Consider the following 113,824-nt stretch of genomic DNA (forward strand, 5'->3'; position numbering starts at 1 on the left):
CGGGCCCTGCTCCGCGCGGCCGTCGAGGAGACCCGCCGCGTCGGCGCCCGCCGCATCACCCTGCGCGTCCTCGGCCACAACACCCCGGCCCGGCGGCTCTACGCGTCCGAGGGCTTCGAGGTCGAGGGCGTCCTGCCGGAGGAGATGTTCCTGGCGGGCGCGTACGTGGACGACGTCCTGATGGGCCGCCGGGTGTGAGCTTGCGAGGGCGGGGGGCGCCGCACCCGTCCCTCCGGGGGCACCTGGAACGGCGGCGCGAGCAGCCGCCACGGCGCCGCACCCGCACCCACCCGTCAGCTCGTCAGCTCACCCGTGTCCACCGCGGCCGTGGCCTTCGCCGCCTTCGCCGCGTCGGCGGAGACCTCCGCCGCCGTCAGCACGTACCCCGTCTCCTTGTCGGACGTGGACCGCGCGAAGACCACCCCGTACACCTCGCCGTCCGTGGTCAGCAGCGGGCCGCCGGAGTTGCCGGGGCGGACCGTCGAGCGGATCGAGTAGATCTCACGGGTCACGGTCGAGTTGTTGTAGATGTTGCGGCCGGTCGCCTTCACCCGGTGCGCGACCGTCGCTGCCTGGAGATTGAGGTCGCCGTCCTGCGGATAACCCGCCACGACCGCCTCGTCGCCGCGCTCCGCGGAGTCGTCGAAACGCAGCACGGGGGCGCGCAGCTGCGGCACGTACAGCACGGCCACGTCCTTGTCCGGATCGAAGAGCACCACCGTCGCGTCGTACGAGGACCCCACCCCGCCCACCCGCACGCTCGGGTGGTCGATCCCGGCCACCACGTGCGCGTTGGTCATCACGTGCTCGGGCGCGTACACGAACCCGCTGCCCTCGCGGCCCTGGTCGCCCGAGGACCCCTCGATCTTCACTGTGCTCAGCTTCGCCGCGTTCGTCGCGCTCGCCGTCACGCTGTCGCCGCTGGGCTCGGCCACCTCGGCCGTCGACTCGTTCTCGAACGGGTTGAAGACCTGCGGGAAGCCCGCCTGGGTGAGCGCGGAGGTGGCGTTGGAGAACCAGGCCGGGGTGGTGTCCGGCATGGCGTCCTGCACCGCGCCCAGCAGCTTGGAGTCCCGGATCGCCGACGTCACCACCGGTGAGGAGGGCGAGGCGCCCAGCACGCTCGCCGCCACCCAGGCCACGATCAGCACGGCCACCGCGTTCGCGACGGCCCCGCCGATCCCGTCCGCCACCCGCAGCGGCCCCCGGTCCAGCTCGCGCCGCAGCCGCAGCGCCAGCCGCCCCGCCAGCTCGTGTCCGAATGCCGCCGGCACCAGGACCGTGAACACCGCGGCCACCGTCGCCGCCGTGGTCCCCGGCGTCACCAGCTTCATCACCCAGGGCAGCACCCACACACCGACCACCGCGCCGCCGACGAACCCGGCGAGCGAGACACAGCCCGCCACCAGGCCGCGCCGATAGCCGGAGCCGGCGTAGGCGAGGATCACCAACGCCAGCAGGATGTCGAGCAGGTCCACGGGGCCGCCTTTCTCTAGGACCCTTCAGTACGTGGGGGACGGGCCCAGTGATCAGCCGCACGCGCGCATGGCTGAACACGATCGGGCCCGCGTGCGTGCACCCCTCAGAACGCCGTGGACGGGGACGATGGTTCCACCAGGTGGCACAGCACACATCGCGGGCGGGACGGAACCGGCCGACAGTGGGTCCATGTGCGCCCTTCGACCGGCCCCGCGCGGGAGCCGGGGAACGCGACGAGGACGGCGCCCGGCGCGAATACCGGGGTCGCTCCTCGCGCTGCTGGGCTGTCTGCCGGGGTTCGCCGCCGTCACCGCCCTGGTGCTGTGCACGGGCGGCGCCGACCACCTCGTCACGGCCCGGCCGGCCGCCCGCGCCGGGCTGCCCACCCCGGCCCGCAGCCCGGCGGCGCCCCCGCACACCGCGGTCCGGCCGCCGATCGTGCCGCGCACCGTGTGGCTGGACGCCCGCACCCGGCGCCGGCAGCCGCCGCCGCGCTACGACGACAAGGTCGTCGCCGTCTTCGTCCACCACACCGACTCGCCCAACGGCTACGACTGCGCCGACGCGCCCCGCATCATCCGCTACCTGTACACGGGCCAGACCGGCGCCCGCGACTGGGACGACATCGGCTACAACTTCCTCGTCGACCGCTGCGGCACCATCTACGAGGGCCGCGCGGGCGGGGTCGACCGCCCCGTCACCGGCGCCCACACCCAGGGCTTCAACCACCGCACCGCGGGGATCGCCGCCCTCGGCACGTTCACCGCGGGGGTGCCCGTCCCGCAGCCCATGGTCGACGCGATCGCCGCGCTGACCGCCTGGAAGCTCGGCCTCGCCGACGTCGACCCGCGCACCATGGCCCGCCTCACCTCCAGCAACAACCTCAGCCGGTACGCCGCCGGCACCACCGCCACCCTGCCCGCCCTGGCCGGCCACAACGACGGCTACATGACGAGCTGTCCCGGCGCCGCCCTCACCGCCCGCCTCCCCGAGATCCGCGCCACGGCCGCCCGGCTCCAGGGCCGGGAGCCCGTCGCCGCGCCCTCGGGGACGCTCACAGGAACACCTCAGGCGGCATTCAGAGTCCTCCCATTTCCGCCTCCTAACGTCAGGGTCGACACCACGGGGAACGACCGGAGGCGGGGACGATGAACAACAGTCACACGAGCGAGCGCACCACCACCGGCCCGACGGTCGCCGGCCGGACCACCACCGGCTGGACCAGGACGGCCCGCGGCCCCTGGGCGGTCCTGTGCGCCGTCACCGCGGTGGTCCTCGGCCCGGCGGCCGTCACCGCGTCCGCCCTCGAACAGGCCAACAAGGCCCCGCTGCACCACGCGGTGCGCGCCGAGGGGACGCAGGCGTACATCCCGGCGGACGGCACCCGCCGCAGGACCGCCCCCTGAGCCTCGCCGGCACTCACTCCTTGAAGCGGGCCCACAGCCGGGGAAAGCGCTCGGCGAGCGCCGCCTCGTTCTCGAAGTCGACGGGCGTGCCCTCCGGTTCGGACGGCGCGGGCTCGATGCCGAGGTCCGGGGCGACGATCCCGGTGAGCTGCTCGTAGGCCTCGTCGGCCGCGTACCCGAGCTCCTCCCCGTCCCCGTCGATCTCCTCGTCGAACTCCTCCAGCAGCTCCGCCAGCGCGTCCGGATCGTGCACCGCGCCCTCGAAGGTCTCCCGGCCCTGCCCGATCAGCCAGCACCGGAAGAAGTCGAAGGCGTCGTCGCTCGCCCCGTCGAGGAGCACCCACGCGGCGCCCCACAGGTCCCAGGTGTAGGCGCGGTTGTAGCGGGACTCGAAGTGCCGGGCGAAGTCGAGCACGGACTCCGGGTCCAGCCGGATCAGCCGCTCCACCAGCAGGTCGGCCTGCTCCTCGGGGTCGCCGTCCGCGGCCGTACGGGAGGCGTCCACCAGCTCCCAGAACTCCAACTCGTCCATCACGGGTCCAAGCATCGTGCCTGCGGGGGTGCGGCGCACCCGGAGTGCAGGGGATTGTCACGCCCGCCGGTACAACTCCGCCAGTCGTCCCGCGTCCTCGGCGAACCGCCGCCGCAGGGACTCGGGGGAGACCACCTCGGCCTCGGCGCCGAGCCCCGTGAGCTGGCTGTGCGCCACGTCTTCCGACTCCACCCGCAGCGTCAGCGTCACCCAGCCCCGGGCGTCGGGTTCCCCGGCCGTCGCCAGCGCGCCCCGGGCGGCCACCGGATCCACGGCGTGCGCCAGCGCGCGCAGCCCGGCCTGCGACAGCCGTACGACGACCTCGGCGCGCAGGATCGAGCGCGCGAAGCGCTCCGCCTGCTCGCCCCAGAAGCCCGGCAGATCGAAGTCCTCATCCCGGATGAAACGATCCTTCAGCCCCTCCACCCCGACGAACCGGTCGATCCGGTACGTCCGGAAGGTCCCGGCCACCCGCGCGCACAGGTACCACACCCCCGCCTTCAGGACGAGCCCGTACGGCTCCAGCTCCCGCTCGGCCTCGGCCTCCCCGCGCCGGTAGCGCGCCCGCACACACCGGTCGTCCCACACCGCCTCCGCGAGCGCCGCCAGCGCCCCCGGGGTCTCCGGCTCCCGGAACCACGCGGGCGCGTCCAGATGGAACCGCTGCGCCGCCGCCTTCGGGGCGTCCCGCAGCGAGGGCAGCAGCGCAGCGGACACCTTCAGCCGGGCCGCCGACGCCGCGTCCTCCAGCCCCATCTCCCGCAGCGCCCCCGGCACCCCGCTCAGGAACAGCGCCTCCGCCTCACTGCGGGCCAGCCCGGTCAGCCCCGTCCGGTACCCGCCGACCAGCCGGTAGCCACCGGCCCGCCCCCGCTCCGCGTACACCGGGACGCCCGCCTCCGACAGCGCCTGCGCGTCCCGGGTGACGGTCCGCTCGGACACCTCGAGCTCCCGCGCCAGCTCGGCGCCGGTCATGGCGGGGCGGGATTGCAGGAGCAGCACCATCTTGATGAGGCGGGCAGCGCGCATACGGTCATGATGCCGGGGCCCGCGCACCGGGAAGGGGCGTACGGCGGTCGCCGCACACCCCTTCCCTAAACCGTGACCTACGACGGCCGCCGGCTGCTACAGGCCGTAGCGCTCGCGCGCCTCCTTCACCGCGGTGGCCTTGACCTCGCCGCGCCGGGCGAGCTGGGCCAGGGCCGCGACGACCACCGACTGGGCGTCCACGCCGAAGTGGCGGCGGGCGCCCTCACGGGTGTCGGAGAGGCCGAAGCCGTCCGCGCCCAGCGAGGACCAGTCCTGCTCCACCCACTGCGCGATCTGGTCCGGGACCTGGCGCATGTAGTCGGAGACCGCGAGCACCGGGCCCTCGGCACCCTGAAGCGCCTGGCGGAGGTACGGGATGCGCTCCTCGCCGCGCAGCAGCGCCGCGTCGGCCTCCAGGGCGTCCCGGCGCAGCTCGGACCAGGAGGTCGCGGACCACACGTCGGCGGCCACGCCCCACTCCTCGGCGAGCAGCTTCTGTGCCTGAAGAGCCCAGTGGATCGCCGTGCCGGAGCCGAGCAGCTGGATGCGCGGGGCGTTCGCCGCCGGGGACAGGCCCGCCGACTCCGCCGTGTTGAAGCGGTACAGGCCCTTGAGGACACCCTCGTCGACACGGGGGCCGGCCGGCTTCGCGGGCTGCGGCAGCGGCTCGTTGTAGACCGTCAGGTAGTAGAAGACGTTCGGGTCCTCGCCCGGGGCGGACTCGCCGTACATCCGGCGCAGACCGTCCTTGACGATCACGGCGATCTCGTAGGCGAACGCCGGGTCGTACGTCAGTGCGGCGGGGTTGGTCGCGGCGATGACCGGGGAGTGGCCGTCGGCGTGCTGGAGACCCTCGCCCGTCAGCGTCGTACGGCCCGCGGTGGCGCCGACGAGGAAGCCGCGGCCGAGCTGGTCGCCGAGCTGCCACATCTGGTCGGCGGTGCGCTGCCAGCCGAACATCGAGTAGAAGATGTAGAACGGGATCATCGCTTCGCCGTGCGTGGAGTACGCGGTGGACGCGGCGATGAAGTCGGCCATCGAACCGGCCTCGGTGATCCCCTCGTTGAGGATCTGGCCGTTCTCGGCCTCCTTGTAGTACATCAGCTGGTCGCGGTCGACCGGCTCGTACGTCTGCCCCTTGGGGGAGTAGATGCCGAGCGAGGGGAACAGCGACTCCATGCCGAAGGTGCGCGCCTCGTCCGGGACGATCGGCACCCAGCGCTTCCCGGTCTCCTTGTCCCTGACCAGGTCCTTGATCAGGCGGACGAAGGCCATGGTGGTGGCCACGTTCTGGGAGCCGGAGCCCTTGTCGAACGAGGTGAACGCCTTCTCGGCCGGGGCGGGCAGCGGGGCCAGCGGGTGCACCCGGCGGGCCGGGGCGGGGCCGCCGAGGGCCGCGCGGCGCTCCTGGAGGTAGCGGACCTCGGGGGAGTCGGCGCCCGGGTGGCCGTAGGGCACCACGCCGTCGGTGAAGTCGCTGTCCTTGATGGGCAGTTCGAGCAGGTCGCGCATCGCCTTGAACTCGTCCACCGTCAGCTTCTTCATCTGGTGGTTGGCGTTCTTCGACGCGAAGCCCTCGCCGAGGGTGTGGCCCTTGACCGTCTGCGCCAGGATCACGGTGGGCGCGCCCTTGAACTCGACGGCGGCCTTGTAGGCGGCGTAGACCTTGCGCGCCTCGTGGCCACCGCGCGAGAGGTGGAAACACTCGAGGATCTTGTCGTCGGACAGCAGCTTGGCCATCTCGACGAGCGCCGGGTCCTTGCCGAAGAAGTCCTGGCGGATGTAGGCGGCGTCGCGGGTCTGGTACGTCTGGACCTGGGCGTCCGGTACCTCGCGCAGCCGACGGACGAGCGCACCCGTGGTGTCGAGCCGGAACAGCTCGTCCCAGGCGTTGCCCCACAGCGTCTTGATCACGTTCCAGCCGGCGCCGCGGAACTGGGCCTCCAGCTCCTGCACGATCTTGAAGTTGGCGCGGACCGGACCGTCGAGGCGCTGCAGGTTGCAGTTGATGACGAAGGTCAGGTTGTCCAGACCCTCGCGGGAGGCGAGGGCGAGTGCGGCGGTCGACTCCGGCTCGTCCATCTCGCCGTCGCCGAGGAAGGCCCAGACGTGGGACGCGGAGACGTCCTTGATGCCGCGGTTGGTCAGGTACCGGTTGAACCGGGCCTGGTAGATCGCCGACAGCGGGCCGAGGCCCATGGAGACGGTCGGGAACTCCCACAGCCAGGGCAGCCGGCGCGGGTGCGGGTAGGACGGCAGGCCGTTGCCCCCGGCCTCACGGCGGAAGTTGTCCAGGTGGGACTCGGTCAGCCGGCCGTCGAGGAAGGCGCGGGCGTAGATGCCGGGGGAGGCGTGGCCCTGGATGTAGAGCTGGTCGCCGGACCCGTCGGCCTCCTTGCCCTGGAAGAAGTGGTTGAAGCCGGTCTCGTAGAGCCAGGCCGCGGAGGCGAAGGTGGCGATGTGGCCGCCGACGCCGTACTTCGCGCCGCGGGTCACCATGGCCGCCGCGTTCCAGCGGTTCCACGCGGTGATCTTCCGCTCCATCTCCTCGTCACCGGGCACGGAGGGCTCGGCGGCGGTGGGGATGGTGTTGACGTAGTCGGTCTCGAGGAGCTTCGGCAGCGCGATGCCGTTGCCCTCCGCCCTCTCCAGCGTGCGGCGCATCAGGTACGCGGCACGGTGCGGGCCGGCCGCCTTGGCGACCGCGTCCAGCGAGGCCTGCCACTCGGCGGTCTCCTCCGGGTCCCGGTCGGGGAGCTGGTCGAGCTCGCTGGGCTGGATGGCGTTGGGGTCGGTCATGTCGCCGCCTTCCTCAGTCGAAGGGGGTTCCCTCATCGGTAAGGGTTCGGGGGTGCCCTTGGTCTTTGGCAGGACAGGGCTGAGGGCCCCGGTGGGAGCCCGTCGGCGACTCTAACTCCCTGATCGATGATCGATCAAAGGGTTGAAGGGAAAAACCTCTCGATTACGAGAAAGTCGGCACGGGGTGTCTTTCGGACAGGCACCCGGTGCCGCTTATATCGGGCGTTTTCGCAGGTGAGGGCCCACGCATGAGCGCGTGTACGCTCCACTGGACCAGCGCGGTCACTAGGCACGCGGCGCGCAGCCGAGGACGTGCGCCTTCACCAGCTCCGCGATCCTCGGGTCCCGGCGGCGGAACGCCTGCACCAGCTCCTCGTGCTCCTCCGCGTACGACTGCTGGACCGTGCCCAGCCAGCGGATGGACAGCGCGGTGAACACCTCGATGCCGAGGCCCTCCCAGGTGTGCAGGAGCACCGAATTGCCGGCGGCCCTGACCAGCTCGCGGTGGAAGCCGACCGTGTGGCGGACCTGGGCGGTGCCGTCGGCGTTGCGGTCGGCCTCGTAGAGCGCGGCCACGTGCGGCTCCAGCGCCGAGCAGTCCTCGGCCAGCCGCTGGGCCGCCAGCTCGGCGGCGATGGCCTCCAGACCGGCCCGCACCGGGTAGCTCTCCTCCAGGTCGGCCGCGGTCAGGTTGCGGACCCGGACGCCCTTGTTCGGCGCCGACTCGATCAGCCGCAGGCTCTCCAGCTCGCGCAGCGCCTCGCGCACCGGGGTCTGGCTGACCTCCAGCTCGGTGGCGATCCGCCGCTCCACGATCCGCTCGCCCGGCTTCCAGCGCCCGCTGACGATCCCCTCCACGATGTGCTCGCGGATCTGCTCGCGCAGCGAGTGGACGACGGGCGCGGTCATGAGTGCTCCTTAGGCAGGGGCCGCCCTTGGGCCCCGGGGGCGTTGACGTTTAGACAATACGGCCGGTTCGCGCCGCCGGTCAGGCGGGCGGGGGCGCTTTTACGCAGGTGAGACATGGCGCACACGGTTGTCGGGGGCGCCTTGAGAGGGTGGGAGGCGGTGTCGTCGGGCGGGCGCGGGTGCGGGTCGTACGCCAAAAAGCGGCGCCCCGCCCGGGTGAGCCCGGGCGGGGCGCCGTACCGCGTGATCAGGTGGCTCAGAGGCCGAGCTCGACCTCGAACTCGCCCGCCTCCAGGATCGACTTGACCGCGGTCAGGTAACGGGCCGCGTCGGCGCCGTCGACCAGACGGTGGTCGTAGGACAGGGTCAGGTACGTCATGTCGCGGACGCCGATGACCGTGCCCTCCTCCGTCTCGATGACGGCCGGACGCTTCACCGTGGCACCGATGCCGAGGATCGCGACCTGGCCCGGCGGCACGATGATCGTGTCGAAGAGCGCGCCGCGCGAACCGGTGTTGGAGATGGTGAAGGTCGCGCCGGACAGCTCGTCCGGGGTGATCTTGTTGCCGCGGACCTTGCCGGCCAGGTCGGCCGTGGCCTTGGCGATACCCGCGATGTTGAGGTCGCCGGCGCCCTTGATGACCGGGGTCATCAGGCCCTTCTCCGAGTCCACCGCGATCCCGACGTTCTCGGAGTCGAAGTAGGTGATCGTGCCCTCGGCCTCGTTGATCTTGGCGTTGATGACCGGGTGGGCCTTCAGCGCCTGGGCCGCCGCCTTCACGAAGAACGGCATCGGGGAGAGCTTGACGCCCTCGCGCGCGGCGAAGGAGTCCTTGGCCTGGGCGCGCAGGCGCATCAGACGGGTGACGTCGACCTCGACGACCGAGGACAGCTGCGCCTGCTCGTGCAGCGCCTTGACCATGTTGTCGCCGATGACCTTGCGGATGCGGGGCATCTTCACGGTCTGGCCGCGCAGGGGCGAGACCTCCAGCGCCGGGGCCTTCTTGGCGGCGACCGGAGCGGCGGCGGCCGGGGCCGGGGCGGCGGCGGCCTTCGCGGCCTCGGCGGCGGCGATGACGTCCTGCTTGCGGATACGGCCGCCGACGCCGGTGCCCTTGACGGAGCCCAGGTCGACGCCGTTCTCGGCGGCGAGCTTGCGCACCAGCGGGGTGACGTAGGCACCCTCGTCGGCGGGCTGGGCGGCGGCGGGCGCGGGCGCCACGGGCGCCGGGGCGACCGGGGCCGGAGCGGCCGGAGCCGGGGCCGCGGGCTGGACCGGCGCGGGGGCGGCGGCGGCCGGGGCGGCCGGAGCAGCCGGGGCCGGGGCCGGAGCGGCGGGAGCGGCCGGGGCCGGGGCAGCGGCGGCGGGCGCCGGCGCCGGGGCGGCCGGGGCCGGAGCCGCGCCCGGGGCGCCGATGACGGCGAGCTTGGCGCCGACCTCGGCGGTCTCGTCCTCACCGACGACGATCTCCAGCAGGACACCGGCGACCGGCGCCGGGATCTCGGTGTCGACCTTGTCCGTGGAGACCTCGAGCAGGGGCTCGTCCTCCGCGACCTCTTCGCCGACCTCCTTCAGCCAGCGGGTGACGGTGCCCTCGGTGACGGACTCGCCGAGCGCGGGCAGGACCACGTCCGTGCCCTGCGCGGAGCCGGCGCCGGCGGTGGCCTCGGCCGTGGGCGCCGGGGCGGGGGCGGCCTGCTCGGTGGAGGGCTGGGCGGCCGGAGCCGGCTCGGGAGCCGGAGCGGCGACCGGCTCGGCGGCCGGGGCCGGGGCGGCGGCCGGGGCGCCGGTGCCGTCGTCGATGATCGCCAGCTCGGCGCCCACCTCGACGGTCTCGTCCTCGGCGACCTTGATGGACGCCAGGATGCCCGCGGCGGGCGCGGGGATCTCGGTGTCGACCTTGTCGGTGGAGACCTCGAGCAGCGGCTCGTCGGCCTCTACGCGCTCACCCTCGGCCTTCAGCCAGCGGGTGACGGTGCCCTCGGTGACGCTCTCGCCGAGCGCCGGAAGGGTTACGGAAACCGCCATGGTTTCGGTTGCTCCTTACGAGTTGCGGAAGTCTGTGTCGTCGCTTCGTCGACCGAGGGGTCAGTCGTGCGCGTGCAGCGGCTTGCCCGCGAGGGCCAGGTGGGCCTCGCCGAGCGCCTCGTTCTGCGTCGGGTGGGCGTGGATGAGCTGGGCGACCTCGGCCGGCAGCGCCTCCCAGTTGTAGATCAGCTGGGCCTCGCCGACCTGCTCGCCCATGCGGTCGCCGACCATGTGGACGCCGACGACGGCGCCGTCCTTGACCTGGACGAGCTTGATCTCGCCCGCGGTGTTCAGGATCTTGCTCTTGCCGTTGCCCGCCAGGTTGTACTTCAGAGCGACGACCTTGTCCGCGCCGTAGATCTCCTTGGCCTTGGCCTCGGTGATGCCCACGGAGGCGACCTCGGGGTGGCAGTACGTCACCCGCGGGACGCCGTCGTAGTCGATCGGGACGGTCTTCAGACCGGCCAGGCGCTCCGCCACCAGGATGCCCTCGGCGAAGCCGACGTGCGCGAGCTGGAGCGTCGGGACGAGGTCGCCGACGGCGGAGACGGTGGGGACGTTCGTCCGCATGTACTCGTCGACCAGGACATAGCCGCGGTCCATCGCGACGCCCTGCTCCTCGTAGCCGAGACCGGCGGAGACCGGGCCGCGGCCGACCGCGACCAGCAGGATCTCGGCCTCGAACTCCTTGCCGTCGGCCAGGGTGACCTTGACGCCGTCGGCGGTGTACTCGGCCTTCGAGAAGAAGGTGCCCAGGTTGAACTTGATGCCGCGCTTGCGGAAGGCGCGCTCCAGCAGCTTGGAGCTGTTCTCGTCCTCGACCGGGACGAGGTGCTTCAGACCCTCGATGACGGTGACGTCCGCGCCGAACGACTTCCACGCGGAGGCGAACTCGACGCCGATGACGCCGCCGCCCAGGATGATCGCGGACTGCGGCACGCGGTCCAGGACGAGGGCGTGGTCGGAGGAGATGATCCGGTTGCCGTCGATCTCCAGACCCGGCAGCGACTTCGGCACGGAGCCGGTCGCCAGCAGGACGTGACGGCCCTGGATCCGCTGTCCGTTGACGTCGACGGACGTGGGGGAGGACAGCCGGCCCTCACCCTCGATGTAGGTCACCTTGCGGGAGGCGACGAGCCCCTGGAGCCCCTTGTACAGGCCGGAGATGACCCCGTCCTTGTACTTGTGGACCCCGGCGATGTCGATGCCCTCGAACGTGGCCTTGACGCCGAACTGGGCGCTCTCGCGCGCCTGGTCGGCGATCTCGCCCGCGTGCAGCAGGGCCTTGGTGGGGATGCAGCCCCGGTGCAGGCAGGTGCCGCCGACCTTGTCCTTCTCGATCAGGGCGACGTCCAGGCCCAGCTGCGCCCCGCGCAGGGCCGCGGCGTAACCGCCACTACCACCGCCGAGGATCACTAGGTCGAAAACGGTGCTGGCGTCGTTCGCCACGTCACGTCCTCCATGCATGTGCGCCGTGCGCCGGTCGTCGCTGACCGCCGGCGGCTGGTGTCCGGCCGCTCTTTCTTCGGCCCTGTGTGGGGGCCCTGTCCTGCCGAGCCCCATCCTCGCACTTGTCGGAGGCCGACGAGACACGGGGCACCTATGTGAGACGCCCCACGTCTCGCAACCCGGGGGGCGCGGGGCCGGGTCGGTCCGCCGCTCCGCCGGGCGGGCGTGACCGGCTGGGTTCCCTGGTGACGGGCGTGACCGGTCCCCACCAGGGGCGCGGGGGACTGCGCGACCGGCCGCACACGGCCCTCCGCCCGCCCCGCGGACGGGTGGAACCGAGTGATCAGGCGCACAGTCCCCCGGCTCGGGCACCTAGCCCAGCTCACCCGCCGCGGTCAGTTCGGCGAGGCGCACCAGCGTCCGCACAGCCGTCCCCGTGCCGCCCTTCGGCGTGTACCCGAAGGGGCCGCCCTCGTTGAACGCGGGCCCGGCGATGTCCAGGTGCGCCCAGGTGATCCCCTCGCCCACGAACTCCCGCAGGAACAGCCCGGCCACCAGCCCGCCGCCCATCCGCTCACCCATGTTCGCGATGTCGGCGGTGGGGGAGTCCATGCCCTTGCGCAGGTGCTCCGGCAGCGGCATCGGCCAGGCCGGCTCGCCGACCTCCTCGGCGGCCTCGTACACCGCGGTGCGGAACGCGTCGTCGTTGGCCATGACACCGAACGTCCGGCTGCCCAGCGCCAGCATCATCGCGCCGGTCAGCGTCGCCACGTCGACGATCGCGTCCGGCTTCTCCTGGGACGCCGCCCACAGCGCGTCGGCGAGGACCAGCCGGCCCTCCGCGTCGGTGTTCAGCACCTCCACGGTCTTGCCGCTGTACATGCGCAGCACGTCACCCGGGCGGGTGGCGGTGCCGGACGGCATGTTCTCGGCCAGCGCCAGCCAGCCGGTGACGTTGACCTCGAGGCCGAGCCGCGCGGCGGCGATCACGGCGGCGAAGACCGCCGCCGCCCCGCTCATGTCGCACTTCATCGTCTCGTTGTGACCGGCCGGCTTCAGCGAGATGCCGCCCGAGTCGTAGGTGATGCCCTTGCCGACGAAGGCGAGGTGCTTGTCCGCCTTCGAGGAGGTGTACGACAGCTTGACCAGGCGCGGAGCCGCGGCGGAGCCGCCGCCGACGCCCAGGATGCCGCCGTAGCCGCCCTTGGCGAGGGCCTTCTCGTCGAGCACCTGGACCTTGATGCCGTGCTCCTTGGCGGCGGTCTGCGCCAGGGTGGCGAACGCCTCGGGGTCGAGGTCGTTCGGCGGCATGTTGATGAGGTCCCGGGCCCGGTTGAGCTCCTCGCCGACGGCGGTGGCACGGGCGAGCGCGGCCTTGTGGGCGGCGTCGCGCGGCTTCCCGCCGAGCAGGGCGGCCTCGGCGAGCGGCGCCTTGGCGCTCTTCGCCTTGGCGTCGGCGCCGTTCTGCTTGTAGGCGTCGAAGGAGTAGGCGCCCAGCAGCACGCCCTCGGCGACCGCGCCGAGGTCGGCGGCGTCCGTCAGGGGCAGGGCGAAGGCGGCCTTCTTGGAGCCGGTGAGGGCGCGGGCGGCCACGCCGGCCGCCCTGCGCAGCGCCTCGGCGTCGTAGGAGGCGTCCTTCTCGGGCTCCCCGCCGAGCCCCACCGCGAGCACGAGCGGCGCCTTGAAGCCGGCCGGGGCGGGCAGCTTCGTCACCTCGCCCTCGGCGCCGGTGGCGCCGAGGGTTTCCAGCACGCCGGCGAGGCGGCCGTCGTAGGCCTGGTCGACGGGCTCGGAGCCCGGGGCAACGATCAGGCCCTTTACGCCCTTGGCGACACCGATCACGATCGCGTCGGCCCGAAGGCCGGGCGCCGCGGCGGTGCTGAGAGTGAGAGCAGTCACGGTGGTGAAATCTCGCTTCCGATGTGGAGTTGCTGTGGCCGGGATGTGTGGGTCGACCGGGCCCGGCAGCAGACCCTAGACGGTGTCTGATCGCGGCCGGAGACGCGGTCGGGTCCGGGGTGCGTCGCATCGGCGCGGCGAACCGGCGTGACGAACCCCGCAACGAGCCTACGCGTGCCCGCGCATTCGCTCATGCACGCGAGCGTTCACCTGTCTGTGGCGTCGTAGCCATTTCTGGATCCTGGCACTCCATGAGGTGGGTCACACTCGTCGGGTTCCGGCGAAGAGATCACTTCGCTGTTTCGCACGATTTCCACGGATCCTTCGCCGTATCGGCACAGCCATGCCTGCTGCCCGCGCGCGGAGATCCATCTCTGGGGGAGGACACACCATGGCGCAGCGTGCGCACATGTGGAGAAACGCCAAGAACGCCGCCGCCTTCATGGCGGCCGCGGGGCTGACGGCGCTGAGTCTGGGGGCGGCACCCGGCGCCACCGCGGCAGGGGAGCCGCGGATCGACCTGAGGGTCCTGGTCGTGGACAACGGGGACACCCCCGTGCAGGCCATCACCGCCCAGCTGAAGAGCACCGGCATCCCGTACACCGTCGTCGACCTGAACTCCGCGAGCCGGCCGACGATTACCGCGGCCTTCCTGGCCGACACGGTGAACGGGACCGCGCGGGCCCGGTTCCAGGGCGTCGTACTGCCCAACGAGGCACCGTTCGGGGCCGGTTCAGCCGAGCAGACCGCGCTGGAGACGTACGAGAGGACGTACGGCATCCCGCAGGTCGACGCCTACACCTGGGCGCACCCCGAGGTCGGCCTGGAGTACGCGAACTACTCCGGTTCCCTCGACGGGCGGGAGGCGTCCGTGACCACGGCCGGCAAGGCCGGCTGGTTCGGCTACCTCGACGGCGGCTTCACCTTCGAGGACAACTCGCCCACGATCGGCGAGAGTTACGGCTACCTGGCGGCGCCCAGGGCCGGCTACACCAGCTATGTCGACGCACCGCTGCCCGGGGGCGGCGGCACCGGCAGCCTGGTCGGCGAGTACGCCCACGACGGACGCCGCGAGCTGGTCGTGACGTTCGCCTACAACCAGTACCAGCAGCAGTTCCGGCTGCTCGCCCGCGGCATCGTCGAGTGGCTCACCCAGGGCATCCACCTGGGCCAGGCCCGCAACTACTTCGCCGTCCACGTCGACGACGTGTTCGCGCCCGACGCCCGCTGGGACGCCGCGCGCAACTGCACGCCCGGCGACATCGACTGCGTCGGCGGCGGGGGCGACAGCGAGACCCCGATCCGGATGACGGCCGACGACGCGGCCTACGCCGCCCAGTGGCAGCGGGACCACGGTTTCACCATGGACCTGGTGTACAACGCCGGCGCCGGGGAGGAGTGGAAGACCGAGAACGGCGGCACCGACGCCATGGCCGACCGGCTCCTCGCCGACAAGGGCGAGTACCGCTGGATCAACCACACCTACACCCACCCGTTCCTCGGCTGTGTGCAGGACACCTCCACCGTGCCGTGGAGCTGCGCGAAGAACGCCGACGGCTCGACGCAGTACATGAGCCGCGCCGACATCTCCGCGCAGATCCGCGACAACAACGACTGGGCGGCGGCCAAGGGCCTGCCCGTCGACCGCACCGAACTGGTCACCGGCGAGCACTCGGGCCTCAAGACCCTGCCGCAGCAGCCGAACGACAACCCCAACCTCGCCGGCGCCCTCTCCGACAACGGCGTCAAGTGGATCGCGTCCGACAACTCGCGCGAGCCCGACCAGCGTTCCGTCGGGAAGGCGTCGACCGTTCCGCGCTACCCGATGAACGTGTACTACAACACGGGCACCAAGGCGGAGATGGCCGACGAGTACAACTGGATCTACACCTCCAGGGCCGACGGCGGCAGCGGTGTCTGCGAGGGCAACGCCTCCTCCACCTGCCTCTCCCAGCCGCTGGACACGGCCACCGGCTACGACGACGTCATCGTCCCGCAGGAGGCCCGCACCGACCTGGGCCACGTCATCAGCAACGACCCGCGGCCGCACTACGCCCACCAGTCCAACCTGGCCGAGGACCGTCTCCTCTACCCGGTCATGGACAAGGTCCTCGCCGACTACAAGGCCCTGTTCGCCGACAACACCCCCGTGGAGAACCTCCGCCAGAGCGCCATCGGCACCGAACTCCAGCGCCGCGCCGCCTGGCAGGCCGCCGTCGCCGCCAACAAGGTGACCGCGTACCGCATCGGCAACACGGTGACCATCACCGCGCCGAACGGCACCCAGATCCCGGTCACGGCACCCGAGGGCACCAGGAAGCAGCAGCTCATCGGCGGCTCCGTCTTCGGCACGCCGTACGCCGGCCGCCGCTCGGACTGGACCACGCCGAACGGCCTCCAGACCGCGGTCACGCTCAAGCTGCCGTAACCACCGACGACAGCGCCCCGAAAGGGGCGCGGGGAACTGCGCGACCGGCCACGACGGACCCGCACCCGGGCTCCGGTCCGCGGTTCCCCCCACATCATCCGCACCACCACAGGGGGAAGCGGCGCAGCCATGCGCACAGGCCGAAGCGTCACCATGCTCACCGAAGGCACCTACCCGCTCGTCCACGGAGGCGTCAGCACCTGGTGCGACCAACTCGTCAAGGGCATGCCGGAAGTCGACTTCCACGTCGTCTCGCTCTCCGGCAGCGGCCGCGAACCCGTGACCTGGGAACTGCCGCCCAACGTCCGCCGGCACAGCTCCGTGCCGACCTGGGGCCCGCGCCCCGGCCGCCGACGGCCGCCGTACGGCAGGGACCTGCGCCGCTTCGGCGACGCCCTCGAACGCCTGCTGCTCTCGATCCTCGACCCCGCCTCGCCCTGCGACTTCGGCGAAAGCCTCTACGAGCTGGCCGCACTCGCCCGCGAGGGCCGGCTGACCGCGGCCCTGCGCACCGAGACCGCGCTGCGCTCCCTGCTGGCGACCTGGACCCTGCCGCACTTGCCCACAGCGGCCGCCGCCCCCACCGTGCACGACGCGCTCACCGCCGTCGACCTGCTGGAACACGCCCTGCGCCCGCTGGGTTTCCGGGTCCCCGCCGACTCGGTCGCACACGCCGTCAGCAGCGGCCTCGCCACCCTGCCCGCCCTTGCCGCCCGCCACTTCGACGGCGTGCCGTTCCTCCTCACCGAGCACGGCATCTATCTGCGCGAGCGCTACCTCGGCAGCCGCCGCGATCCCCGGCGCTGGCCGGTGAAGGCCTTCATGCTCGGCTTCCACCGCGCCCTGAACTCCCTCGGCTACCGCGCGGCGGACCTCATCACCCCCTGCAGCCAGTACAACCGCCGCTGGGAGGAGCGCGGCGGCGCCGACCCGCGGAAGATCCGCACGGTCTACAACGGCGTCGACCCGCACGCCTTCCCGCACGCCGGACCCGAGCCCGACGTGCCCACCCTGGCCTGGTGCGGCCGCATCGACCCCATCAAGGACCTGGAGACCCTGCTGCGCGCCTACGCCGCCGTCCGCGCCGAACTCCCCGACACCCGGCTGAGGCTGTTCGGCCCGGTGTCCCCCGGCTGCGAGGTGTACGCGACCCGGCTGGCCAAGCTCGCCGCCGAACTCGGCGTCACCGACGGTGTCACCTTCGAGGGCCGTGTCACCGACGTCTCGCGCGCCTACGCCGCCGGCCATCTCGTGATGCTGTCCTCGATCTCCGAGGGCTTCCCGTTCTCCCTCATCGAGGCCATGTCCTGCGGCCGTACGACGGTGTCGACGGACGTCGGCGGAGTGCGCGAGGCCGTCGGCGACACCGGTCTGGTCGTCCCGCCGCGCGAGCCGGAGAAGCTCGCCGCGGCCGCCCTGACCCTCCTCCAGGACGACGAACGACGCCTGAAGCTGGGGGAGTTGTCCCGGCAGCGGGTCATCGACCGGTTCACGCTCCGCCGTTCGGTCGACCACTTCCGCACGATCTACCAGGAACTCGCGGGCCTGGACGTCTACGAACCCGGCGTCGAGACGGTCGCCGACTGGACCGAGGAACTGCGCGACCCGTGGTACCGGGCCGTGGCCACGGACGGGACGCTCTGGTGAACCGCACGAACGGCGGCCGCGAGACGGCCGCACCCCCGCTCGTCCCCCACCAGCGCACCGCGGCGACCCCCTCCGGGGCCGCCCCCGACCCGGTCGACCGACTCGCCGCACAGCTCGGCGACTGCGCGGCCGCCGCCGTCCACCCGGACGAGATAGCCGCGGTGCTGGAGTCCGACGGCCTCTCCGACGACCAGATCCGCGAACGCTACGGCGTGCGCGACTCCTTCGCACTCGCCGAGGAGCTCTACGCCCGCGTCCCGCGCCACCACCCGGAACCCGACGCACCCCCGCACGACCCCTGGCGGATCGGCCTGCCCGCCTGCCTCCTGCGCGGGCTCCTCTTCGCCCTGCCCGGCCTCGCGTATGTCCTCGGCGCCCCGCTGCTCACCGGCCCGCCCGGCGCCCTCGGACTGCCGCCGGGCACGGTTCCCCTGCTGGCCGGCGCGCTGTTCGGCTGGACCTGGAACCAGGGCCTGGCGCACCGGGCGTACGCCTGGCTGGGTCTCGGCGAGCGCGCGGCCGCCCGGCGCTGCCTCCTCGTCGGGGCCCCGGTGGGCGCCCTGCTCGGCGCGCTGGTCCCGCCGCTCTTCGCCGGGCCCGCGGACGGGGCGGCCGTGCTCTTCGCCGCCGGCCAGTCCTGCTACCTCGGCGCCTCCACCACCCTGCTCGTCCTCGGCCGCGAACGGGCCCTGCTGGCCGCCCTGACCCCACTGACGGCGGGCGCCCTCCTGGCCCTCGCCCGCCCCGTCCCCGACCCCCTCGCCCTGGCCCTGCTGGTGGGTTCCCTGACCGCGGTGATGCTGCTCGGGCTGCTCTCCGTCGCCCCCGCCGTCCGCGCGCCGGCCTCCGGGGCCGACGCCCCCGCCGCAGCGGCCTCCCTGCCGTACGCCCTGTTCGGCCTCGGCAGCGGCGCCCTCGTCCTGTACGCGGCCCTCGGCGACCTCCTGGCCGGGCGGGAGCACGGTGCGCTCGCCGCCCCGTCGGCCGTGGCGCTCACCCTCAGCATGGGCCCCGCCGAATGGCTGCTGTACCGCTTCCGCAGCGGCAGCCTGGCCGGACTGCGCACCACGGGCACCCCGCACGCCTTCCGGCGGGCGACCCTGCGCACCGGCGCCGCGTGCCTCACCGCCTACCTGCTGGTCCTCCTGGCCCTCGGCCTGAGCGCCACCGCGCTGTGGCCGGACACCCCCGCCCTCACCGCCGTACGCCTCGCGGACCTGCTCCTGCTGGGCGTGGTGCTGTGGACCGGGCTGCTGCTCCAGTCCTTCGGCGCGGTCCGCGGCCCGGCCGCCGTCTGCTGCGCCGCGGCCGTCGCCCAGACCGTCGCCCTGCTCACCCGCCAGGCCGACCCGCACGGGGTGGCCCTTACGGTGTACGCAACGGCGGCCGCCGTCCAGGCGCTGCTGGTCCGCACACTCCTGGGAAGAGCGACGGCCCACCGATGAACACGCGATCCCTCCTCGCGACCGCGTCCCTGCTCCTGCTGCTCACGGGCTGCACGACGGCCTCCGACGGCGGCGGCGACGGCGGCGACGAAGGCGACGGCCCGTCGACCGGCGGCGCGTCCGCGGCGAAGCGCTGGCAGCCGCGGCCCGGCACCGACTGGCAGTGGCAGCTCAGCGGCCGGCTGGACACCTCCGTGGACGTGCCGGTGTACGACATCGACGGCTTCGACCACTCCGAGGAGACCGTCGCCGCCCTGCACCGGGACGGCCGCAAGGTCATCTGCTACCTGTCCACCGGAGCCTGGGAGGACTGGCGCCCGGACGCCGGCGACTTCCCGAAGGCGGTGATCGGCGAGGGCAACGGCTGGAAGGGCGAGCGCTGGCTCGACATCCGAGCGGTGGACGTCCTCGAACCCCTGATGGCGGCGCGCCTCGACATGTGCCGGGACAAGGGCTTCGACGCGGTCGAGCCGGACAACATGGACGGCTACAAGAACACCACCGGCTTCCCGCTGAAGGCGGCGGACCAGCTCCGCTACAACCGGCTGCTCGCCCGCCTCGCCCACGAACGGGGCATGTCCGTCGGCCTGAAGAACGACCTCGACCAGATCCCCGCACTCGTCGACGACTTCGACTTCGCGGTCAACGAGCAGTGCGCGCAGTACGACGAGTGCGCGGACACGACCCCGTTCATCGAGGCCGGCAAGGCGGTCTTCCACGTCGAGTACGAACTCCGGACCGACGACTTCTGCGCCGAGTCCCGGCGCCTGAAACTGAGTTCGCTGCGCAAGAAGTACGAGCTGGGGCCGTGGCGCGAGAGCTGCTAGCCACCCAGCGTCAGGGCCACCAGGGCCGTCGTCGCCGCGGTCTCCGCCACCCCGCCGAACACGTCTCCCGTCACTCCGCCGAAGCGGCGGGTGCAGTGGCGTCGGAGCAGTTCGGCGCCGGCCAGTGCGGCCAGCAGCGCGAGGGGGGTGCGGACGGCGTCGGGGGCGCCCGCGAGGGCCCCGCAGGCCGCCGCGGCGGCCGTGAGGGCCGCGGTCAGCGTCAGGGCGGCCGGGACCGGGACCACGCCCGCCACCGCCGCGCCCAGGCCCTCCGGCCGGGCCGGCGGGACGCCCGCCCGGGCGGCCAGGGTGAGGGCGAGGCGGGCCGCCACCGCCGAGACGACGGCCGCGACCGCGCCCCGGGCCCACGAGCCGTCGTACAGCCGGGCCAGCGCCGCCACCTGCGCGAGCAGCACGAACACCAGCGTGAGCACCCCGAACGGCCCGATGTCCGACTGCTTCATGATCCGCAGCGCGTCCTCGGCGGGCCTGCCGCTGCCCAGACCGTCCGCCGTGTCGGCCAGCCCGTCGAGATGCAGCCCGCGCGTGAGCACGGCGGGTACGGCGGCGGAGCCGACGGCGGCGAGCAGCGGGCCCGCGCCGAGGAGGAGCAGCAGCAGACCGAGGCCCGCCGCACCGCCCCCCACGACCAGCCCGACCAGGGGTGCGCACAGCATGCCGCCGCGCGCCGCCTCCCGGTCCCAGCGGCTCACCCGTACGGGGAGCACGGTGAGGGTGCCGAAGGCGAAGCGGAGACCGTGCAGCGGTGGAGGGGTCATGGACACGGCGGCAGACTAGCCCGGACGCCGTTCCCGTGAGGCAGCCCACCCCACCTCCCGCGACACTGGGAGGCATGGGCGACTGGTGGCAGCGCAACATCGTCGAGCCGGGCAAACTCCCCCTGCTCCTCGCCCTGACCGCCTTCGTCCTCACCTTCCTGATCACCCGGGTGATCACCCGCATGATCCGGGCGGGCAAGGGCCCCTTCGGCAACGTCAGCTCCGGCGGGGTGCACATCCACCACGTCGTCCCCGGCGTCGTCCTGATCGTCGCGGGCGGCTTCGGCGCGGTGGCGAGCGGGGTGCGCGGCTTCGGCTCCGGGGTCTTCGCGGTGGTCTTCGGCATCGGGGCGGGGCTCGTCCTCGACGAGTTCGCGCTGATCCTGCACCTCGACGACGTGTACTGGACGGAGGCGGGGCGCAAGAGCGTGGAGGCGGTGGTGCTGACGGCCGCCCTCGGGGGGCTGCTGCTGGTGGGGTCGGCGCCGTTCGGGGTGAACGACATGAGCGACGCGGAGCTCCAGGACCGGGGGACCGTGCTGGTGACCGTCGCCGTGAACTTCCTGCTGTCGCTGACCGTGCTGTTCAAGGGCAAGATCAAGATGGCCGTGTTCAGCGTGTTCGTCCCGTTCATCGGGCTGGTCGGCCTGGTGCGGCTGGCCCGGCCCGGGTCGCCCTGGGCGCGGCGCTTCTACCGGCGCCGGCCGCGCGCTCGGGCCCGGGCGCTGCTGCGGGCGTACCGGCACGACCGGCGCTGGATCGGGCCGGGGCGGGTGCTGGGGGACTGGCTCGGGGGGAAGACGGACGCGGAGCTTTCGCGCAAGGGCGCCTAGTGAGAGTGGGGGTGCTTGTCCTGGTGCGGCTGCCGCGTCGGCGTGGTTGCTCGCGCAGTTCCCCGCGCCCCTTTGGTGGGACATCGTGCCGCGCCCAGTAAAGCCACCGCCGCCATCGCCGCCAGGTGCTCCTTGCCCGCCAGGTTGTTCTTCACGGCGACCTCCAGCACTATCGCCGCGGCCACCGCCGCCGCCGTCATGTACGCCCGATAGCGCCGGCCCAGGTACACCGCCAGGCCCACCACCGCCGCCGACGGGCCCGTGTCGATCACCTGGGCGTCGGTGGCGGGGAGGGTGTCCAGGGCGACGGCCGCGCGGGCGTACAGGGTGCCGGCGAGGGTCGCGACGTAGGCCACGGCCAGGGTGCGCCGGCGGCCCAGGCAGATCTCCGCGAGCCCGAACACCAGCAGGAGCTGGGCGAGGGCACCCCAGACCGGCAGGTCGAGGGCGGGGACGAAGAGCGAGAGCGGAGTGCGCAGGAGGGCGAGCCAGAGGGGGTCCGCGGCCCGGACGGCACCCAGGTCCTGCACCGGCCCGTAGCCCCAGGACCGGTTCTGCACGAGCTGGAGGACCGACGTCAGACACACCGCCGCGAGCGTCATCGGCACCGCCCGCCACCGCCGCCGCACCAGGGGCCTGCGCACGGCCGCGTACAGGGGTCCCCACTCGGCGCGGGCCCACCGGGCGACCCGACGCCGCACCGACGACCCGTCACCCACGGGTGCCCTTCGGCAGCCCAGGCGCCGTGGGCCGGGTCGTCAGGAAGCCCTCGGCCCGGGCCGACGCCAGGGCGATGCGGGGCAGGTCGGCGCTCTTCTCGAAGAGGAGGAACCGGGGCTCCCAGATGGGCCGGTACTTGGCGTTGGCGCGGTACAGCGACTCGATCTGCCACCAGCGGGAGAAGAAGCTCAGCAGGGACCGCCACAGCCTCAGCACCGGCCCGGCGCCCAGCCGCGCGCCCCGTTCGAAGACCGAGCGGAACATGGCGAAGTTGAGCGAGACCTGGGTGATCCCGACCTCCCGGGCCCGCCGGAGGAGGTCGATCACCATGAACTCCATCAGGCCGTTGTCGCAGTCCCGGTCGCGCCGCATCAGATCGAGGGAGAGCCCCTGCGGGCCCCAGGGCACGAAGGAGAGCAGCGCGCGCAGCTCGCCGTGCGCGTCCGTGCACTCCAGCATCACGCAGCGCCCGTCCTCGGGGTCCCCGAGCCGCCCCAGCGCCATGCTGAACCCGCGCTCGGTGGGCCCGTCCCGCCAGTCGTCGGCCCGGCGCAGGAGATGCGCCAGCTCCTCGGCCGGGATGTCCTCGTGCCGCCGTACCCGGACCGTGTACCCGGCGCGGCGGACCCGGTTGTACGCCTGCCGGACCGTCCGCATGGCCCGCCCCTCCAGCGTGAAGTCGGCGACCTCGACGATCGCCTCGTCGCCGAGTTCGAGGGCGTCCAGCCCGTGCCGGGCGTACACCGTCCCGGCCTCCTCGCCCGCCCCCATCACCGCCGGGATCCACCCGTGCGCCCGTGCCTCGGCGAGCCACGGCTCGATCGCCCCCGGCCAGGCCTCGGGGTCGCCGAGCGGGTCCCCCGAGGCCAGGGACACCCCGCCGACCACCCGGTAGGCGACGGCCGCCTTCCCGGTCGGCGACCAGCGCACGCTCTTCTCCCGGCGCAGCGCGAAGTACCCGAGCGAGTCCCGCTCGCCGTGCCGGTCGAGCAGCTCCCGCAGGCGTTTCTCGTCGTCCTCGGTGAGCGGGTCCACGGCCCGCCGGGAGCGGAAGGCCGCGTACAGGACGGCGAGGACGAGGGCCGTGCTCAGCACGTTGACGGTGACGTCGACCCAGTTCGGCGGGGCGATGCCGGGGGAGCGGAAGTCGGTGATCGAGACGAGGCGGAGGGTTCCGTAGCGCCAGCGTTCGGCGAAGGTGGAGTGACCCCGGTCCTGGTTGGTCGCCGTCACCAGCAGGGCAGCGAGCAGCGACGCGACGAGCAGCCCCCCGGCGGCGACGGTCACCGCGAGTCTCGGGTTGGCCCGGTCGCCCTTGGCGTAGAACTCCCGCCGCCCGAGCACCAGCGTGCCCACGAAGGCGGCGGTCAGCACCAGCGACACCCAGTTCTGCGGGTGCCGCCGGATCTCGGGGAACACCATGGCGAAGGCGAGCAGCGCGAGGAAGGCCCCGCCGAGCCCGAGGTTGAGGATCCACGCGGCGCGCTTGCGGCGCCGCATGGTGATCGCCAGGAACGCCGTGAACACACCGGACGCGAAGCCGGCGGTCAGCAGATACGGCGTGAACAGGTCCTCCTGGTTGTGCCGCCGCACGTCCTGACCCAGGGAGACCCAGACCGCGCTGAGGAAGTTGACGAAGGCGACGGCACGCAGATACCAGACGGCGAAGACGGCGGCGACCCGGGCGTTTCCCATAGGAGGGGATGATATGTCCCCTTTTCCGCCACGGCGGCGCTAAGCCACGACGGCGCAGCCGGGCAGGTGCCGGACCCGCCGCCGCCGTGTCACTCCTTCTCCGGCTCCTCCTCGGAGACCTCTGCCTTCTCCGGCCGCACCGGGAGTTCGGCGGCCAGGGCCGCCGCGGCCTGTACCAGCGGCAGCGCCAGCAGCGCCCCGGCGCCCTCCCCGACCTTCACGCCCTGGTCGAGCAGCGGCTCCAGCGCCATCCGGTCCAGCGCCTTCGCCTGCCCCGGCTCGCCGGTCCTGTTCGCCGCCAGCCACCAGTCCGGCGCCCGGAACGCGATCCGCTGCCCCACGAGCGCGCACGCGGCCGCCACGACCCCGTCCAGCACGACGGGCAACTTCCGTACGGCGCACTGGAGCAGAAAGCCCGTCATCGCGGCGAGGTCGGCCCCGCCGACCGTCGCCAGCAGGTGGAGCTGCTCCCCGAGGACCGGCCGCGCCCGCCGCAGCGCGTCCCGGATGGCCGCGCACTTGCGCATCCACGCCAGGTCGTCGATGCCCTCGCCGCCCCGCCCGGTCACGACGGAGGCGTCGGTCCCGCACAGCGCGGCGACCAGTACCCCGGCCGCCGTGGTCCCGCCCACGCTGACATCGCCGAGGACGACCAGGTCCGTACCGGAGTCGGCCTCCTCGTCCGCGACCGCCACGCCCGCCCGGAAGGCGGCCTCGGCCTCCTCGACCGTCAGGGCGTCCTCGATGTCGATCCGGCCGCTGCCCCGCCGCACCCGGTGCCGTACGACGTCCTCCGGGAACGCGTCCGGCTCGCAGTCCAGGGCCATGTCCACGATCCGCACGGGCACGTCGAGGCGCCGGGCGAGCACCGAGACCGGGCGGCCGCCCTCCAGGATCTCCCGCACCAGGTCCGCGGCGGTGCCGGCCGGCCGGGCCGAGACCTCGAGCTCGGCGACGCCGTGGTCGCCCGCGAACAGCACCACCCGCGGCCGGACGACCGGCCGCACGGGCACCGAACCCTGTGCCGCCGCCAGCCACTCACCCAGGTCGTCCAGGCGCCCCAGCGATCCGGGCGGCACGATCTGACGTTCCCGGCGGGCCTCCGCGTCGCGGCGGACGCCGCCGTCGGGGCGCTCGATCAGATCGGTGAAGTCGTCGAGATTAAGCGAGCTCATTCGCCGAACAGTACCGGCACCGGACGACCGGTTCGGCGGCACATGGGCACCCCACGGGCGCGACGTCGTTGCACCCAAGATCGATATCCCATACGTTCCGTTTTGCTGCGGAATGTCGTAGCGCTCACCCTGCCCTTCCCGGAGCCGCTCATGCCCTCCCGGCCCAGGCCCATCCACGATCCGCGCCGCGACGACTGCCCGTGGTGCGGATCGAAACGCCTGCGCACCCGACTGCGGTCACCGGACCTGCGCCGGCGCAGACCGGGCACCTTCGTGGTCGACGAGTGCCGGGACTGCGCGCACGCCTTCCAGAACCCGCGCCTGACCCCCGAGGGACTGACGCTCTACGACGGTCCGCGCGACCGGCGCCACAGCCCCCGGCACCTGCGGGCGACGGCGCGCGCGATGCTGCCCTTCCCGGAACCGGAGAGCTGGCTGGACGTGGGGACGGGGGACGCCCGCTTCCCCCTGGCGGCCAAGGCGCTGTTCGCCTACACGGCGTTCGACGGGGTGGACGTGACCCCGCGCGTGCAGCGGGCACGGGCGGCCGGCCGCCTGGACGAGGCCCACCTGGGCGCGCTCACCGCCCCCGACGTCCTCTCCCGGCTGCGCGGGCGCTACGACGTCGTCAGCATGCTCCACCACCTCCCCCACACCAGGGAACCCCGGCAGGAGCTCGCCGCCGCACTCACCGCCCTGCGGCCCGGCGGTCACCTCCTGCTCGAACTCCCGGACCCCACCAGCGCGTTCGCGACGGTCCTGGGCAAGTGGTGGCACCCGCACGACCAGCCCCGCCACCTCCACCTAATCCCGCCGGCCAACCTCCTGCTGGAACTCGAGTCCCAGGGCTGCGCCATCGTCACCACCGACCGCAGCGCCGCCCACACCCCCCACGACCTGTCGACGGCGGTCTCCCTCTACTTGAACCGCACCCGCCTGCACCGCGCCGCGGGGCCCGCCACCGCCGCCGCCGCGCTGGTGGACCATGTCCTGGCCCCGGCCCTGCGCCGCACCCGCTTCTCGAACGCGTACCGGGTGATCGCCCGAAAGGCCGGGTGAGCGCGGCGAGCGCCGGCCGTCGGGCGAGTACGGGCGCGTGGACGGACGCGGGCGCGTGGACGAGCGCGGGCGCGTGGACGAGCGCGGGCGGGTGGACGAGCCGGGCGCGTCGCGACCGGTCGAGCGGGGCCCCGCGCCCCCGGTGCTCACCCCCGCAGCACCACCGCCTGGCCCGCCACCACCAGGACCACCTCCTCGCACTCGGCCGCCACCGCCGCGTTCAAGCGCCCCAGCTCGTCCCGGTACCGGCGCCCGGACGCGGTCGCCGGCACGATCCCCGACCCCACCTCGTTCGACACCAGCACCACGGTCCGCCGGGCCCCCCGCACCGCCCCCGCCAACTCCGCGACCCGCCCCCGCAGGCCCCGCTCACCCCCGTCCGCCCACACCGCGTCGTCCCACGCGCCCACCGCGTCCATGACGTCCGTCAGCCACAGCGACAGACAGTCGATCAGCACCGGCGCCCCCGCCTCCGCCAGCAACGGCACCAGGTCGCACGTCTCCGCCGTACGCCACGAACCCGGCCGCCGCTCCCGGTGCGCGGCCACCCGGGCCGCCCACTCGGTGTCCCCGCCCCGCGTCCCCCCGGTCGCCACGTACAGCACATCCGGGAACGACTCCAGCCGCCGCTCCGCCTCCACCGACTTCCCCGACCGCGCCCCGCCCAGCACCAGCGTCCGCCGCGGCACGTCCGGCACGTCCTCGTACACCCCCGCCACCAGCGTCGTCCCGTCCGGCACCGCCCGCGCGCCCGCCGCCGCCAGCCGTCGCGTCAACTCCGCGCCCGGCGGCACGTCATGGTCCAGATGTACGGCGACCACGTCCGTCGTCGGCCCGACCGCGCCCACCGCCCGGAGCTTCGCCAGCGCGTCCGGCCGCCCCACCGGATCGGCGAGGACCAGGTCGTACCGCTCGGCGGCCTCCGCCCCCTCCTCCAGACCGGCCGGCGCGCCCCCGGGCGGCAGATACAGCAGCCGCTGCCCGTCCGGACCGGTCACCGCGTAACCGGTGCCGGGCGCGTCCATCGCCACCGCCCGCACCCGATGCCCCGTCAGCAGCGCCAACTCCCGCCCGTCCGGGACCCGCCCCGGCTGCGGCAGCCCGGCCGGCACCTCCACCGGCGGCCCGTCGTGCGGATGCGACAGCAGCACCTGACGTACCCCGCCCAGCGAATGCCCCACCCGGGCCGCCGCGAAGGCCGCACCGGGCGTCAGATCGAGGAGCAGTGCCCCGTCCACGAGCAACGCGGTCGCCGCACGCGCGTGCGGTCCCAGCGACAGCGCGCACACCGCGCAGGGGCAGTCGGGGCGGGGCAGCCCCGCCGGGGCACCGGTTCCGAGCAGAGTCACTTCCACACAGCGTATTTTCGCGTCTCTGACCTGGTCTTGCGCATCCGACTAGGCTGCTCGGCAGGGACCGGACCAAGATCCGGCCTCTGCTCTGCACGTGGTCACTTCAGGGAGGCGTACATGGCGGCATGGACGTGGCGGTTCGAGAAGACCGACGGGACGGAGGTCCCGCCCGCGGTGGAGCCGGAGGAGTTCACCACCCAGGGGGACGCCGAGTCCTGGATCGGGGAACAGTGGAAGGCCCTCCTCGAAGGCGGCGCGGACCAGGTGCGGCTCTTCGAGGACTCCACCGAGATCTACGGCCCCATGAGCCTGCACGCGAACGAGGCCTGACCCCGTAACCGCGGCAAGGGGCGGCCCCGACACGGCCGCCCCTCCGCGCACCGCCTCCGCACCGCCTGCGCACCCGCCTCACTGCTCACCCAGCGTCACCCGGGCCGTCTTCTCCTTGCCGTCGTGGGTGTACGTCACGGTGGTCCGGTCGCCCGGCTTCTCCTCGGCCAGCGCCTCCGTCAGCGAGGCGATGGTGGTGATGTCCGTGTCGCCGAGCCGGACGATCACGTCCCCCGGCCCGATCCCCGCCTTCTCGGCCGCACCGCCGCTCTTCACCTCCACCACGACCACCCCGGCGGGCTGGAAGTCCGCGTCCACGAAGGTGCGTCCGGTGATGCCGAGCGCCGCCCGGCCCGAGTCGGTCACCCGGCCGCTGCGCACGATCTGGTCGGCGATCGTGCGCACGGTCGACGCGGGGATCGCGAACCCGATGCCGGGCGCCGCTCCGCCGCCGAGCTCGGGATCGGTCGCGGCGAGCGTCGGGATCCCGATGATGCGCCCGTCCAGGCCCACCAGCGCGCCCCCGCTGTTGCCCGGGTTGATCGCCGCCGAGGTCTGCACCATGTTGGCGAGGGTCGCCCCCGTACCGCCGCCGTCACTGCCCTCGCTGACGGTCCGTCCGGTCGCCGAGACGATGCCCTCCGTCACGCTCGACGACAGCCCGAGCGGCGATCCCATCGCCAGCACGACCTGCCCGACCTGCACCTTCGAGGAGTCCCCGAACGACGCCGCCCGCAGCCCGGCCGGCACACTGTCCAGCTTGACCACGGCGAGGTCCTGCTCCGGGTAGGCGGAGACGAGGGTCGCCGTCAGCGGCTTCTTGCTGTTGGCGGTGGTCACCCGGAACGTCCGCCCGTCCGCGACGACGTGCGCGTTGGTGACGATGTGGCCCCTGCCGTCGTAGACGACCCCCGACCCGAGCCCGCTGTCCGTCTCGACCTGCACCACCGAGGGCAGTACGTCCTTGATCACCCGCTGGAAGTCGCCCTGCAACTCCTCCGCGGCCTGCCCGGGCGGCCGCACGACGGGCTGCGCGGCCTGCGCGGCCTGTGCGGTGGTGGCCTGCGGAGTCCGTGCACCGGCGGGCGCCCCGAGCCCGGAACACCCGGCACAGCACACGAGCAAGGCGATTCCCAGGGCACGGAAACGGGCAGCGTCCATGTGCCGAGTCTCAGGGCGGGGCACGGGACGGGCCCGGTGGACCCACCCGAACGAGTGAAGCCCGTACCGGCCGCACAAGGGGCGCGGGGAACCGCGCGATCAAATCCCACGGAACCGCACCCGTACGGCGACCCGACCTCAGGCCCCCCGAACCCCACAGAGGTGCAGCAACGCCGCCACCCCCCGGTAGGGGTCCGTCCTGCCGGCCCGCTCCTCCACCGCCAGCAGCGCCTCCGCCTCCGCGGGATCCTCCGGCGCCGCCGTGTCGTCCGAGGCGGTGTCGGTGAACACCCGCACCCCGTACCACGCCTGCAACGGCGCCCCGATCCCGGCCAGCGCGTCGGTCAGGGTCGCCAGCCGGTCGGCGCGCACGTCCAGACCGAGCCGATTGGTGTAGGCCACCGTGTCGAAGGAGGCCAGCGCGTCCGCCCACTCGCCGCTCAGTCCCGGCCGCATGGCCAGCGCGTCCGCGTTGCGCACGAGCAGCGACAGCAGCCCGCCCGGGGCCAGCATCCGGCCCAGACCGGCCAGCAGGGCGTCCGGCTCCTCGACGTACATCAGGACGCCGTGGCACAGCACCACGTCGAAGCTGCCCGGCAGGAAGTGCACCCCGGTGTCCCGGCCGTCGCCCTCGATGATCCGCATCCGCTCCCGGATGCCCTCCGGCTCCCCGGCGAGTGCCTCCCGGGCCACCGCGGCCATCGTCGTGTCCTGCTCCAGACCGGTCACCTGATGACCGAGGCGGGCCAGCCGCAGCGCCTGCGTGCCCTGCCCCATGCCCACGTCGAGCACCCGCAGCCGCTGCCCGACCGGATAACGCCCGGTGATCTGCTCGTCGAGCTGCCGGGCCACCAGCTCCTGCCGTACGACATCACGCAGCCCGCCCAGCCTGCTCAGCCAGGCCTCGGCCGCTCCCCCGGAGAACGCCGTCGTGCTCAGGGCCGCTCTCCGCGCTTGACCTGCGGCTTCGGCAGCCGGAGCCGGCGCATCTGCAGGGAGCGCATCAAGGCGTAGGCGACCGCGCCCCGCCTGTTCTGGTCGGGGAAGCGCGCCTGCAGCGCCTTGCGCAGCCGGAAGGCGGAGACGATCGAGTCGAGCACGATCAGCACGATCACGACCAGCCACAGCAGCAGCGCGACGGTCTGCAGCGAGGCCACCCGGACCAGGCTCAGCACCAGGATCGCCACGGCCATGGGCAGGAAGAACTCCGCCACGTTGAACCGCGAGTCGACGAAGTCGCGCGCGAACTTGCGGACCGGCCCCTTGTCACGGGCCGGGAGGTACCGCTCGTCGCCGCCCGCCAGCGCCTGGCGCTGACGCTCCAGCTGGGTGCGGCGCTCGTCGCGCTGCCGCTTGGCGGCCTCCTTGCGCGTCGTCGGTGTGTGGGCGACGCTGCGGCGCTGGGACTGGGCCTCGCTGCGCTTGGGCGTCGGCCGGCCCTTGGGGGCCTGCGGGTCACGGGTCTGCTTGGAGTCGGTCACCGCCGCCTTGTCGGCGGGGGCCTTCTCTTCCTTGGCACGGCTACGGAACACAAAACCCAAGGGTAAGCGCTCGCGGGCATGGACCCCAGTCCCGCGGGGAACGATCCGGCAACACCACGCGTCTGTAGTGGAGACGGACCGGGACAGTCGGGGGAAAACGGAGGAAGAGGGGACGTAAGGGCGGGCGGGTGCCCACCCTGAGGGTCACCTACTCCTCACGCCGGATCAAAGGACCCCGTCAGTCGTTCTCGGGGAGGAGCGCATCCGCCCCCGAACAGTGCGTCAATGGATGCAGGGCCCGTACTGTGGGTTCTGTCGCAGAGCTCGAGCTGGACGTCAGAAGGGGGCGCGCGAAGCCCATGAGCGGTGTCATGAAGCGTATGGGGATGATCTTCCGCGCGAAGGCGAACAAAGCCCTTGACCGGGCCGAGGACCCGCGCGAGACCCTCGACTACTCGTACCAGAAGCAGCTGGAGCTCCTGCAGAAGGTCCGCCGCGGCGTCGCCGACGTGGCCACCTCGCGCAAGCGCCTGGAGCTTCAGCTCAACCAGTTGCAGTCGCAGTCCTCGAAGCTGGAGGACCAGGGCCGCAAGGCGCTCGCGCTCGGCCGCGAGGACCTCGCCCGCGAGGCCCTCTCCCGCCGGGCCGCCCTCCAGCAGCAGGTCACCGACCTGGAGACGCAGCACGCCACGCTCCAGGGCGAGGAGGAGAAGCTCACGCTCGCGGCGCAGCGCCTCCAGGCCAAGGTCGACGCCTTCCGTACGAAGAAGGAGACCATCAAGGCCACCTACACCGCCGCGCAGGCCCAGACCCGCATCGGCGAGGCCTTCTCCGGCATCTCCGAGGAGATGGGCGACGTCGGCCTCGCCATCCAGCGCGCCGAGGACAAGACCGCCCAGCTCCAGGCGCGGGCCGGCGCCCTCGACGAGCTGCTCGCCTCCGGCGCCCTGGACGACCCCACCGGCATCGCGAAGGACGACATCCAGAGCGAGCTGGACCGGCTCTCCGGTGGTACGGATGTAGAGCTGGAACTGCAGCGCATGAAGGCCGAGCTGGCCGGGGGCTCCTCCTCCGGGCAGCAGGCCATCGAGGGCGGCACGGGCCGGCAGTCCCCGCAGCAGCAGCAGGACACCCCGCGCTTCGACAAGCAGTAACAGCCCGGCGCCGGGGACCGGAGCCGAGGAGGGCCGACATGATCGTACGGATCATGGGGGAGGGCCAGTGGAAACTGGCCGACTCCCACTTCGCCGAGCTGAACACACTCGACGACGAGCTGCTCGCGGAGATGGAGGGCGGCGACGACACGGGCTTCCGGCGCACCCTGGGCGCCCTCCTCGACGCGGTCCGCCGCCTCGGCGAGCCCCTGCCCGACGACGCCCTCGAACCGTCGGAACTGATCCTGCCGACCCCGGACGCGAGCCTGGAGGAGGTCAGGGAGATGCTGAGCGACGACGGACTGATCCCGGGGTAGGGAAACCAGCCCCGGCGGACGAGGCCCCTTCAGGGCCGAAGCGGGGGTCCGGGGGCGGTGAGCCCCCGGGCACGGCCAGGAGAGCGACGGTAAGCAGAACGTGACCCCCCTCGCACGGGCCCGGCACCAGCTGACGGCCCACCCCCTCGCCCTGGACTCGGCCCTCGCCGCGGGCGTCCTGCTGTGCATGCTCGCCGGCTCCTTCGTCGGCCCGCACAGCGGCCACACCGTCAGCTGGAGCGTCCGTCCCCCCGCCCCCCTCAGCCTCCTGCTGATGACGCTCGGCGCCCTCACCCTGGTCTTCCGCCGCCGCGCACCCATGACGGTCCTCGCCGTCACCGGCACCCTGTCCGTCGTCGAGTGCGTCACCGGCGACCCCCGTGCCCCGGTCGCGATGTCCGCCGTCGTCGCCCTCTTCACCGTCGCCGCCACCACCGACCGCCGCACCACCCTGCGCGCCGGCCTGCTCACGATGACCGCGCTCACCAGCGCCGCGATGCTGGCCGGCCCGCTGCCCTGGTACGCGCAGGAGAACCTCGGCATCCTCGCCTGGACCGGCATCGGCGCCACCGCCGGCGACGCCGTCCGCAGCCGCCGGGCCGTCGTCCAGGCCATCCGCGAGCGCGCCGAGCGGGCCGAGCGCACCCGCGAGGAGGAGGCCCGCCGCCGCGTCGCCGAGGAACGGCTGCGCATCGCCCGCGATCTGCACGACGTGGTCGCCCACCACATCGCCCTGGTCAACGTCCAGGCCGGGGTCGCCGCGCACGTCATGGACAAGCGCCCCGACCAGGCCAAGGAGGCCCTCGCCCATGTCCGCGAGGCCAGCCGCTCCGCGCTCAGCGAGCTGCGCGCCACCGTCGGCCTGCTGCGCCAGTCCGGCGACCCGGAGGCCCCCACCGAACCGGCCCCCGGCCTGGACCGCCTCGACGAGCTGGCCGGCACCTTCCGCAACGCCGGCCTGCTGGTCGAGGTGGCCCGCGCCGACCACGACGCGCCACTCCCCGCCGCCGTGGACCTGGCCGCCTACCGGGTCATCCAGGAGGCCCTCACCAACGTCCAGAAGCACGCGGGAGCGGACGCGAAGGCCGAGGTCAGCGTCGTACGCGTGGGACCGCACATCGAGATCACGGTCCTCGACGACGGATCCCCGGGGCCCGAGGAGGCCCCGGTCGGCGGCGGGCACGGTCTGCTCGGCATGCGCGAACGCGTCACCGCCCTGCGCGGCACCCTCACCACCGGTCCCCGCTACGGAGGCGGTTTCCGGGTGCATGCGATCCTGCCCGTCAAGCCCCGCCCCCGGACCGCCGAGGACCCCGTATGACCATCCGTGTCCTGCTCGCCGACGACCAGGCGCTGCTGCGCAGCGCGTTCCGGGTGCTCGTCGACTCCGAGTCCGACATGGAGGTGGTGGGGGAGGCGTCCGACGGGGCGCAGGCGGTCCGGCTGGCCCGCGCGGAGCGCCCGGACGTCGTCCTGATGGACATCCGCATGCCCGGCACCGACGGCCTCGCCGCCACCCGCGAGATCAGCGCGGACCCCGACCTCGCCCAGGTCCGGGTGGTCATCCTGACCACCTTCGAGGTCGACGACTACGTGGTGCAGTCGCTGCGCGCGGGCGCCTCCGGCTTCCTCGGCAAGGGCAGCGAGCCGGAGGAGCTGCTCAGCGCGATCCGGATCGCCGCCGGCGGCGAGGCCCTGCTCTCGCCGGCCGCCACCAAGGGCCTGATCGCCCGCTTCCTCGCCCAGGGCGAGGCGCCCCACGACCACGACCCCGCCCGGGCACAGCGCCTCGGCGCCCTCACGGTGCGCGAGCGCGAGGTCCTCGTCCAGGTGGCCGGCGGTCACTCCAACGACGAGATAGCCGAGCGTCTGGAGGTCAGCCCGCTGACCGTGAAGACGCACGTCAACCGGGCCATGGCGAAGCTCGGCGCCCGTGACCGGGCCCAACTCGTGGTCATCGCCTACGAGTCGGGGCTGGTCCGCCCGAGGGTGGAGTGACGCCGCCCCCTCGTACTGCGGTCGGAGTATGAGGGGGTTAAGGAAATGGACCTGGGGCTTACGGATCGCCCGGTGGTGAGGGCACAGGGTTGAAGGGCCGCATCCGGCACTTCTGCCGCTCACAGAAGAGAGACCCCCACCCATGTCCTGGCTGTCCCGCTTCAGCCTCGGACAACGGGCCCTGATAGGCCTGATGTCCCTGATCGCGCTCGTCTTCGGCGCGATCACCGTCCCGCAGCTCAAACAGCAGCTGCTCCCGACCATCGCCCTGCCGATGGTGTCCGTGCTCGCCCCCTACCAGGGCGCCTCCCCGGACGTCGTCGAGAAGCAGGTCGTCGAACCGATCGAGAACAGCCTCGAAGGGGTCGACGGCATCACCGGCGTCACCTCCACCGCGAGCGAGGGCAACGCCCTCGTCGTGGCGTCCTTCGACTACGGCAACAACACCAAGCAGCTCGTCGCCGACGTCCAGCTGGCCGTCAACCGGGCCCGCGCCCTGCTCCCCGCCTCGGTGGACCCGCAGGTCATCGCCGGTTCCACGGACGACGTACCGGCCGTGGTCCTCGCGGTCACCTCCAGCAAGGACCCGCGGGCCCTCGCCGACCAGCTCGACTCCACCGTGGTGCCCGTCCTGAAGGACATCGACGGCGTCGGCCAGGTCTCCGTCGCCGGCGTCCGCGACCTCCAGGTCACCGTCACCCCGGCCGACGCCGCACTCGCCAAGGCGGGCCTGACCACCCAGTCCCTCGCGCTGGCCCTCCAGGCGGGCGGTGCGACCGTCCCGGCCGGCTCCTTCGACGAGGCGGGCAGCAACCGCACCGTCCGGGTCGGCGACGGCTACACCTCCGTCCGGCAGATCGAGGACCTGCGCATCCCCGGCGCGGCCGGCCAGAAGCCGGTGCGGCTCGGTGACGTCGCCACGGTGCGGCAGGAGGAGGCACCCTCCGACTCCCTCACCCGCACCGACGGCAAGCCCAGCCTCGCCGTCACGGTCACCATGGACCACGACGGCAGCGCGGTCGCCATCTCGAAGGCCGTCGAGGACAAGCTGCCCGGTCTGCGCCAGAACCTCGGCTCCGGCGCGAAGATCACCGTCGTCAGCGACCAGGGCCCGGCCGTCTCCAAGGCCATCGAAGGCCTCACCACGGAGGGCGCGCTCGGACTGCTCTTCGCGGTCCTCGTCATCCTCGTGTTCCTGGCGTCGGTCCGCTCGACGCTGGTCACCGCGGTCTCCATCCCGCTGTCGGTGGTCCTCGCCCTGATCGTGCTGTGGACCCGCGACCTGTCGCTCAACATGCTGACCCTCGGCGCGCTGACCATCGCGGTCGGCCGGGTCGTCGACGACTCGATCGTCGTGCTGGAGAACATCAAGCGCCACCTCGGTTACGGCGAGGAGCGGCAGGCCGCCATCCTCGCCGCGGTCCGCGAGGTGGCCGGCGCGGTCACCTCCTCCACCCTCACCACGGTGGCCGTGTTCCTGCCGATCGGTCTGGTCGGCGGCATGGTGGGCGCGCTGTTCGGCGCGTTCAGCCTGACCGTCACGGCGGCCCTGCTGGCCTCCCTCCTGGTCTCACTGACCGTCGTACCGGTGCTGTCCTACTGGTTCCTGCGGGCTCCCAAGGGCACCTCCGAGGACGCCGAGGAAGCCCGTCGCGCGGCGGAGGAGAAGGAGAACAACAGCCGGCTCCAGCGGATCTACGTCCCCGTCCTCAGGTTCGCGACCCGGCGCCGGCTCATCAGTGTGGCCCTCGCCGTCGTCGTCCTCCTCGGCACCTTCGGCATGGCACCCCTGCTGAAGACCAACTTCTTCGACCAGGGCGAGCAGCAGATCCTGACGGTGAAGCAGGAGCTGAAGCCCGGCACCAGCCTGGCCGCGACCGACGTCCAGGCGAAGAAGGTGGAGAAGCTGCTCTCCGGTGTCGAGGGCGTGAAGGACTACCAGGTCACCGTCGGTTCCTCCGGCTTCCTGGCGGCTTTCGGCGGGAGCACCGACACCAACCATGCCTCGTTCCAGGTCATGCTGGAGGACTCGGCGCACTCCGAGGACGTGCAGAGCCGGATCGAGGACGGGCTGAAGAAGCTCGACGGCATCGGCGAGACCACCGTCGCCGCCGGTGACGGCTTCAGCAGCCAGGACCTGAGCGTCGTGGTGAAGGCGGCCGACGCGGACGTGCTGCGCACGGCGTCCGAGCAGGTCCGCAAGACGGTCGCCGGGCTCGACGACGTCACCGACGTCACCAGCGACCTGTCGCAGAGCGTGCCGCGCATCTCCGTCCAGGCGAACTCCCGGGCGGCCGCGGCCGGTTTCGACGAGCAGACGCTGGGCGCGGCGGTCAGCCAGGCCGTGCGCGGGACGACGGCGGCGAAGGCCCTCCTCGACGACACCGAACGCGATGTCGTCATCCGCTCGGCGCAGCCCACGCGGACCCTGGCCGAACTGAAGGCGCTGCGGCTCGGCGCCGTACGGCTCGGTGACGTCGCCACCGTCCAACTGGTCGACGGCCCGGTGTCGATGACCCGGATCGACGGGCAGCGCGCGGCCACCGTCACCGCCCGGCCCACCGGCGACAACACGGGCGCGGTCAGCTCCCAGCTCCAGTCCAGGATCAAGGCGCTGAAGCTCCCGGCGGGCGCCACCGCCGAGATCGGCGGTGTCTCCTCCGACCAGGACGACGCGTTCAAGAACCTGGGCCTGGCGATGCTCGCGGCGATCGCGATCGTCTTCATGCTGCTGGTGGCGACCTTCCGCTCGCTCGTGCAGCCGCTGATCCTGCTGGTCTCCATCCCGTTCGCGGCGACCGGCGCGATCGGTCTGCTCCTCGCCACCGGCACCCCGATGGGCGTCCCGGCGATGATCGGCATGCTGATGCTCATCGGCATCGTGGTGACCAACGCGATCGTCCTGATCGACCTCATCAACCAGTACCGCAAGCAGGGGTACGGCGTCGTCGAGGCCGTGGTGGAAGGCGGCCGGCACCGGCTGCGCCCCATCCTCATGACCGCGCTGGCGACCATCTTCGCCCTGCTGCCGATGGCTCTCGGCGTCACCGGTCAGGGCGGCTTCATCGCCAAGCCGCTGGCGGTGGTCGTGATCGGCGGTCTGATCACCTCCACGCTGCTCACCCTGCTCCTCGTCCCGACGCTCTACGCGATGCTCGAACTGCGCAAGGAACGCCGGGCCGGGAAGCGGGCCTTGAAGCGGCAGTCCGCACAGCCCGAGAAGTCCCCCGAACCGGCGGGCGTCTGACGGCACGTCGGCGCGGCGGACACCCTGTCCGTCGCGCCGACGTTTTTTCATTTCCGGCCGGTTCATCAGGAGTTCGCGGCTGTTCGCAGGGTGCCCCGGACGCGGCCGAGTCCCGCGCCGGGGCATCGGCGTGCCGCGCAGCGCGGCCCTGCCGGTCTGCCTTCCGCACCGCCTTTCCCTATCCTGTGGATGCGAACTGTCCGGCGGGGGAAGGGGAACCGGGACGTGCCGCTGACCAAGGGCGACCCGAAGGCGCTCGGCGGATATCGGATCGTCGACCGCCTCGGGGCGGGCGGGATGGGCGTCGTCTACCTCGGCCGGTCCCGTTCGGGACGGGACGTCGCCGTCAAGCTGGTGCACGCGCAGTACGCGGAGGACGGGGTCTTCCGGGCCCGGTTCCGGCAGGAGATCGAGGCGGTCCGCAAGGTGAGCGGTGCCTTCACCGCCCCGGTCGTGGACGCCGACCCGGAGGCCGTACGGCCCTGGATGGCCACGCAGTACGTACCGGGTGCCGCGCTCTCCGCCCGCATCCGCGAGGACGGCCCGCTGCAGGGCGCCGAGCTGCGCCGGCTGGCACTCGGGCTGGTGGAGGCGCTGCGGGACATCCACCGGGCCGGGGTCGTCCACCGCGACCTCAAGCCCGCCAACGTCCTCATGGCCGAGGACGGCCCCCGGGTCATCGACTTCGGCATCTCCCGCGCCACCGAGAACCAGACCCTCACCGAGACCGGGCACGCGATCGGCACTCCGCCGTTCATGTCCCCGGAGCAGTTCAAGGACGCCCGCTCGGTCGGCCCGGCCTCGGACGTGTTCTCGCTCGGCGCGCTGCTGGTGTTCGCCGCCACCGGTCACGGCCCCTTCGACGCCGACAGCCCCTACATGACGGCGTACCGCGTCATGCACGAGGAACCGTCGGTCGACTCCGTCGCCGAGCCGCTGCGCTCGGTGCTGGTGCGCTGTCTGGCCAAGGAGGCCGACGAGCGGCCCGGGCTCGACGAACTGGGCCGGGCGCTGGCGAGCGCGCTGCCCGAGCCGGAGACGGGCGAGGTGGCGACGGTGACCCTGCGGACACCGCCCGTGCGGCCCGTACCCGAGGGGCCCTCCCGGGCGTTCCCGCCGGACCGCGGTCCCCGCCTGCTGCGGTGGCCGGTCCTGGCCGCGGTCGCGGGTGTCCTCGCCGTGGCCCTCACCGGCTACCTCCTGTTCGACCCGTTCCGCGGGGCCGGTGCCAGGGCGGAGCCGGACGCCACGGGCGCCGCGTCCTCCCGCTGGGCCCCTCTTCCCGAGGGCTGGAAGCCCTGGCGGACGTCGCTGTTCGCGACGGCCGCGAGCGGGGTGCGCGAGCCGCTGGGCGGCGCCGACGACATGGTGGACGGCGGCTCCCTGTCCTGCACGACGGGCAGGGGCGCCCTGTACTGCGGAGGGAACGGCACCCTGCCGATCCGGGTCGACGGGGCGACGGGGCGGATCGTCTGGCGCGCCGAGCCCCTGCCCGCGGGGGTGACGCGGGAGCGCTACGACAGTACGCCCCTCGGAGTGCACGACGACGTGGTGCTGGTCTCCCAGTCGGTCCTGAACCGCGCGGGCAACGACTCGCAGGCCACCCTCCTGGCCCTCGACGCGCGCACCGGCGAGCGGCGCTGGTCGCGCGCGACGGCGTCCCCCTACGAGATGCCCGCCGTCGTAGGGGATCTGCTGCTGAGTTCGGACGGTCTTCGGGTGACCGCCCGCGACCTGCGCGACGGCGGTACCCGCTGGACCACGACGCTTCCCGCCGGGGCCGGCTACGGCTGCAAGGTCCACGACGTCGACGGTCTTCCGTACGCGGGCTGCACCAATGCGGGCACACCGTCGCGCACCGTGTTCTACGCCGTCGACCCGGCCGACGGAACGCCCCGCAAGGTGAGCGTGCCGGACGGCGACGCCGAGTACCTCGGCACCGTCGACGGCGATCTGGTCTTCGTGATGCACCGGCGGCAGGACCGCACCCTGGCCGACACGACGTACAGCGAGGTGCTGCTGATCGACCCGGACACCGCGGCCGTACGGAAGAAGAAGCTGGCGGGCGGTCCGCGCGGCAGGGTCTCGCTGGCCGGCGGCGTGCTGTGCTTCGCCTCCTCCAGCGGCCTGCTGACCGCCTACGCGCCCGCGACCGGCGAGCGCCTGTGGGCGACCTCGACCACCCTCCAGCAGCCCGGGGAGCCCGTCGCCGACGGGCAGGGCCGCACGGTCTTCGCGGCCAGCGCCTCCGGGCGGGCCGCGGCCCTGGACGCGGCCAGGGGCACCCTGCTGTGGGAGTCCCCCGCGCGCGCCGACCATGTCGCCGAGCCGGGCTACGCGACGGCGCGCGTGTTCCTCGACGAGGGCGCCCTGATGGTGCTCTGTCCGGACGGGACGGTCGTCACGCTGGACCCGGGCCACCCCGACCTGGAGCCGGTGTCGGGGTGATCCGGGGCCGGCGCGGGTCCGGGGCTACGGCAGCGCCAGCATCCGCTCCAGCGCCAGCTTCGCGAACGCCTCGGTCTCCCGGTCGACCTCGATCCGGTTGACCAGCTTGCCCTCGGCCAGCGACTCCAGGGTCCAGACCAGGTGGGGGAGGTCGATGCGGTTCATCGTCGAGCAGAAGCAGACCGTCCGGTCGAGGAAGACGATCTCCTTGCCCTCGGGCGCGAAACGGTTCGCCAGCCGGCGCACCAGGTTCAGCTCGGTACCGATGGCCCACTTCGAGCCGGCCGGGGCCGCCTCCAGCGCCTTGATGATGTACTCGGTCGAGCCGACGTAGTCCGCCGCGGCGACGACCTCGTGCCGGCACTCGGGGTGCACCAGCACGTTCACGCCGGGGACGCGGGCGCGGACGTCCTCGACCGACTCCAGGCTGAAGCGGCCGTGCACCGAGCAGTGACCGCGCCACAGGATCATCTTCGCCGCGCGCAGCTGCTCGGCGGTCAGCCCGCCGTTCGGCTTGTGCGGGTTGTAGACGACACAGTCCTCCAGGGACATGCCCATGTCCCGGACGGCGGTGTTGCGGCCGAGGTGCTGGTCGGGCAGGAAGAGGACCTTCTCGCCCTGCTCGAAGGCCCACTCCAGGGCCCGCTGGGCGTTGGACGAGGTGCAGATCGTGCCGCCGTGCCGGCCCGTGAACGCCTTGATGTCCGCGGACGAGTTCATGTACGAGACGGGCACGACCTGCTCGGCTATGCCGGCCTCGGTCAGCACGTCCCAGCACTCGGCGACCTGCTCGGCCGTGGCCATGTCGGCCATCGAGCAGCCGGCGGCGAGGTCGGGCAGGACCACCTTCTGCTCGTCGGAGGTCAGGATGTCCGCCGACTCCGCCATGAAGTGCACACCGCAGAACACGATGTACTCGGCCTCCGGGCGGGCGGCCGCGTCCCGGGCCAGCTTGAAGGAGTCGCCCGTGACGTCCGCGAACTGGATGACCTCGTCGCGCTGGTAGTGGTGGCCGAGCACGAAGACCTTGTCACCGAGCTTCTCCTTGGCCGCCCGGGCCCGCTCGACCAGGTCCGGGTCGGAGGGCGAGGGCAGGTCGCCGGGGCACTCGACACCCCGCTCGCTCTTCGGGTCGGCCTCGCGGCCGAGCAGCAACAGGGCGAGCGGAGTCGGCTGCACGTCGAGCTCCGTGGGCTGGGCGGTGGTCACGTCACGCACCCTTTCTACTTTTCGTCGAACTGACGCTATCTATGATAGCCTGCTTCACGTCACCTTGACGATGGTCATCGCGTCGATGTGACATGAATCCCGGAAACGGCACGAGGATGGCGAGGACAGGCCGCTGGGCGGGCCGGGCGGTCGCTGTTCGCTTCGCCGCCGGTGTGCGAGCATGAAGAGGCACGCGAAAGCACCACGCGACGAGAAGTGCCCGGCCCGGAATGAATCCGCGGCCCCGTCGGTTGCAACCGTCGGCAAGCAGCCTCCGTACAACCCGGGAGAGATGTAGATGTCCGTATCGGACGAGACCAGCACCGCCACCGACGGCATCATCCTGTCCGACGCCGCGGCGGCGAAGGTCAAGGCCCTGCTCGACCAGGAAGGCCGCGACGACCTGGCGCTGCGCGTCGCCGTGCAGCCCGGCGGCTGCTCGGGCCTGCGCTACCAGCTCTTCTTCGACGAGCGCTCCCTCGACGGCGACGTCGTCAAGGACTTCGACGGCGTCAAGGTCGTCACCGACCGGATGAGCGCCCCGTACCTGGGCGGCGCCTCCATCGACTTCGTCGACACCATCGAGAAGCAGGGCTTCACGATCGACAACCCCAACGCCACCGGCTCCTGCGCCTGCGGCGACTCCTTCAGCTGAGCCTCGCCCAGACGTACGACGAAGGCGGCGGCCCCTCTCCGGGGCCGCCGCCTTCGTCGTACTCCCGCAGCGGTGCCTACTGGGCGTCGGGCAGTCGCGCGCCCGCCTTCTCCAGCGGTACGGCCCTGCCGTCCGAGCCGACCACCTTCCGGCTGCCGAGCGGCGCGTCCAGCCGTACCGTCTCGTGGTACTCCTTGGCGATCAGGATGCAGACCTTGTTCGGCCAGGGCGTCTCCGTCACGGTGACCGTCACCCGGTCGCCGGACTCCTTCGCGCTCGCCGCATAGTCGGCGCACACCCCGCCGGTGAAGCTCACGACCAGCTCGTCGCCCTCGGCCGTGTAGCCGTCCACCTGGACGTCGCGGGTGCCCGAGGTGGCGCTCGGCGCCGGGGCGGGGATGGCCGCGTCCTTCAGGTAGGCCGGGTCGACCGCAGGCTGCGTCACCCGGTACCCGTCCGCGGCTCCGGTGCCCCGCACCTCGAACAGCCAGGACGGCACGAGCACCTGTCGCCCGCCCGAGGTGTGCTGGGCCAGCCCGAGCACCGCGTCCTCGACGGTCACGGTCCGTGCGGCGCCCGCCGAGCCCGCGGAGCCGGTGGACGAGCCGCACGGGCTCTCCAGCCGGTCCTTCAGCGGCACCGGGCTGGCGCACCCGCCGATGCCCATCCGGTGATCGGTCCTCGGCGCCGCGTTCAGCTCCTTCAGCGCCTTCTCGGCGGTCAGCAGGGGGTACGTCGCCCCCTCGACCGGCGCCTTCAGCTGCCCGTTGGCGCCGATGACGACCCCGTCGGCGCCGACGCTGATCCCGGTCGTCCACCCGTAGGTGAGCAGACCGCCGACCTCCGGGTCCGCGTTCACCACCCGCTGGGCGCCCATGACCTGGCTCGCGTCCACCTTGGCGTCGTCCTGCCCGACCGCCTTCAGGATCGGCGCCGCCGCCTTCTTCGCGGCCGCCTCGCTCACCGGATCGGCGGCCGGGGCCGCCGGGTCCTTGGTGCACTTGGCGATACCGCCCTTGCAGGCGTCCGTGCCCGGTGCGTACCGGCTGAACGTCCACATGCCCGGCGCCTGCCGGTTCACCCGCAGCACCGGCCCCGAACCGTCGTTCCCGGCGCCCACCGTCCAGGCCCCGCCGTCCGCCACGGGCGTCCCGTCCACCCCGAGCGCCTTCGCCAGCCGGGCCACCTCGCCCCTGCCGACCTCGCCCTTCGCCCAGTACACGGGCGCGGAACGGGGACCCTCGGGGAGGTCGCCGGCGGCCCGGTACGTCACCCCGTACGGGTTCGGCTCACCGGGCGCGATGCCGTTCGGCCCCCCAGCGGAGGCGGTGCCGGCGTAGTCGTCCAGCGCCAGCGGTACGGGGGTGCCGCCACCGGAGGGCGCCCCGGCACCGGCGCCGCCGCCGGTGGCCTGCGCGCTGAGATATGCCCCGCCACCCCCGACCAGCAGCACGGCGGCGGCGACGGAGAGAACGAGAAAGGGTGAGCGCCGACGGGGCACCGACGAGATCTCATCCCCGCCCCCACCCCCACGACCGACCGCCAACGGCCCCGAGACCTCCTGGCCCACTGGCGCGTAAGAGCTGTCCGAGCCTTCCCGGCCCGCCGGGCCCTCGGGAACTCCCCGCCCGGCCTGGGCCTGCGGGCTGTCCGTGGTTTCTCGGGCGGCTTGGGCCTGCGGGCTGTCCGTGGTTTCTTCGGCGGCTTGGGCGTGCGGGCGGTCCGCGGCTTCCTGGTCCGCCGGGGGCTTCGGGGCATCCGGGACGGCCCGGCCCGCGTGGGCTTGAGTGCGGTCCGGGGCTTCCTGGGCGGCTTGGGCGTGCGGGCTGTCCGGGGTTTCTTGGGCGGCCTGGGTCTGGGGGTTGTCGGCGGCTTCCTGGTCCGCCGGGGGCTTCGGGGCATCCGGGACGGCCCGGCCCGCGTGGGCTTGAGTGCGGTCCGGGGCTTCCTGGGCGGCCTGGGTCTGGGGGTTGTCGGCGGCTTCCTGCCCCGCCTGGGACTCCGGGCCATCCGGGACGTCGCGGAACCGCGAAGCGTCCTTCACGTGCCGCGCCTCACCGGCCCCCTGGGCCTCACCGGCCTCGGAGGCCTCCCCAGCCTCACTGGCTGTCGAGGCTTCCCTCGCGTCCCGGGCCCCGGCCTCGTCGGCCGCCGCGGCTTCCCCGGCCTCACTGGCTTCCGGGGCTTCCCCCGCCGCCTCCCGTGCCACGGGCTCGTCGGCCTCCGGGGCTTCGCCGGCATCCCGCGCCGCACCGGCATCCTGCGCCGCACCGGCATCCTGCGCCGCACCGGCATCCCGGGTTTCCCCGGCCTCCCGGGTTTCCCCGGTCTCACCGGTCTCGGAAGCTTCCCGCACGCGCGCGGTGTCGTCGTTCTCGGGTCGCTCGGTGTTCACCGCATCGCTCCTTCGGCTGCCCTGCTGTCGTACCTCGCATCCCCCCGACGAGGGACAGCGATGGGACGCGCCGGGGGAGCGCACGGTTCCCCGTGAGCGCCCCGGCCGGAACAGCCGTAAGGAAATGCGGGACTAGTTGCCGTACTCCGGCATGGCCTCCAGCAGCCGTGCCGACCTCGCAGGGACGGAGACACCGTGAATGCGGGACGGGGAGACCGGACGGGAAACGACCTTCTCCGGGGCGGCCCAGTGCGGAGCCATCCGGGCGCAGTCGCCGCGCAGGGAGGCGAGGCCGCCTTCGAGGTCGGCCGGGGCGGGGGCGATGCGGAACTCGACGTTGGTCATAGCCGAACCGTAAGCACCGAGGCGCCCGCGAAGAAAGATCTACTATCGGGTAGTTTCGGCTGCTTCAGTGGCGCCGCTCCACCGGGTAGCGTGAACTGTCAATCCCCCTCCCCACAGGAGAGTCCACGCCGTGCGCATCGCAGTCACCGGCTCCATCGCGACCGACCACCTCATGACGTTCCCCGGACGTTTCTCCGACCAGCTGGTCGCGGACCAGCTCCACACGGTCTCGCTCTCCTTCCTGGTCGACAACCTGGACGTCCGCCGGGGCGGGGTGGGCGCCAACATCGCCTTCGGGATGGGACAGCTCGGCACCCGGCCCGTCCTGGTCGGGGCCGCGGGCGCGGACTTCGACGAGTACCGCGCCTGGCTGGACCGCCACGGCGTGGACACCGAGTCCGTCCGTATCTCCGAGACGCTGCACACCGCCCGCTTCGTGTGTACCACCGACGCCGACCACAACCAGATCGGCTCCTTCTACACGGGCGCGATGAGCGAGGCCCGCCTGATCGAGCTGAAGACCGTCGCGGACCGCGTCGGCGGCCTCGACCTGGTCCTGATCGGCGCCGACGACCCGGAGGGGATGCTCCGCCACACGGAGGAGTGCCGCTCCCGCGCCATCCCCTTCGCCGCCGACTTCTCCCAGCAGATCGCCCGGATGGAGGGCGAGGAGATCCGGATACTGCTGGAGGGCGCCACGTACCTGTTCTCCAACGAGTACGAGAAGGGCCTCATCGAGTCCAAGACCGGCTGGTCCGATGCCGAGATCCTCGCCAAGGTCGGCCACCGCGTCACCACCCTCGGCGCGCGCGGCGTCCGGATCGAGCGCGCGGGCGACGACCCGATCGAGGTCGGCTGCCCCGACGAGGAGCGCAAGGCCGACCCCACCGGCGTCGGCGACGCCTTCCGCGCCGGGTTCCTCTCCGGGCTCGCATGGGGGGTCTCGCTGGAGCGTGCCGCGCAGGTCGGCTGCATGCTGGCCACGCTCGTCATCGAGACCGTGGGCACGCAGGAGTACCAGCTGCGGCGCGGGCACTTCATGGAGCGGTTCACGAAGGCGTACGGGGAGGACGCGGCCGCGGAGGTCCGGGAGCACCTGGGCTGACGGGTCCGTCCGGGCGCGGGTGCGGGGGGCAGGCCGCCCGGCTCCCCGCGCCCCCGGAGTGGGTCAGCCGAGCCGGCGGACCACGTACGCCGCTCCCCTCTCCGACGGTTCCTCGCCCTCGTACGCCTGGCCCGTCATCTCGCACCACGCCGGGATGTCCAGACGGGCCGCCTCGTCGTCGGAGAGCACCCGGACCAGGCCGCCCACCGGCACGTCCCCGATCACCTTCGCCAGTTCGATGACGGGGATCGGGCAGCGCTTGCCGAGGGCGTCCACGACCAGGACGTCCTCCGCCACGGCCGTGGCGGGTGCCGGTGCCCCGAGCTTCTCCCGGACCCCCGCCACCACCCCCGGCAGCACCCCGAGGAACCGCTCCACGTCCTCCTCGGCCGCCCCCGCAGGCAGCGACACCCGTACGTTCCCCTCGCTCAGCACCCCCATCGCCTTGAGCACATGGCTCGGCGTCAGGGTGCTGCTCGTGCAGGACGAGCCCGACGACACCGAGAAGCCCTCCCGGTCCAGACCGTGCAGCAGCGCCTCCCCGTCGACGTACAGACAGGAGAAGGTGACGATCCCCGGCAGCCGTCGCTCCGGATCGCCCACCACCTCGACGTCCCCGACCAGTTCGGGCACCCGCAGCCGGATCCGCTCCGTCAGCTCCCGCAGCCGTACCGCCTCCCGGTCGGCCTCGGCCCGTACCGCCCGCAGGGACGCCGCGGCCGCCACGATCGCCGGCAGGGCGCCGAACTCCTCCGTCCCCCGGGCCGCGTACCGCACCCCCTTGCGCACCACCAGCAGCCCGACCCCGGACGGCCCGCCCCACTTGTGGGCACTGGCGGTCAGCACCGACCAGTCACCCTCCACCCGCCCCCAGCCGAGCGACTGCGCCGCGTCCACCAGCAGCGGCACCCCGGCCGCCCGGCACGCCTCGGCGACGGCCGCCACCGGCTGCTCGGTGCCCACCTCGTGGTTGGCCGACTGCAGACACGCCAGCGCGGTGTCGGGGCGCAGCGCCTGCGCGTACCCCTCCGCCGCCACCGCCCCGCTCCGCGCCACCGGCACCCGCGTCACCGTGCCGCCGTCCGCCTCCAGCGCTTCGGCCGAATGGAGCACCGAGGAGTGTTCGACGGCTGACACGATCAGGTGACGTCCGATCCGCCGACGGCCGGCCAACACCCCTGCGACTCCCGTCCGGACGGCCCGGGTCCCGGACGAGGTGAACACCAACTCGTCCGCGCGACACCCCACCGCCTCCGCGGCGGCCTCGCGGGCGGCGTCGAGCAGGATCCGCGCCCTGCGCCCCTCCTGGTACAACCGCCCCGGATCGGCCCACCCCTCGTCCAGGGCGGCCAACAGGGCCTGACGGGCCACGGGGTGGAGGGGAGCGGCGGAAGCGGCATCGAAGTAGGCCATACGGCCACGTTAGAACGTGGGTGGGCGCCCCAGGGCGCGGGGAACTGCGCGACCGGCCACGAAAGCACCCGCACTCGCCGAACAGCCGCACTCGGCGCACTACTAGGCGCTTTCGGCTGACCCGCGGCGCGTATGGCACCCCTCCCCGAGAACCCCCGGAGGGCGTCGGCTAGGGTTTGGTCCGCATAAACATCCAAACCCCTGCCCGACGCAGGGCGGCGACCGACCAGCGAGAAGGCCGCAGCCGATCAGCGCGGGCGAGACTCTCGGGAAGGCGCTACGTGAGTCCCAACGGCTCCGACCGCTCGCCGCGGCGCCCGATGCGGCGGAAGCTGCTGCAGGCAATGACCGCGGGCCTGGTCCTGGCGACCGCCACCGGTTGCACATACAAGGACTTCCCCCGCCTTGGCATGCCCACCCCCGTCACAGAAGAGGCTCCGCGGATCCTCTCCCTGTGGCAGGGCTCCTGGGCGGCCGCGCTGGCCACCGGCGTGCTGGTGTGGGGCCTGATTCTGTGGAGTGCTTTCTTCCACCGGCGCAGCCGCACGAAGGTCGAAGTTCCTCCGCAGACCCGGTACAACATGCCGATCGAGGCGCTGTACACGGTGGTCCCGATCATCATCGTCTCGGTGCTGTTCTACTTCACGGCCCGCGACGAGTCGAAGCTCCTCAGCCTCGAGAAGAAGCCCGACGTCACGGTCAACGTGGTCGGCTTCCAGTGGAGCTGGTGCTTCAACTACATCGAGAACGTCGAAGGCTCCACCGGCGACGCGAAGACCGACGAGAACCTGGCCGCGATCCCGGACCGGTACAAGAAGGACTTCCCGGCCGACGCGGGCGGCGTCTACACCTGCGGTGTCCCCAACGAGCGGAACCCGCAGACCAACAACCCGGGCCCGACCCTGTGGCTTCCTGAGGGCAAGACGGTCCGCTTCGTCCTGACCTCGCGTGACGTCATCCACTCCTTCTGGGTGGTGCCGTTCCTCATGAAGCAGGACGTCATCCCGGGTCACACCAATGCCTTCCAGGTGGTCCCCAACCATGAGGGCACCTTCCTGGGCAAGTGCGCCGAGCTCTGCGGCGTCGACCACTCCCGGATGCTGTTCAACGTGAAGGTCGTCTCTCCCGAGCGCTACGCGCAGCACCTCAAGGACCTCGCCAAGAAGGGGCAGACCGGTTACGTTCCCGCGGGCATCGAGCAGACCGCCCATGAGAAGAACCGGGAGACGAACAACCTGTGAGCATCCTCAACGAACCCCAGGGTGCCGCGGCAGCTGAAGGCTCATACGAGAACGAGCTGCCGGTCCGGCGCAAGCAGCCCGGCAACGTCGTGGTCAAGTGGCTCACCACCACCGACCACAAGACCATCGGTACGTTGTACCTGGTGACGTCGTTCGCGTTCTTCCTGATCGGCGGCGTGATGGCGCTGCTCATGCGCGCCGAGCTGGCCCGTCCGGGCCTGCAGCTGATGTCGAACGAGCAGTTCAACCAGGCGTTCACGATGCACGGCACGATCATGCTGCTGATGTTCGCGACGCCGCTGTTCGCCGGCTTCACGAACTGGATCATGCCGCTCCAGATCGGCGCGCCCGACGTGGCGTTCCCGCGGCTGAACATGTTCGCCTACTGGCTGTACCTGTTCGGCTCGCTCATCGCCGTCGCCGGCTTCCTCACCCCGCAGGGTGCGGCCGACTTCGGCTGGTTCGCCTACTCCCCGCTGTCGGACGCGGTCCGCAGCCCGGGCATCGGCGCCGACATGTGGATCATGGGTCTGGCCTTCTCCGGCTTCGGCACCATCCTCGGCTCGGTCAACTTCATCACCACCATCATCTGCATGCGCGCGCCGGGCATGACCATGTTCCGCATGCCGATCTTCGTGTGGAACGTCCTGCTGACCGGTGTCCTGGTCCTGCTGGCCTTCCCGGTCCTCGCGGCCGCGCTGTTCGCCCTGGAGGCGGACCGCAAGTTCGGTGCCCACGTCTTCGACGCGGCCAACGGCGGCGCCCTACTGTGGCAACACCTCTTCTGGTTCTTCGGCCATCCAGAGGTGTACATCATCGCCTTGCCGTTCTTCGGCATCATCAGTGAGATCATCCCGGTCTTCTCCCGCAAGCCGATGTTCGGCTACATGGGCCTGATCGCCGCGACGATCGCCATCGCCGGTCTGTCCGTGACGGTGTGGGCGCACCACATGTACGTCACCGGTGGCGTCCTGCTCCCGTTCTTCTCCTTCATGACGTTCCTCATCGCCGTCCCGACCGGCGTGAAGTTCTTCAACTGGATCGGAACGATGTGGAAGGGCTCGTTGTCCTTCGAGACACCGATGCTCTGGGCGGCGGGCTTCCTCATCACCTTCACCTTCGGCGGTCTGACCGGCGTCATCCTGGCCTCCCCGCCGATGGACTTCCACGTGTCCGACTCGTACTTCGTGGTGGCGCACTTCCACTACGTCGTCTTCGGCACCGTCGTCTTCGCGATGTTCGCCGGCTTCCACTTCTGGTGGCCCAAGTTCACCGGGAAGATGCTCGACGAGCGCCTTGGCAAGATCACCTTCTGGACGCTGTTCTTCGGCTTCCACGGCACCTTCCTGGTCCAGCACTGGCTGGGCGCCGAGGGCATGCCGCGCCGGTACGCCGACTACCTGGCCGCCGACGGCTTCACCGCCCTGAACACGATCTCGACGATCAGCTCGTTCGTCCTCGGTCTGTCGATCCTGCCGTTCCTCTACAACGTGTGGAAGACGGCCAAGTACGGCAAGAAGATCGAGGTCGACGACCCGTGGGGCTACGGCCGCTCCCTGGAGTGGGCGACCTCCTGCCCGCCGCCGCGGCACAACTTCCTCACCCTGCCGCGGATCCGCAGTGAATCCCCGGCGTTCGACCTGCACCACCCGGAGATCGCCGCGCTCGAGCAGCTGGAGCACGCCGGCCACGGTGCCATCGCGGGCAGCAAGGAGGCCGGCAAGTGAAGGTCCAAGGCAGGATGTTCACGTGGCTGAGCGTGTTCATCCTCATCATGGCGGTCGTCTACGGCGTCTGGTCGAAGGAGCCGGCGGGCACCACGGCCCTCTTCCTGGCCTTCGGTCTGTCCATCATGATCGGCTTCTACCTGGGCTTCACGGCCCGCCGGGTGGACGCGGGCGCCCAGGACAACAAGGAGGCGGACGTCGCGGACGACGCCGGCGAGCTGGGCTTCTTCAGCCCGCACAGCTGGCAGCCGCTCGCGCTCGGCGTCGGTGGCGCCATCGCCTTCCTCGGTGTCGCGATCGGCTGGTGGCTGCTGTACTTCGCCGCCCCGATCATCCTCATCGGCATCTGGGGCTGGGTCTTCGAGTACTACCGCGGTGAGAACCGCACCCAGTAGCACGCGCCGAACCCACGGGAGCCCGGACACTCCGTCGAGGAGAGTCCGGGCTCCTTCGTTCGCCGCAATCCCTGTCCTCCATACGTGGCGTCCAGCGCGCCGTGGTTGACGCGGCTCCCTAGCGTGAAGCCATGAGCCACACACCCCGCCCCCGCACAGTCGTCAGCTGCACGGTGCTGGTGATCGCCCTCGGAGCGGGCGTCGTCACCGCCTGCGGATCCGACGGCAACCCCCTCGCCGAGCGCCCCTACGACGCGAGCGACCGGATCTCCTTCAACGGCCCCGACGGCGACGGCAGGAAGGCCGACCCGGACAAGCCGCTGGAGGTCGTCGCCCGGGACGACGACGAGCCCCTCACCGACGTCACCGCCGTGGACGCCTCAGGGCGCTACGTGGCGGGCGAACTCGCCGCCGACGGCAGCCGCTGGCACAGCACCGAGCCGCTGGCCGCCGACGCCCACTACACGGTCCGGGTGAGCACCGAGGACGCCGACGGCGCCCCCGGCCGCCGGGTCCTCACCTTCGACACCGGCAAGCCCAGCGGCGAGAAGCGCCTGACGGTCGAGCTCGGCCCGGACCAGGGCACGTACGGCGTCGGCCAGCCCGTCACCGCCAAGCTCAGCGAGCCCGTCAAGGACCCGGCCCAGCGCGCGATAGTCGAGCGCGGTCTCAAGGTCGACTCCACGCCCTCCGTGCCGGGCGCCTGGTACTGGGTGGACGACAAGGAACTCCACTACCGTCCCCAGGAGTACTGGCCGGCCCACGCCACGATCCGCGCCCACAGCAACCTCGACGGCATCCGGATCAGCGACCGTCTGTGGGGCACCACGTCGAAGGACGTCACCCTCACCATCGGGGACCGCGTCATAGCCGTCACGGACGCCTCGTCCCACTCGCTGACGTTCTACAAGAACGACGAGGTGATCAACACCATCCCGGTCACCACCGGCAAGCCCGGCTTCGAGACCCGCAACGGCGTCAAGGTCGTCCTCGGCAAGGAACAGTTCGTCCGGATGCGCAGCGCCACGGTCGGCATCGCCGAGGGCTCCTCCGAGTCGTACGACCTGCCCGTCTACTACGCCACCCGGCTCACCTGGAGCGGCGAGTACGTCCACGCCGCGCCCTGGTCCGTGGGCTCGCAGGGCTACGCGAACGTCAGCCACGGGTGCACCGGCATGAGCACCGCCAACGCCGAGTGGTTCTTCGACCACGTCCGCCAGGGCGACGTCGTCAAGGTCGTCAACAGCTACGGCGACACGATGGAGCCGTTCGGCAACGGCTTCGGCGACTGGAACGTCGACTGGACGAAGTGGAAGACCGGCAGCGCCCTGACCACGGGCAAGCACAAGACCCAGCCGGACACGTCCACCCTGCGGCCCACGGCTGTGTAGCTCCCTTCAGGGGCGCGGGGGACTGCGCGATCAGCCGGCGCCGGCCCGCAGTCGCCCCACCACCCGCACAGGCACCCTCTCAGGCGCTCTGCAGCCTCTTCTCCCGCAACAGGGAAGCCAGCGCGCCCGCGAACTCCACCGGCTCCACCGGCAGCGTCACAGCCGCCTCGGCCCGGCTCCACGTGGCCAGCCACGCGTCCTGCGGCCGGGCGATCAGCAACAGCACCGGCGGACACTGGAACACCTCGTCCTTGATCTGCCGGCACACCCCCATCCCGCCCATCGGCACGGCCTCGCCGTCCAGCACGCACACATCGATCCCGCCCTTGTCCAGCTCCCGCAGCACCGCGTCCGGAGTGGCGCACTCCACGAACTCGACCACCGGTACGTCGGGAGCCGGCCGCCGGCCGGTGGCCAACCGCACCTGCTCACGCGTGCGGGAGTCGTCGCTGTAGACCAGCACCGTCGCGGTCGCCTGCATGCTTCCTCCGTGACCTCAGCGTCGTACGGACAGAACCGATGCGGCGGATGCTACTCCCTTGAACACCTCGTCAACAGCGCTTGGAACACCACTTCGATGGGCCATACGGGGCCTACCCGGCCTGCTAACACTCCGAACGGCACCCCCCGGAGTGAGGGCGGGATAAGCGACCGACATAATGTCGGTCGTGGCGACAGCAACGACAGTAGAAACCGGGCACGCGCACCCGTCGGTCAATCGGCCGAACCTCACCAGCGTCGGAACCATCATCTGGCTGAGTTCCGAGCTGATGTTCTTCGCGGCCCTCTTCGCGATGTACTTCACCCTGCGATCGGTGACGGGTACCGAGTACTGGAAGAGTCAGGCCGAGTTCCTGAACTTCCCGTTCTCGGCGACGAACACCACGATCCTGGTGCTCTCCTCCCTCACCTGCCAGCTCGGCGTCTTCGCCGCCGAGCGCGGTGACGTGAAGAAGCTCCGGGGCTGGTTCATCGTTACGTTCATCATGGGTGCGATCTTCGTCGGCGGTCAGATCTACGAGTACACCGAGCTGGTGAAGAGGGACGGGCTCTCGCTCTCCTCCGGCCCGTACGGCTCGGTCTTCTACCTGACCACCGGCTTCCACGGACTGCACGTGACGGGCGGTCTCATCGCCTTCCTGCTGGTCCTGGGACGTACCTACGCGGCCAAGAGGTTCACCCACGAGCAGGCGACCGCCGCGATCGTCGTGTCCTACTACTGGCACTTCGTCGATGTCGTCTGGATCGGCCTCTTCGCCACGATCTACATGATCAAGTAGCACGGGCCCGTTCCCGCATACGCAAGCATCGACGCAGAAGATCCTGACACCGGGGTAATCCGTGAAAAAGCTCTCCGCACGACGACGCCATCCGCTGGCGGCGCTCGTCGTCCTACTCCTCGCGCTGGCGTGCACGGGGGGGCTGTACGCCGCGTTCGCGCCCGCGAGCAAGGCGCAGGCAGATGAAACCGCCCAGTCCCTGGCCATCGACGAGGGCAAGAAGCTCTTCGCCGTAGGCTGCGCCAGCTGCCACGGCACCAAGGGTCAGGGCAGCTCCGACGGCCCGAGCCTGGTCGGCGTCGGCGCCGCCGCCGTCGACTTCCAGGTCGGCACCGGGCGTATGCCCGCCGCGACCTCCCAGGGTGCCCAGGTGCCGCGGAAGAAGGTCATCTACACCCAGGCCCAGATCGACCAGATGGCCGCCTACATCGCCTCGCTCGGCGCGGGTCCGAACGTCCCGACCGATGCCGAGTACGGCACGCAGGACGCCGACATCGCCAAGGGCGGCGAGCTGTTCCGCACCAACTGCGCGCAGTGCCACACGACCGGCGGCAAGGGCGGTGCCCTGACCCACGGCAAGTTCGCACCGCCGCTCGACGGCGTGTCCCCGAAGCACATCTACGAGGCCATGCAGACCGGCCCGCAGAACATGCCGTCCTTCCCGGACACCACGCTCACCGAGCAGAACAAGAAGGACATCATCGCGTACCTGAACGCGATCGACGGCGACGAGACGGTGAACCCGGGCGGTCTCGACCTGGGCGGCCTCGGCCCGGTCAGCGAGGGTCTCTTCGCGTGGATCTTCGGTCTCGGTGCGTTGATCGCGGTCGCCGTCTGGGTCGCCGCTCGGACCGCAAAGGCCAAGAAGTCATGAGTAGCCAAGACATTCCAGAAGAGAACCTGCCCGCTGAGCAGGACAGCCACGGCCACGGTGGGGTAGCCGTCGCGGACGAGAAGAACCCGTTCGCCGACCCCGGACTGCCGCCCCACGAGCACCGCATCCAGGACATCGACGAGCGGGCCGCCAAGCGGTCCGAGCGCGCGGTCGCCCTGCTGTTCACGGTGTCGATGCTCGCCACCGTCGGCTTCATCGTCTCGTACGTGGCGATCCCGATCGACAAGTCGATCTTCGTCTTCCCGATCGGGCACATCAGCGCGCTGAACTTCGCGCTGGGTCTGACCCTCGGCACGGCGCTGTTCACCATCGGCGCTGGCGCGGTCCACTGGGCCCGCACGCTGATGTCCGACGTCGAGGTCGCCGACGAGCGTCACCCGATCGCGGCCGAGCCCGAGGTCCGCGCCAAGGTCCACGCGGACTTCCGGCAGGGTGCCAAGGAGTCGGTGATCGGCCGTCGCAAGCTGATCCGCACCACGATGTTCGGCGCGCTCGCCCTGGTGCCGCTCTCCGGTGTCATGCTGCTGCGCGACCTCGGTCCGCTGCCCGAGGACAAGCTGCGCCACACGCTGTGGGCCAAGGGCAAGCTCCTCGTCAACATGAACACGAACGAGCCGCTGCGTCCCTCGGACGTGGCCGTCGGTTCGCTCACCTTCGCCAAGCCCGGCGGCCTGGAGGAGCACGACGAGGACTTCCAGAACGAGATCGCCAAGGCGGCCCTGATGATCGTCCGGCTCCAGCCGGAGGACATCAAGGACAAGCAGGAACTCGAGTGGTCCCACCAGGGCATCGTGGCCTACTCGAAGATCTGCACCCACGTCGGCTGCCCGATCTCGCTGTACGAGCAGCAGACGCACCACGTGCTGTGCCCCTGCCACCAGTCCACCTTCGACCTCTCCGACGGCGCCAAGGTCATCTTCGGCCCGGCCGGTCACGCCCTGCCGCAGCTGCGCATCGGCGTGAACGACGAGGGCTACCTCGAGGCGCTCGGCGACTTCGAAGAGCCCGTCGGTCCTGCCTTCTGGGAGCGCGGATGAGCACCAACGAGAACGCACAGTCCCGCGACCGCGGGAAGGCACCGGCCGGCGAGCGGATCGCCGACTGGGCCGACGGCCGGCTGGGGATCTACTCCCTCGCCAAGGCCAACATGCGCAAGATCTTCCCCGACCACTGGTCGTTCATGTTGGGCGAAGTGTGCCTGTACAGCTTCATCATCATCATCCTCACGGGTGTGTACCTGACGCTGTTCTTCCACCCGTCGATGAACGAGGTGGAGTACCACGGCAGCTATGTCCCGTTGCAGGGACAGCTGATGTCCGAGGCGTTCAACTCGACCATGCACATCTCCTTCGACGTGCGCGGTGGTCTGCTGATCCGGCAGATCCACCACTGGTCGGCGCTGATCTTCCTCGCCGGCATGTTCGTGCACATGATGCGTGTGTTCTTCACGGGCGCGTTCCGCAAGCCGCGTGAGATCAACTGGCTGTTCGGCTTCCTGCTGTTCGTCCTGGGCATGTTCACCGGCTTCACCGGTTACTCGCTCCCGGACGACCTGCTCTCCGGCACCGGTGTCCGCTTCACCGAGGGCGCGATCCTGTCGATGCCGATCGTCGGCACGTACATCTCGATGTTCCTCTTCGGCGGCGAGTTCCCGGGCCACGACTTCGTGGCGCGGTTCTACTCGATCCACATCCTGCTGCTGCCGGGCATCATGCTCGGCCTGGTGGTGGGGCACCTGATCCTGGTCTTCTACCACAAGCACACGCAGTTCGCGGGCCCCGGCAAGAGCAACAAGAACGTCGTCGGCATGCCCCTGCTGCCGGTGTACATGGCCAAGGCGGGCGGCTTCTTCTTCCTGGTCTTCGGCACGATCGCGGCCATCGCGGCGCTCGCGCAGATCAACCCGGTGTGGGTCTTCGGCCCCTACCGTCCGGACCAGGTGTCCACCGGCGCCCAGCCCGACTGGTACATGGGCTTCGCCGAGGGTCTGATCCGCTTCATGCCGGGCTGGGAGGTCAACCTCTGGGGCCACACACTGGTCCTGGGCGTCTTCATCCCGCTGGTCCTGTTCGGTGTCGTCCTCGCGGCGATGGCGCTGTACCCGTTCATCGAGTCGTGGGTCACCGGCGACAAGCGCGAGCACCACATCCTGGACCGTCCGCGCAACGCCCCCACGCGCACCGCGCTCGGCGTCGCCTGGGTCACGATGTACATGATCACGCTGGTCGGCGGTGGCAACGACCTGTGGGCCACCCACTTCCACCTGTCGATCAACTCGATCACCTGGTTCGTCCGGATCTTCTTCTTCGTCGGACCGGTCATCGCGTACATCCTCACCAAGCGCATCTGCCTCGGCCTCCAGCGCCGCGACAAGGACAAGGTGCTGCACGGTCGCGAGACCGGCACCATCAAGCGCCTGCCGCACGGTGAGTTCATCGAGGTCCACGAGCCGCTCAGCCAGGAGCAGCTCTTCACCCTCACGGCGCACGAGCAGTACGAGCCGGCCGCGGTCGGCCCGGCGGTCGACGAGAACGGCGTCGAGCGCAAGATCAAGCGGTCCGAGAAGCTGCGTGCCAAGATCAGCGGCGCGTACTTCGGCGAGGACCAGCAGATCCCGAAGCCGACCGTCGAGGAGTACAAGGAGATCACGAGCGGCCACGGCCACCACTGATCGTCCGGCGTCGCCACGCCGTGTGTGAAGGGCCCCGTCCGGTGTGCGGACGGGGCCCTTCGCCGTGTCCTGACCTGGATAAGGTGGCCCCACATGGTTCTACGACACCCAGGAGCGGCTATGAGCGCTGTGACCCCCGCTGGAGGCGACACCGCGGCGGGCCGTTCCTGGCCCGACGTGCTGAACGCCCTGCTCTACGGCCGTGACCAGAGCGCCGACGCCACCGCCTGGGCGATGGACCGGATCATGCGGGGGGAGGCGACGGACGCGCAGATCGCCGGGTTCGTGGTGGCGCTGCGGGCCAAGGGCGAGACCGTCGAGGAGATCAACGGGCTCGTGCGGACGATGTACGAGCACGCCAACACGATCGAGGTGCCGGGCCGGACCGTCGACATCGTCGGCACCGGCGGCGACGGCGCCAAGACCGTCAACATCTCCACCATGTCGGCGATCGTGGTCGCCGGCAGCGGCGCCACCGTCGTCAAGCACGGCAACCGGGCCGCGTCCTCCGCCTCCGGCGCCTCGGACGTGCTGGAGAAGCTGGGCGTCAATCTGGAGCTGACCCCGGCGCGCGTGGCCGAGGTGGCCCGGGAGGCCGGGATCACCTTCTGCTTCGCCATCAAGTTCCATCCGGCGCTGCGTCACGCGGGTGCCGCGCGCGGCCAGTTGGGCATCCGCACGGTCTTCAACATCCTCGGCCCGCTGACCAACCCGGCCCGGGTGCGGGCCCAGGCGGTCGGCGTCGCGGACCCGCGCATGGCCCCGGTCGTCGCGGGCGTCTTCGCCGAGCGCGGCCACTCCTCGCTGGTGTTCCGGGGCGACGACGGCCTCGACGAGCTGACCACCACCGCCACCTCTCGGGTGTGGGTGGTACGCGACGGCAAGGTCACCGAGGAGGTCTTCGACCCGCGGGACGTCGGCATCGAGCTGGTACCGGTGGAGGCCCTGCGGGGCGGCGACCCGTCGTACAACGCGGAGGTCGCCCGCCGCCTGCTGGAGGGCGAGCAGGGCCCCGTGCGGGACGCCGTGCTGCTGAACTCGGCGGCGGCCCTGGTCGCCGTGGAGCCGGGCCCGGGCACCCTCGCGGAGCAGATCCGCGCCGGTATGGACCGCGCGGCCGAGTCCATCGACTCGGGCGCCGCCAAGCGGGCCCTGGACCGCTGGGTGGCCGCCACCCGCGTCTAGGGTGTGGAGCGCGGTCCCGCCATGCGGACACGAGTTGCGGGACCGCGATCACTTCCCGTACGTTCCTGTACCAGGTCATGAGTGACAGTCATGAGGCCCCGGCCGACTGTCCGGCAACCCTCCGTCCGTGGCGGGGTGCCCCGGGTGAAGACCAGGCCGTGGGCAGCGAGGTCTACGGCAAGCGCGGACCCCTCGCGAAACACCAGGGGTCCTGGTCGTCGAGGGAGCCTTCTGTGAGCAAGCGAATGCGTTAGGGCGCCGAGCCCCGCCTCCGCACACCCCCTTTCACTTTTCCCCGTGCTCGAGCCGTAGCGGCTCGCACGGTGATTCCGCTTGCCCTTCACAGGAGTTCGCCATGTCTGTCTCCAGCGCTGCCACCGTCCGCCCCGTTGGTGACCTTTCGCAGGAGCTGCCCGTTCTCGGCAGGGATGTCACCGTCCCGCTCGTCACCGGCGGCGAGGTCACCTACGCGGCGCTCGACTACGCCGCCAGCGCCCCCGCCCTCCAGCGCGTCTGGGACGACGTGGCGGCCTACGCCCCGTACTACGGCAGCGTCCACCGCGGCGCCGGCTACCTCTCCCAGCTCTCCACGGACCTCTTCGAGAACGCCCGCCGCACGGTCACCGCGTTCCTGGACTGCCGCGAGGACGACCAGCTCGTCTTCACCCGCTCCACCACCGACTCCCTGAACCTGCTGGCCGCCGCCCTGCCGGCCGGCTGTCAGGTCTTCGTCTTCGAGACCGAGCACCACGCGAGCCTGCTGCCCTGGAAGGACGCCCGGGTCACCTACCTGGACGCCCCGCGCACCCCGCAGCAGGCCGTCGAGACCCTGGAGCGGGCCCTCGCCGCCCGTGACCCGCACGGTCCGGCCCTGGTCTGCGTGACCGGCGCCTCCAACGTCACCGGCGAGCTGTGGCCCGTGCGCGAGCTGGCGGCCGCCGCCCACGCGCACGGTGCCCGGATCGTCCTGGACGCGGCCCAGCTCGCCCCGCACCACCCGGTGTCCGTCCGCGACCTGGACGTCGACTACGTGGCCTTCTCCGGGCACAAGCTGTACGCCCCGTTCGGCTCCGGCGTGCTGGCCGGACGCGCCGACTGGCTCCGGGCGGCCGACCCCTACCTCGCGGGCGGCGGCGCCAGCCGCAAGGTCACCCGGCGGGAGGACGGGGGAGTGGACGTGGAGTGGCACGAGACCGCGGCGCGCCACGAGGCCGGCTCCCCGAACGTGATCGGCGCCTACTCCATCGCCTCGGCCTGCAAGGCCCTCACGGAGGCCGGCTTCGACACCCTCGTCGCCCGTGAGCAGCACCTGATCGCCCGGGTGCGCGCGGGCCTCGCCGAGGTCCCGCAGGTCAGGATCCTGTCCCTGTTCGGCGACGACGCCCCGCGGGTCGGCGTGATCTCCTTCGTCGTGGAGGGCTGGAACAGCTCCCACTTCGCCGCGGCCCTCTCCGCGGAGTACGGCATCGGCGTCCGCGACGGCCTCTTCTGCGCCCACCCCCTGGTCCGCACCCTGCTGGGCAGCGAGCCCCAGGCCCAGGGCGAGTGCGGTGCCCCCGAGGCGGCCCCCGGCGAGAAGTCCCTCAACGCCATCCGGGTGAGCTTCGGCGCCGGCACCCCCGACGAGCACGTGGACCGCTTCGTCGCGGCGGTCCGCGAGCTGGTGAGCGAGGGCCCGAAGTGGACGTACCGCACGGAGGACGGCCGCTGCGTCCCGGCGCTGTGAGGCGTCGTCCCGCCGGGGGCGGGGTTCAGCCGGTCAGGAGTCCAGGCCGATCGCGAACGCCGCCTCCAGGTCGTGCTGGGAGTACGTACGGAACGCCACGTGGGTGTCCGTGGCCTCGACGCCGGGGATCTTGCTGATGCTGCCCGGGATGACCTCCGCGAGGTCCTCGTGCTGCTGCACCCGGACCATGGCGATCAGGTCGTACGTCCCGGTCACGGAGAACACCTCGCTCACGGAGTCCAGCGCCGCGATCCGCTCGGCGATCTCGGGGATCCGGTCCACGCTGGTCTTGATGAGGACGATCGCGGTGATCACGGCTGGTTCTCTCCCTCGGGAGCCGGGACTGGGGCGGCCCTCACTCTAGTCGTACGGCCGAAACGCGCCCACGCGTAGGCGAACCCCAGGCCGAAGCCCACCAGGTGCGCCAGGTACGCCACGCCGGGCCCCTGGGCCGCCTGCCCCACGGCGATCCACTGGAGCGCCGCCCAGAACGGCAGCACCACCCACGCCGGGAACCGCAGCGGCAGGAAGAACAGGAACGGCAGCAGGCTGGTCACCCGGGCCCGCGGGAACAGGTACAGGAAGGCGCCCAGGACCGCCGAGATCGCCCCGGAGGCCCCCACCAGCGACTGCGGGGACCCGGCGTGGGCGGCCGCGTACCCGAGCAGGGCGAGACAGCCGCAGAAGAGGTAGAGGAGGGTGAACTCGACGCGGCCCATCCGCTGCTCGGTCATCGCCCCGAAGACGTACAGGAAGAGCATGTTGCCCAGCAGGTGCACCCAGCTGCCGTGGACGAAGAGGGCCGTGGCGGGGGTCAGGACGGCGCGCGCCGAGCCCGCGAAGAGTTCCACCGGGACCACGCCCCAGCGGCGGAAATAGGCCCGCTGGGCGGCCATGAGCCCCTCCCCGGTGCCGTACGCCGGATCGAGCCCCGAGGCCGGGCCGATCACGAAGACCAGACAGCACACGGCGATCAGCCCGTACGTCACCGGCGCGCAGGGGCCGCGCAGCGCCTTGCGGACGGTCGCGCTCCAGTTGCCGATCATGGCTACAGAGCATGACGTAACAGGGCAGAACGGACCGCTCCGCCTCGCGGTCGCGGACGGATGGGCGGCGAGTACCCGCCAGGCCGTAGGGTTACGAGCCATGCACAGCGGGGAGCCTCCGGCGCGACCCCGCTGGAAGACCGACACTAGAAGGACAGTCACGATGACGGTTCCCCTGCCGACCGCGACCACGCGGTGGCGCTGCACCCTCTGCGGCAACCTGACCAGGTTCGACGTGACGCGCTCGTCGAAGGTCGTCGAGTACGTGCACCTCGATCTCGCCGGGGAGCCGAAGGTGGAGGAGCGCGAGGTGGTCAGTGAGACCATCGAGTCGGTGCGGTGCCGCTGGTGCAACGCCGTGGATCAGGTGGAACTCGTGGATCGGCCGGGCGCCGGCTCCTGAGCGGAGTCGTCCCCGTACAGGTATTGGGGTGTGACGGATGGTGGAGAGCGCAGGCGGGGGGCCGGGCGACGGCGCCGCCGAGATGCTCGACCGTCCGCTGCCCGACGGCGTGCGCCGCCGGGTCGTGCAGATCGTCTCCGACGGCTTCGGCGGCCTGACCGTCGCCGAACTGCCGGCCCAGTTGCGGCAGTACGCCCGCTTCGCCCCGAATCGCCGGGCGAAGTTCGCGGGCAACGCGATGGCGGCCGCGCTGGAGACGGATCCGCTGTTCCGGCAGCGTATCGCCGAGAAGTTCAGAGACGCCCAGCCGGAGCTGTCCGGCGCCCTGGACTCCGGCTCGCCGACCCCGGCCGCGGATCCGCTCGATGTGGCGGCCGCGGCCTATGTGCTGCGGCCCCCCGGCTGGGTGAAGCTGGTGACGGCGGCCGGCGAGGAGGCCCAGCGGGCGGACGCCGAGCGGGCCGACGAGGAGAGCCGGGCGGAGCTGGAGCGGCTGCGCGAGGAGCTGGCGCAGGCCCGTGAGCAGACCCGTGCGGACACCGAGCGGCTGCGCGCCGAGCTGGAGGCCGCCAAGAAGGACGCGGAATCGCTGCACCGCAAGCTGCGTTCGGCCCTCAGTGACGTCAAGCGCGGCGAGGCGGCCCTGCGCAAGGTGCAGGGCGAGATCGAGGCCGTACGCGCCGAGGGGCAGGCCCAGGTGTCCGCCGCCGAGAGCGAGAGCCGGCGGCTCAAGGCGCGCCTCGGGGAGGCCGAGGCGGCCCTGGAGGCCAGCCGGCGGGCGGCCCGCGAGGGGCGCAGCGTCGAGGACATGCGGCTGCGGCTGCTGCTGGACACCGTCCTGGACGCCGCCCAAGGGCTGCGCAGGGAGCTGGCGTTGCCGCCGGTGTCGGTCCGCCCGGCGGAAACGGTCGATGCGGTCGAACCGGGGCGAATGACCCCGAAGGACATCGCGGCGCGCGCCCTCTCGGAGCACGATCCGGCCATTTTGGACCAGTTGCTGGCCCTGCCCCAGGCGCATCTGGTCGTCGACGGCTACAACGTGACCAAGACCGGCTATCCGCAGATGCCGTTGGAGAAGCAGCGGCTGCGGCTGCTCGGGCAGCTCTCGGCGCTCGCCGCCCAGACCGGCGCCGAGGTCACCTGTGTCTTCGACGGGGCCGAACTGGCCGCTCCGGTGCTGCTGGCGCCGCCGCGCGGGGTGCGGGTGCTGTTCTCCAAGGCGGGGGTCACCGCCGACGAACTCATCCGCCAGCTGGTGCGGGCCGAGCCTCCGGGCAGACCGGTCATCGTCGCCTCGACCGACCGCGAGGTCGCCGACGGGGTGGCGAAGGCGGGTGCCCGACCTGTGGCTTCCGCGATGCTTCTCAAGCGACTGTCCTGAAAACCGAAGGTGCAGGTTTAATGCCCGAATTGGCGGGATCGTCACGCAACGTAGGGTCAAGCGCGCATCACGCCACGTGAGTTACGTGAAAAAACTGCGTTGCGTGACGTGATTTTTGTGGCTGGGGATTTGAACTGATCACGGCGAGGTCACTAAGGTCTGGTGCTCGAACCTCCACACGGGTGATCACTCAAAAGAAGGAGCCCGTCTCCGTGGCGTCCCACCGTCGACCGAAGCAGCAGTCCCGCGCCCGCGTGACCGTGCTGACCACCGCAGCCGCCGCTGCCGTCGTGCTGAGCTCCCAGGCCGCCAACGCGGCCCCCAGCGAGAAGCTCAGCAAGGACGAGGTGAAGACCAAGGTCGACAAGCTCTACGAGGAGACGGAGCAGGCCACCGAGAAGCTCAACGGGGCCGAGGAGAAGCAGGAGAAGCTCCAGAAGGAGATCTCCACCATCCAGGACAACGTCGCCCGCGGCCAGGAGGAGCTCAACGAGCTGCGCGACTCCATAGGCCTGGCGGCCGCCGCCCAGTACCGCACGGGCACCATCGACTCCTCCCTCCAGCTCTTCCTGTCCTCCAACCCGGACGACTACCTGGACAAGGCGTCCACCGCCGACCAGCTCAGCGCCCAGCAGGTCGAGGCGCTGAAAAAGATCCAGGAGAAGCAGCGCGAGCTCGCGCAGGAGCGCTCCGAGGCCGCCGACAAGCTCAAGGACCTCTCGGCCACCCGCGCCGAGCTGGCCAAGCAGAAGAAGGCCGTCCAGAGCAAGCTCGCCCAGGCGCAGAAGCTGCTCAACACCCTCACCGCCAAGGACAAGGCCGCGTTGGCCGCCGCGGACGCGCGCGCCAGCCGCTCCTCCGCCGACCGTGTCGACCTCGGTGACACCGGGAGCGCCTCCGGCCGCGCCGCCGCCGCCTTCTCGGCCGCCCAGTCCAAGATCGGCTCGCCGTACGTCTACGGCGCCTCCGGCCCCTCCTCGTTCGACTGCTCGGGGCTCACCTCCTGGGCCTACGCCCAGGCCGGCGTCTCCATCCCGCGCACCTCCGAGGCGCAGTCCAGCTACGGCACCAAGATCTACTCCGTCGGCGACCTCAAGGTCGGCGACCTGGTGTTCTTCTTCAACGACCTGCACCACGTGGGCCTGTACGCGGGCAACGGCCAGATCCTGCACGCGCCGCGCACCGGCACGGTCGTCCGCTACGAGTCGATGGACACCATCGGCGGCCCCTTCATGTGGGGCGTCCGCGTCTGAGCCGTCCGGAGCCCCGGTCCTTCCAAGATCAGGACACGGCACCGCCCGAACGGGCGAATTACGGCAACCCGAAGTGACCCCGCGCCCCGCCGGTGACCTGCGTCAGCGGCGGGGCGTCACGGTGTGTGCCCGCGAAGGTCTTTGGCCGCCCCCCTGACACGGGGCTACTGTCTGCCGCGTTTCGTCCGCCAGTGGAAGGAGCGCGGCTTCCCGTGGGGTCCCATCGCCGCCTTGCACCGTCCGGGTTCGACCGGGGCGCCGTCAGCGCCCTCGGTGTGCTGTCCGCCGCGGCCGCCGCCCTCGGCGCCCTGACCGCCGTACCGGCCTCGGCCACGCCGCACGACGACACCCGATCGGAGGTGGACCGCCTCTACGAGGAGGCGGAGCAGGCCACCGAGGCCTTCAACAAGGCCGGTGAGCGTGCCGAGGCCCTGCGCCGGCAGCTGCGCCACGCCCAGGACCGGATCGCCCGCCAGCAGGGTCACATCAACGATCTGCGCGAGCAGCTCGGCTCGCTGGCCGGCGCCCAGTACCGCTCCGGCGGGCTCGACCCGTCCCTGGCACTGCTGTTCTCCGACGACCCGGCCGACTACCTGGACAAGGCGTCCGTCCTGAACCGGATCTCCGCCCACCAGGCGGGCGAGCTCAGGGAGCTCCAGGCCGCGCTGCGCGACCTGGCCCAGGAGCGCACCGAGGCCGCCGGGCAGCTCGCCGAGCTGGAGAGGAGCCGCAAGGCCGTCGCCGGTCACAAGCGGACCGTCGAGCGCAAGCTCGCCCGCGCCCGCCGGCTCCTCGACGCCCTGCCGGCCGCCGAGCGCGCCGCCTACGACCGGGCCTCCCGTTCCGGCCGCTCTGGCCTGCCCGGCCTCACCGGCGCCGTCCCCGCCTCGGGCCGTGCGGCCGCCGCCCTCGCCGCCGCCCGCTCCGCCCTCGGCAGGCCGTACGTCTGGGGCGCCAACGGACCCACCGGCTTCGACTGCTCGGGCCTGATGCAGTGGTCGTACGCGCAGGCCGGGGTGGCCCTGCCACGCACCTCGCAGGCCCAGGCGCACACCGGGCACCGCGTCCCGCTCTCCGAGGCCCGGCCGGGCGACATCGTCACCTACCGCTCCGACGCCAGCCATGTCGGCATGTACGCCGGCAACGGCCAGGTCATCCACGCGCCCTACCCGGGCGCGCCGGTGCGTTACGACCCGGTCGGGATGATGCCGGTGTCCTCGGTGACACGGCCCTGACCGCGGTCCCCTCCCGGGGACGGCCGTACGATCGGGAGGATGGCTGGTCGTGGGCGGGTGCGCGGATCCGGGGTCCCGGGTCTGTGTCTGCTGCTCGTCGGCCTCTTCCTCGCCGGCCCCTTCCTGGTCGGCTGCGGCGGCGGGCCCGCCACCGGCACCTCCCGCGCCGAGGTGCAGCGCCTGCTGGACCGGCGGGCGGCGGCCGTCCTGCGCCACGACGCCGACGCCTACGCCGCCACCGGCGCCCGCGCGGACTACGCGCGGCTGCGGACCGTACCGCTCGCCGCCTGGGCGTACCGGGTGACCTCGGTGCGCCGGGACGGCGACACGCTGACCGCCGGCGCCGAGCTGAGCTATCGCGTCCGCGACTACGACGGCGCCCCGGTCACCGTCGCCCGCACCCTGCGGCTGGCCCGGGACGCGGGCGGGCGCTGGCGCGTGACCTCCGAGCGGCCCGCGCAGAAGGCGGCCGAGCAGCTGTGGGACCAGGGCACGGTGACCGCGGTGCGCGGTGAGCACAGCCTGGTGCTGGGCACCGGACAGACCGCGGCGCGGCTGCGGGCCTTCGCCGACCTCGCCGACGACGCCGTCCCGTCGGTGTCGGCGGCCTGGGGTACCGACTGGGCGGGGCACGTCGTGGTCCTCGTACCGAAGTCGCTGGACGGCATGGCGGCGCTGCTCGGCTCGCCCGCCGCCTCCTACCGGGGCATCGCCGCGGTGACGACCGGCGAGACCGGCGGCGGGGCCGACGGCCGCTCGCGGTTCCCGGCCGACCGGGTGGTGGTCAACCCCGACGCGTACGCCCTGCTCGGCGCGCTCGGCCGGCAGGTCGTCCTCACGCACGAGACCACCCATGTGGCCACCCGCGCCCACACCGACGCAGCCACCCCGCTGTGGCTCTCGGAGGGGTACGCCGACTGGGTCGGCTACCGCGACGCCGGGCGCACCCCGCGCGAGGTCGCGCCCGAGCTGCGCGGCGCGGTCACCGGGGGGCGTCTCCCGGCCGCGCTGCCCACCGACGCCGACTTCGGCTTCTCCGGCGACCCGGACCGGCTGGCCCGGGCCTACGAGGGCGGCTGGCTGGCCTGCCGCATGATCGCCGGGCGGTGGGGCGAGGTGAAGCTGGACGCGTTCTACCGGGCCGTCGGGGCGCACCAGGAGCGCGCCGGGGCGGTCGAGGGGGCGCTGCGGAGCGTGCTGGGGGTGTCCCTGCCGGAGCTGACCGCGCACTGGCAGGCGTATCTGCGGGCGCAGCTCGGCTGAGCGAGCGCGTGGGTCCGGGCGCCTGGATCCGAGGGCCTGGGGCCGGGCGACGGGGGGCCGGGCGCGTGTGTCAGGGAGCGGCCGGGGCCGTCTCGCCCGTACGGCCTGCCCGGTCCGGCACGGGATCCGCATCCGGCGCGCGCCCCGCCCCGGTCGAGCGCCACAGCCGTACGGCGGCCGTGAGCGCGGCGGCCAGCAGCAGGCCGTTGCGCACGACCAGCAGGGTCACCCCGAGGGGCGTGCCGGCGACGACGTCCGCGAAGTACACCGGGAACTCCAGCACGGTCACCGCGGACGCCGCCAGGACCAGCACAGCGGGGCCGGTCATCGCGGTCGCGCGGGAGCACAGGCAGACCGCGGCCAGGCCCACCAGCCACACCAGGTACTGCGGGCTGATCACCCGGCTGGTCACCGTGAACAGCAGGACGGCCGTGAACGCGGCGTCGGCCGGGGTGTGCGGCGCGATCCGGCGGGCCGTCAGCCGCCACAGCAGCAGCCAGCCGAACGCGAGGGCCGTCAGGAACAGCGCCACCTCGCTCACCACGGACACGTACGGGCCGAGGAACTCCACCGAGCCGTAGTTCAGCAGCACCCGCCCCCGCCAGCCGAACTGCCGGGCCACCTGGAGGACGAGGGCGCCGAGCGACTCCACCTCGGTGCCCCGGTCGCGCTGGAAGGCGAGGAAGGCGAAGGCGCCCGGCATCAGCACCGCGAACAGGCCCGACAGCGCGGCTGCCGTCAGCGCCGCCGCGCCCCACGCCCGGCGCCGCACGGCGCCCGCCAGCAGCAGCACCGGCCACACCTTCAGCAGCGCGGCGAAGCCGGTGAGCGTGCCCATCGCCCGGGGGTGCCGCACGCCCGCGAGGAGGGCCGCCACGGCGACCGCGGTGACCATCACGTCGTAGCGGGCGTAGACGGTCGGGCCGAGCAGCGGCAGGCCCGCCACCCACAGCCGGGCGCCGCGCGGCGAGCGGCGGGGACGCAGGCCCGCGTGCAGCAGCAGCACCAGGACGGCCAGGTCGGCCAGGAAGGCCAGGACGAAGAACGCCTGCGCGTAGCCGAGGAACGGCAGCAGGGCGGGGGAGAGGATCGCGAGGGCGGCGGCGGGCGGGTACTGCCAGGTGACGTCCGCCGACGGGAAGCTCCCGGTGCGCAGCACCTCGTACCAGCCCTGGTAGATGGACGACACGTCGGTCGTCACGTCCGGGCCCGGGAACAGGAGCACCCGGAAGACGAACAGCAGCAGCACGAGCCGGGTCGCGCCCCAGGTCGCCAGCAGCCGGACGAGCGGCCGTCTCGCCTCCGTGATCTCCACCGGTGTCCGTCCCGTTGTTCTCTGCGGGGTGTGTACTGGTCTGTGCGGGACTGTCCGTCCCCCTGCGCCCATGATCCCCCCCGTCGCCTGTGAGGCGCGGCCGGGCGCGGCTGTGAGCGGCGTTTGGGTAGGGTCGGCCCCGATGCACAAGACCCTGATCGTGACGAACGACTTTCCGCCCCGTCCCGGTGGTATCCAGGCGTTCCTGCACAACATGGCCCTCCGGCTCGACCCCGGCCGGCTCGTCGTGTACGCCTCCACCTGGAAGCGGGGCCGGGAGGGCGCCGAGGCGACCGCCGCCTTCGACGCCGAGCAGCCCTTCACCGTCGTACGGGACTCCACGACGATGCTGCTGCCGACCCCCGGGGCGACCCGGCGGGCCGCAGCCCTGCTGCGGGAGCACGGGTGCACGTCGGTGTGGTTCGGGGCCGCCGCGCCGCTCGGACTGATGGCGCCCGCGCTGCGCGGGGCCGGCGCCGAGCGGCTGATCGCCACCACCCACGGGCACGAGGCCGGCTGGGCGCAGCTGCCCGCCGCCCGGCAGCTGCTGGGCCGGATCGGGGACGCCACGGACACCCTCACCTATCTGGGCGAGTACACGCGCTCGCGGATAGCGACCGCGCTGAGCCCGGCGGCGGCCGGGCGGATGGTGCAGCTGCCGCCGGGCGTCGACGAGAAGACCTTCCACCCGGGCTCGGGCGGCGACGAGGTGCGGGCGCGGCTCGGGCTGACCGACCGGCCGGTGGTCGTCTGCGTCTCGCGGCTGGTGCCGCGCAAGGGCCAGGACACGCTGATCCTCGCCCTGCCCCGGATCCTCGCCGCCGAGCCGGACGCCGTGCTGCTGATCGTCGGCGGCGGGCCGTACGAGAAGGACCTGCGCCGGCTGGCCCGTCAGACCGGGGTCGGCGCCTCGGTGCGGTTCACCGGGCCGGTGCCCTGGAGCGAGCTGCCCGCGCACTACGGGGCCGGGGACGTCTTCGCGATGCCCTGCCGGACCCGGCGCGGCGGACTGGACGTCGAGGGCCTCGGGATCGTCTACCTGGAGGCGTCCGCCACCGGGCTGCCCGTGGTCGCCGGGGACTCCGGCGGGGCGCCCGACGCCGTGCTCGACGGCGAGACGGGCTGGGTCGTGCGGGGCGGTTCCCCGGCCGAGACCGCCGAGCGGATCGTCGCCCTCCTCGGGGACGCCGAGCTGCGCCGCCGCATGGGGGAGCGGGGGCGGCGCTGGGTGGAGGAGAAGTGGCGCTGGGACCTGCTCGCGGAGAAGCTGAAAACCTTGCTCTAGACTTTTCCCCTTTTGCTCTAGCCGGACGGCGGAAATCCGCTGATGCTGCGCACATGACAGCCAAACTGATGCAGCATCAGCTGACGAGACGTCAAATCCTTGGTATGGCCGCCCTCCAGACGGCGGCCACCCTCGGCTTCACCCGCATCGGCCTGCAGTCGGCCCGTGCGGACGAGCCCGCCGCGGTCGAGTCCGCACCCGCGATCGTCGTCGGCTCCGGCTACGGAGCCGCCGTCGCCGCCCTGCGCCTCGGCCAGGCCGGCATCCGCACGCTCGTCCTCGAGATGGGCCGGCTCTGGAACACCGCCGGCGCCGACGGCAAGATCTTCTGCAACACCGCCGCCCCCGACCAGCGCGCCATGTGGTTCAAGACCCGCACCGAGGCGCCGCTGGCCAGCTTCCTCTGGCTGGACGTCGTCAACCGGGACATCAGCCCCTACCCGGGCGTCCTGGACCGGGTGCACTTCGACCACATGTCCGTCTTCGTGGGCCGCGGGGTCGGCGGCGGCTCCCTGGTCAACGGCTCGATGGCGGTCACCCCGCTCCAGTCCTACTTCGCCGAGCAGTTCCCGACCGTCGACGTCACCGAGATGTACAGCACGTACTACCCGCGCGCCCGCGCCATGCTCGGCGTCAACAGCGTCGACCCTGCCTGGTTCGAGTCGACCGAGTGGTACCGGTTCAGCCGCACCTCCCGGAAGGCCGCCGCCACCACCGGTCTGAAGACCACCTTCGTGCCCAGCGTCTACGACTTCGGCTACATGCAGCGCGAGGCCGCCGGCACCGCCACCAGGTCGGCCCTCGGACAGGAGGTCATCTACGGCAACAACTACGGCAAGAAGAGCCTCGACAAGACGTATCTGGCGTCCGCGCTCGGCACCGGCAAGGTGACCGTCCACACCATGGAGAAGGTCACCGGGATCAGCCGGGCGGGCGACGGCACCTGGCTGCTGACCGCCCAGCGCATCGACGACACCGGCGCCGTCGTCGAGACCAAGCAGTACGGCTGCACCTATCTGTTCCTCGGCGCGGGCAGCCTCGGCACCAGCGAACTCCTGGTCCGGGCCCGGCAGACGGGGGCGCTCCCGGCGCTGGACGCCAGCGTCGGCACCGGCTGGGGCACCAACGGCAACGTGATGCTCGGCCGGGCCAACCACCTGTGGGACACGGTCGGCGCCAACCAGTCGACCATGCCGGTCATGGGCATCGACGACTGGGCCAACGCCGACAACCCCGTCTTCGCCGAGATCGCCCCGCTGCCGACCGGCCTGGAGCACTGGGTCAGCCTCTATCTGGCGATCACCAAGAACCCCGAGCGGGCCGCCTTCTCCTGGGACAACGGCGCGCTCAGGCTGAACTGGAGCGCCGCCCAGAGCGCGGTCTCCGTGAGCATGGCGAAGAAGCTGTTCGACCGGATCAACTCCGCCAACGCGACGATCTACCGGTACGACCTCTTCGGCTCGCCCAGCAAGATCTTCGCCGACGACTTCACCTACCATCCGCTCGGCGGCTGTGTGCTGGGCAGGTCCACCGACGACTACGGGCGTGTGAAGGGGTATTCCAGGCTCTACGTCACCGACGGCTCGCTGGTGCCGGGCAACATCGGCGTCAACCCGTTCGTCACCATCACCGCGCTCGCCGAACGCACGATGGCGCGGGTCCTCGCCGAGGACACCGCGCCGTGATCGTGCTGCTCGTGTGACTCCTGTCCGCCGGACTGCTCGGCGTACCGCTCGGCGTTCTACTTGGCGTAGATCGCCTCGATCTCCGCCGCGAAGTCCTTCGCCACGACGTTGCGCTTGAGCTTCAGCGACGGCGTCAGATGACCCGAGTCCTCCGTGAACTGGGAGGAGAGAATGCGGAACTTCCGCACCGATTCCGCCTTCGACACCGCGGCGTTGCCGTCGTCGACCGCCGACTGGATCGCGGCCAGCAGGTCCGCGTCCTGGTGCAGCGACGCCGCGGTGGACCCCGCCGGCTTGCCGTGCTCGGCGGCCCAGCGGCCGAGGAACTCCTCGTCGATGGTGACCAGCGCGCCCACGAACGGCCGCCCGTCGCCCACCACCATGCACTCCGCGACCAGCGCGTGCGCCCGGATCCGGTCCTCGATCACCGCCGGGGCGACGTTCTTGCCGCCCGCGGTGACGATGATCTCCTTCTTGCGGCCGGTGATCCTGAGGTAGCCGTCCTCGTCGAGGGTGCCCACGTCCCCGGTGTGGAACCAGCCGTCCGCCAGCGCCTCGGCGGTCGCCGCGGGGTTGTTCCAGTACTCCTTGAACAGGTGCTCGCCGTGCAGCAGCACCTCGCCGTCGTCGGCGATCCGCACCACCGAACCCGGCAGCGGCTGCCCGACCGTACCGATCTTCTGCCGGTCCCAGGGGTTGAACGCGGTCGCCGCGCAGGACTCGGTCAGACCGTAGCCCTCCAGGACCGTGAAGCCGATGCCGCGGAAGAAGTGACCGAGCCGTTCGCCGAGCGGCGCACCGCCCGAGATCGCGTACTCGCCCCGGCCGCCCAGCACCGCCCGCAGCTTGCTGTAGACCAGCCGGTCGAACACCTTGTGCTTGATCTTCAGACCGAGGGACGGCCCCGAGGGCAGGTCCAGCGCCCGGCTGTAGGCGATCGCGGTGTCCGCCGCCTTGTCGAAGATCGCGCCCTTGCCGTCCGCCTGCGCCTTGGCCCGCGCCGAGTTGTAGACCTTCTCGAAGACGCGCGGCACACCGAGGATCAGCGTCGGCCGGAAGGAGGCCAGCTCGTCGGTGAGGTTCTTGATGTCCGGGACCGTGCCCAGCCTGATCGGCGCCATCATCGGGGCGATCTGCACCAGCCGGCCGAAGACGTGCGCGAGCGGCAGGAAGAGCAGCACACTGCACTCGCCCGTGCGGAACAGCGGACGCAGCCGCTCCACCACGTTCCCGCACTCGGCGAAGAAGCTGCGGTGGGTGAGCACACAGCCCTTGGGCCGGCCGGTCGTGCCCGAGGTGTAGACGATGGTGGCCGGGTCGTCCGCCTTGGCGAGCGAGCCGCGCTCCTCGACGGTGGCGTCGGAGACGTCCTGGCCGAGCCGCCCGAGCTCCTCCACACCCCCGCCCTCGATCTGCCAGACGTGCTTGAGCGCCGGCAGCGTCCCGCGCACCGACTCGACGGCGGCCGTGTGCGCGTCCAGCTCGACGATCATCGCGGTGGCGCCCGAGTCGGAGAGGATCCACTGCACCTGCTCGGCCGAGCTGGTCTCGTACACCGGCACGGTCACCGCGCCCGCGCACCAGATCGCGAAGTCCAGCAGCGTCCACTCGTAGCGGGTCCGCGACATCAGGGCGACCCGGTCGCCCGGCTGCACACCGGAGGCGATCAGGCCCTTGGCGGCGGCCTTCACCTCGGCCAGGAAGGCCGTCGCGGTCACGTCCTGCCAGGCACCGCCCACCTTGCGGGCGATGACGGCGACATCGGGGTGCTGCGCGGCGTTTCTGCGGACGATGTCGGTCAGATTGCCGTCCGCGGGGACCTCGTACATAGCCGGAAGGCTGAACTCGCGCAAGACTGCTGCTCCTCATAGGGCGCCGGCGCCACGACGTTGTGTGATGCGACGGTGCGGTCCACGGCTCGGGCGGTGCTCGGACCTCGATCGTTGAAATCCTGAGCACGACTGGACTGCCCGGACGTTACCCGCCGGTATGGCGTCTTCGACAGGGGGGCCGACCGAGATGTTCGCTGCGTCACACAGATTGGGGTTTCCTCGCGCACAGTAGTCCACCCCTTTACTGACTGGCCAGTAACCGCTATTTCGGTCGGCACTGTTCACTCCTGCCGCGCAGGCCTACCCTTGATCGCCATGGCCTCCACACCCGCCGGTAACCGCAGGACACGCATCCACGTGGTCAGTGACGTGCACGGCAACGCCCGTGACCTGGCCCGGGCCGGGGAGGGCGCGGACGCGCTGATCTGTCTGGGCGACCTCGTCCTCTTCCTCGACTACGCCGACCACTCCCGCGGGATCTTCCCCGACCTCTTCGGCGTCGAGAACGCCGACCGGCTCGTCGAGCTGCGCACCGCCCGCCGCTTCGAGGAGGCCCGCGAACTCGGCCGCCGGCTGTGGAGCGGCGTGGACGGCGAGCGGGCCGACGTCATCGAGAAGGCGGTGCGCAAGCAGTACGGCGAGATGTTCGCCGCCTTCCCCACCCCGACGTACGCCACCTACGGCAACGTCGACATGCCCCAGCTCTGGCCCGAGTTCGCCGGCCCCGGCACCACCGTCCTGGACGGCGAACGGGTGGAGATCGGCGGCCGGGTCTTCGGCTTCGTCGGCGGCGGGCTCCGCACGGCCATGCGCACGCCGTACGAGATCAGCGACGAGGAGTACGCCGCGAAGATCGAGGCCGTCGGCGAGGTCGACGTGCTCTGCACCCACATCCCGCCCGAGGTCCCCGAACTCGTCTACGACACCGTCGCGCGCCGCTTCGAACGCGGCAGCCGCGCCCTGCTGGACGCGATCCACCGCACCCGCCCCCGCTACTCCCTCTTCGGACACGTCCACCAGCCGCTGGCCCGCCGGATGCGGATCGGCGCCACCGAGTGCGTCAACGTCGGGCACTTCGCGGGGAGCGGCAAGCCGTGGGCGCTGGAGTGGTGACGGGCGCGGCGACCTGATCACGAGGCGGGGTGAAGGCGGCAGGCCGGGCGCGCGGTAGCCTTCACGCTGCACACACGTACCTTTACGGGCCCGTATCCGGAGGAGTCACGGCGATGGCGGAACACACCAGTTCGAGCATCACGATCGAGGCGGCACCGGCCGACGTCATGGCCGTGATCGCGGACTTCGCCCGCTACCCCGACTGGACCGGCGAGGTGAAGCAGGCGGAGGTCCTCAAGGAGGACGCCCGGGGCCGCGCCGAGCAGGTGCGGCTCGTCATGGACGCCGGCGCGATCAAGGACGACCAGGTGCTGGGGTACACCTGGACCGGGGAGCACGAGGTGTCCTGGACGCTGGTGAAGTCCCAGATGCTCCGCCAGCTCGACGGGTCCTACCTCCTGAGGCCGGCCGGTGCGGGCGCCACCGAGGTCACCTACCAGCTGACCGTCGACGTCAAGATCCCCATGCTCGGGATGATCAAGCGCAAGGCCGAGAAGGTCATCATCGACCGGGCGCTGGCCGGCCTGAAGAAGCGGGTCGAGTCCGGCAAGTAGGCTGAGGGTGCGTCTCGGTTAGCGTTCCTCCTCATGCGCACCATCTTGATCATCGGGCCCGGTGGCAGCGGGCGTACGACCGTCGCGGCCGCCACCGCGCTGGACGCCGCCCGCGCGGGCGTACGGACCCTCGTCCTCAGCGCCGACCGGGGCGACAGCCTCGGCGCCGCCCTCGGCGTCCCGACCGGGGGCGAGCCGGTGCGGGTCCTGTCGCACCTCACCGCCTGGCGGCCGGACGCCACCACCGCGTTCCGCGACGACCTCACCGCCTTCCAGGACCGGGCCTCGACCGTGCTCGATCTGCTCGGGGCCGCCCGACTCGACACCGAGGAGGTCACGCCGCTCCCCGGGGCCGAGGAGCTGACCCTGCTGCGGGCCCTGCGCGACGCCGCCCTCGCCGAGGCGCACGACCTGCTCGTCGTCGACCTGCCGCCCACCGCCCAGGCCCTCGCCCTGCTCGCGCTCCCCGAGGAGCTGCGCCGCTATCTGCGCCGGCTGCTGCCACCGGAGCGCCAGGCCGCCCGTGCCCTGCGGCCCGTCCTCGGACGGCTCGCCGGGGTGCCGATGCCCGCCGAGTGGCTGTACGAGACCACCGGCCGCTGGGACCTGGAGCTGGCCGCCGTCCAGGCCGTCCTCGCCGACCCCCGCACCGCCGTACGGCTCGTCGCCGAACCCGGCCCGGCCGGGGCCGACGCCGTCCGGGACGCCCGGCTCGGGCTCGCCCTGCGCGCCCTGCCCGTCGAGTCGCTCGTCGCCAACCGGGTCCTGCCGGAGAGCGCGGCCGACGACGGCTGGCTCGGCCGGCTCGTCGGCCAGCAGCGCAAGGCGCTCACGGAGTGGGAGGGCGCGGCGCGGACCGTCGCCCACCTGGGCCACGACCCGCGCGGCGCCGACGACCTCACGGCGCTCGCCGTGCCCCCCGTCAACACGACCGGCTCCCCGGTCGAGTGGGCCGTCGCCGACCGGCTCGCCGAGGACGGCGTCCTCGTCTGGCACATCCCGCTGCCCGGCGCCCTGCGCGACGAACTGGACCTCATCCGCCGCGGCGACGAACTCGTCCTCGCCGCGGGACCCTTCCGCCGGATCGTCCCGCTGCCCTCGGCCCTGCGCCGCTGCACCGTGGAGGGCGCCGCCCTGCGCGACGGCGAGCTGCGCATCCGGTTCGCACCGGATCCCGGCCTGTGGCCGCAGGGGCGGTGAACGGCATACCCCCGTTCGGGTAACGTCGAGAGGGGCGATCCGTCATCGGCGTCGTCCCGTCAGGACAGCACCAGCAGGACCGCAGAAGCCACCAGGAGTCCGTCATGAGCGAAGAGCGCCCCACGCCCGACGCCGCCCGGGACGAGGCCGCCGAGGAATCCCGCGCCGCCGACGCGGACGCCTGGGCCACCGCCTGTGCCGAGGACCTGGCCCGCGAGAAGGCCCGCCGCCGGGCCGAGCAGGGCCGCCCGGAGGGCTCGGCTGCCGAGGAACTGCGCAAGCTCGTCGAGACCGTCGCCGACAAGCTCTCCGGCATCCAGTCCCCGCTGTTCGGCGCCGTCGCGGGCGGCGCCGCGCAGCAGGTGGTCCGCCAGGTCGTGCAGCAGGCCAAGGCCGCCGTCGAACCCGTCATCGAGCGCAACCCCGACGTCTTCGACCACCTCGCGGCGGCCGGCGGCGAACTCCTCGCCGCCTACCGCTCCGCCGTCCAGCACCAGGAACAGCGCTGGACGAGCCCCGACCGAGACCTGAAGGACGACCCGCGCGACGACCCCCGCGACGGCGGTGAGGGCACCGGCCCGGGACAGCGCATCGACCTCGACTGACCGCGCGGACCCTCAGAAAGACGCCCCGGGGCGCCTGTCCGCCCGGCGGACGACGGGAATCCGGCAACAGCGGCTCGGGTACCGTTGGCCGTAGCGGGGCTCGACCGAAACTGAGGGATTCATGGGACTCACCATCGGCGTCGACATCGGCGGCACGAAGATCGCGGCCGGCGTGGTCGACGAGGAAGGCAACATCCTCTCGACCTTCAAGGTGCCGACCCCCAGCACGCCCGAGGCCATCGTGGACGCCATCGCCTCGGCCGTGGAGGGCGCCCGCGCGGGCCACGAGATCGTCGGTGTGGGCATCGGCGCCGCCGGTTACGTCGACCGGCAGCGTTCCACCGTCTACTTCGCGCCCAACATCGACTGGCGCCAGGAACCGCTCAAGGACGACGTCGAGGCCCGCGTGGGCCTCCCGGTCGTCGTCGAGAACGACGCCAACGCGGCCGCGTGGGGCGAGTACAAGTTCGGCGCGGGCAAGGGCCACCGCAACGTCATCTGCATCACGCTCGGCACCGGCCTCGGCGGCGGCATCATCATCGGCAACAAGCTGCGCCGCGGCCACTTCGGCGTCGCCGCCGAGTTCGGCCACATCCGGATGGTCCCGGACGGCCTGCTGTGCGGCTGCGGTTCGCAGGGCTGCTGGGAGCAGTACGCCTCCGGCCGCGCCCTCGTGCGGTACGCCAAGCAGCGCGCCAACGCCACCCCGGAGAACGCCGAGATCCTGCTCGCCCTCGGCGACGGCTCCCCCGAGGGCATCGAGGGCAAGCACATCTCCATGGCCGCCCGCCAGGGCGACCCGGTCGCCGTCGACTCCTACCGCGAACTCGCCCGCTGGGCCGGCGCCGGCCTCGCCGACCTCGCCTCCCTCTTCGACCCCTCCGCCTTCATCGTCGGCGGCGGCCTCTCCGACGAGGGCGAACTGGTCCTCGACCCGATCCGCAAGTCGTACAAGCGCTGGCTGGTGGGCGGCAACTGGCGCCCGGTCGCCGATGTGATCGCCGCCCAGCTGGGCAACGAGGCGGGTCTGGTCGGCGCGGCGGACCTGGCGAGAGAGCCCGACCCCATCATGTGACGCTCACGCGTCCCACCCCGGGGGCGCGGGGAACCGCGCGACAGGCCACGCGAACCGGCCCTCGCGCGCAACCCTCGCGCCCCACCTCCTCGGGCGTAGATTGATCCGCATGCCGCCGCTCCCGAATTCCGGTACCGAGCCCGACGGTTCGGCCGTCATCAGGGTCCTGAGCTACAACATCCGCTCCCTGCGCGACGACACCGACGCCCTCGCCCGGGTCATCACGGCCTGCACACCCGATCTGGTCCTCCTCCAGGAAGCCCCGCTCTTCTTCCGCTGGCGCAAGAAGCTCGCCCGCCTCGCCGCGGCCACCGGCCTGGTGATCCTCACGGGCGGCGGCACAGCGGCCGGACCGGCGATCCTCTGCTCCCTGCGCGTCATGCCGGAGCGCACCGAGGACGTCCTGCTCCCCCTCACCCCCGGCCGGTACCGCCGAGGCCTCGCCACCGCCGTGGTCCGCATCGCCGGCGCCCGCCTCGGCGTGATCAGCTGCCATCTGAGCCTGCACCAGGACGAACGCCACGACCAGGCAGGACTGCTCCTCGACCGGCTCGCCGGGATGGACGTGGACCACGCGATCGCCGGCGGCGACCTCAACGAGCGCCCCGGCGGCCCCGCGTTCACCCGCCTCGCCGACACCCTCAGCGACTGCCGCGCCACCGCGCCCTGGGGCACCGAGCACACCTTCCCCGCCGCCGCGCCGGACCGCCGTATCGACGGCATCTTCGCGACGAAGGCCGTGGAGATCCTCGGCTGCGGCGTCCCCCACGGCCTCCCCGGCGTCACCGAGAACGACCTGAGGGCGGCCACGGACCACCTCCCGGTCCTGGCCGCCCTCAGAATCCCCGCGCACTAGAGCAGGACTAGACCACGGCCCCCCGGCCGGGATCCTGGTCGTCCTCGTCGTCCGAGCGCATCCGGACCACCAGCGTGGCGAAGCCGCCGAGGAAGCCGCCGACGCAGACCGTGGTCAGCCACCACGTCATCTCCCAGCCCAGCAGCACCGCCAGCAACAGCAGCAGCGGCCCGCCGATCACCCCGAGCCAGGCGAACTTGGCCGTGGTGTCGGCGGCCGGCAGCGGCGGCGGCTCCGGCGGCACGAAGTGCCCCTCGTCCTCCTCGTCGAAGTCCTCCTCGGCCGGCTCCGCCGCGCTGTAGTCGCGCGGGCCGACACCGGGCGCGAACGAGACGGAGCTGCCGAGCGGCTTGGCCGGTTCCGGCTCCTGGTCCTCCGCGGAGTCCCGGGGTTCGTCCTCGTTCGTCCGGGTCTCCAGCAGGGCCAGGTCCTCGATCGACTTGAACGGCCTGGCCCCCGGCGGGTCCGGCGGTTCGTCCCCGTACCCCGCGACGATCGCCGCCCACGCGGCGTCCTCGTCGAAGGGCACGTTCTGCTCCTTGGGCTCCCGGCCCCGACGGGCCTCCTGGCCGTCCGGGCCCTCCCGTCCGTCCCGGTTCTCCCGGTCCTCGCGGTCGGAGTCGTGCTCAGCCACCTACGGCCGTCCCTTCCTTGCCGACACTGGGCGCGATCCGGGCGATGAACGCGTAGCTCTCCTCGAAGATCCGGTCCGCATCGTGGTCCAACGTTGCCACGTGGTAGCTCTGTTCCAGGAGGATCTCGGTCACGTCCGTGGACGAGACCCGGCTCAGGACCCGGGCCGAGTCGGCCGCCGGGACGACATGGTCCCGGACGCTGCGCAGGAGCAGCAGCGGCTGCGTGACCTGCGGAAGCTCCCCGTCGATCTGCCGCAGCAGGATCCGCAGCGCGTGTGCCGCGCGCAGCGGCACCCGGTCGTACCCGATCTCGACGCTCCCCTCGCGCGCGATGTCGCTCGCGATCCCCTTCGTCGACCGCACGACGTGGTGGGCCACGGGGAGGGCATACGCCGACAGCCCGTGCACCTTGTTCGCCGGGTTGACCACGACCACGCCCTCGACGTCCGCGCCGTGCCGGGCGGCCAGCCGCAGCGCGAGCGCGCCGCCCATGGACAGTCCGGCCACGAACACCCGGGAGCACCGCTCGCGCAGGGCCCGCAGCTCGCGGTCCACCTCCGCGTACCAGTCGGGGCCGCCGGTGAGGGCCATGTCCTCCCAGCGGGTGCCGTGCCCCGGCAGCAGGGGGACCGCGACGGTGAGCCCCCGACCGGCCAGGTACCGGGCCCAGGGACGCAGCGACTGCGGGGAACCGGTGAAGCCGTGGCAGAGGAGGATCCCGACCTCCCCGCCCTCGTGGCGGTACGGCTCGGCTCCAGGAAGGACCGGCACCTTCGGTCTCCTGTCTTCGTCTGTTCTTCATGAGAGGGGCGTGAGGTTCACGGTACGCGACCCCACTGACACCGACCAGGGCCGTCGGGGCCTTTGCCGCCGCGCCGGGTTAAGGTCTGAGAACACATACAGGAGGCACTGGGTTGTTGTACGGCGCGATGAAGGTCGCTATCGGGGGACCGCTGAAGGTCACCTTCAGGCCCTGGGTGGAAGGCCTCGAGAACATTCCCGCCGAGGGCCCCGCGATCCTGGCGAGCAACCACCTCTCCTTCTCGGACTCGTTCTTCCTGCCCGCGGTCCTGGACCGCAAGGTCACGTTCATCGCGAAGGCCGAGTACTTCACCACGCCCGGCCTCAAGGGCAGGCTGACGGCCGCCTTCTTCAAGGGCGTCGGCCAGCTCCCGGTGGACCGCTCCGGAGCGCGCGGCGCGGGGGAGGCCGCGATCAAGAGCGGCATAGAGGTGCTGGAGCGCGGTGAGCTGTTCGGGATCTACCCCGAGGGCACCCGCTCGCCCGACGGCCGCCTCTACCGCGGCAAGCCGGGCGGCCTCGCGCGCGTGGCGCTCGCCACCGGAGCGCCCGTCATCCCGGTCGCCATGATCGACACGGAGAAGATCCAGCCGCCGGGCAAGGTGATGCCCAAGGTGATGCGGCCCGGCATCCGGATCGGCGCGCCGCTGGACTTCAGCCGCTACGAGGGCATGGACCACGACCGTTTCGTGCTGCGGGCACTGACGGACGAGGTGATGTACGAGATCATGAAGCTCTCCGGCCAGGAGTACGTCGACATCTACGCGACCGCCGCCAAGCGGCAGATCGCGGAGGCGGCCAAGGCCGACAAGGAGGCCGAGAAGGCCGCGCGGGCGGCGCTCGCGCAGGCCGAGAAGGACCAGGCCAAGAAGGAACAAGAGCGGTAGTGGTACCAGAGCGGTAGCGGTACGAGAGCGGCAGGGGCGCTCCGGGGGCGGGGGGACTGGACGGATGGCCAGGCGCGAGAGAGTCATGAGGATGTCGGTGGAGCTGCCGCTGTGGCGCGCGCTCTCCGGCTACCGGGTCCTGACGATGCTGTACGCGGTCGGCCTGTTCGCCACCGCCTACGACGACTACGACCGTCCCGGCGTCGCCATCGCCTACTTCGCCGTCCTGTTCGTGTGGACGCTCGCGACCCTGCCCCGGGTGCAGAACGCGGCGGCCTGCACCAAGCGCTTCCTCACCGTCGACCTCGCGGTCGCGCTGACCGGGATCGTGCTGACCCCGTTCGTCGTCAGCGACCAGCACATCCAGGACAGCGGGCCCACCCTGCCCTCGATATGGACGGCCGGTTCGGTCCTCGCCTTCGCCATCAAGGGCGGCTGGCGCTGGGCCGCGTTCGCCTCCACGCCGGTGGCCGTCGCCAACCTGATCGAGCGCGGCCACCCGGCCCGCGACACCGTCCACAACGTGATCCTGGTCTGGGTCGCCTCCATCGCCATCGGGTACGTCGTCGAGGTCGCCCGCGCCTCCGAGCGCACCCTCGCCCGCGCCCTGGAGATCGAGGCGGCCACGCGGGAGCGGGAGCGGCTCGCCCGGGACATCCACGACGGCGTGCTGCAGGTGCTGGCCATGGTGCAGCGGCGCGGCGCGGTCCTCGGCGGCGAGGCGGCCGAGCTGGGCCGACTGGCCGGCGAGCAGGAGGTCGCGCTGCGCACCCTGGTCTCCGGCGGGCTCGTCCCCGTCTCCCGGGTGTCGGAGGACCTCGCCGAGGGGGCCGTCGTACGCCTGGTGGAGGTGCCCGATCAGCCGGCGGGGAGCGACGGTCCCCTCGATCTGCGCACGCTGCTCGCGCCGTACGCCGCCGCGAGGGTCGCGCTCGCGGAGCCGGGCGCGCCGGTGCTGCTGGAGCCGGCCGCCGCCCGGGAGCTGGCCGCCGCGGTGGGCGCCGCCCTGGACAACGTACGCCGGCACGCGGGCGAGGAGGCCCGTGCCTGGATCCTGGTGGAGGACGAACCCGGCGAGGTGATCGTCACCGTGCGGGACGACGGGCCGGGCATCCCGGAGGGGCGGCTGGCCCAGGCCGAGGGCGAGGGGCGGCTCGGGGTCGCCCAGTCGATCCGGGGCCGGCTGCGCGACCTCGGCGGCCGCGCCGAGCTGATCTCGACGCCCGGACAGGGCACCGAAGTGGAGTTGACCGTGCCGAAGGCCGTGGCGGGGAAGGACAGCAGGCGATGAGCATCAAGGTCATGGTGGTCGACGACCATCCGATGTGGCGCGACGCGGTCGCCCGGGACCTCACCGAGGCCGGCTTCGAGGTGGTCGCCACCGCGGGCGACGGCGAGCAGGCGGTGCGCCGCGCCCGGGCGGCCGTGCCGGACGTGCTCGTCCTGGACCTCAACCTGCCGGCCAAGCCGGGGGTCCAGGTGTGCAAGGAGGTCGTTGCGGCGAACCCCGCGCTGCGCGTCCTGGTGCTCTCCGCGAGCGGCGAGCACGCCGACGTCCTGGAGGCGGTCAAGTCCGGGGCGACCGGCTACCTGCTGAAGTCGGCGTCCACCGAGGAACTCCTGGACGCGGTGCGCCGTACCGCCGTCGGCGACCCGGTGTTCACGCCCGGCCTCGCCGGACTGGTCCTCGGCGAGTACCGACGGCTGGCCTCCGACCCCGCCTCCGCCTCCGGCTCCGACGAGCCCGACGCGCCGCGGCTGACGGACCGGGAGACCGAGGTGCTGCGGCTGGTGGCCAAGGGGCTCAGCTACAAGCAGATCGCCGAACGCCTCGTCATCTCCCACCGCACGGTCCAGAACCACGTCCAGAACACCCTCGGCAAGCTCCAGCTGCACAACCGGGTGGAACTGGTCCGGTACGCGATCGAGCGGGGTCTCGACGACGAGTGAGGCCCGCAGGACACTGACTCCTCGTCAGGCAGCCATCGGCTCTCGGCGAAGGGACCTCTTCCATGCGCGTCGGAGTACTGACCGGAGGCGGTGACTGCCCCGGGCTCAACGCCGTCATCCGGGCGGTCGTCCGCAAGGGCGTCCAGGAGTACGGGCACGAGTTCATCGGCTTCCGGGACGGCTGGCGCGGTCCCCTGGAGGGGCGGTCGGTCCGCCTCGACATCCGGGCCGTGCGCGGGATCCTCCCCCGGGGCGGCACCGTCCTCGGCTCCTCCCGCACGAACCCGCTGAAGGAGGAGGACGGCATCCGCCGGATCAAGGACACCCTGGCCCGGCAGCGGATCGGGGCCCTGATCACCATCGGCGGCGAGGACACCCTCGGCGTCGCCGCGAAACTCTCCGGCGAGTACGGCGTCCCGTGCGTCGGCGTCCCCAAGACCATCGACAACGACCTCTCCGCCACGGACTACACCTTCGGCTTCGACACCGCCGTCGGGATCGCCACCGAGGCCATCGACCGGCTGCACACCACCGCCGAGTCCCATATGCGGGTCCTGGTCGTGGAGGTGATGGGCCGGCACGCGGGCTGGATCGCCCTGCACTCGGGCCTGGCCGGCGGCGCGAACGTCATCCTCGTCCCCGAGCAGCCCTTCGACGTCGAGCAGGTGTGCGCCTGGGTGACCTCCCGGTTCCGGGCCTCCTACGCGCCGATCGTGGTCGTCGCCGAGGGCGCCCTGCCCAGGGACGGCGACCTGGTCCTCAAGGACGGCTCGCTGGACTCCTTCGGGCACGTCCGGCTCTCCGGCGTCGGCGAGTGGCTCGCCAAGGAGATCGAGCGGCGCACCGGCAAGGAGGCCCGCACCACCGTCCTCGGGCACGTCCAACGCGGCGGCACCCCCAGCGCGTTCGACCGCTGGCTCGCCACCCGCTTCGGTCTGCACGCCGTCGACGCCGTCCACGAGGGCGACTTCGGCACGATGGTCGCCCTGCGCGGCACGGACATCGTCCGCGTCCCGCTAGCGGAGGCGACGGCCCGGCTGAAGACCGTCGATCCGGCGCTGTACGCGGAGGCGGGGGTGTTCTTCGGCTAGCCGACCGGCCGCAGCGCCCCCATCAACTCCCGCACGATCACCGCCCCGTTCACCGTCAGCACCGACTCCGGGTGGAACTGCACCCCCGCGAACCCGGGCCCCCGTACGGCGTGCACCTCCGCGTTCGGGGCCCGGCTCACCTCGACGCCGTGCCCGGCCAGCTCCTGTGCGGTCCCCTCGTCGCACCGTGCCACGAAGCTGTTGTAGAAGCCGACCGTCTCCACCCGTCCGAACAGGTCGATCTCCGTCTGCGCCCCCTGATACGGCACCTCCTTGCGGACGATGTCCAGCCCCAGCTCCGCCGCGATCAGCTCGTGCCCGAGGCAGACGCCCAGCACCCCGTGCCGGTGCTCCCGCAGCACCCGCGCGGTCAGCTCCCGCAGGAAGCGCATCTTCGGGTCGCCGAGGTCGGCCGGGTCACCGGGGCCGGGGCCCAGCACCACAGGACCCTCGTGCGCCGACACCACCTCGGGCAGCCCGCTCTCGTCGTAGCGCCGGACGGACACCTCCAGACCGCAGGAGCGCAGCACGTGCGCCAGCATCGCCGTGAACGTGTCCTCCCCGTCCACGACCAGCGCATGACCGGTGAGGTCCCGCGTCCGCTCCTGCATCCGCAGCCAGAACGGCGCCAGCGACGAGCGCCGCCCGTCGAGCGCGGCCCGCACCCGGGGGTCGTCCGCGAGCCGGGGACGCGTCCGCTCCCGCGCGGGCCGGCCCGGCCGTACGCCGAGCGCCGCCAGCACCCCCGCCGCCTTCGCGTGCGTCTCGGCGACCTCGCCGGCCGGGTCCGACCCCCGCACGAGCGTGGCGCCGACCGGCACCCGCAGCCGCCCGGCCTCGTCGATGTCGGCGGTCCGGATGAGGATGGGGGAGTCGAGGGTCTGCGCCCCGCCGGAGTCCCGGCCCAGCAGCGCCAGCGCCCCCGCGTAGTAGCCCCGGCCGCCGGCCTCGTGCCGTTCGATCACCCGGCAGGCGTTCTGCACCGGCGACCCGGTGACCGTCGCCGCGAACATGGTCTCCCGCAGCACCTCCCGCGCGTCCAGCGAGGACTTCCCGCGCAGCTCGTACTCGGTGTGCGCGAGATGCGCCATCTCCTTCAGCCGGGGCCCCACCACCACCCCGCCCATGTCGCCGACGGTGCACATCATCTTGAGCTCCTCGTCGACCACCATCGACAGCTCCTCGATCTCCTTGCCGTCGGCGAGGAAGCCGAGCAGGTGCTCGGGGGTGGGCCCCTCGGCCGGATAGCGGTACGTCCCGCTGATCGGGTTCATCACGACCGTCCCGCCGGACATCCGCACATGCACCTCCGGACTCGCGCCGACCAGCGTGCGCTCCCCGGTGTGCACGACGAACGTCCAGTACGCGCCCCGCTCGCCCTCCAGCAGCCGCCGGAACAGCGCGAGGGCGTCGGCCCTGCCGAATCCGGCGATCCGCCCCTCGTACGTCCGGCGGATCACGAAGTTCGCGCCCTCGCCGCGCCCGATCTCCTCCCGCAGCACCCGTGCGACGATCCCCGCGTACTCCTCGTCCGTGACGTCGAAGCCCCCGCCCCCGACCTCCACCTCGTGCGCGGGGAGCTGGGCGAGCGCCTCCGCGAGCGGCAGGGTGTGGCGCTCCTCGGGGGTGAGCACGGCGAGCGGGGTGCCGTCGTCGCGGACGTCGAAGCCGCGCTCGCGGATCTGGCGGAAGGGGACGAGCGCGAGGCACTCGTCCGGGAGGTCGGCCAGCCGTTCGCAGGTGGTGACCGGGCCGAGCAGCAGCTCCACGGTGTTCTCGTCGTGGCCGGGGGTGCGGCGGCGCAGCAGGGCGAAGGGGCGGTCGTCGTGGGACAGCCGGGTCAGGTCCATGGTTCCTCTGCAGGGTAGGGCGAGGAACGGACCCCGGAAACGCCGAAGGCCGCCCCTCGGGCGGCCTTCGCGACGTCGTGCGTACGCGCAGTCAGTGGGCCGCCGGCTGGACGGTCCACCACCAGGTACGGGTCGAGTGCGCGAACATGTGCCGCACCCTACCGCACGCCCACCTGAGCGTGGGGTCGTCTCACCTGTCGAGCCGGGGCGAAAAGGACTCGACACGACCCCGTAATGTTGAGGACGTGACCGTGAACGCTAAGACCAGCGCGAGCGCTGGCAACACCTGGCGAGACCTGCCCGCGGCGCAGCAGCCCGAGTACCCCGACACCGAGGCTCTGCGCGCAGTCGTTGCGGAGCTGGAGTCGTATCCGCCGCTCGTCTTCGCGGGCGAGTGCGACCAGCTGCGCGCCCGGATGGCTGCCGTCGCCAAGGGAGAGGCGTTCCTCCTCCAGGGCGGCGACTGCGCCGAGGCCTTCGACGCGGTCTCGGCCGACCACATCCGCAACAAGCTGAAGACGCTGCTCCAGATGGGCGCCGTGCTGACGTACGCCGCGTCCGTCCCCGTGGTGAAGGTGGGCCGGATCGCCGGCCAGTACTCCAAGCCGCGCTCCAAGGGCACGGAGACCCGCGACGGCGTGACCCTGCCGACGTACCGCGGCGACTCGGTCAACGGCTTCGACTTCAACGAGGCCGCCCGGATCCCGGACCCCGAGCGCCTGAAGCGCATGTACCACGCCTCGGCCTCCACGCTGAACCTGGTGCGCGCCTTCACCACCGGCGGTTACGCCGACCTGCGCCAGGTGCACGCCTGGAACCAGGACTTCGTGAAGTCCTCCCCCTCCGGCCAGCGCTACGAGCAGCTGGCCCGCGAGATCGACAACGCGCTGAACTTCATGCGGGCCTGCGGGACCGACCCGGAGGAGTTCAAGACCGTCGAGTTCTACTCCTCTCACGAGGCGCTGCTGCTGGACTACGAGGCCGCCCTGACCAGGGTCGACTCGCGCACCGGGCAGCTGTACGACGTCTCCGGGCACATGGTGTGGATCGGTGAGCGCACCCGGCAGCTGGACCACGCGCACATCGAGTTCGCCTCGAAGATCCGCAACCCGATCGGCATCAAGCTCGGCCCGACGACCACGGCCGAGGAGGCGCTCCAGTACATCGAGCGCCTCGACCCCGACCGTGAGCCGGGCCGGCTGACCTTCATCGTCCGCATGGGCGCCGACAAGGTCCGCGACAAGCTGCCCGAGCTGGTCGAGAAGGTCACCGCGTCCGGCGCGGTGGTGGCCTGGGTGACCGACCCGATGCACGGCAACACCTTCGAGGCGGCCTCCGGCCACAAGACCCGCCGCTTCGACGACGTGCTCGACGAGGTCAAGGGCTTCTTCGAGGTCCACAAGGGCCTCGGCACGCACCCGGGCGGCATCCATGTCGAGCTCACCGGTGACGATGTCACCGAGTGCGTCGGCGGCGGCGACGAGATCTTCGTCGACGACCTCCACCAGCGCTACGAGACGGCCTGCGACCCGCGTCTGAACCGCAGCCAGTCCCTCGACCTGGCGTTCCTCGTCGCGGAGATGTACCGGGACCAGTGACCTTCCGGTCAGCGGAGTGGGGCGCGGATCACAGGCGATCCGCGCCCCACTCCACTTTTGTCGGCACCGAGTGCCGGGTAAGGTTAGGTTAGCCTTATTGATCTCGGCGGGAGGTGAATCCGCGTGTACGTCTGCAGCTGCTTCGGAGTGACTGAAGCGCAGGTCCAGCAGCATGCGGACGACGGAGCCTCCACACCCCGCCAGATAGCCTCCGCCTGCAAGGCCGGCACGGACTGCGGTTCGTGTGTGCGCCGTATCCAGGCGATCCTCGGCCGGGGCACCTGCCCGCGCCGCGAGCTCGCCGATCAGGGCCGGCCGGTGCTGTCCTCGCTGGACGGGCTGGACGAAGCGGCCTAGTTCCCGGGCCGCTCGGCTCTCGGACTGCTCAGCTCTCGGGCTGCTCGATCAGCTGCGCGATGTACAGCGCGTCACCGAGCTTCTCGACCAGCTCCAGCTGGGTGTCGAGGTAGTCGATGTGGTGCTCCTCGTCCTCCAGGATGGACTCGAAGATGTTCGCCGAGGTGATGTCGCCCTTCTCGCGCATCACCTTGATGCCGCGCCTTAGGCGGTCGATCGCCTCGACCTCGATCTGCCGGTCGGCCTCGAACATCTCCTTGACGGTCTGGCCCACCCGCACATGGAACAGCCGCTGGTAGTTCGGCAGGCCGTCGAGGAACAGGATCCGGTCGGTGAGCACCTCCGCGTGCTTCATCTCGTCGAAGGACTCGTGCCGCGTGTACTTCGCGAGCTTCGTCCAGCCGAAGTTCTCCTGCATCTTGGCGTGGAGAAAGTACTGGTTGATCGCGGTGAGCTCACCGGTGAGCTGCTCGTTCAGGAACTCGATGACCTCGGGGTCGCCCTGCATCGCCAAGGCTCCTTCCACCTGGGGGGTCGGGGAGGTTGCCGCCGCATGATTGCACCGGCGGGGAAGATCGTCCAGTAAGTGCGTACTTAGTAAGTAAGGGCATGCTTGGGCGGTGTTGCCCGATTCGGGAGATGGCCGGTCATGTGCACTGTGTCGGGTCTGTCAGGATGGAGACATGGAGCCGGTGGAGCGCGAATCTGGAGAAGCAGTGGCGTCCGAGCTTCCCCCGGGACAGCGACTCCAGCGCGGCTGGCCGGTCACCCACTACGGTCCGGTCCCCAAGTTCCGGCCCGAGCGCTGGGATTTCCGGGTCTTCGGCGGCACCGCCGACGGGGAGAAGCGCTGCTGGAACCACGAGCAGTTCACCGCCCTTCCGTACACCACCGTCGTGGCCGATCTGCACTGTGTGACGAAGTTCAGCATGCTCGGCGCCGAATGGGGCGGGGTCCCGGCCCGGACGGTCCTGGAGATCGCCCCGCCCGCCGCCGACGTCACCCATGTGATGGTGTGGGCGGAGTACGGCTTCAGCTCCAACCTGCGCCTGGCGGACTTCGCCGCCGAGCGCACGATCTTCGCCACCCACAAGGACGGCGAACTCCTCACCGCCGAGCACGGCTTCCCCGTCCGGCTCGTCGTGCCCCACCTGTACGCCTGGAAGGGGCCCAAGTGGGTCCGCGGCATCGAGTACATGACCGCCGACCGCCGCGGCTTCTGGGAGGAGCGCGGCTACCACAACATCGGCGACCCCTGGAAGGAGCAGCGCTACTCCTATCAGGAGGAACCCGGGGACGGCCCCGAGCTCTGAGCCTCAGTGGTGGTGCCGGTGCACCACCGCATGGCCCTTGCCGCGGCCGATCATCCACTTGTTGACCGGCACGGTCACCACGAAGGCGACGGCCAGCGAGACCGCCAGCGACCCCCAGAACAGCGCGTCGGAGAGGGTCGCGTCCATCGCGTCCGGCCACAGCGCGATCACGCCGTTGTCGATCAGCTCCATCACCGCGATCGACAGCGTGTCCGCGGCCAGCGCCACCCGCAGCGCGGCCCGGAAGCCGAGACCGGCCCTGAGGACCCCGCGCAGGGTGAGGGAGTAACCGAAGAAGAAGGCCAGGACGATCGCCAGCACCGTGGTCGGCAGATTGCCCCAGCCCAGCGCCGTGCCCACGACCATGCCGAGCACCTCGCCGATGGCGCAGCCGGTCAGGCAGTGCAGGGTGGCCTGGGCGGCCATGGCCCAGGTGGCGGCGGGTGCCGCGGTGGGACGGGTGTGCGGGGTCTGGTGGGCGTGTGCCGTGTGCGTCTCGTGCTCCATGGGTGGCCCCCAATGCCGGATGACGGTTCCTGTGTCGCTCCTCCCGGCAACCGTATACCCCCCTGGGGTATTCCGAACCTTCCCGAACCCCCGAACCTTCCCGAACCTCTCGCCCGGCCGCTCCTATCCGTCCCGGAGCCGCTTCAGCCGCTCCACGTCCGCCGCGTGGCCCTCCTTGCCGCCGGGCGTCTCGATGATCAGCGGTACGCCCCGGGTCGCCGGGTGGGTCATCAGCGCACGGAACGGGTCCTCGCCGATGTGTCCGGCACCGATGTTCTCGTGCCGGTCCTTGTGGGCGCCGACCACGTCCTTGGAGTCGTTGGCGTGGATCAGCTTCAGCCGGCCCTCCCCGACGGTGTCCACCAGCAGGTCCAGCGTCCGGTGCATCCCCGACGGGCCGGTCAGATCGTGCCCCGCGGCGAAGACGTGGCAGGTGTCCAGGCAGACGCCGAGCCGGGGATGCGCGTCCAGCGCCTCGAAGTACGGCCCGAAGTCCCAGGTCCGGGAGCAGAGCGAGGAGCCCTGCCCGGCGGTGGACTCCAGCAGCAGGAACGGGTCGTCGTCGTGGGTCAGCTCGTCCAGCAGCGGCAACAGATGTTCCCGCACCTGCTTCAGCGCCACGGACCGCTCCCGCCCGCCCGTCGCGCTCCCCGTGTGCACGACGACCCCCAGCGCCCCGATCGCCCGCCCCCGGCGCAGCGAGTGCCGCAGCGACTCCACCGACCGCTCCACCGTCGCCTCGGTGTGCGACCCGAAGTTGATCAGGTACGGCGCGTGCACGTACGCCGGGACCGACTCCGCCGCGCAGGCCTCCCGGAACGCCTCGTCCTGGGCCGGGTTGCCCGCCGGGGTGGCCCAGCCGCGCGGGTTGGCGACGAACACCTGGACCGTCTCGGCCTTGAGGTCGCGGGCGTACGACAGGCCCACGGAGTGCAGTCCGCCGGCCACGGGCACATGGCCGCCGACGGGGTTGCGGGAGGGGAAGGACACTGCTGGGCGGGGTGGCTGACTCACCCGTTCAGGGTGTCATGCGGCGCCCGCACCCCCGTCACCGGATGGTGATCGTGATCGTCGAACCCTTGGGCGCGGTGTCGCCGCCGTCCACCGACTGCTTCTTCACCGTGTCGCCGAACAGCCCGAGCAGCCCGCGGTCCTCCTTGACCTCGAAGCCGGCCTGTTCGAGCGCCGTCCTCGCGTCGTCGACGCTGTCCCCGACCACGTCCGGGACCTCGACCATCTCCGGACCCTTGGACAGCGTCAGCGTCACCGTGTCGCCGTCGGCGGCCTGGCTGTCGGCCTTCGGGGTCTGCGCCGCCACCTGGCCCTTGTCGAACTCGGAGGTGACCTGCTCGGCGGAGACCTCCACCGTCAGACCGGCCTCCTCCAGGGCGGCCTTCGCGTCGTCCAGGTCCTCGCCGGTGACGTCCGGGACGTCGACCGCGCGGCCCTGGCTCACGACGATCGAGACCGCCGAGCCCGCCCGGCGCTCCGTGCCCGCCCCGGGGGAGGTGCTGATCACGAAGCCCTTGATCACGTCGTCGCTGAACTCCTCGGTGACCTGCCCCGGCTCCAGCCCGTCCGACGTCAGCAGCGCCTTGGCCTTGTCCAGCCGGGACCCCGTCACATCCGGCACCTTCACCGTCTGCGGGCCGTCGGAGACGGTGAGCGTCACCGAGTCGTGCTTGCGGATCCGGGAGCCGGGCCCGGGATCCGTGCTGATCACGGTGCCCCGGTCGACGGTGTCGCTGTAGGCGTGGCGGACCGCGCCCACCTCGAGGCCGGCGGCCTTCAGCCGCTGCTCCGCCTTCGCCCGCGACTGCGTGAGCACCGCCGGCACCTTGGTGAACTGCCCGGAGTTGATGTACCAGACGCCGGCGCCGAGACCGATCACCAGCAGGACCGCGGTGACGAGGGCGACCAGCCCGCGCCGGGGCCGCGCCCCGCGCCGACGGGGAGGCGGCGGAGGAGGGCTCTGGAACCGGGCGGTCCGGTTGGCCTCGCCCGGGTCGAAGCCCTCCTCCTCGCCGACGGGAAGGGGCCGGGGCACGGTCAGCGAGCGCGGGATCACGCTCGTGCGGTCCTCGGCGTTGTCGTGGGCGGCGGACACGGCCTGCGGAGGCACGGCGTCGAGCTGCTCCTCGGTCAGCCCGGCGCGGGCCTCCCGCACCTCGCCGAGCAGTGCGACCGCGTCCTGCGGCCGGACCTCCCGGGTGCGGGCGGTGGCCGACGCGACCAGCTCGTCCAGCGCGAGCGGCAGGCCGGGGACCTCGGCGGAGGGCGGCGGGACGTTCTCGTGGAGGTGCTTGTAGAGCACGATCGCGGGGGATTCGCCGTCGTGCGGCTTCTCCCCGGTGAGCATCTCGTAGAGCACGACACCGCACGCGTACACGTCCACCCGGGGGTCGGCGGCGCCGGGCGTCTCGATCTGCTCGGGCGCGAGATAGGCGACGGTCCCGAGCACGGCGCCGGTCGTGCTGGTCACGGTGTCGACGGACCGCACCAGCCCGAAGTCCGCGACCTTGACCCGCCCGTCGTCCCCTATCAGCACGTTCTCGGGCTTCATGTCGCGGTGCACGAACCCGGCCCGGTGGGCGGCGCCGAGCGCGGCGAGCACCGGTTCCAGGATGTCGAGCGCGGCCCTCGGCTGGAGCGCCCCGCGCTCGCGCAGCACGTCCCGCAGGGTGCAGCCGGCGATGTACTCCATCGCGAGGTACACGTACGACCCGTCCGTACCCTGGTCGAACACCTGTACGACATTGGGGTGGGCGAGCCGGGCGACGGACTTGGCCTCCCGGATGAACCGCTCGACGAACGACCCGTCGGCCGCGAGCGCCGGATGCATCACCTTGACGGCGAGCACACGGTCGAGACGGGTGTCCACGGCCCGGTAGACCGTGGCCATCCCGCCCACGGCGATCCGCGCGTCGATGCGATACCGCCCGTCGAGCACCTGCCCGACCAGAGGGTCCTGAAGGGTCGTGTCCACGCAGCGAGTCTACGAGCCACGACCGACACCCCACCCGTACCCACACATTCGGAGCACGACTGCAGCCGACCTGTGACGCGAGAGACGGGTGGGGGCGGGTGCAGGCCGCCAAGGGCGCACGGGTCAGAAGGCGGGGCGTTCCGGGTCCAGGGCGGCCAGGCCGTCCGTGGGGGACGACGCCTGAGCGAAATAGCGCCGGGGGATGCGCCCCGCCAGCCGCGCCAGCCGCCCCGCCTCGACGCCCGCCCGCATCGCCGACGCCATCCGCTCGGGATCCGGCGACCGCGTCACGGCCGACGCCAGCATCACCCCCGCGCACCCCAACTCCATCGCCAGCGCCACGTCCGACGCCGTCCCGGCCCCCGCGTCCAGGATCACCGGCACCCCGGCCCGCTCCACGATCAGCTGGAAGTTGTGCGGGTTGCGGATCCCGAGCCCCGACCCGATCGGCGAACCCAGCGGCATCACCGCCGCACACCCCACGTCCTCCAGCTTCCGCGCCAGCACCGGGTCGTCGTTCGTGAACGGCAGCACCGTGAACCCGTCGTCCACCAGCGTCTCCGCCGCCTCCAGCAACTCCACCGGATCCGGCAGCAGCGTCCGCTCGTCGGCGATGACCTCCAGCTTCACCAGCGACGTCCCGAGCGCCTCCCGCGCCAGCCGCGCCGTCAGCACCGCCTCGCCGGCCGTGAAGCACCCCGCCGTATTGGGCAGCACCCCGATGCCCAGCCGCCGGAGCACCGACAGCACCGAGCCCTGCACTCCGGGGTCCACCCTGCGCATCGCCACCGTCGTCAGCTCGGTCCCGGACGCCACCAGCGCCCGCTCCAGCACCTCCAGGCTCGGCGCACCCCCCGTACCCATGATCAGACGCGACGAGAAGGACGTACCGCCGAGGAGGAACGGATCGTCGGCCATGGCGCTCACCCTCCCTGCACGGCGGTCAGGACTTCCACCCGGTCGCCCTCGCGGAGCGGCGTCGCCGACCACTCCCCGCGCGGGACGACCGTCTCGTTCAACGCGGCCGCCACTCCGGAGGGCGCCGCCGTCAGGGACCGTACGACACTGTCGAGGCCCGTACCGGGAGCGACCACCCGCCGCTCGCCGTTCACCGAGATGTTCATACGAGTTGCTCCGTCCGAGCGGCGGCGCCGAAGCGCCGGGGGGTGAAGGGGCGTGCTTCGTCCGGGAGTTCACCGGTGGCCAGGGCATGTGCCAGGGCGTCCCCGGTCACCGGCGTCAGCAGCACCCCGTTGCGGTAGTGCCCGGTGGCCAGCAGCAGTCCCTCCAGTGCGGTCGGCCCGAGCAGCGGCGCGTTGTCGGGGGAGCCGGGCCGCAGTCCCGCGCGCGTCTCCGTCAGCGGCAGTTCCGTGATCCCCGGCACCAGCTCGTGGGCGTCGCGCAGCAGTTCGTACACACCGCCCGCCGTCACCGACGTGTCCCAGCCGAGTTCCTCGCTCGTGGCGCCCACGACCAGCTCGCCGTTCTCCCGCGGCACCAGATACACCTGGCTGCCGCGCACCACGGCCCGCACCGTACGGCTGAGGAACGGCGCGTACCCGGCCGGCACCGTCAGCCGCAGCACCTGCCCCTTCACCGGCCGCACCGGCGGCAGTACGTCCTCCGGCACCCCCGCCAGCCGCCCGCTGAGGCTCCCCGCCGCCAGCACCACCTGCCCCGCCGTCAGGGCCGTACCGTCATCGGTGACGACCCCCGCGGCCCGTCCGCCCGTAACCGACAGCCGCTTCGCCCACGCGCGGTGGAGGACCACCCCGGCCCGCTCGCACGCCACGACCAGCGCGTCGGCCAGCCGCCGGGGATCGATCTGGTGGTCGCCGTCCACCCGCAGTCCGCCCCGCACCCCGGGCGCGAGCATCGGCTCCAGGCGCCGGCACTCCCGCCCGCTCAGCCACTCCGACTCCAGCCCCGACCGCACCTGCAACGCGTGCAGTTCCCGCAGGTGGGCGCGGTCGTCGGCGTCCAGCGCCACCGCGAGCGTGCCGCACCGGCGGTAGCCGAGGTCCCGCCCGGTCGCCTCCGTCAGTTCGGCCGCGAAGTCCGGATACCGGCGCGCCGAGGCCAGGTTGAGCCCCAGCAGGGTCTGCTCGCCGTGGTGCAGTTCGGTGACGGCGGCCAGCATCCCGGCCGCCACCCGCGCGGCCCCGCCGCCCGGTTCGGGGTCCACCACCGTCGTGGCGAACCCGCGCTGCGCGGCCCGCCACGCCGTGACCAGCCCGATGATCCCGCCCCCCACGACGAGGACGTCGGATGTACGTGTACGCGACATGGGCGTCCAGCCCCTCCCTTCGCCGGCATGACCCGGATCAGGTTCGTACGGTCGGAGGCCGGCCAGCCTCCCTCTCAGCCCGGTGCGTCCGGGCTCCCGCGAGTGCTCTACGTTGGCCACACCCTAGCCCGTGCTTCCGTGCCCCTGTAAAGGGAGCCTCCCGCCCCGTAAGGAGCCCTCTTTCCGTGTCCCGCTCGCTCGACGGCCTCGTCCTCGCCCCCGTCGCCGACCAGGCCCCGGGCCAGGTCGGCACCCGCACCCGCTTCACGTACCACGAGGAGGACGGCGTGATCTGGGCGGACTACGCGGGCGGCGACGTCGTACGCGGGCATCTCGTGGGTACCCGTGAGGGAGACCGGCTCGACTTCCGGTACGTCCAGCTCAAGCACGACGGCACGACCTCCTCGGGGCACTGCGTCTCGACGGTCCTCGCCCTGCCGGACGGCCGGGTGCGGCTGGAGGAGACCTGGTCCTGGGAGTCGCAGGAAGGCAGCGGCACCAGCGTTGTGGAGCAGGTCACGGAGCACGACGGCTGACTGACGGACCGTCAGGTATCTATGGTGATCAGGTGAGCGAGCTGAGCAGGGAAGAGAGCCGGGAAGAGAGCCGGGAAGAGGACGGACGGCCGGGGCGGCGCGTGGTCGTCGTCGGCGCGGGCATGGCCGGGGTGCAGACCGCGGTCGCCCTGCGTGAACAGGGCTTCGACGGCACCGTGACGCTGATCGGCGCCGAGCCCCACCAGCCCTACGACCGGCCGCCGCTGTCCAAGGCCGTGCTGCTCGGCAAGGCCGAGGGCTCCGCCTTCGACGTCGACTTCGAGGGCCTCGGCATCGACCTGCTGCTCGGCCGCGAGGTGCTCGGCCTGCGCCCCGCCGACCACGAGGTGGACACCGAGGCCGGGCCCGTCCCGTACGACGTCCTCGTCCTCGCCACCGGGGCCCAGCCGATCCGGCTGCCGGGCGCCGAGGGCGTGCCCGGCGTCCATCTGCTGCGCACCCTGGACGACGCCGAACGCCTGCGGCCCGTCCTCGCCGGCGCCCACGACATCGTGGTCGTCGGGGCCGGCTGGATCGGCGCCGAGTTCGCCACCGCCGCGCGTGAGGCCGGGTGCGCGGTCACCGTCGTCGAGGCCGCCGACCGGCCCCTGGCCGGCGCCCTGCCGGCCGAGGTCGCCGCCCCGATGACCGCCTGGTACGCCGACAGCGGCACCGATCTGCGCACCCACGCGCGCGTGGCCCGCGTCGAGGCCGGCGCGGTCGTCCTCGACGACGGCACCCGGCTGCCCGCGGGCGCCGTGGTCGTCGGCATCGGCGCCCGCCCCGCCACCGCCTGGCTGAGCGGCTCCGGCGTCGCCCTGGGCCCCCACCGCGAGGTCCTGGCCGACGACCGGCTGCGCACCTCCGTCCCGGACGTGTACGCGGTCGGCGACTGCGCCTCCTTCCCCTCGGCGCGCTACGGCGAGCGCCTCCTCGTCCACCACTGGGACAACGCCCTCCAGGGGCCCCGCACGGTCGCCGCGAACATCATCGGCACGGCCACGGACGAGCCCCCGGCCGTCTACGACCCGGTCCCCTACTTCTGGTCCGAGCAGTTCGGCCGCTTCGTCCAGTACGCCGGTCACCACACCGCGGCCGACCGCCTCGTCTGGCGCGGCGACCCCACGGGCCCGGCCTGGAGCGTCTGCTGGCTCCGCGACGGCCGCCTGACCGCCCTCCTGGCGGTGGGGCGCCCCCGCGACCTGGCCCAGGGCAGACGCCTGATCGAGTCGGCCACCCGCATGGACGCGACGGCGCTGGCGGACCCGGCCCGCCCCCTGAAGACCGCGACTGCCTGACCCGTGCGAGGGGGCGACCCCCGGGGCGCGGGGCCGTGACACACGCGGGCTCCGCCGCGTGGGCGCGGTGCGGCCACCCGCGCGGCCGCACCGGGAGAACCACCCATCGCGGCCCGCGGGGAGATGCGCCTACCCTTGACCCCGTGACCGAGATTGACGCAAAGACCGATGCTCTCGTCCCTGCCTGGCTGACCGTGCCCGACATCGCGGAGATGCTCGATGTCGACGTGATCCGCGTCCGGCAGCTGATCAAGGAGGGCCAGCTCATCGCCGTACGCCGCGGTGAGAACCGCGCGCTGCACATCCCCGCCGCCTTCATCGACGGCGACAAGGTCGTCAAGGGCCTGGCCGGGACCCTGACGCTGCTGCGGGACGACGGCTTCACGGACGAAGAGATGCTGGAGTGGCTCTTCACGCCCGACGACAGCCTGCCCGGCACCCCCGCCCAGGCCCTCAGCGAGAATCGCGGGACGGAAGTGAAGCGCCGCGCCCAGGCGCTCGCCGTCTGAGCCGGCCGTACCGACACCCCGGGGGACCTCGATGACCGACACCGCTCGCGCGCGCCTGGCCGACGCCCGGCTCTACCTGTGCACGGACGCCCGCACCCGCCAGGGCGACCTCCCGGAGTTCCTGGACGCGGTCCTCGCGGGCGGTGTCGACATCGTGCAGCTGCGCGACAAGGGCATCGAGGCCGCCGAGGAGCTGGAGCTGCTCGCGGTGTTCGCCGAGGCCTGCGCCCGGCACGGCAGGCTCCTCGCGGTCAACGACCGGGCCGATGTCGCCCACGCGGCCCGCGCCGACGTCCTCCACCTCGGCCAGGGCGACCTGCCGGTGCCCGCGGCCCGCGCGATCCTCGGCGACCAGGTCCTCATCGGCCGCTCCACCCACTCCGAGGCGGAGGCGGAGGCCGCCGCCGTCCAGGAGGGCGTGGACTACTTCTGCACCGGCCCCTGCTGGCCCACGCCCACCAAGCCCGGCCGGGCCGCCCCCGGCCTCGGCCTGGTCCGGCACACCGCCGCCCAGGGCACCGACCGCCCCTGGTTCGCGATCGGCGGCATCGACCTCGGCACCCTCGACGAGGTGCTGGAGGCCGGAGCCCGCCGTGTCGTGGTCGTCCGGGCCCTCACCGAGGCGGACGATCCGGGCGCGGCCGCGGCGGAGTTCGCGAAGCGGTTGCGCGACCCCGGGCTCTAGGACGCCTGCCCGCGTGTCTGCCCGTATGCCTCTCGCCCGTCTGCCCGTATGACTGGCCGGATGTGTGTCCGGATGTGTGTCCAATGGGTGGACAACGAGCCGACAATTCGGGCACATATCCGGCATCCGGTTGGGCGACCGTCGGCCCCTGGTTAACCTGCGGGTATGGCCCTCGGAACCGCATCCACCCGGACGGACCGCGCACGCACCGTGCGTGACACCCTGGCGACCGGCAAGACGACGTACTCGTTCGAGTTCACCGCGCCGAAGACGCCCAAGGGAGAGCGGAGCCTGTGGGACGCGCTCCGCAGGGTCGAGGCGGTCGCCCCCGACTTCGTCTCGGTGACGTACGGCGCCGGTGGCTCCACCCGGGCGACCACGGTCAAGGAGACCGAGCAGATCGTCGCCGACACCACCCTCACCCCGGTGGCGCACCTCACCGCGGTCAACCACTCCGTCGCCGAGCTGCGCAACATCATCGGCCAGTACGCCGACGCCGGGATCCGCAACATGCTCGCGGTGCGCGGCGACCCGCCCGGCGACCCGATGGGCGACTGGGTGCCGCATCCGCAGGGGCTCACCTACGCCGCCGAGCTCGTCCGTCTCATCAAGGAGTCGGGCGACTTCTGCGTCGGCGTCGCCGCCTTCCCCGAGATGCACCCGCGCTCCGGTGACTGGGACACCGACGTCGCGCACTTCGTCGACAAGTGCCGGGCGGGCGCCGACTACGCCATCACGCAGATGTTCTTCCAACCCGAGTCCTATCTGCGGCTGCGCGACCGGGTCGCGGCAGCCGGCTGCGAGACCCCCGTCATCCCGGAGGTCCTGCCGGTGACCAGCGTGAAGATGCTGGAGAGGCTGCCCCAGCTCAGCAACGCGCACATCCCGGACGTCCTGAAAGAGCGGATCCTCACAGCCAAAGAGGATCCGGCCGCTGTACGCTCCATTGGCATCGACTTCGCCACGGAGTTCTGCGCTCGGCTTCTCGCCGAGGGAGTGCCCGGACTGCACTTCATCACGCTCAACAGCTCCACGGCGACACTGGAAATCTACGAGAACCTGGGTCTGCACCACCCGCCGCAGGCCTAGACCGGTCGCACCGCATTACGACACACTGCGTAGCGGCCACTGGGAGAGGGGCGTACATGGGCTGGACGGTCCTCTACATCGCGTTCGGCATCGTCGCGCTGTGGCTGCTCGGTGAGGTGCTGCTGCAGTACAAGGCGCGCCTGCGCTGGCGACTGCTGGCCTTCGTGGGCTTCCTCGGTGTCGTGCTCGGTGTGCTGATCCCCTCGGTGATCGTCATCGGGCTGGGCGCGGCCGCCTTCGCGGTCGGCCAGACGTACGTGACGCTCTCCTTCCGCCGCGGATTCGCCGAGGGCTGGGCCGTGCGCCGCGGCGACGGCGAGGGGCCGTTCCCCAAGAGCTTCGGCAAGGGCCGCCGCACCAAGGACGACCGCGAGGACCCGGACCTGGACGGCGCCGAGCCGGGCAGGGGAAGCCTTCCCGGTTACGGCGACCTCGACTCCTCCTCGTTCGGCGACGGCCCGGCCTACGGCCAGGACAAGGACGCGGGCGCCTTCGCCGATGACGACTTCGACCGCGACGACGTCTTCACCCCGGCCGCCCGCCCGTCCCAGGCCTCCGCCGCGGAGAGCACCACGGTCTACTCGCCGCAGCCCATGCCCGACGACACCAACGCGTACGGCATATACACCGATTCGGCGTACGAGGAGGCCACCGGCCGGTCCCAGGACCAGTACGCGACGGCCGCCCAGGGCACCGACCAGGGCTACGGCTACGACGGCTACTCCGGGTACAACCAGCAGCAGTACGGCTACGACGCCACCGGCGAGCAGCAGTACGCCGCCTACTCCGACCCCTACATCGGCACCCAGACCTACGGTGGCGGCTCCTACGACGGCGGCTACGACCAGCAGCAGTACGGGCAGCAGGGCTACGGCCAGGAGCAGTACGGCACCGGCGCCGCCGGGGGCTACGGGGAGACCCCGGCGGGCGGCGTCTGGGTCCCGCAGCAGCGCACCGACGACCCGTTCGGCAGTGAACTCCCGCCCGAGCAGCAGCAGTACCCGTACCAGGGGGACGGCCGGCAGGGGCAGCAGGGCACCGGGTACGACGACCAGCAGTACCGCTTCTGACGCCCGGCCGCCGGGCTCTCACTGCGAGCCGCGGAACTCCGGTCCCTCCACGATCAGTCCGGCCACCAGCGCGCCCGACATGCCCGCGTGGGGCAGTCCGCCCCCGGGGTGCGACCAGCCGCCGGCCGTGAACAGCCCGTGCAGACCGGTCGAGTTCGCCGGGTGCAGCAGCCGGCCCCCGGCTGCCGCCAGCGACGGCGCAGGGACGGCGCCGCCCGGAGCGCCGGTCTCCGCGGCGATGTCGGCGGGGGTGCGCACCTCCCGCCACAGCACGCGCTCGCGCAAGCCCGGCACGGCCCGCTCGGCGGCGGAGACCAGCGCCTCCACGTGTTCCTCGTCCACCCGAGCCCCCGCGGGCACCGTGGCGCCGAGCGTGACCGTCTCATGGCCGCCGTCCGGTACCAGCGCCGGGTCGCCGGGCCGCAGCACCGTGACCGTCGGCCGCGCGGGCACCGCGGGCGCCGTACCGAACAGGCTCTCCAGCTCGCCCTCGCGGTCCGCGGTGTGCACCACCGTCCGGTGCGCGGTCCCCTCCGGCCGGGCGCCGCGCAGCGCGAGCAGCACCGTCAGCCGGCTGGGCAGGCCCCGCTGGGACGGCACCTCGCCCTCGCCCCGCGCGGGCAGCCCCGCCACGCCGCCGGGCGCGACCACGAAGTCCGCGTCCACCACCTCACCGCCGGCCAGCTCGACCCCCGTCGCCCGGCCGTCCTTCTCCCGCACCCGGACGACGTCGGCGCCGAAGACGAACTCCACCCGGCGGGCCTCGCACCGCTCGTACACCGCGCGGGCCAGCTCCCGCAGACCGCCGCGTACGTACCACATGCCGAAGGCGTGCTCCATGTACGGCAGCACGGCCGCGCTCGCCGGGGCACGACGGGGATCCAGGCCGTACGCCAGCGCGTGCCCGTCCAGCAGGGCGGCCAGCCGGGGGTCGCGCAGCTCCCAGGCGCCCACCTCGGCGAGGGTGCCCGCCCGGCGGGTGCGCAGCAGCTTCCTGTGCGGCACCGCCGGATACGGCTCCCGGTCGGCCAGGACCCGCCAGTTCGGCCACAGGGGCTCCTCCAGGAGGGGCCGACGGGTGCGGTCCCAGGTCTCACGGGCCCGGACCAGGAAGTCGCCCCAGCGCAGCCCCGCGCCCCGGCCGAGCGCCTCGTCCAGCGCGGAGACGACCCCCGCGCGCGAGGCGTTCGGCAGGGACACCTCGGTGCCGTCCGCGAACACGTGCCGGGCCGACGGATCGACCTGGACCAGCTCGACACAGGCCTCCAGCGGCTCCTTGCCCGTCTTGACGAACAGGTCCCGGTAGACCGCGGGCAGGGGCAGCAGCCCCGGCCCGGTGTCGAAGCCGAAGCCGTCCCTCTCGAAGCGGCGCACCGCTCCGCCGTACGTCTCCGTACGCTCGTACACCGCCACCCGGTGGCCCGCGACGGCCAGCCGGGCGGCGGTCGCCATCGCGCCCAGCCCGGCGCCGATCACCGCAATCCGTGCCATGCCCGCGACTTTATCGGCCGCCACCGACAGGTACGGCGACGGAGGCGCTGGTGACCGGACGGGCGCGGAGCGGCCCGGGGTTGAGCACCCAGCCCTGAGTACACGTACCTAGTCGGTGAGTTGAGTACGCGCGCGGATGGGGGCCGACCGGCGCGGACGCGACAGTGGAGACACGGAAAAGGGGCGCGGCTCCGGCACCGGCGACACGGGGCGCCGGAACGGAGCGGCCCTCGCTCCGCTCCTTCCGCCGACCGCTCGGCGGGAGCGAGGCACGGGGGAGACCCGGGGGAACGACCGCACGGGGGAACAACGGGGGAAACCGGGGGAGGGAAGGGGGGAACGGGGGAGCACGGCGAAGCGCCGGTGCGTGGTGGCCCGCGGGGGACGCGGCCACGGCGGACCGGCGCTTTCGTGTGCGCCCCGCCGTCAGCGGGGACCGCTCACCCGCCCCTGCAGCAGCCGGGACAGCGCGGAGTGGACGTCGTCCAGCGAGCGCTCCGGCTGGAACGCCCGCCAGTCCAGGGCCGCCACCAGGACCATCCCGACCAGCGCGGACGCGGTCAGCTTGACGTCGATCTCCTCGCTGAACTCGCCGTTCTCCACACCCGTGCGCAGCACGCCCTCCACGACGGCCACCGCCTGCTCGCGCACCACCATCAGCGTGGACTGCCAGGTCCGGTTGGTGCGCCACAGCTCGGCCACGTACAGCTGGGTGAAGGACGGGTAGCGCTCGATGAAGACGAGGCCCGCGCGGACCATCGCGTCCAGTGCGTCGACCTTGCTGCCGCCCCGTCGCTCGGTGTCCTCGGCGGCCTGTCTCAGGGAGGCCGTGAGCAGACCCACGCCGTGCCGCAGCAACTCCTCGAAGAGGACCGACTTGCTCGCGAAGTTGTAGTAGACCGTGCCCTTCGCGACGCCGGCCCGCTCGGCGATCTCGTCCACCGTGGTGGCGGAGAAGCCCTGTTCGGCGATGAGAGTGACGGCCGCCTCGTAGAGCTTCTGCCGGGTGGCCTCGCGGCGGGTGCGGCCGCCCGACGTGGTGCTGCTTTCCATGGTCCCGATTGTCACAGGTACCCGACCTCCCGTACGCCGCATCGTCACAGGCTCAGTTCCGGGTGCAGCCGGTCCAGCGTCCACACCTGGCGGCGGCGGGCCGACAGGGCGGTCAGCGCGAGCGCGCCCGCGGTGAACAGCACGAGCACCACGCACGCGTGCCACACCGGTTGCAGACCGCCGCCCGTGATGAGCCTGCGCAGCGCCTCCACGACGTAGCTCATCGGCAGCCAGGGGTGGACGGCGTTGAAGAAGCCGGGGCTCGTCTGCACCGGATAGGTGCCGCCCGCCGAGGTCAGCTGGAGCATCAGCAGCGCCAGGACGAGGATCCGGCCCGCCGCGCCGAAGCGTGCGTTGAGCCATTGCACGAGGGCCGCGAAGCACGCCGTGACGAGGAACAGGAAGCCCACCGTCCCGGCCGCGCGGGCCATCTCCAGGCCGATCGCCCAGTGCAGCACGGCCATCAGCGCCGTCGTCTGGAGCACCCCGACGGCGACCACCGGCAGCCAGCCCGCCAGCGCGATCCGCCAGGCCGAGGCGCCCACGGCGAGGGCGCGCCGGTTCATCGGCGGGATCAGCATGTACGCCACCATCGCCCCCACCCACAGCGACAGCGGGATGAAGTACGGGGCGAATCCGGTGCCGTAGTTGGCCGCCTTGTGCAGGTCCTGGGCGGCGAGTCGTACGGGGTCGGCCATGACGGCGGTCCGCGTGTCGCGCTGCCGCTCGTCGTAGTCGGGGATCTTCGCGGCGCCGTCGTGCAGTCCGTCGGCGAGTCGTCCGGAGCCGTCGGAGAGCTTGAACATGCCGCCGGTGAGGTCCTCGGCCCCCGACCTGAGCCGCCCGACGCCCTGGTCCAGGGTGCCGGCGCCGGAGCTGGCCGTGCCGAGCCCGGTGTGCAGCTCCCGCGCTCCCGCGGCGACCTTGCGGGCGCCGGTGTTGAGGGCGTTGATCCGGGTCACGGCGTCGTCGAGGTCCTCGGAGAGGCGCGGGGCCCGGTCGGCGAGGGCCTGCGCCTGCTCCTGGAGCGTGCCGAGGTGGGCGCGCAGGGTCTTCAGGTCGCCGTCCTGGTCGGCGATCAGCGTGTTCAGGTCGTCCGCGACCGTGGCGACCTCGGCGGCCGTGTCCCGGGCCTTCGCCAGGTCCGCGCAGGCGGGGTCCGGCGCCACCGGGTCGGCGCAGCGGGTCCGGTAGAGGGCGGCGAGCGTGTCCGCGGCGGTGTGCGCGCCCTCGGCGGCGGTCGGGGCGGCCTTCACGAGCGTGTCGAGGTGGGCGGCGACCGTCCCGGCGGAGTCCGCGACCAGCTGCGCGGTGTCGCCGATGGTCTGCTCGTTGTCCTTGAGGAAGGGACCCACCTTGCCCGCGACGCCGTTGACCCGGTCGGCGAGCGTCTGGGTGCCGTTCGCGACCCGTCGGGTGCCGTCCGCCAGGTCGCCGGAGCCCGCGTCGAGCTTCTCCAGTCCCGTGGCCAGCGAGCTGCTGCCCTTCTTGGCCGCGGACAGCCCGTCGGCGAGGTCCTTGGACCCCTTCTCGGCCTTGCCGATGCCGCTGGTGAGGTCGTCGGCGCCGTCGGCCGCCTCGGCCGTCCGGCCGTGGAGGTCGGAGAACGAGACGAAGATCCTGTCCAGGAACGACCGCGAGGCCTTCGTGGAGGCCGCCGTGCGGACCTCGCTGAAGACGGTCCGTGAGATCTGCCCGACGATGTAGTTGTTCGCGTCGTTCGTACGCACCTGAAGGGCGCCGGTCTCCGGCGTGTCGCCCGCGTTGGAGGCGATCCGCGTGCTGAGGTCGGCGGGCATGGTCAGCGACAGGTAGTACGTGCCGTCCTCCACGCCCGCGCGTGCCTGCTCGGCGCTCACCTCGTGCCAGTCGAACACCTCGCTGTCCCGCAGCCCCCGGGTGATGTCGTCCCCGGCCGTGATCCGCTTCCCGCCGGCCGTCGCCCCCTTGTCGTCGTTCACCAGCGCCACCGGGATGCGGTCGAGCCGGCCGTAGGGGTCCCAGAACGACCACAGGTACAGCGCCCCGTACAGCAGGGGCAGCAGCAGGAGGGCCACCAGGGCGGCCCGCGGCAGCTTCCCCCTGCCGAAGCGGCGCAGCTCAAGCGCGGCCAGTCGGGGCGAGCGCATCGGCCTTCTCCTTCTCGTCGGGTCCGGGGGTGGAGACCTCGGTGGCGGGCCCCTCGGTGTCCGGGGTCCTGTCGCCGGGGGTGCGGGTGGACACCGCGGTGATCCCTTCGGGGGCCTCGGCGCAGACCGCCAGGACGGTGGTCCCGGACGCGGCGATCGCTCGCAACAGGTCCCAGACCGCGTCGCGTTCCGCCTCGGACAGCTTCAGGTCGGTGTCGTCGACGCCGAGCAGGGCCGGCCGTCCGACGAGCGCGAGGGCCACCGACAGCCGCAGCTCCTCGATCCGTTCCAGGTCGCGTACGGCGGTCCGGCCGCCCTTGGGCAGGGCCGCGCGGTCGAGACCGGCCGCCTCCAGCGCGGTGTCGGTCCGCAGCGCCGCCGCCGCGGCCCGCTCCGCGCGCGGGCGCAGCAGCTCCCGCACGGATACGCCGAACCGCCGCTGGAGCAGCGCCCGTTCGCGCAGGTGCTCGTCGACGGTGAGCGCCGGGTCGAGGTCGGTGACGCCGGCGACATGGGCGAGCGCGCCGGTCCGGCGCACGGCCGCCGCCTGCTTCGGCAGCCGTGCCGTGCCCACGGTCGCCGTCCCCTCGGTGGTCCTCATCCGGCCGGTGAGCGCGAGGAGCAGGCTCGTGCGGCCGGAGCCGGACGGTCCCTCGATCGCGAGCAGCGAACCGGGTTCCGCGTCGAGGTCCACGCCGCGGAAGGCCCATCCCCGGGGGCCCTCGAGGCCGAGGCCTTCGGCTGTGATGCGGACGCCGCCCACAGTCCCCCCTACTTTTGAACTGACTGGTCAGTGCAAAAGTAGCCCGAACTTCCGATCGAAGCAAAAGCCCAGGTCAGAACGGATTGTCAGTGGCATACCGCACGATGGGCCCATACGGCACCACCGGACACGGAGTGCCGTCACCCAGACGACAGGAGGTTCGTCATGGCCAGCTCCCACGCAGCCGCCGCACACCGGCGCCGCGCCACCGGCCCTGCCCCCTCACTGACCGGCCCGGCGAGCGACGTCCACCCCGTGCTGCGCCGGACGACGGCACCGCCCGCCGCACTCGACCTGCTCGCCCAGGCCCGCGCAGGCCTGGAGGAGGCGGCCGTCCTCGAAACGCCCAACGAGCGCTACGCCACGGCCCATCTCGCCGCCCTGCGCACCGCCGCCGCCGTCCTCGCCGCCCGCGGCCGCCCCGACCCCTCACCCCGCAAGCGGGCCCGCATCCGCAGCGCCTGGGAGGTGCTCCCCGAGATCGCGCCCGAACTGACCGAGTGGAGCGCCCTGTTCGCCTCCGGGGCCCGGCGCCGCGCGCGGGCCGAGGCGGGCATCCAGGGCGCGGCAAGCCGCCGGGACGCCGACGACCTGATCCGCGACGTGGCGATGTTCGTCCGCCTCGTCGAGCGCATGCTGGTCCTCCAGCCCGTCCTGCCCCCGCCCCGCCCGGACGGCGACGCGCCGGAGGGCAGGGCGGCGGGAAGGGCGATGCCGGACGCGGGCTGAGGGCGAAGCGGTCCGCGGGCGGAAGCGGTCCGCGCGCCGACCGGGCTCCGGTGCTGTCGGTCGTCGCTGCCTTCGGGCGGCCGCGGGCGGCCGCGCGGGACCGTCCTGCGGGGCCGGATCAGGGCCGGTCGGGGATGTCGGACTCGGCGGGACGCAGTGGCCGGTCCCGGCCTCGGAGGCAATAGGGTGGACGGTGTTTGAAGCCTTCCCTCCGCCCGGCCCGCTCCGGTCGCGCCGGTCCGGGAGGCAGCCCGTTCGCTCCGCCGCGCAAGAGGCGGTGCCGCGCCGAGGAGTCAACCGCCGTGCCGGACCCGATCCGCCCCCGTGCCGCTCTCCGTACCGCCGTGGTCTGGGAGGTCCTCCAGGACGCCCTCGAGCGCCGGGTCAAGGCCACCGGCCGCGAGGCGCTCGACGTCCTCGACACCGGCGGCGGCAGCGGCAACTTCGCGGTGCCCGTCGCCCGCCTCGGTCACCGGGTCACGGTCGTCGACCCCAGCCCCAACGCGCTCTTCGCGCTGGAGCGCCGCACCGCCGAGGCCGGCGTCGCCGACCGGGTGCGCGGCGTCCAGGGCGACGCCCACGGCCTCTTCGACGTGGTCGAGCGCGGCGGCTACGACGCCGTCCTGTGCCACGGCGTCCTGGAGTACGTCGACGACCCCGCCGAAGGCGTCCGCAACACCGTGGCCGCCCTGCGCCCCGAGGGCGTCCTCAGCCTCCTGGCCGCCGGCCTCGGCGGAGCCGTCCTCGCGCGGGCGCTCGCCGGGCACTTCAAGGAGGCCCGGCAGGCGCTCTCCGACCCGGACGGCCGCTGGGGCAGCGGTGACCCCGTGCCGCGCCGCTTCACCGCCGAGCAGCTCACCGGGCTCGTCGAGCGCGCCGGCCTCGGCGTCACCGCCGTGCACGGCGTACGGGTCTTCGCCGACCTCGTCCCCGGCGTCCTCGTGGACACCGAGCCCGGCGCCCTCGACGCCCTGCTCAAGCTCGAGGAGGCCGCCGCCGAACTCCCCGCCTTCCACTCCGTCGCCACCCAGCTCCATGTGCTCGGTGAGACCCGGGGGACCGAGGAGGCCTGAGCGCTCCCGGACCCCGCCCGCTGATCAGGGGCTTGGCGGCACATGGAGTACGCCACAGGCCCCCCGTTCGGGCGCGGTGCGCCGTATGATCGAGGGAGACCGCCCGGCATGACGGGTCGGCCGCCGGGGAATGGAAGCCTCAGCGGACCGGGACGCCCATGGCGGGCTCCGGTTGGCCAATTGGCGTAGAGGGGCGGGTTTCACGGGGGCGAATCCCTGCCTATCCTGAAGGGACCCCCGAGTCGCCCCGGCGACTGCACGATGAGGAGGACTCCGTGCCGCTCTCGGAGCACGAGCAGCGCATGCTCGAGCAGATGGAGCGAGCGCTGTACGCCGAAGATCCCAAGTTCGCGTCGGCGCTCGAGGGAAGCGGGCTGCGTACGTACACCCGACGGCGGGTCTACCAGGCGGTCGCGGGCTTCCTCGTGGGTATCGCGCTCCTCATGGCGGGCATGGTCGCCAAGCAGGTGTGGCTCAGTGTCGTGGGCTTCCTCGTCATGCTGGGCTGTGCGGTGCTCGCGGTCACCGGCTGGCGCAAGGCGCCCAAGCCGGGCGAACACCCCGCGGGCGTCCAGCACACCCGCGGTCAGGGACGGCAGAAGCGCTCGCTGATGGACCGGATCGAGCAGCGCTGGCAGCGCCGCCGAGACGAGCAGGGCGGCCACTGACCGGCCCCCACCCCGGACGACGTCGAGGGGGTGACCACCCACCGGGTGGTCACCCCCTCGACGTGTCCACCTCTCGGTGTCTTCGTCCTCCGGGGCTCAGCTCTGCTGGCCCGAGGGGCGCCGGCGCAGCAGTCCCGCCAGCTGGGCCGCCCGGCCCGCCCAGGACGCCTTGAGGGCCGTCCAGCGGTCCGCGAGGTCCCAGACCGCCCGGACGGCCGAGCGGGGTGCCACGACCGCCCGCACCCGGGTGGTCCAGCCCACCCTCGCCCGCAGCGCCGCCCGCACCCGGTGGACCTCCTGCGACAGCCCGGTCCCGGCGCGCGGGTGCGGAGCGAACAGCACCTGCTCCACGGCTCCGGCCACCCGGTGCACCGACCCGGCCGCCGACTCGTCCAGCTCCCCGATCCGCACGATCCGCGCCGCCGCCCGCCGGGGGGTCAGCGCGTCGTCCGGCTCGATGCCGTAGTCCCAGGCCGTGTCGATGAGCTCGCGCCAGACCGCCAGCACATGCGCCGAGGCGGCTTCGGCCGCCTCGTGGGACGGCTCGTCCAGCAGCACGGCGGAACCGGAGGGCTTGTCCTCCGCCGCGAGCCCCTCGGCGCCGCCCCCCGGACGTCCCTGGGCCGCCACGGCCCCGGAGTGCCGGGCGGACGCCAGCCGCACCGACCGCCGCCGCAGCCGCCACAGCATCGGCAGCAACGGCAGGGCGAGCGCCAGGGCGCCCAGCAGGATCCAGCCGACCGTCTCGTACACCGGGGTGCCCTGGTCGCCCTGGTCCGCTTCGTCCAGCGGGAGCGCCGCACCGCAGCCGTCGAGCTTCTTGTCCTGCGCCGAGCAGCTCGTGCTCGCCGAGGGCGCCGCCGACGGGGCCGCGTCCGCCGACTGCGAGGACTGCGGCACGTCGGGGGTGCCCGCGTCGGAGGAGTCCGGCACCGTGTACGACGGTGTCGTCCCGCGCGTCGGGGTCGGCTCGAAACGGGTCCAGCCCACGCCCTCGAAGTACAGCTCGGGCCAGGCGTGCGCGTCCTTCAGGCTCACCGCCACCGAACCGTCCGCCTGCGGCGAACCCGGCGCGAAGCCCACGGCGACCCGGGCCGGTATGCCCAGCGTGCGGGCCATCGCCGCCATCGCGAACGAGAAGTGGACGCAGAAACCCTGCTTGTCCCGCAGGAAGCGGGCGATCGCGTCCGGCCCGGAGCCGACCTCCACATCGGTGTCGTACGCGAAGCCGCCCGTGAGCGCGAAGTAGTCCTGGAGCGCGACCGCCTTCGCGTAGTCGCTGGTCGCGCCCGCGGTGATCTCCCGCGCCTGGCGCGACACCGCCTTCGGCAGCGACCCGGGCACCTTGGTGTACTCGTCCCGGATCGAGCTCGGCGCCTTAGGAGCCGCCTCCAGCTGCTTCGCCGTCGGCTGCACATCGAGGCTCGTCACCTCGTACGTCTTGCCGCTGGTGTCCTCGCCGTGGTCGCCGACGAGGGTCATGCCGACCGGTTCGTACCTCCAGTCGCCCTTGATCTTCACGCCGCTCGGCGGGTACGGCATCGGCAGCCAGGCCTGGGCGTAGCCGGTGGCGGCCGAGATCCGGGTGTCGACCACCGTGCGCTTGATCTCCTGCCCCAGGCCGGTGGGCGTGGGGAGCTCGTCCGGCACGGCGACGATGTGGCGCTTGGAGGGCTTCCAGGTGGTGCCGTCGAAGTCGTCCAGGGAGACGATCCGGAGGTACATGTCCGACAGGTCTTCGGCGTTGGTGCTCAGCGTGAGGACCGTGCGGTCGTCGTTCACGTTCAGGCTGTCGCGCAGCGAGACCACCGGGTTGACCGCGGAGATCGTGCCCCCGCCGCCGCCTCCCGCGCCCGCGCCCGGCCCGGCGCCCGCCAGCAGGCCGCCCTGGATCGCCGGCAGGGGCAGCAGCGGCACCACCAGGGCCACGCCCAGCGCGGCCATGCCGATGCGCCGCCCGGTGCGCACCGGAGCCACCGTCGCCGGTGGACCGCCCGCGGTGCGCGGGGCGCCGGCGAAGACCCGGCCCCACTGGGCGAGCCGCTCGCGGCCCTCGGCCAGCAGCAGCATCAGATAGCCGACCGCGGCGGCCAGGAACCACACCCAGGCGCTCGACCCGTTCGACAGGCCCGCGGCCACCGAGTACAGCGCGAGCAGCGGCAGACCGGCCGGCGCGGCGTTGCGGTAGGTCACCGCGAGGGTGTCCACCGCCAGGCCGATCACCAGCACTCCGCCGACCGTCATCAGCCGGATGCCGGCGGACAGGGGGGCGGGGATCGCGTACCTCCCGACGTCCTCGGCGCCCGCTTGCAGCAGCTCCCCGAGGTGCCGGACCGCCTCCGGGCCGGGGACCACGCCGAGCAGCGCCTGCTCCCGGGCGAAGACCAGGGTGAGCAGCAGCAGCGTGACCAGCGCCTGGGCGGCCACCGTCAGCGGCCGGGCCAGCGGCACCCGGCGGGCGGCCGCGCCCACCCCGGACTGGATCGCCAGCAGCACCGCCGCCTGGAGGATCCAGGTCGCCGGGTCGACGAGGGGCAGCAGGGCGCACGACGCCATCAGTGTGGCCGCCGCCGAGCACAGTGTCAGCCGAGCCCGTCCGCTCATGATCCCGCCTCCCCCGCACGTGTCCCGCCCGCCGTGACGACGCCCGCCCGCTCGCGGTCGGCCTGCCGCCACAGCTCGTTCAGCGAGGTGCCCCGCGGTACGCCGAGGACGGTCCAGCCCGCCTCGCGCAGCAGCCGCAGCCGCTCCTCCTGACCGTTCATCGGATGGGCCATGCCGTTCGGTTCACGCCCCCAGGTGTCGCCGTCCAGCAGGAAGGCGACCGCGCCCCCGCTGCGCTGGCGCATCTTCGCGGCGATGGCCGCCTGTTCCTCGTCGATGTCGCCGAAGAACGCCACCAGCAGTCCCTCGTTGCCGCCGCGCAGCACGTCATAGGCGCGCGACAGGCTCGCGCCGTCGGAGTGGTCGATCACCGCGAGGGTGTCCATCATCAGCCCGGCCGCGTCCGCCGACTCCCCGCCGGCCCCGGCGTACCCGTCGGCGCCCTCCCCGGGCACCGAGGTGCCGGTGTCCGTCAGCAGCCGCACCGAGAAGCCCCGCTCCAGCATGTGCACCAGGACGGACGCGGCGCCGGAGACCGCCCATTCGAAGGCCGAGTCCGGGCCGGCGCCCGCGTAGGCCAGGGCGCGGGTGTCCAGCAGCACCGTGCAGCGGGCCCGCTGGGGCTGCTCCTCGCGGCGCACCATCAGCTCGCCGTACCGGGCGGTCGAACGCCAGTGCACCCGGCGCAGGTCGTCGCCGTAGCGGTAGCCGCGCGGGATCACGTCGTCCTCGCCGGCCAGCGCCACCGCGCGCTGCCGCCCGTCGCCGTACCCCTTGGCCTCGCCGGTCAGCCGCACCGGCGGCAGCGCCTCCACGCGGGGGATCACCGTCAGCGTGTCGTACGTCGAGAAGGACCGGGTCAGTTCGCACATGCCGAACGGGTCGCTCAGCCGGAGCTGGAGCGGGCCCAGCGGATAGCGGCCGCGCAGATCGGAGCGGACCCGGTAGGACACCTCGCGCCGGCCGCCCGCCTCCACCCGGTCCAGGACGAACCGGGGGCGCGGGCCGAGGACGTAGGGCACCTTGTCCTGGAGCATCAGCAGGCCGGTGGGCAGCCGCGAGACGTTGTCCATCCGCAGGTGGACGCGGGCCTCGTCGCCGGTCGGCACGCGCGCGGGGGCCAGCCGGCGGCTGCCGGAGACGCGGTAGCGGGTGCGGTAGACGACGGCCGCGCAGATCAGCGGCAGCGCGGCGAGCAGCAGCCCGACCCGCAGCAGGTTGGGCTGGCCGAGCACGTACGCGCAGACGGCGGCGGCTATGCCGGCCGCCAGGAAGGAGCGCCCGCGGGTGCTCAGACCCGCCAGGGCGGTCCGGGCGCCGCCCTTCTCCAGGCGGCTGCCCCGGGGCTGTCCGGTCCCCCCGGTGGTCATCAGATCCTCCGCGGCGGCTGCTGCGGGTACGCGGGCGTGTTCTGGCCCAGAGCGCCGTAGGCGTGCTGCTGGCCGCCGGTGGGCACCGGGGTGCGCTGCAGGATCTCCTCGACGACCTGTTCCGCCGTACGGCGGTTGAGCTGGGCCTGCGCGGTGGGCAGCAGACGGTGGGCCAGGACCGCCACGGCGAGGTTCTGCACGTCGTCCGGCAGCGCGTAGTCCCGGCCCGCGAGGGCGGCGGACGCCTTCGCCGCGCGCAGCAGGTGCAGCGTCGCGCGCGGCGAGGCGCCGAGTCTGAGGTCCGGGTGGCTGCGGGTGGCGCCGACCAGGTCGACGGCGTATCGGCGAACCGATTCGGCGACGTGGACCGTGCGGACCGCCTCGATCAGCTTGACGATCTCGTGCGCGTGGGCGACCGGCTGGAGGTCGTCCAGCGGGCTGACCCCGCCGTGCACGTCGAGCATCTGCAGCTCGGCCTCCGCGCTCGGGTAGCCGATGGAGACCCGGGCCATGAAGCGGTCGCGCTGGGCCTCGGGCAGCGGGTAGGTGCCCTCCATCTCGACCGGGTTCTGGGTGGCCACCACCATGAAGGGGCTCGGCAGCTCGTAGGTCTGCCCGTCGATGGTGACCTGGCGCTCCTCCAGGGACTCCAGGAGCGCGGACTGCGTCTTGGGCGAGGCCCGGTTGATCTCGTCGCCGATCACGATCTGGGCGAAGATCGCGCCCGGCTTGAACTCGAAGTCACGGCGCTGCTGGTCCCAGATCGACACGCCGGTGATGTCCGAGGGCAGCAGGTCCGGCGTGAACTGGATCCGGCGCACCGAACAGTCGATGGACCTCGCCAGCGCCTTGGCGAGCATGGTCTTGCCGACGCCGGGGACATCCTCGATCAGAAGATGTCCCTCGGCGAGCAGCACGGTCAGCGAAAGCCGTACGACCTCGGGCTTGCCCTCGATCACTCCCTCCACCGAACTGCGGACTCGATCCACAGTGGCGGTCAGATCCGTGAGGCTCGCTCGCTCGTCATAGGTCGTCACCCGGCCCTCCTCGGCCCTTACATTTCTCCGGGCCGACGCTCTTCACCGCGAACCGGCCCACCCCGAATCACGTGCGCCACCCGTGAAATGTTCGGCGTGGCGTCACAACCGCATTCTTGCTGCCGTTACCGATTCGTGTCACTCGCGCGTGGACAACTGCCGGCGATATGTCGGTTCTCTGGCCTTTTGGGCATCGACGCGAGGGAAAATCAACAGGTAAACGACAGCGAAGAGGCCACGGTACGCGCGTCAGGCGGGGTCGATCTCGCGCAGCAGGCCCGTCCGCACGTCGAACACGAAGCCGCGCACGTCGTCGGTGTGCAGCAGGAACGGCGAGGTGCGCACCCGCTGCATGGACTGCCGTACGTCCTGGTCCACGTCCCGGAACGCCTCCACCGCCCAGGCCGGACGCTGGCCGACCTCCATCTCCAGCTCGGTGCGGAAGTCCTCGGTGATCGCCTCCAGCCCGCAGCCCGTGTGGTGGATCAGCACGATGCTGCGGGTGCCCAGCTTGCGCTGGCTGATCGTGAGTGACCGGATCACGTCGTCGGTGACCACCCCGCCCGCGTTGCGGATCGTGTGGCAGTCGCCCAGCTCCAGACCGAGCGCCGCGTGCAGGTCGAGCCGGGCGTCCATGCAGGCCACGACCGCCACGTGCAGCACCGGCCGGGCGTCCATGCCGGGATCGGTGAAGGCGGCGGCGTACTGCTCGTTCGCGTCGACGAGACGGTCGGTCACCGTGCCGCCGGGTATGGCGCCTTCGGACTCGGTGGGTACGGATGCGGAAGTCGTCATAACCATGACGGTACTGGTCACGGCCGTCGCGGTCCCGTCGTGAGAAGGGAAAAAGAGCGTCATCACGTCGTGCTTGTGAGGTAAGCCACAGGAGTGAGGTCGCGCCACCCGGCCGGGTGATTTCCCCCGCCCACGCGCTTCGCCCCGGCGCCCGCCCGCGACGCGCAGGCCGGTTGATTGACCGCGAGACACCGTGGACTAAAGTGACGCGAAGCGGGAGGCGGCGATCTCGACGGCGATCTCCCTGCTGGACTGACTTCCCCGCACGCCGCGGCAGGCCTTCCCCAGACGAGAGGGCGGGGACCCGGCGGTGCGCGTTCCCGCCGGATCTGAGAGGGCCCCGTGAGCCAGAGTCGACACGTCCCGGTGATGCTCCAGCGGTGCCTGGACCTGTTGGCCCCCGCCCTGCGGCGGCCCGGAGCCGTCGTCGTCGACTGCACCCTCGGCCTCGGCGGCCACAGCGAGGCCCTGCTGACGCAGTTCCCCGAGGTACGGCTCGTCGCCCTGGACCGCGACAAGGAGGCCCTGCGGCTCTCCGGCGAGCGTCTCGCCCCCTTCGGCGAGCGCGCCACTCTCGTGCACGCCGTCTACGACGAACTCCCCGACGTCCTCGACCGGCTCGGCCTCCCGCACGTCCAGGGCGTCCTGTTCGACCTCGGTGTGTCCTCCATGCAGCTCGACGAGGCCGGCCGGGGCTTCGCCTACGCCCAGGACGCCCCGCTCGACATGCGCATGGACCAGACGACCGGCATCAGCGCCGCCGAGGTCCTCAACACCTACCCGCCCGGCGAACTGGTGCGCATCCTGCGGGCGTACGGCGAGGAGAAGCAGGCCAAGCGGATCGTCTCCGCGATCGTCCGCGAACGCGAGAAGGAGCCGTTCAGCAACAGCGCCCGGCTGGTCGAGCTGATCCGCGGCGCCCTGCCGCAGGCCGCCATGCGCACCGGCGGCAACCCGGCCAAGCGCACCTTCCAGGCCCTGCGCATCGAGGTCAACGGCGAGCTGTCGGTGCTGGAGCGGGCGATCCCGGCCGCCGTCGAGGCGATCGACGTGGGCGGACGGATCGCCGTGCTGTCGTACCACTCCCTGGAGGACCGCCTGGTCAAGCAGGTGTTCGCGGCCGGCGCCGCCACCACCGCCCCGCCCGGGCTGCCCGTCGTCCCGGAGCGCTACCAGCCCCGGCTCAAGCTGCTGACCCGCGGTGCCGAACTTCCCACCGAGGAAGAGGTCGCGGAGAACCGGCGCGCGGCACCGGCCCGGCTGCGCGGCGCCGAACGCATCAGGGAGTCCATCGAATGAGGG

The 113,824-nt window shown here is 72.4% G+C and carries 102 protein-coding genes and 2 riboswitches (1 of these 104 only partly in view); of the genes, 58 read left to right on the forward strand and 44 right to left on the reverse strand.

Annotated elements, in window-relative coordinates; translation table 11 throughout:
- Positions 1–198, forward strand: partial view of a GNAT family N-acetyltransferase gene (locus AQJ58_RS04885; protein ID WP_067245035.1) — the end only. It extends 297 nt beyond the left edge of the window; 198 of the gene's 495 nt are visible here — the last part of the coding sequence; the start codon falls outside the window, past its left edge; it ends in the stop codon at positions 196–198.
- A 95-nt stretch (positions 199–293) separates the two neighbouring features.
- Here AQJ58_RS04885 and AQJ58_RS04890 read toward each other — a convergent pair whose 3' ends face one another.
- Positions 294–1,478, reverse strand: coding sequence for a MarP family serine protease (locus AQJ58_RS04890; RefSeq protein ID WP_067245037.1), 1,185 nt, complete (start codon positions 1,476–1,478; stop codon positions 294–296).
- Positions 1,479–1,668: 190 nt separating this feature from the next.
- Here AQJ58_RS04890 and AQJ58_RS04895 point away from each other — a divergent pair, with 190 nt between their 5' ends.
- Both AQJ58_RS04895 and AQJ58_RS04900 read left to right on the forward strand, forming a co-directional pair.
- Entirely contained in the window at positions 1,669–2,631 is a 963-nt protein-coding gene (locus AQJ58_RS04895; RefSeq protein WP_420712128.1) for a peptidoglycan recognition protein family protein, read from the forward strand.
- Positions 2,628–2,885, forward strand: a complete 258-nt coding sequence (locus tag AQJ58_RS04900) for a hypothetical protein (RefSeq protein WP_067245039.1) — start codon at positions 2,628–2,630, stop codon at positions 2,883–2,885. The genes AQJ58_RS04895 and AQJ58_RS04900 overlap by 4 nt, the downstream gene beginning before the upstream one ends.
- 13 nt (positions 2,886–2,898) lie before the next feature.
- Here AQJ58_RS04900 and AQJ58_RS04905 read toward each other — a convergent pair whose 3' ends face one another.
- The 7 genes from AQJ58_RS04905 to AQJ58_RS04935 all read right to left on the reverse strand — a co-directional run bounded on the left by AQJ58_RS04905 (position 2,899) and on the right by AQJ58_RS04935 (position 13,531).
- Positions 2,899–3,417, reverse strand: a complete 519-nt coding sequence (locus tag AQJ58_RS04905; RefSeq protein WP_067245041.1) for a DUF4240 domain-containing protein — start codon at positions 3,415–3,417, stop codon at positions 2,899–2,901.
- 57 nt (positions 3,418–3,474) lie between these two features.
- Complete coding sequence (locus tag AQJ58_RS04910) at positions 3,475–4,446, reverse strand: helix-turn-helix transcriptional regulator (RefSeq protein WP_067245042.1); 972 nt, start codon at positions 4,444–4,446, stop codon at positions 3,475–3,477.
- A 96-nt stretch (positions 4,447–4,542) separates the two neighbouring features.
- Positions 4,543–7,245 carry a pyruvate dehydrogenase (acetyl-transferring), homodimeric type gene (aceE, locus tag AQJ58_RS04915; protein WP_067245044.1) on the reverse strand — a complete coding sequence of 901 codons (2,703 nt, stop codon included), beginning with the start codon at positions 7,243–7,245 and terminating at the stop codon, positions 4,543–4,545.
- 285 nt (positions 7,246–7,530) lie between these two features.
- Positions 7,531–8,154 carry a GntR family transcriptional regulator gene (locus tag AQJ58_RS04920; RefSeq protein ID WP_055632373.1) on the reverse strand — a complete coding sequence of 208 codons (624 nt, stop codon included), beginning with the start codon at positions 8,152–8,154 and terminating at the stop codon, positions 7,531–7,533.
- A 256-nt stretch (positions 8,155–8,410) separates the two neighbouring features.
- On the reverse strand, positions 8,411–10,183 hold the full coding sequence (gene sucB, locus AQJ58_RS04925) for a 2-oxoglutarate dehydrogenase, E2 component, dihydrolipoamide succinyltransferase (RefSeq protein WP_067245046.1): 1,773 nt from the start codon (positions 10,181–10,183) through the stop codon (positions 8,411–8,413).
- A gap of 60 nt (positions 10,184–10,243) precedes the next feature.
- Positions 10,244–11,632 (reverse strand): dihydrolipoyl dehydrogenase, encoded by a 1,389-nt coding sequence (gene lpdA, locus AQJ58_RS04930; protein WP_067245048.1) that lies wholly within the window; start codon positions 11,630–11,632, stop codon positions 10,244–10,246.
- A gap of 372 nt (positions 11,633–12,004) precedes the next feature.
- Complete coding sequence (locus AQJ58_RS04935) at positions 12,005–13,531, reverse strand: leucyl aminopeptidase (RefSeq protein ID WP_067245050.1); 1,527 nt, start codon at positions 13,529–13,531, stop codon at positions 12,005–12,007.
- Positions 13,532–13,922: 391 nt separating this feature from the next.
- Here AQJ58_RS04935 and AQJ58_RS04940 point away from each other — a divergent pair, with 391 nt between their 5' ends.
- From AQJ58_RS04940 to AQJ58_RS04955, 4 genes are all read left to right on the forward strand, one after another.
- Positions 13,923–15,959 carry a hypothetical protein gene (locus AQJ58_RS04940; RefSeq protein WP_234359954.1) on the forward strand — a complete coding sequence of 679 codons (2,037 nt, stop codon included), beginning with the start codon at positions 13,923–13,925 and terminating at the stop codon, positions 15,957–15,959.
- Positions 15,960–16,088: 129 nt separating this feature from the next.
- Positions 16,089–17,606 carry a GT4 family glycosyltransferase PelF gene (pelF, locus tag AQJ58_RS04945; RefSeq protein WP_067245052.1) on the forward strand — a complete coding sequence of 506 codons (1,518 nt, stop codon included), beginning with the start codon at positions 16,089–16,091 and terminating at the stop codon, positions 17,604–17,606.
- Positions 17,603–19,051 (forward strand): hypothetical protein, encoded by a 1,449-nt coding sequence (locus AQJ58_RS04950; protein ID WP_234359955.1) that lies wholly within the window; start codon positions 17,603–17,605, stop codon positions 19,049–19,051. Before pelF ends, AQJ58_RS04950 begins: the two co-directional genes overlap by 4 nt.
- On the forward strand, positions 19,048–19,878 hold the full coding sequence (locus tag AQJ58_RS04955; protein WP_067245053.1) for an endo alpha-1,4 polygalactosaminidase: 831 nt from the start codon (positions 19,048–19,050) through the stop codon (positions 19,876–19,878). The genes AQJ58_RS04950 and AQJ58_RS04955 overlap by 4 nt, the downstream gene beginning before the upstream one ends.
- On the opposite strand, the gene AQJ58_RS04960 is transcribed toward AQJ58_RS04955, so the two are convergent.
- Positions 19,875–20,657: an adenosylcobinamide-GDP ribazoletransferase gene (locus AQJ58_RS04960; RefSeq protein ID WP_067245055.1), complete on the reverse strand. Its 783-nt coding sequence runs from the start codon at positions 20,655–20,657 to the stop codon at positions 19,875–19,877. The genes AQJ58_RS04955 and AQJ58_RS04960 overlap by 4 nt on opposite strands.
- A 74-nt stretch (positions 20,658–20,731) precedes the next feature.
- Here AQJ58_RS04960 and AQJ58_RS04965 point away from each other — a divergent pair, with 74 nt between their 5' ends.
- The gene (locus tag AQJ58_RS04965) at positions 20,732–21,490 is read left to right on the forward strand and encodes a hypothetical protein (RefSeq protein WP_067245056.1); all 759 of its coding nucleotides are present in this window, start codon (positions 20,732–20,734) and stop codon (positions 21,488–21,490) included.
- Here the strand turns inward: AQJ58_RS04965 and AQJ58_RS43250 are convergent.
- The 3 genes from AQJ58_RS43250 to cobT all read right to left on the reverse strand — a co-directional run bounded on the left by AQJ58_RS43250 (position 21,487) and on the right by cobT (position 25,080).
- Positions 21,487–22,209 carry a hypothetical protein gene (locus tag AQJ58_RS43250; protein WP_159056216.1) on the reverse strand — a complete coding sequence of 241 codons (723 nt, stop codon included), beginning with the start codon at positions 22,207–22,209 and terminating at the stop codon, positions 21,487–21,489. The two genes, AQJ58_RS04965 and AQJ58_RS43250, sit on opposite strands and share 4 nt — an antisense overlap.
- Positions 22,202–23,905: a phosphatidylglycerol lysyltransferase domain-containing protein gene (locus AQJ58_RS04975; RefSeq protein WP_067245058.1), complete on the reverse strand. Its 1,704-nt coding sequence runs from the start codon at positions 23,903–23,905 to the stop codon at positions 22,202–22,204. The genes AQJ58_RS43250 and AQJ58_RS04975 overlap by 8 nt, the downstream gene beginning before the upstream one ends.
- 89 nt (positions 23,906–23,994) lie before the next feature.
- Entirely contained in the window at positions 23,995–25,080 is a 1,086-nt protein-coding gene (cobT, locus tag AQJ58_RS04980; RefSeq protein ID WP_067245060.1) for a nicotinate-nucleotide--dimethylbenzimidazole phosphoribosyltransferase, read from the reverse strand.
- A 150-nt stretch (positions 25,081–25,230) separates the two neighbouring features.
- On the opposite strand from cobT, the gene AQJ58_RS04985 reads away from it, so the two are divergent.
- Positions 25,231–26,139: a class I SAM-dependent methyltransferase gene (locus AQJ58_RS04985; protein ID WP_067245062.1), complete on the forward strand. Its 909-nt coding sequence runs from the start codon at positions 25,231–25,233 to the stop codon at positions 26,137–26,139.
- A gap of 146 nt (positions 26,140–26,285) precedes the next feature.
- Here the strand turns inward: AQJ58_RS04985 and AQJ58_RS04990 are convergent, their stop codons facing one another.
- The gene (locus tag AQJ58_RS04990; protein ID WP_067245064.1) at positions 26,286–27,494 is read right to left on the reverse strand and encodes a bifunctional adenosylcobinamide kinase/adenosylcobinamide-phosphate guanylyltransferase; all 1,209 of its coding nucleotides are present in this window, start codon (positions 27,492–27,494) and stop codon (positions 26,286–26,288) included.
- A 114-nt stretch (positions 27,495–27,608) separates the two neighbouring features.
- Between AQJ58_RS04990 and AQJ58_RS04995 the strand changes: the two genes are divergently transcribed.
- Entirely contained in the window at positions 27,609–27,821 is a 213-nt protein-coding gene (locus AQJ58_RS04995; RefSeq protein ID WP_067245066.1) for a hypothetical protein, read from the forward strand.
- A gap of 78 nt (positions 27,822–27,899) precedes the next feature.
- On the opposite strand, the gene AQJ58_RS05000 is transcribed toward AQJ58_RS04995, so the two are convergent.
- The 3 genes from AQJ58_RS05000 to AQJ58_RS05010 form a co-directional block, all read right to left on the reverse strand.
- The gene (locus tag AQJ58_RS05000; RefSeq protein WP_067245067.1) at positions 27,900–28,982 is read right to left on the reverse strand and encodes a S1C family serine protease; all 1,083 of its coding nucleotides are present in this window, start codon (positions 28,980–28,982) and stop codon (positions 27,900–27,902) included.
- A 138-nt stretch (positions 28,983–29,120) separates the two neighbouring features.
- Complete coding sequence (locus tag AQJ58_RS05005) at positions 29,121–29,834, reverse strand: class I SAM-dependent methyltransferase (protein ID WP_067245069.1); 714 nt, start codon at positions 29,832–29,834, stop codon at positions 29,121–29,123.
- A gap of 83 nt (positions 29,835–29,917) precedes the next feature.
- On the reverse strand, positions 29,918–30,514 hold the full coding sequence (locus AQJ58_RS05010) for a DUF3043 domain-containing protein (protein ID WP_067245071.1): 597 nt from the start codon (positions 30,512–30,514) through the stop codon (positions 29,918–29,920).
- 308 nt (positions 30,515–30,822) lie between these two features.
- On the opposite strand from AQJ58_RS05010, the gene AQJ58_RS05015 reads away from it, so the two are divergent.
- The 6 genes from AQJ58_RS05015 (at position 30,823) to AQJ58_RS05040 (ending at position 39,627) form a co-directional block, all read left to right on the forward strand.
- Positions 30,823–31,617, forward strand: coding sequence for a PspA/IM30 family protein (locus AQJ58_RS05015; RefSeq protein ID WP_079078697.1), 795 nt, complete (start codon positions 30,823–30,825; stop codon positions 31,615–31,617).
- A 38-nt stretch (positions 31,618–31,655) separates the two neighbouring features.
- Positions 31,656–31,934: a PspA-associated protein PspAA gene (gene pspAA, locus AQJ58_RS05020; protein WP_067245075.1), complete on the forward strand. Its 279-nt coding sequence runs from the start codon at positions 31,656–31,658 to the stop codon at positions 31,932–31,934.
- A 100-nt stretch (positions 31,935–32,034) separates the two neighbouring features.
- Positions 32,035–33,255, forward strand: coding sequence for a sensor histidine kinase (locus AQJ58_RS05025; protein WP_067245077.1), 1,221 nt, complete (start codon positions 32,035–32,037; stop codon positions 33,253–33,255).
- Positions 33,252–33,932, forward strand: coding sequence for a response regulator (locus tag AQJ58_RS05030; RefSeq protein ID WP_067245079.1), 681 nt, complete (start codon positions 33,252–33,254; stop codon positions 33,930–33,932). The genes AQJ58_RS05025 and AQJ58_RS05030 overlap by 4 nt, the downstream gene beginning before the upstream one ends.
- A gap of 142 nt (positions 33,933–34,074) precedes the next feature.
- Positions 34,075–37,179 carry an efflux RND transporter permease subunit gene (locus tag AQJ58_RS05035; protein ID WP_067245081.1) on the forward strand — a complete coding sequence of 1,035 codons (3,105 nt, stop codon included), beginning with the start codon at positions 34,075–34,077 and terminating at the stop codon, positions 37,177–37,179.
- 225 nt (positions 37,180–37,404) lie between these two features.
- Positions 37,405–39,627 (forward strand): protein kinase domain-containing protein, encoded by a 2,223-nt coding sequence (locus tag AQJ58_RS05040; protein ID WP_067245083.1) that lies wholly within the window; start codon positions 37,405–37,407, stop codon positions 39,625–39,627.
- Positions 39,628–39,651: 24 nt separating this feature from the next.
- Here the strand turns inward: AQJ58_RS05040 and nadA are convergent, their stop codons facing one another.
- The gene (nadA, locus tag AQJ58_RS05045) at positions 39,652–40,836 is read right to left on the reverse strand and encodes a quinolinate synthase NadA (RefSeq protein WP_067245819.1); all 1,185 of its coding nucleotides are present in this window, start codon (positions 40,834–40,836) and stop codon (positions 39,652–39,654) included.
- Positions 40,837–41,134: 298 nt separating this feature from the next.
- On the opposite strand from nadA, the gene AQJ58_RS05050 reads away from it, so the two are divergent.
- A complete protein-coding gene (locus tag AQJ58_RS05050; RefSeq protein WP_046727393.1) occupies positions 41,135–41,491 on the forward strand; it encodes an iron-sulfur cluster assembly accessory protein in 357 nt (118 codons plus the stop codon).
- 76 nt (positions 41,492–41,567) lie between these two features.
- Here AQJ58_RS05050 and AQJ58_RS44235 read toward each other — a convergent pair whose 3' ends face one another.
- Complete coding sequence (locus tag AQJ58_RS44235; RefSeq protein WP_234359956.1) at positions 41,568–43,886, reverse strand: hypothetical protein; 2,319 nt, start codon at positions 43,884–43,886, stop codon at positions 41,568–41,570.
- Positions 43,887–44,018: 132 nt separating this feature from the next.
- Positions 44,019–44,231 carry a hypothetical protein gene (locus tag AQJ58_RS05065; RefSeq protein ID WP_067245088.1) on the reverse strand — a complete coding sequence of 71 codons (213 nt, stop codon included), beginning with the start codon at positions 44,229–44,231 and terminating at the stop codon, positions 44,019–44,021.
- 130 nt (positions 44,232–44,361) lie between these two features.
- On the opposite strand from AQJ58_RS05065, the gene AQJ58_RS05070 reads away from it, so the two are divergent.
- A complete protein-coding gene (locus AQJ58_RS05070) occupies positions 44,362–45,336 on the forward strand; it encodes a carbohydrate kinase family protein (protein WP_067245090.1) in 975 nt (324 codons plus the stop codon).
- A 63-nt stretch (positions 45,337–45,399) separates the two neighbouring features.
- Here the strand turns inward: AQJ58_RS05070 and AQJ58_RS05075 are convergent, their stop codons facing one another.
- Positions 45,400–46,749 carry a cysteine desulfurase/sulfurtransferase TusA family protein gene (locus AQJ58_RS05075; protein ID WP_067245093.1) on the reverse strand — a complete coding sequence of 450 codons (1,350 nt, stop codon included), beginning with the start codon at positions 46,747–46,749 and terminating at the stop codon, positions 45,400–45,402.
- Positions 46,750–47,030: 281 nt separating this feature from the next.
- On the opposite strand from AQJ58_RS05075, the gene coxB reads away from it, so the two are divergent.
- The 4 genes from coxB to AQJ58_RS05095 all read left to right on the forward strand — a co-directional run bounded on the left by coxB (position 47,031) and on the right by AQJ58_RS05095 (position 51,503).
- Positions 47,031–47,990, forward strand: coding sequence for an aa3-type cytochrome oxidase subunit II (coxB, locus tag AQJ58_RS05080; RefSeq protein ID WP_067245094.1), 960 nt, complete (start codon positions 47,031–47,033; stop codon positions 47,988–47,990).
- Positions 47,987–49,717: an aa3-type cytochrome oxidase subunit I gene (gene ctaD, locus AQJ58_RS05085; RefSeq protein WP_067245096.1), complete on the forward strand. Its 1,731-nt coding sequence runs from the start codon at positions 47,987–47,989 to the stop codon at positions 49,715–49,717. Before coxB ends, ctaD begins: the two co-directional genes overlap by 4 nt.
- On the forward strand, positions 49,714–50,112 hold the full coding sequence (locus AQJ58_RS05090) for a cytochrome c oxidase subunit 4 (protein ID WP_067245098.1): 399 nt from the start codon (positions 49,714–49,716) through the stop codon (positions 50,110–50,112). The genes ctaD and AQJ58_RS05090 overlap by 4 nt, the downstream gene beginning before the upstream one ends.
- A gap of 131 nt (positions 50,113–50,243) precedes the next feature.
- Entirely contained in the window at positions 50,244–51,503 is a 1,260-nt protein-coding gene (locus tag AQJ58_RS05095; protein ID WP_067245100.1) for a L,D-transpeptidase, read from the forward strand.
- 79 nt (positions 51,504–51,582) lie between these two features.
- Here the strand turns inward: AQJ58_RS05095 and AQJ58_RS05100 are convergent, their stop codons facing one another.
- Positions 51,583–51,984 (reverse strand): response regulator, encoded by a 402-nt coding sequence (locus AQJ58_RS05100; protein ID WP_067245101.1) that lies wholly within the window; start codon positions 51,982–51,984, stop codon positions 51,583–51,585.
- A 178-nt stretch (positions 51,985–52,162) separates the two neighbouring features.
- Between AQJ58_RS05100 and AQJ58_RS05105 the strand changes: the two genes are divergently transcribed.
- From AQJ58_RS05105 to AQJ58_RS05130, 6 genes are all read left to right on the forward strand, one after another.
- Positions 52,163–52,783, forward strand: coding sequence for an aa3-type cytochrome oxidase subunit III (locus AQJ58_RS05105; RefSeq protein WP_067245103.1), 621 nt, complete (start codon positions 52,163–52,165; stop codon positions 52,781–52,783).
- 61 nt (positions 52,784–52,844) lie between these two features.
- Positions 52,845–53,657: a cytochrome bc1 complex diheme cytochrome c subunit gene (locus tag AQJ58_RS05110; RefSeq protein ID WP_067245105.1), complete on the forward strand. Its 813-nt coding sequence runs from the start codon at positions 52,845–52,847 to the stop codon at positions 53,655–53,657.
- Positions 53,654–54,715, forward strand: coding sequence for a cytochrome bc1 complex Rieske iron-sulfur subunit (locus tag AQJ58_RS05115; RefSeq protein ID WP_067245107.1), 1,062 nt, complete (start codon positions 53,654–53,656; stop codon positions 54,713–54,715). The genes AQJ58_RS05110 and AQJ58_RS05115 overlap by 4 nt, the downstream gene beginning before the upstream one ends.
- A complete protein-coding gene (locus AQJ58_RS05120; RefSeq protein ID WP_067245109.1) occupies positions 54,712–56,349 on the forward strand; it encodes a cytochrome bc1 complex cytochrome b subunit in 1,638 nt (545 codons plus the stop codon). Before AQJ58_RS05115 ends, AQJ58_RS05120 begins: the two co-directional genes overlap by 4 nt.
- Positions 56,350–56,469: 120 nt before the next feature.
- Positions 56,470–57,534, forward strand: coding sequence for an anthranilate phosphoribosyltransferase (gene trpD / locus AQJ58_RS05125; RefSeq protein ID WP_067245110.1), 1,065 nt, complete (start codon positions 56,470–56,472; stop codon positions 57,532–57,534).
- A gap of 73 nt (positions 57,535–57,607) precedes the next feature.
- Positions 57,608–57,724: riboswitch (SAM riboswitch) on the forward strand.
- Between the two features lie 165 nt (positions 57,725–57,889).
- Complete coding sequence (locus tag AQJ58_RS05130) at positions 57,890–59,260, forward strand: aminotransferase class V-fold PLP-dependent enzyme (protein ID WP_067245112.1); 1,371 nt, start codon at positions 57,890–57,892, stop codon at positions 59,258–59,260.
- Positions 59,261–59,293: 33 nt separating this feature from the next.
- Here AQJ58_RS05130 and AQJ58_RS05135 read toward each other — a convergent pair whose 3' ends face one another.
- Positions 59,294–59,575: an Lrp/AsnC family transcriptional regulator gene (locus AQJ58_RS05135; RefSeq protein ID WP_067245114.1), complete on the reverse strand. Its 282-nt coding sequence runs from the start codon at positions 59,573–59,575 to the stop codon at positions 59,294–59,296.
- Positions 59,572–60,306 (reverse strand): rhomboid family intramembrane serine protease, encoded by a 735-nt coding sequence (locus AQJ58_RS05140; RefSeq protein ID WP_067245116.1) that lies wholly within the window; start codon positions 60,304–60,306, stop codon positions 59,572–59,574. The genes AQJ58_RS05135 and AQJ58_RS05140 overlap by 4 nt, the downstream gene beginning before the upstream one ends.
- 163 nt (positions 60,307–60,469) lie before the next feature.
- Here AQJ58_RS05140 and AQJ58_RS05145 point away from each other — a divergent pair, with 163 nt between their 5' ends.
- The 5 genes from AQJ58_RS05145 to AQJ58_RS05165 all read left to right on the forward strand — a co-directional run bounded on the left by AQJ58_RS05145 (position 60,470) and on the right by AQJ58_RS05165 (position 65,841).
- Positions 60,470–60,709: a hypothetical protein gene (locus AQJ58_RS05145; RefSeq protein WP_055541554.1), complete on the forward strand. Its 240-nt coding sequence runs from the start codon at positions 60,470–60,472 to the stop codon at positions 60,707–60,709.
- Between the two features lie 37 nt (positions 60,710–60,746).
- Positions 60,747–62,090: an NYN domain-containing protein gene (locus tag AQJ58_RS05150; protein WP_067245118.1), complete on the forward strand. Its 1,344-nt coding sequence runs from the start codon at positions 60,747–60,749 to the stop codon at positions 62,088–62,090.
- 212 nt (positions 62,091–62,302) lie between these two features.
- Entirely contained in the window at positions 62,303–63,343 is a 1,041-nt protein-coding gene (locus AQJ58_RS05155) for a C40 family peptidase (RefSeq protein ID WP_067245119.1), read from the forward strand.
- A gap of 212 nt (positions 63,344–63,555) precedes the next feature.
- A complete protein-coding gene (locus AQJ58_RS05160; protein ID WP_067245121.1) occupies positions 63,556–64,578 on the forward strand; it encodes a C40 family peptidase in 1,023 nt (340 codons plus the stop codon).
- 39 nt (positions 64,579–64,617) lie between these two features.
- Positions 64,618–65,841 carry a Cif family virulence factor gene (locus AQJ58_RS05165; RefSeq protein ID WP_067245123.1) on the forward strand — a complete coding sequence of 408 codons (1,224 nt, stop codon included), beginning with the start codon at positions 64,618–64,620 and terminating at the stop codon, positions 65,839–65,841.
- A gap of 70 nt (positions 65,842–65,911) precedes the next feature.
- Here AQJ58_RS05165 and AQJ58_RS05170 read toward each other — a convergent pair whose 3' ends face one another.
- A complete protein-coding gene (locus AQJ58_RS05170; protein WP_067245125.1) occupies positions 65,912–67,156 on the reverse strand; it encodes a glycosyltransferase 87 family protein in 1,245 nt (414 codons plus the stop codon).
- Positions 67,157–67,298: 142 nt separating this feature from the next.
- On the opposite strand from AQJ58_RS05170, the gene AQJ58_RS05175 reads away from it, so the two are divergent.
- Both AQJ58_RS05175 and AQJ58_RS05180 read left to right on the forward strand, forming a co-directional pair.
- Entirely contained in the window at positions 67,299–68,441 is a 1,143-nt protein-coding gene (locus AQJ58_RS05175) for a glycosyltransferase family 4 protein (RefSeq protein ID WP_067245127.1), read from the forward strand.
- A 104-nt stretch (positions 68,442–68,545) separates the two neighbouring features.
- Complete coding sequence (locus AQJ58_RS05180) at positions 68,546–70,126, forward strand: GMC oxidoreductase (RefSeq protein ID WP_067245129.1); 1,581 nt, start codon at positions 68,546–68,548, stop codon at positions 70,124–70,126.
- Positions 70,127–70,182: 56 nt separating this feature from the next.
- Here AQJ58_RS05180 and AQJ58_RS05185 read toward each other — a convergent pair whose 3' ends face one another.
- On the reverse strand, positions 70,183–71,979 hold the full coding sequence (locus AQJ58_RS05185; protein WP_067245131.1) for an AMP-dependent synthetase/ligase: 1,797 nt from the start codon (positions 71,977–71,979) through the stop codon (positions 70,183–70,185).
- Positions 71,980–72,315: 336 nt separating this feature from the next.
- On the opposite strand from AQJ58_RS05185, the gene AQJ58_RS05190 reads away from it, so the two are divergent.
- The 6 genes from AQJ58_RS05190 (at position 72,316) to AQJ58_RS05215 (ending at position 77,361) form a co-directional block, all read left to right on the forward strand.
- Entirely contained in the window at positions 72,316–73,071 is a 756-nt protein-coding gene (locus AQJ58_RS05190; RefSeq protein WP_067245133.1) for a metallophosphoesterase family protein, read from the forward strand.
- A gap of 113 nt (positions 73,072–73,184) precedes the next feature.
- The gene (locus AQJ58_RS05195; RefSeq protein WP_067245134.1) at positions 73,185–73,625 is read left to right on the forward strand and encodes an SRPBCC family protein; all 441 of its coding nucleotides are present in this window, start codon (positions 73,185–73,187) and stop codon (positions 73,623–73,625) included.
- Between the two features lie 33 nt (positions 73,626–73,658).
- Positions 73,659–74,825 carry an ArsA family ATPase gene (locus AQJ58_RS05200; protein ID WP_067245136.1) on the forward strand — a complete coding sequence of 389 codons (1,167 nt, stop codon included), beginning with the start codon at positions 73,659–73,661 and terminating at the stop codon, positions 74,823–74,825.
- Between the two features lie 104 nt (positions 74,826–74,929).
- A complete protein-coding gene (locus tag AQJ58_RS05205) occupies positions 74,930–75,430 on the forward strand; it encodes a DUF5304 family protein (protein ID WP_067245137.1) in 501 nt (166 codons plus the stop codon).
- A gap of 121 nt (positions 75,431–75,551) precedes the next feature.
- Positions 75,552–76,505: an ROK family glucokinase gene (locus tag AQJ58_RS05210; RefSeq protein ID WP_067245139.1), complete on the forward strand. Its 954-nt coding sequence runs from the start codon at positions 75,552–75,554 to the stop codon at positions 76,503–76,505.
- 109 nt (positions 76,506–76,614) lie between these two features.
- Positions 76,615–77,361 carry an endonuclease/exonuclease/phosphatase family protein gene (locus AQJ58_RS05215; protein WP_067245141.1) on the forward strand — a complete coding sequence of 249 codons (747 nt, stop codon included), beginning with the start codon at positions 76,615–76,617 and terminating at the stop codon, positions 77,359–77,361.
- A 7-nt stretch (positions 77,362–77,368) separates the two neighbouring features.
- On the opposite strand, the gene AQJ58_RS05220 is transcribed toward AQJ58_RS05215, so the two are convergent.
- Together AQJ58_RS05220 and AQJ58_RS05225 are read right to left on the reverse strand one after the other, a co-directional pair.
- Entirely contained in the window at positions 77,369–77,995 is a 627-nt protein-coding gene (locus tag AQJ58_RS05220) for a hypothetical protein (protein ID WP_067245143.1), read from the reverse strand.
- Complete coding sequence (locus AQJ58_RS05225; protein WP_067245144.1) at positions 77,988–78,767, reverse strand: alpha/beta hydrolase; 780 nt, start codon at positions 78,765–78,767, stop codon at positions 77,988–77,990. The genes AQJ58_RS05220 and AQJ58_RS05225 overlap by 8 nt, the downstream gene beginning before the upstream one ends.
- 158 nt (positions 78,768–78,925) lie before the next feature.
- Between AQJ58_RS05225 and AQJ58_RS05230 the strand changes: the two genes are divergently transcribed.
- From AQJ58_RS05230 to AQJ58_RS05245, 4 genes are all read left to right on the forward strand, one after another.
- Positions 78,926–79,684, forward strand: a complete 759-nt coding sequence (locus AQJ58_RS05230) for a lysophospholipid acyltransferase family protein (RefSeq protein WP_067245146.1) — start codon at positions 78,926–78,928, stop codon at positions 79,682–79,684.
- 64 nt (positions 79,685–79,748) lie between these two features.
- Positions 79,749–80,975 carry a MacS family sensor histidine kinase gene (macS, locus tag AQJ58_RS05235; RefSeq protein WP_067245149.1) on the forward strand — a complete coding sequence of 409 codons (1,227 nt, stop codon included), beginning with the start codon at positions 79,749–79,751 and terminating at the stop codon, positions 80,973–80,975.
- Positions 80,976–80,986: 11 nt separating this feature from the next.
- A complete protein-coding gene (locus AQJ58_RS05240; RefSeq protein WP_067245821.1) occupies positions 80,987–81,634 on the forward strand; it encodes a response regulator in 648 nt (215 codons plus the stop codon).
- A 62-nt stretch (positions 81,635–81,696) separates the two neighbouring features.
- Positions 81,697–82,725, forward strand: a complete 1,029-nt coding sequence (locus AQJ58_RS05245; protein ID WP_067245151.1) for a 6-phosphofructokinase — start codon at positions 81,697–81,699, stop codon at positions 82,723–82,725.
- Here the strand turns inward: AQJ58_RS05245 and AQJ58_RS05250 are convergent.
- Together AQJ58_RS05250 and AQJ58_RS45830 are read right to left on the reverse strand one after the other, a co-directional pair.
- Entirely contained in the window at positions 82,722–84,575 is a 1,854-nt protein-coding gene (locus AQJ58_RS05250) for an anthranilate synthase family protein (RefSeq protein ID WP_067245153.1), read from the reverse strand. The genes AQJ58_RS05245 and AQJ58_RS05250 overlap by 4 nt on opposite strands.
- 91 nt (positions 84,576–84,666) lie before the next feature.
- On the reverse strand, positions 84,667–84,723 hold the full coding sequence (locus AQJ58_RS45830) for a trp operon leader peptide (protein WP_107121977.1): 57 nt from the start codon (positions 84,721–84,723) through the stop codon (positions 84,667–84,669).
- A gap of 97 nt (positions 84,724–84,820) precedes the next feature.
- Between AQJ58_RS45830 and AQJ58_RS05255 the strand changes: the two genes are divergently transcribed.
- Together AQJ58_RS05255 and AQJ58_RS05260 are read left to right on the forward strand one after the other, a co-directional pair.
- Positions 84,821–86,173, forward strand: coding sequence for a class II 3-deoxy-7-phosphoheptulonate synthase (locus AQJ58_RS05255; protein ID WP_067245155.1), 1,353 nt, complete (start codon positions 84,821–84,823; stop codon positions 86,171–86,173).
- A gap of 123 nt (positions 86,174–86,296) precedes the next feature.
- Positions 86,297–86,530 carry a (2Fe-2S)-binding protein gene (locus tag AQJ58_RS05260; RefSeq protein WP_079078699.1) on the forward strand — a complete coding sequence of 78 codons (234 nt, stop codon included), beginning with the start codon at positions 86,297–86,299 and terminating at the stop codon, positions 86,528–86,530.
- 28 nt (positions 86,531–86,558) lie between these two features.
- On the opposite strand, the gene bfr is transcribed toward AQJ58_RS05260, so the two are convergent.
- Positions 86,559–87,038 carry a bacterioferritin gene (gene bfr / locus AQJ58_RS05265; protein WP_067245159.1) on the reverse strand — a complete coding sequence of 160 codons (480 nt, stop codon included), beginning with the start codon at positions 87,036–87,038 and terminating at the stop codon, positions 86,559–86,561.
- A gap of 175 nt (positions 87,039–87,213) precedes the next feature.
- Here bfr and AQJ58_RS05270 point away from each other — a divergent pair, with 175 nt between their 5' ends.
- A complete protein-coding gene (locus AQJ58_RS05270; RefSeq protein ID WP_067245161.1) occupies positions 87,214–87,843 on the forward strand; it encodes a sulfite oxidase-like oxidoreductase in 630 nt (209 codons plus the stop codon).
- Between the two features lie 3 nt (positions 87,844–87,846).
- Here the strand turns inward: AQJ58_RS05270 and AQJ58_RS05275 are convergent, their stop codons facing one another.
- The 6 genes from AQJ58_RS05275 to thiO form a co-directional block, all read right to left on the reverse strand.
- Complete coding sequence (locus AQJ58_RS05275; RefSeq protein ID WP_067245163.1) at positions 87,847–88,350, reverse strand: DUF4396 domain-containing protein; 504 nt, start codon at positions 88,348–88,350, stop codon at positions 87,847–87,849.
- A gap of 123 nt (positions 88,351–88,473) precedes the next feature.
- Positions 88,474–89,364 (reverse strand): deoxyribonuclease IV, encoded by an 891-nt coding sequence (locus tag AQJ58_RS05280; RefSeq protein WP_067245166.1) that lies wholly within the window; start codon positions 89,362–89,364, stop codon positions 88,474–88,476.
- 34 nt (positions 89,365–89,398) lie between these two features.
- Positions 89,399–91,336: a Stk1 family PASTA domain-containing Ser/Thr kinase gene (gene pknB, locus AQJ58_RS05285; protein ID WP_067245168.1), complete on the reverse strand. Its 1,938-nt coding sequence runs from the start codon at positions 91,334–91,336 to the stop codon at positions 89,399–89,401.
- A gap of 123 nt (positions 91,337–91,459) precedes the next feature.
- The gene (locus AQJ58_RS05290) at positions 91,460–92,254 is read right to left on the reverse strand and encodes a thiazole synthase (RefSeq protein ID WP_067245171.1); all 795 of its coding nucleotides are present in this window, start codon (positions 92,252–92,254) and stop codon (positions 91,460–91,462) included.
- A gap of 5 nt (positions 92,255–92,259) precedes the next feature.
- Positions 92,260–92,460 carry a sulfur carrier protein ThiS gene (gene thiS / locus AQJ58_RS05295; protein ID WP_067245172.1) on the reverse strand — a complete coding sequence of 67 codons (201 nt, stop codon included), beginning with the start codon at positions 92,458–92,460 and terminating at the stop codon, positions 92,260–92,262.
- Complete coding sequence (gene thiO / locus AQJ58_RS05300; RefSeq protein WP_067245824.1) at positions 92,457–93,623, reverse strand: glycine oxidase ThiO; 1,167 nt, start codon at positions 93,621–93,623, stop codon at positions 92,457–92,459. The genes thiS and thiO overlap by 4 nt, the downstream gene beginning before the upstream one ends.
- Positions 93,621–93,733, reverse strand: a riboswitch (TPP riboswitch). Its footprint overlaps the gene before it by 3 nt.
- Before the next feature lie 75 nt (positions 93,734–93,808).
- Here thiO and AQJ58_RS05305 point away from each other — a divergent pair.
- The 6 genes from AQJ58_RS05305 (at position 93,809) to AQJ58_RS05330 (ending at position 98,810) form a co-directional block, all read left to right on the forward strand.
- A complete protein-coding gene (locus AQJ58_RS05305; protein ID WP_067245175.1) occupies positions 93,809–94,159 on the forward strand; it encodes an avidin-fold protein in 351 nt (116 codons plus the stop codon).
- A gap of 101 nt (positions 94,160–94,260) precedes the next feature.
- A complete protein-coding gene (locus AQJ58_RS05310) occupies positions 94,261–95,457 on the forward strand; it encodes an NAD(P)/FAD-dependent oxidoreductase (protein WP_067245177.1) in 1,197 nt (398 codons plus the stop codon).
- 143 nt (positions 95,458–95,600) lie between these two features.
- Positions 95,601–95,966: an Rv2175c family DNA-binding protein gene (locus tag AQJ58_RS05315; RefSeq protein WP_067245179.1), complete on the forward strand. Its 366-nt coding sequence runs from the start codon at positions 95,601–95,603 to the stop codon at positions 95,964–95,966.
- A 31-nt stretch (positions 95,967–95,997) separates the two neighbouring features.
- Complete coding sequence (gene thiE / locus AQJ58_RS05320) at positions 95,998–96,651, forward strand: thiamine phosphate synthase (RefSeq protein ID WP_067245182.1); 654 nt, start codon at positions 95,998–96,000, stop codon at positions 96,649–96,651.
- A 165-nt stretch (positions 96,652–96,816) separates the two neighbouring features.
- Positions 96,817–97,740, forward strand: a complete 924-nt coding sequence (gene metF, locus AQJ58_RS05325; protein ID WP_067245185.1) for a methylenetetrahydrofolate reductase [NAD(P)H] — start codon at positions 96,817–96,819, stop codon at positions 97,738–97,740.
- A 56-nt stretch (positions 97,741–97,796) separates the two neighbouring features.
- Positions 97,797–98,810 (forward strand): SCO2102 family sporulation regulator, encoded by a 1,014-nt coding sequence (locus AQJ58_RS05330; protein WP_067245187.1) that lies wholly within the window; start codon positions 97,797–97,799, stop codon positions 98,808–98,810.
- Positions 98,811–98,828: 18 nt separating this feature from the next.
- Here AQJ58_RS05330 and AQJ58_RS05335 read toward each other — a convergent pair whose 3' ends face one another.
- The 4 genes from AQJ58_RS05335 to AQJ58_RS05350 all read right to left on the reverse strand — a co-directional run bounded on the left by AQJ58_RS05335 (position 98,829) and on the right by AQJ58_RS05350 (position 104,246).
- A complete protein-coding gene (locus tag AQJ58_RS05335; RefSeq protein ID WP_067245189.1) occupies positions 98,829–100,301 on the reverse strand; it encodes a phytoene desaturase family protein in 1,473 nt (490 codons plus the stop codon).
- A 426-nt stretch (positions 100,302–100,727) separates the two neighbouring features.
- Positions 100,728–101,354: a TetR/AcrR family transcriptional regulator gene (locus AQJ58_RS05340; RefSeq protein WP_067245191.1), complete on the reverse strand. Its 627-nt coding sequence runs from the start codon at positions 101,352–101,354 to the stop codon at positions 100,728–100,730.
- Positions 101,355–101,398: 44 nt separating this feature from the next.
- Complete coding sequence (locus tag AQJ58_RS05345; RefSeq protein WP_067245193.1) at positions 101,399–103,483, reverse strand: YhgE/Pip domain-containing protein; 2,085 nt, start codon at positions 103,481–103,483, stop codon at positions 101,399–101,401.
- Positions 103,455–104,246: an ATP-binding cassette domain-containing protein gene (locus AQJ58_RS05350; protein WP_067245195.1), complete on the reverse strand. Its 792-nt coding sequence runs from the start codon at positions 104,244–104,246 to the stop codon at positions 103,455–103,457. The genes AQJ58_RS05345 and AQJ58_RS05350 overlap by 29 nt, the downstream gene beginning before the upstream one ends.
- 165 nt (positions 104,247–104,411) lie before the next feature.
- On the opposite strand from AQJ58_RS05350, the gene AQJ58_RS05355 reads away from it, so the two are divergent.
- From AQJ58_RS05355 to AQJ58_RS05365, 3 genes are all read left to right on the forward strand, one after another.
- Positions 104,412–104,975 carry an SAV_6107 family HEPN domain-containing protein gene (locus tag AQJ58_RS05355; protein ID WP_067245197.1) on the forward strand — a complete coding sequence of 188 codons (564 nt, stop codon included), beginning with the start codon at positions 104,412–104,414 and terminating at the stop codon, positions 104,973–104,975.
- A gap of 302 nt (positions 104,976–105,277) precedes the next feature.
- Positions 105,278–106,048 carry a methyltransferase gene (locus tag AQJ58_RS05360; RefSeq protein ID WP_067245199.1) on the forward strand — a complete coding sequence of 257 codons (771 nt, stop codon included), beginning with the start codon at positions 105,278–105,280 and terminating at the stop codon, positions 106,046–106,048.
- A gap of 275 nt (positions 106,049–106,323) precedes the next feature.
- Complete coding sequence (locus AQJ58_RS05365; protein ID WP_067245201.1) at positions 106,324–106,716, forward strand: DUF3040 domain-containing protein; 393 nt, start codon at positions 106,324–106,326, stop codon at positions 106,714–106,716.
- A gap of 96 nt (positions 106,717–106,812) precedes the next feature.
- Here the strand turns inward: AQJ58_RS05365 and AQJ58_RS05370 are convergent, their stop codons facing one another.
- The 4 genes from AQJ58_RS05370 to AQJ58_RS05385 all read right to left on the reverse strand — a co-directional run bounded on the left by AQJ58_RS05370 (position 106,813) and on the right by AQJ58_RS05385 (position 112,585).
- Positions 106,813–109,320 carry a transglutaminase TgpA family protein gene (locus AQJ58_RS05370; protein WP_067245202.1) on the reverse strand — a complete coding sequence of 836 codons (2,508 nt, stop codon included), beginning with the start codon at positions 109,318–109,320 and terminating at the stop codon, positions 106,813–106,815.
- The gene (locus tag AQJ58_RS05375; RefSeq protein ID WP_067245204.1) at positions 109,317–110,690 is read right to left on the reverse strand and encodes a DUF58 domain-containing protein; all 1,374 of its coding nucleotides are present in this window, start codon (positions 110,688–110,690) and stop codon (positions 109,317–109,319) included. Before AQJ58_RS05375 ends, AQJ58_RS05370 begins: the two co-directional genes overlap by 4 nt.
- Positions 110,690–111,727, reverse strand: a complete 1,038-nt coding sequence (locus AQJ58_RS05380) for an AAA family ATPase (protein ID WP_067245210.1) — start codon at positions 111,725–111,727, stop codon at positions 110,690–110,692. The genes AQJ58_RS05375 and AQJ58_RS05380 overlap by 1 nt, the downstream gene beginning before the upstream one ends.
- 249 nt (positions 111,728–111,976) lie before the next feature.
- Entirely contained in the window at positions 111,977–112,585 is a 609-nt protein-coding gene (locus AQJ58_RS05385; RefSeq protein ID WP_079078700.1) for a beta-class carbonic anhydrase, read from the reverse strand.
- Positions 112,586–112,864: 279 nt separating this feature from the next.
- Between AQJ58_RS05385 and rsmH the strand changes: the two genes are divergently transcribed.
- Positions 112,865–113,821 (forward strand): 16S rRNA (cytosine(1402)-N(4))-methyltransferase RsmH, encoded by a 957-nt coding sequence (gene rsmH, locus AQJ58_RS05390; protein WP_079078701.1) that lies wholly within the window; start codon positions 112,865–112,867, stop codon positions 113,819–113,821.
- Positions 113,822–113,824 lie beyond the last annotated feature (3 nt).

The sequence above is a fragment of the Streptomyces sp. DSM 15324 genome (assembly GCF_001514285.1).
Taxonomy (GTDB): domain Bacteria; phylum Actinomycetota; class Actinomycetes; order Streptomycetales; family Streptomycetaceae; genus Streptomyces.

What these genes read in the sequence shown, in the direction of transcription:
- AQJ58_RS05050 (WP_046727393.1), top strand. Translation starts at nt 41,135, where the DNA reads ATGTCCGTATCGGACGAGACCAGCACCGCCACCGACGGCATCATCCTG.
- metF (WP_067245185.1), top strand. Translation starts at nt 96,817, where the DNA reads ATGGCCCTCGGAACCGCATCCACCCGGACGGACCGCGCACGCACCGTG.
- AQJ58_RS05105 (WP_067245103.1), top strand. Translation starts at nt 52,163, where the DNA reads ATGTCGGTCGTGGCGACAGCAACGACAGTAGAAACCGGGCACGCGCAC.
- AQJ58_RS05210 (WP_067245139.1), top strand. Translation starts at nt 75,552, where the DNA reads ATGGGACTCACCATCGGCGTCGACATCGGCGGCACGAAGATCGCGGCC.
- AQJ58_RS05130 (WP_067245112.1), top strand. Translation starts at nt 57,890, where the DNA reads ATGTCTGTCTCCAGCGCTGCCACCGTCCGCCCCGTTGGTGACCTTTCG.
- AQJ58_RS05355 (WP_067245197.1), top strand. Translation starts at nt 104,412, where the DNA reads ATGGCCAGCTCCCACGCAGCCGCCGCACACCGGCGCCGCGCCACCGGC.
- AQJ58_RS04920 (WP_055632373.1), bottom strand. Translation starts at nt 8,154, where the DNA reads ATGACCGCGCCCGTCGTCCACTCGCTGCGCGAGCAGATCCGCGAGCAC.
- AQJ58_RS05275 (WP_067245163.1), bottom strand. Translation starts at nt 88,350, where the DNA reads ATGGAGCACGAGACGCACACGGCACACGCCCACCAGACCCCGCACACC.
- AQJ58_RS05015 (WP_079078697.1), top strand. Translation starts at nt 30,823, where the DNA reads ATGAGCGGTGTCATGAAGCGTATGGGGATGATCTTCCGCGCGAAGGCG.
- AQJ58_RS04940 (WP_234359954.1), top strand. Translation starts at nt 13,923, where the DNA reads ATGGCGCAGCGTGCGCACATGTGGAGAAACGCCAAGAACGCCGCCGCC.
- pelF (WP_067245052.1), top strand. Translation starts at nt 16,089, where the DNA reads ATGCGCACAGGCCGAAGCGTCACCATGCTCACCGAAGGCACCTACCCG.
- AQJ58_RS05330 (WP_067245187.1), top strand. Translation starts at nt 97,797, where the DNA reads ATGGGCTGGACGGTCCTCTACATCGCGTTCGGCATCGTCGCGCTGTGG.
- sucB (WP_067245046.1), bottom strand. Translation starts at nt 10,183, where the DNA reads ATGGCGGTTTCCGTAACCCTTCCGGCGCTCGGCGAGAGCGTCACCGAG.
- thiE (WP_067245182.1), top strand. Translation starts at nt 95,998, where the DNA reads ATGACCGACACCGCTCGCGCGCGCCTGGCCGACGCCCGGCTCTACCTG.
- AQJ58_RS05345 (WP_067245193.1), bottom strand. Translation starts at nt 103,483, where the DNA reads ATGCGCTCGCCCCGACTGGCCGCGCTTGAGCTGCGCCGCTTCGGCAGG.
- AQJ58_RS05230 (WP_067245146.1), top strand. Translation starts at nt 78,926, where the DNA reads ATGAAGGTCGCTATCGGGGGACCGCTGAAGGTCACCTTCAGGCCCTGG.
- AQJ58_RS05120 (WP_067245109.1), top strand. Translation starts at nt 54,712, where the DNA reads ATGAGCACCAACGAGAACGCACAGTCCCGCGACCGCGGGAAGGCACCG.
- AQJ58_RS05340 (WP_067245191.1), bottom strand. Translation starts at nt 101,354, where the DNA reads ATGGAAAGCAGCACCACGTCGGGCGGCCGCACCCGCCGCGAGGCCACC.
- AQJ58_RS04905 (WP_067245041.1), bottom strand. Translation starts at nt 3,417, where the DNA reads ATGGACGAGTTGGAGTTCTGGGAGCTGGTGGACGCCTCCCGTACGGCC.
- AQJ58_RS05100 (WP_067245101.1), bottom strand. Translation starts at nt 51,984, where the DNA reads ATGCAGGCGACCGCGACGGTGCTGGTCTACAGCGACGACTCCCGCACG.
- AQJ58_RS05385 (WP_079078700.1), bottom strand. Translation starts at nt 112,585, where the DNA reads ATGACGCTCTTTTTCCCTTCTCACGACGGGACCGCGACGGCCGTGACC.
- AQJ58_RS05200 (WP_067245136.1), top strand. Translation starts at nt 73,659, where the DNA reads ATGCGCACCATCTTGATCATCGGGCCCGGTGGCAGCGGGCGTACGACC.
- thiS (WP_067245172.1), bottom strand. Translation starts at nt 92,460, where the DNA reads ATGAACATCTCGGTGAACGGCGAGCGGCGGGTGGTCGCTCCCGGTACG.
- AQJ58_RS05240 (WP_067245821.1), top strand. Translation starts at nt 80,987, where the DNA reads ATGGTGGTCGACGACCATCCGATGTGGCGCGACGCGGTCGCCCGGGAC.
- AQJ58_RS05030 (WP_067245079.1), top strand. Translation starts at nt 33,252, where the DNA reads ATGACCATCCGTGTCCTGCTCGCCGACGACCAGGCGCTGCTGCGCAGC.
- AQJ58_RS04960 (WP_067245055.1), bottom strand. Translation starts at nt 20,657, where the DNA reads ATGACCCCTCCACCGCTGCACGGTCTCCGCTTCGCCTTCGGCACCCTC.
- thiO (WP_067245824.1), bottom strand. Translation starts at nt 93,623, where the DNA reads ATGTCGCGTACACGTACATCCGACGTCCTCGTCGTGGGGGGCGGGATC.
- AQJ58_RS05245 (WP_067245151.1), top strand. Translation starts at nt 81,697, where the DNA reads ATGCGCGTCGGAGTACTGACCGGAGGCGGTGACTGCCCCGGGCTCAAC.
- AQJ58_RS05375 (WP_067245204.1), bottom strand. Translation starts at nt 110,690, where the DNA reads ATGACCACCGGGGGGACCGGACAGCCCCGGGGCAGCCGCCTGGAGAAG.
- aceE (WP_067245044.1), bottom strand. Translation starts at nt 7,245, where the DNA reads ATGACCGACCCCAACGCCATCCAGCCCAGCGAGCTCGACCAGCTCCCC.
- AQJ58_RS05095 (WP_067245100.1), top strand. Translation starts at nt 50,244, where the DNA reads ATGAGCCACACACCCCGCCCCCGCACAGTCGTCAGCTGCACGGTGCTG.
- AQJ58_RS04895 (WP_420712128.1), top strand. Translation starts at nt 1,669, where the DNA reads ATGTGCGCCCTTCGACCGGCCCCGCGCGGGAGCCGGGGAACGCGACGA.
- AQJ58_RS05215 (WP_067245141.1), top strand. Translation starts at nt 76,615, where the DNA reads ATGCCGCCGCTCCCGAATTCCGGTACCGAGCCCGACGGTTCGGCCGTC.
- AQJ58_RS05175 (WP_067245127.1), top strand. Translation starts at nt 67,299, where the DNA reads ATGCACAAGACCCTGATCGTGACGAACGACTTTCCGCCCCGTCCCGGT.
- AQJ58_RS05035 (WP_067245081.1), top strand. Translation starts at nt 34,075, where the DNA reads ATGTCCTGGCTGTCCCGCTTCAGCCTCGGACAACGGGCCCTGATAGGC.
- AQJ58_RS05115 (WP_067245107.1), top strand. Translation starts at nt 53,654, where the DNA reads ATGAGTAGCCAAGACATTCCAGAAGAGAACCTGCCCGCTGAGCAGGAC.
- AQJ58_RS05205 (WP_067245137.1), top strand. Translation starts at nt 74,930, where the DNA reads ATGAGCGAAGAGCGCCCCACGCCCGACGCCGCCCGGGACGAGGCCGCC.
- AQJ58_RS04910 (WP_067245042.1), bottom strand. Translation starts at nt 4,446, where the DNA reads ATGCGCGCTGCCCGCCTCATCAAGATGGTGCTGCTCCTGCAATCCCGC.
- AQJ58_RS05165 (WP_067245123.1), top strand. Translation starts at nt 64,618, where the DNA reads ATGGCTGGTCGTGGGCGGGTGCGCGGATCCGGGGTCCCGGGTCTGTGT.
- AQJ58_RS05150 (WP_067245118.1), top strand. Translation starts at nt 60,747, where the DNA reads ATGGTGGAGAGCGCAGGCGGGGGGCCGGGCGACGGCGCCGCCGAGATG.
- AQJ58_RS05180 (WP_067245129.1), top strand. Translation starts at nt 68,546, where the DNA reads ATGGCCGCCCTCCAGACGGCGGCCACCCTCGGCTTCACCCGCATCGGC.
- AQJ58_RS04955 (WP_067245053.1), top strand. Translation starts at nt 19,048, where the DNA reads ATGAACACGCGATCCCTCCTCGCGACCGCGTCCCTGCTCCTGCTGCTC.
- macS (WP_067245149.1), top strand. Translation starts at nt 79,749, where the DNA reads ATGGCCAGGCGCGAGAGAGTCATGAGGATGTCGGTGGAGCTGCCGCTG.
- AQJ58_RS05145 (WP_055541554.1), top strand. Translation starts at nt 60,470, where the DNA reads ATGACGGTTCCCCTGCCGACCGCGACCACGCGGTGGCGCTGCACCCTC.
- AQJ58_RS04975 (WP_067245058.1), bottom strand. Translation starts at nt 23,905, where the DNA reads ATGGGAAACGCCCGGGTCGCCGCCGTCTTCGCCGTCTGGTATCTGCGT.
- AQJ58_RS05140 (WP_067245116.1), bottom strand. Translation starts at nt 60,306, where the DNA reads ATGATCGGCAACTGGAGCGCGACCGTCCGCAAGGCGCTGCGCGGCCCC.
- AQJ58_RS05250 (WP_067245153.1), bottom strand. Translation starts at nt 84,575, where the DNA reads ATGGACCTGACCCGGCTGTCCCACGACGACCGCCCCTTCGCCCTGCTG.
- AQJ58_RS05075 (WP_067245093.1), bottom strand. Translation starts at nt 46,749, where the DNA reads ATGGCCTACTTCGATGCCGCTTCCGCCGCTCCCCTCCACCCCGTGGCC.
- bfr (WP_067245159.1), bottom strand. Translation starts at nt 87,038, where the DNA reads ATGCAGGGCGACCCCGAGGTCATCGAGTTCCTGAACGAGCAGCTCACC.
- cobT (WP_067245060.1), bottom strand. Translation starts at nt 25,080, where the DNA reads ATGAGCTCGCTTAATCTCGACGACTTCACCGATCTGATCGAGCGCCCC.
- AQJ58_RS04995 (WP_067245066.1), top strand. Translation starts at nt 27,609, where the DNA reads ATGGCGGCATGGACGTGGCGGTTCGAGAAGACCGACGGGACGGAGGTC.
- AQJ58_RS04965 (WP_067245056.1), top strand. Translation starts at nt 20,732, where the DNA reads ATGGGCGACTGGTGGCAGCGCAACATCGTCGAGCCGGGCAAACTCCCC.
- AQJ58_RS05195 (WP_067245134.1), top strand. Translation starts at nt 73,185, where the DNA reads ATGGCGGAACACACCAGTTCGAGCATCACGATCGAGGCGGCACCGGCC.
- AQJ58_RS05065 (WP_067245088.1), bottom strand. Translation starts at nt 44,231, where the DNA reads ATGACCAACGTCGAGTTCCGCATCGCCCCCGCCCCGGCCGACCTCGAA.
- AQJ58_RS05335 (WP_067245189.1), bottom strand. Translation starts at nt 100,301, where the DNA reads ATGGCACGGATTGCGGTGATCGGCGCCGGGCTGGGCGCGATGGCGACC.
- AQJ58_RS05270 (WP_067245161.1), top strand. Translation starts at nt 87,214, where the DNA reads ATGGAGCCGGTGGAGCGCGAATCTGGAGAAGCAGTGGCGTCCGAGCTT.
- AQJ58_RS05370 (WP_067245202.1), bottom strand. Translation starts at nt 109,320, where the DNA reads ATGAGCGGACGGGCTCGGCTGACACTGTGCTCGGCGGCGGCCACACTG.
- AQJ58_RS04985 (WP_067245062.1), top strand. Translation starts at nt 25,231, where the DNA reads ATGCCCTCCCGGCCCAGGCCCATCCACGATCCGCGCCGCGACGACTGC.
- AQJ58_RS05000 (WP_067245067.1), bottom strand. Translation starts at nt 28,982, where the DNA reads ATGGACGCTGCCCGTTTCCGTGCCCTGGGAATCGCCTTGCTCGTGTGC.
- trpD (WP_067245110.1), top strand. Translation starts at nt 56,470, where the DNA reads ATGAGCGCTGTGACCCCCGCTGGAGGCGACACCGCGGCGGGCCGTTCC.
- pspAA (WP_067245075.1), top strand. Translation starts at nt 31,656, where the DNA reads ATGATCGTACGGATCATGGGGGAGGGCCAGTGGAAACTGGCCGACTCC.
- AQJ58_RS05290 (WP_067245171.1), bottom strand. Translation starts at nt 92,254, where the DNA reads ATGGCCGACGATCCGTTCCTCCTCGGCGGTACGTCCTTCTCGTCGCGT.
- AQJ58_RS04900 (WP_067245039.1), top strand. Translation starts at nt 2,628, where the DNA reads ATGAACAACAGTCACACGAGCGAGCGCACCACCACCGGCCCGACGGTC.